This window comes from Jeotgalibacillus malaysiensis (assembly GCF_044789845.1).
In the GTDB taxonomy this organism is placed as follows: domain Bacteria; phylum Bacillota; class Bacilli; order Bacillales; family Jeotgalibacillaceae; genus Jeotgalibacillus; species Jeotgalibacillus malaysiensis_A.
Genome location: NZ_CP085252.1, coordinates 2,783,978 through 2,899,320 on the forward strand (window position 1 = coordinate 2,783,978; position 115,343 = coordinate 2,899,320).

The window sequence follows — 115,343 nt, forward strand, 5'->3', positions numbered from 1 at the left end:
GACCTGGAATTTAACTAAACACTTAAAACTAGCCTACCGTGGTTTCCCTATGGAAATCACGGTTTTTTATTTTAATTAAAGTGTCCAGCGCAGGTTGGGGTCTGACCCCGGCCTTCATACAGTCAATAAGACAGTGCAATTGTCTCAAAATGGATTTTATGAAGTAGATAACAACACCCCCTCTTCTTACCTCTCTAAAACCAATCAATTAACATTTTTAACCATAAAAAATGCCATTCGTTCCATCTTTCCCCAAATTTACAATCCTGTTATTGAAACTTTACAATTCTCTGGTAATCTTCTCACCGTAAGCTATTTTGAAAGGAGACGGGAAAACATGTTGAAAAAGACAGCTTTACTTGCACTTTCAGGCGGACTTGTTTTATCGGGGATTGCGATTGGCACTCAGGACGGGGAGACGACTGCGTCGGGTAAGCCGGATTGGGCCGGTCAGGGAAATGGAAAAGTACATAATGTGATTTATATGATTCCGGATGGTTACAATGCATCTTATGCGACGAATTATCGCTGGTTTAAAGGTGAGGAGTCTTCATTTGACCCTTATGTTAAAGGTTTAATGCAGACCTATTCTGCTGATACAGAAGTGACGGATTCTGCAGCTGCGGGTACTGCGATGGCGACTGGTGTGAAGACAAATAATGGGATGGTTGGTGTGACGCCTGAGGGTGAGCAGGTGGATTCGATTTTAGATGCGGCTGAGGAAGCTGGGAAGTCGACTGGACTTGTGGCAACTTCTACCATCACTCATGCAACGCCGGCAGTATTTGGATCAAGCGTTGAGTCACGTGGAAATGAAGCGGGCATCGCACCTCAGTATTTTGATAATGGAATTGACGTTTTGCTTGGTGGCGGACTTGATTACTTCCTGCCCGAATCTGAAGGTGGCAAGCAGCCTGAGCTTAATTTAGTGGAATCTGCTCAAAAAGATGGGTATGAATACGTCACGGATCTGGACGAACTTTCTTCAGCTAAAAGCGGGAAACTCCTCGGCCTGTTTGCTGACGATGCGATGGCACCTGAACTTGAGCGTGGCACAACTGACCAGCCAAGCCTTGCAGAAATGACAGGCGCAGCACTTGATGCACTCGAACAGGATAAAGACGGTTTCTTCCTGATGGTTGAAGGCTCTCAAATCGACTGGGCAGGTCACGCACACGACGCAGCGTGGGCAATGAATGACACAAAAGCATTTGACGAAGCCGTAGCTGCTGCAATCGAATATGCGAAAAAAGATAAGAATACACTCGTCGTAGTAGCTGGAGATCACGAAACTGGTGGCATGTCAGTCGGTTCAAACGGAGAGTATGACCTGAACATCGATGTGCTTCATGATGTAAAAGCAACCGGGGATACAATGGCTGCTGAACTGAATGAAGACCGCTCGAATGCTGGTGAAGTATTAAAAGAGTATGCAAATATTGATTTGATTGAAGAAGAACAGGCAGCGATTACAGAAGCAGATGATGCAGCAATTGCAATCAACGAAGTCATCAGTGACCGTGCACTTGTCGGCTGGACAACGTCTGCCCATACAGGTACTGACGTGCCGGTGTATGCATATGGTGCGCAGGCGCATAAGTTTTCAGGACTGCTTGATAACACGGACTTGCCGAAGCTGATGGGTGAGGTAATGAAGATAGAGTTTTAATGTACGAGTGAAGGGCGGGGTCAGACCCCGCCCTTCGCTTTGCGAAGGCGAGGGTCTGACCCTCGCCTTCAAAACACCTTAACCCCATAACTATCTAATATATACTTCGGCACAAAGAATTTCGCTGTTTTCAGCGGGTCTACAATTTGGCCGACCCGGACCTGGCCTGCTGCGCTCATGAGCATGGTGAATTCTGATAGTGTGAGGTCTGTTTTTGGCTGCAGGAGGTCGATCATGATTTCAACTGCTGTATCGGCTGCCTCATCGAGTGTTTCTTTTGATACGAGGGCTGTCAGTCCATCTTCATTTTCCAGCAGTGGATAGGAGATGGGCTGATTTTTTATGACTTCGACTGTTACTTTTACCTTTGCCGGCACTTCGATTCCTGAGACGCTGATCTCGCCGTCTCCCATTGCTGCATGCAGGTCGCCTAGTGATAATAGCGCCCCTTCATGAAAAACCGGGAAGTAAAGTGTGGCACCGGTTGTAACTTCTTTTGTGTCCATATTTCCACCGTGCGCACCAGGTGTACCACAGGATATCCCTTCGTTTTCGGGTGCAACGCCGATCACACCGATCATCGGATTAAGTGGTAAATGAAGTTTTTCATTAAAAATCGCTTTTTCACCTTCAATTGGTATGATTTTGACCTGAAAATCCTCCATACGGTGACCCATCACGCCGAGCCCCGGACCGGTGACCATTACGCCTTGCTCCCCTACCTTAATTTCATCAATATGAACCTTCAGCACATCACCTTTTTCAGCACCATTTACATAGACAGGCCCCGTTGCAGGATTAATCCGGTCCCAGTTGATCGCATCAAACGCCGTATCCTCAGATGTGATCTGATTTTCAAAGCAGTCATATGTATCAAAAGCCACCTGAGTACCGGATTCAACATGCAAAACAGGTTCATTTCCACAGTCCATCTTATATACAAAATGCTCTTTCGCCACATGATTTGTCATTTTGTCTCCACCCCTTTGAAAGATATAAATACAGTTTACAGAATAAACTGATATTTTTGAAGTGTGAAGGATGGGGTCAGACCCTGCACTTCGCAGAGCGAAGGCGAGGGTCTGACCCCATCCTTCGCCGAAACCCCATCCTTCGCCAGGACCAGCGCCCAGCTCGAAACCCCACCCTTCACTCCTCTCCCCCTAACAAGTAAACTGTCTTCGCTGCTTGAGCCCGGGTGGCGGTTTGTTTTGGACGGAATTCTCCCTGGTTTGTTCCTGTCATGAGTCGGAGCTGGTAGATGGCGTTGACTTCTTTTTTGAAGTGGATGTGCCGGTGGTCTTTGTAGGGGGCTGTGATGAAGGTTTGGTAGTAAGTGTTGTGGAGAATGTTGTAGGTTCTGAAGAGCATGACGGCCATTTGTTCGCGGGTGATGTTACGGTTTGGGGCAAAGCGTTTTGGGGTGATGCCTTTTATGATGCCGGCTTCGTAGGCTGCGCTGATTTCATTTTGGAGAGGACCGCTTACGTCATCGAAATAATTGGCGTTTACGGGGGTAAGTTGGAGTATTCTTACAAGCATGGCGGTAAATTGTGCCCGGGTAACTTGATCCTCGGGTGAGAATTTGCCATTTATTTTACCGTTAATGATCTGCTTTTCATTTAAACTTTCGATGTAAGTTTGCGCCCAGTGACCGTCTATATCAGGGAATGCCGGTAAGTTTTCGGAGAGTTCTACGCTGTTTCCTTTCGCTGGAGATGGTATCAAAGTAATCAAAAGCACACAAAAAATAATCCTTAACTTCAAAAAGGATACCTCCTTCAATTGAGTATTTTCTTCATTTAAAAGATCGTAAAACGTTAGGGGATTGGCTACCTGTTTAGAGGAAAAAGGGGATATTTTCATCATAGCACATCCCCACATTTTTACAATAAAAAACCGGGAGCGTAGGATACTGCTCCCGGTACAATTATCTTTTTTTAAGACGCTCCATCTTTTCTCTAAGCGCTTCACGTTTTGACTGGGTCAGCTCCTGTTCAGGTTTGCTGATGAAGTCACCATCTGGAGTTTCTTTCACTTTGATGAGCAATCCCTCTGAAATGGGGTGATTGAACTTTTCTTCCGGAATATACTCCTCGATGGATTCGTCCTCTCGCAAAAGCAGTCTTACAAGTCCCTGTTCGATGGATTCGACCGTATACATTCCGTTCTTCATGTCAATCCTCCTTAGTTCAGCTGGTGCACGATATTGCCTTCAGGATCGATCAGCTGTGCCGCGTCACCATTATTGTTCCAAATGTAAGATCTGGTCCATAGTAAACGACCTGCACCCGCTGAAGCATTATTTCCTGAAACAATTTGTACGCTCTGACCAGCTTTTAGAATAAATGTGTCAGGGAATGTAAAGGTCTGGTTCCCTTCCACGCTGACTAGGGTCCAGTTTTTCATACTGACGTCTGTTGTTCCTTCATTTTTAACCGTAACCACTTCTGTGTCAAGGTTCTTGCCGGTAATTTTAAGCTGGTCAGACAGCTGCCCATCGTCTCCCGGCTCAGGCGTGGGCTCCGGAGTCGGTTCCGGTGCATTAAACGATTCTCCCTTTTCAACAGTCAGCTGATCGCCGTCACTTGTGAAAATGATTGTGCCATCTTCAGTTGCGTAAATGTCAGTCGGGTAAAGCGCCAGTCTGTTCACGACTTCCTCATGCGGATGTCCATAAGGATTGTTGCCAAATGATAGCACTGCATATAGTGGATCGACTGCAGCAAGGAAGTCAACGGATGTGCCTGTGTTTGAGCCATGATGAGAAACCTTTAGTACTTCAGATTCCAGCTCTGTTCCGCTTGAGATTAACATTTCTTCCACTTCAATGCCTGCATCGCCCGTCAGCATGAAGTCCATTTCCCCGTGGCTCAGCCTTAAAACAATTGAGCCGTCATTCATATCCGACGCCTCCGCATCAACCGCGATTGTTCTGAGGTCCGTGCGCTCATCATCTGAAAGCTCGTCCCCTACAATTACGTCACTGTAAAAAACGCCTGTTTCTTCAATTGCGTCAAGGTAATTTTCAAAAGCCTGCGTTGTATGAACCTGGCCGCTGTCGAAAACCTCTTTTACATCATAATTGCGAATCACATCAGCCGCGCCGCCAATGTGGTCAGCGTCGGGGTGCATGATGATTAATGTATCAATATGAGTGACACCTTCCGCTTGCAGAGCTTCATCTGTCACAGAGCCATATCTGCCTGCATCTACAAGCGTAATTTCACCATTCGTATGCTCAATTAAAATCGCATCTCCCTGGCCAACGTTCAGGAATGTTACTTCCATTTCACCAAGATCACCAGTCTGCCCGGAACCATCAGTGTCACGGAACGATTCATTTAACAATCTCGCCATAAACAATGCAAAATGCTGACGTTGAAGCTTATTTTCAGGCTTAAAGCTGCCGTCCTGATAGCCCGTCGTCACACCGGCACCAGCGATTTTACTGATATGTTCATTTGCCCAGTGTCCAGCCGCCACATCACTGAAGCGGTATGTATCCTCAAGCGCAAGATCATAGCCCTCAGCTAAAATTTTTGCCATCTGTGCACGCGTCAGCGTACCAAACGGATCAAAATAACGTGAGCCATCCTGAGCCGTTTTCCCGCCGATGAAACCGAGTTCAACAGCTTTTGCTGCCTCTTTGTAGCCATAATCCCCAGGCTCAAGATCGGTAAAACCCGGATCCTGAATATTGTCAGCGTCAATATCCGTAATCCCCTTCTCACGCAAAATCATCTGAACAGCCTGCAAGCGGTTCAGCGACTTCCCAGGACGAAAAGTCCCATCATCATATCCCTTAATAATTCCTTCACCAGTCAAAAAATCAATCTCATCCTCATACATTTTGACATCCTGGAAAGCAGCATCCGCAGCAAACGGCGTACTCAAAAACAAACCAGCAGCCAGAAAAGACACAGCAAACTTCTTCATGTAATAACCTCCTAGTATAGTAGTATGTGGTTGTGAAGGCGGGGTCTAGCGAAGGCGGGGGTCAGACCCTCGCCTTCGGTGGAGCCCGTGACTGAAGGCCGGGGTCTGACCCCCGCCTTCGCTTATGTACAAAACCTCTCCAAAAGAAAAAGCTATTTGATCGCATATGCAAACAAATAACTGTTGTTTAAGTATATTACAATTTTCCTATATTTGAAAGTAGAAAGCGAAGGGCGGGGTCTGACCCCGGCCTTCGCTCTATCTTGAAACTAAATGAACTTTCTCATATTCTCTGACTTCTTTAAGCCATTCTTCCCTCACCGGCACACCCATTTGTTCACAGTAGTAATCCCATACCGCTCCAAATGGATAAGTTTTCATTTCTTCCATGAGGGCAAGCCGTTCTGTGAAATTTCCTTTTTCCTGAAGCTCTCTCAGATAATCATTTGGAGATAGGAGTGCATAGAGTAATGCTTTGATCATGTTTCTTGTACCGATTGTCCATGCTGCTACCCGGTTAATACTTGCATCGAAAAAGTCCAGACCGATTCGCACTTTTTCGATTGCATCGTTACGGACGATTTCAAGTGCGATTTCTTTTAATTCATCATCAAGTATAACGACATGGTCACTGTCCCAGCGAACCGGACGTGATACATGAAGAGCCATTTGATCAGAAAATAGCAGCATTGATGATATTTTATTGGAAACTGTTTCTGTTGGGTGATAGTGTCCTGTATCTAACAGACAAATCTTTCGGTTTTGCAGTGCATAGTTCAGATAAAATTCATGAGAGCCAACAACATAGGATTCTGACCCTATTCCGAATACTTTACTCTCTACTGCATCAAGATGATACTGGCTATCTATTTCTTCCTCAAAAATTTCATCAAGTGAATCTTTTAATCTTTTCCTTGGAGTCAATCTATCACTTGGGATATCTTTATATCCATCAGGAATCCATACATTCATAAGGCTTGGGGTCCCAAGCTCCCTTCCGAAATATTCACTGATTTTTCTGGATGATTGACACAGCTCAATCCAATACTTTCTAATCTCAGGATCTGGATGTGAGAGTGTCAGACCATCTTCAGCAAAAGGATGAGAAAATAGAGTTGGGTTAAAATCCAGTCCCAGCTGATTTAACCTTGCCCACTTGACCCAATTACTGAAGTGCTCCGGTTTCAAGTCCTTCCTGTCAATCGCTTCCCCATCAGTTTCTGCATAAATAGAATGGAGATTAACACGATGTTTTCCCGGAATGAGTGACAGTGCTTTTTCAAGGTCCTGTCTAAGTTCTTCAGGGGTGGTGGCTTTTCCGGGATAGTTACCTGTCACATCGATACCCCCGGAAAGTTCGCTCTTATTGACTTCAAAACCTGTCACGTCATCTCCCTGCCAGCAATGGATTGAAATCGGAATTTGTTTTAACACTTCAAGTGCTTCATCAGTGTTAATACCCCATTTACTATATAGTTCTCTTGCAGCTTCGTACTGTTTGGATACAGACATGCAATCAGTCCTTTAGTTTAGTTTTTAGAAATTGATATAAATTGATCAATATATAGTTCTTCGTTCATTTCTTTAGGATAGAAAGTCTTTGCTGGATAGGAGCGTTTTATCATATTACGGCCTTCATTAAGATCAGCAATTTTGCCGGAAGCAATTAATTGAACGACTAAATTGCCAAGCGCCGTTGCTTCAGAAGGTCCTGCATATACTGTCAGTCTGCTCAGGTCTGCAGTCATTTGATTAAGGAGGTCGTTATGAGATCCGCCACCGACAATATGCAAACGATTCAGCTTTTTATCCGTCATTCTTTCAAGGTTTCTTATTCCAATTGCATAGGAGGCTGCAAGGCTATTAAATACACACCTAGCAATTTCACCCGTGCTGACCGGGATCGCTTGACCGGTTTCTCTGCAGTATTCCTGCAATTCACTGATCATGTTGTCAGGATTTAAGAATCGATCGTCATTAATATTGACAAATTGCTGGTACGGTTCTACCGATTCTGCTGCAGCGACAAACTGATGAAAGTTATAATCTTCAGGCAGATGCCGTCTAACTTCCTGCATCACCCACATGCCCATAATATTTTTTAGAAATCGGTACGTGCCAAACACGCCCCATTCATTTGTGTAATTTTGCAGATAAGCTTCTTCTGTGATAATCGGCTGTTTTACTTCTACGCCAAGTAATGACCATGTACCACTGCTGATATAACACCAGTCATCCCCTTCTCCAGGCGTTCCGGCAATAGCAGATGCTGTATCGTGAGAACCAACATTATAAAATTTACAGTCAGGAAGATCATAATCAGGAAAGTATTCCTTTTTAAGCTCGCCGAGTTCAGTACCTGGCTGCACCAAATCAGCAAATTGCTCCTGGCGTGCGCCTGTTAAGTTTAAAAGATCCTCATCAACGCCACCATGATTCACATTTAACATTTGCATGGTGGAAGCATTGGTCACCTCGGTTACTGCTCTTCCAGTCAGCCTGTAACCAAGATAATCCGGGACAAGCATAACAGAAGCAGTCTGATCCAGTAGTGTTTTACTTTCTTCAAAAAGTTGTAGTAAAGTGTTGATTTTCATAAATTGAATACCTGTTTTTTGATAAATCGTTTTCAATGAGTACTGTGCTGATATTTTATCCAAAGTATTCGCTGTACGCTTATCTCTGTATGAGGCCACTTCTCTGAGCCTCTGTCCATTCTGATCTAGAAGTGCATAATCTACTGCCCACGTATCAATACCGGCAGTGATTTTCTGAAATCCTTGTAATTTAATTGTTTCAAGTCCTTTTAAGATCTCTGTCAGCAGATGATCAACATCCCAGCATTCGAGACCTTCTTTTTGCGAAAAGCCGTTTGCAAAGCGGTGTACTTCTTCCATTTCAAGTAAGCCTTCTTTTATGTGACTCAGAATAAGCCTCCCACTTGAAGCACCAATATCAATTGCGACATGAGTCATTTTGTCACCTCCACAAATCAGCGAGTGAATCCTGCAGGTACTCCACCATCCACAGTGAGCATACAGCCCGTTGTTTTTTCAGATTTTGATGAGGCAAAGTAAGTGATCGCATCTGCGATATCTGATGGATAAATATTTACGAGTAAAGTAGTTCTTTTACGATAATGCTCTTCAAGTTCATCCGGTTCAATTCCGTATGCAGCTGCTCTTTCAGTTCTCCAATTAGATCCCCAAATCGCTGAACCCTGAAGCACGGCATCCGGCAATACTGAATTAACACGAATACCATATTCCCCTCCCTCGGCAGCAATACATCGTGCCAAGTGAGTTTCAAGGGCTTTTACAGAACTGTAGGCAGATGCATTTTTACCTGCATATACAGAGTTTTTAGAACCGACAAAAACCATATTCCCACCAATCCCCTGTTCCTTCATTTGTTTAAATGCTTCTCTGGCAACAAGAAAATATCCCGTTCCGAGGACATTCATATTCAAATTCCACTCTTTTAGTGTTGTCTTATCAAATGGACTAGAAGTAGCAAGACCGGCATTATTTACCACGGAGTCAACACCTCCAAAAGCCAGTGCAGCTTCTCGAAATGCAGCAGTTACCTGCTCTTCGTCTGTGACATCCATCTTAACTGCTAATGCACGCTTTTCGTTATGTGTGTGATTGATTTCACTGGCTACTTTTTCCGCCCCTTCAAGGTTAAGATCTGCCAAAACAACGTGTGCACCTTCAGCAGCAAATTGTTTTGCCGTTTGACTTCCAATACCTCCCGCTCCTCCAGTAATGAAAACAACTTTTCTTGAGAACTCAGCTTCCGGTGGAGATAATGATAGCTTATATAACTCAAGCGGCCAGTATTCAACATGATACGATTCTTCAGCTGTTAACGAAACAAAGTTCCCAAGCGCTTCAGATCCTTTCATAACAGCAATTGCACGATGATACAGTGCTTCACTGACTTTCGCCATTTTGATATTTTTACCCGTGTTAACCATACCGATGCCTGGAATCAAAATGACTCTCGGAGACGCTTCAACCATTACATCTCCATCTTTTTTGTATGTTTCAAAGTATGTTTGGTAATCTTTTTTATAATCTTCAATCGCATGTCTAAGCTTCTGAGACAGATCTGTAACCTGTTCATTTGATGGATCAAAATCTACAAACAGAGGTTTCATTTTCGTATGCACCAGATGATCCGGACAGGCAGCACCAATCTGTGATAATTCAGCTGCATGGTGACTGTTAACAAACTCCATTACATGTTCAGAATCATCATATGTTAACAGCATTCTTTTATCATCAGTGACGGCACCTCTGATAATTGGCATCACAGCAGAGAGAACGTTCTTTTTTTCTTCATCTTCTAATGTTTTTGTTTTCTGACCGCCAAAAGGAGAACTGCCTTCAGATCTTTTTTGGATATAGCTTTCAGCTTCATTAATCACTTCAATTGTTTTGTAATAAGATTCCTCGGACGTATCTCCCCATGTAACAAGACCGTGCTTTTCCATTAATACAAGCTCGACATTAGGATTTTGTTCTACTGCTTCTGCAATCATTTTTGAAAGCGTAAAGCCGGGACGTACGTAAGGAACCCATACAAAACGTTCTCCGAAAATATCCTCTGCTACTTCACGTCCGTTGTCTGCACAACATACACTGATGATTGCGTCCGGGTGAGTATGATCTACATGTTTATATGGTAAAAATGCATGCAATAAGGTTTCAATCGACATCCTTGGGTGTTTTGAATCGATCATACAGTGCGTTAGGTATTCCACCATTTCTTCGTCGGACATCTCATCCCGCTCCTTCAATGGCAAAATGTCTTTGAGGTTAAGACCAGTAAAGTTTTCTTTTTTCATAGTGGCAAGATCTGAGCCGCTCCCTTTAACCCACATCACTTCAAGATCACGCCCCATAAAGTCCTTTTCTGTCGTCTTCATTGAAGTATTACCGCCACCCCAATTACATACAGAGCGGTCTGAGCCGATCAGATTTGAGCGGTACACTAATTCCTCCAAACCTTTTTGTCCAGGTGCTTCCTGACTGTTCCATAAATTTCTCACCATATTGATCTCTCCTTTTATCATCCAATCTCTCATTTTACATTCCTTGATAAATCTTTCATGCTGGTCATAATAGATGCAAACTCCACTCCAAGCAGATCATGCAGCTTTTGATAGTGCTGATAGATTTGCTTGTAAATACTCACATTTGCAGGATTTGGCTCATATATATCAATATCTCCAGCTGCCATATGAGAGACTGCTTCATCTATTGAATCCCATCCCCCATGTTCTTTGCCTGCCGCCGCAGCCCCGTATATTGCAGCTCCTGAGGCTACAAGCTGATCTCCTTTTGGCACAATGATTTTCATATCCAGAATATCAGCGTAGATTTGCATCATCATTTGATTTTTCTGGGTGATTCCTCCACATGCAAAGATTCTTTGAACCGGCAGACCGTACTCTTTGTATGTTTCAGTTATTTTTTTCACACCAAAAGCTGTGGATTCGATGAGCGCTCTATATATTTCTTCAACTTTTGTCTGCAGCTGAAGCCCTGTAATGCATCCTGTGAGGTCCATATTTCCAATCATTGAGCGGTTACCATTCCACCAATCCAGCGCCACAAGCCCACTTTGACCAGGTTTAAGTAAAACAGCTTTTTCTTCAAGCAGCTGATGGATACTAATATTTCTATTTTCAGCATCCACCTTTATATATTCAGGACAAAGGTTTGTGATTAACCATTCAAAAGCATCACCAACAGCTGCCTGACCAGTTTCATAGTTAACGGTTCCCGGAATGATTCCTTCATCAACAACTCCACAAATGCCCGGCACTTGACGCATATCTGCTGCCACAAGCATATGACAGGTCGATGTACCAATTGTCATGACAAAGTCACCTTCCTGAACTGCCCCAACAGCAGAGACACCCGCATGAGCATCTATCATATTCACTGCTACCGGAATACCTTCTTTTAATCCCATTGCTGCAGCCATCTCAGCTGTCAGATAACCCGCTTTATCTCCTGGCTTTCTGATTTCACCTCTTAACTTATTATCAAAAATACCTCTCAGTCGGGAGTCTGCTTTCTCTAGAAATTCATCATCAGGATATCCCATGTCTTTACTCCAAAATGATTTATAGCCCGTTGTATTCGCACTTCTGATCAGGTTCCCGGTTAATTTCCTGACAATCCAGTCCCCGGCTTCCATAAAAACGTCTGTAGATTCGTATAAGTCAGGTGCTTCATTTAACACCTGATACACCTTTGGCAGCATCCATTCTGAAGAAATTGACTGACCGTAACGACTTATAAAGTCTGCATTTTCCCTGATCGCTACCTCAGTCAATTGAGCAGCTTCTTTAAAAGCACCATGATGCTTCCATAGTTTCACCCAGCTGTGCGGGTTAGATTTCCACATCGGGTTCTCACAGAGCGGTTCATTGTTCTGATCAACTGCGATCACTGTGCAGGAAGTAAAATCAATACCAATTGCGATCACATCTTCAACGGAAACCTGTCCCTTACTGATCGCATCCGGGACAGCCTGTTTTAATACTTCCAGATAATCTCCCGGGTACTGGAGTGCCCAGTTTTTCGGAAGTTTAGTTCCGTCCGGCATGACTTCATCGAGTACACCGTGTTTGTATGTAACTGTACTGGTGCTTATCACCCGACCATTTTGAATATCAACCAGTACTGCTCTGCCTGATGCAGTGCCAAAATCAATGCCCAGTGCATAACCGGCCATCATGAAACACCCTTTCTTTATCAATGTTATGTAATAAAACAGGCTGTCCTGGAGATAGATCTTTTTCTCCAGTCAGCCTGATGATACGTATTAATTAAAAATCAAAGTCTCCTGCATTTTCACTTGTGAAATCAGATGGAGGTCCCATGATAACCGTTTTCCCATCTTCCCATAGCTCGATTTCTCCAACGCCTTCAACGTTCTGTCCATTCTCAGGTTTTTTACCTTCTGCAAGATCTTTCGCAAGCGACACAGTCAGATAGCCCAGCTTATCCGGCTCCCAAAGAATTGCCATATCCAGTGATCCATCATCAAGAAATGGTGCTGAATCCGTTGGTAGTGCTGTTCCGACAACCGCTACTTCATCCTGAAGCCCTTTTTCCTGAATCGCCTGTGCTACACCAAGTGGAGCAGGTGTTGAGAATGCCATAATCCCTTTCAGATCAGGATACGATTTTAAAATATCCAGGGTTTTCTGATAAGCAACCTGTTGTTTTTCGTCAGTGGCAATTTTATCTGTTACGAGTGTAATACCTGGATAGTTCTCTTCAAGCTCACTCTTAGCTGCATCAATCCAAGCATTCAGGTTAGCTGCTGAAAGTCCTCCTGTGAAAATCGCAATCTCACCTTCTTCAGCACCCATTTCTTCTACTAAAGTCTGTGCAATATGACGTCCATACTGCTCGTCATCAATCTGGTGGACAGAAAGTTCTACAAGTGATTGATCTGCCGGCGTATCCCAGTCAATTACCTGAACGCCTTCATCACGCGCTTTTTGAAGAACGGGTGATAGTGATTCAGCATCATTTGGTGCGACTGCTAGTACATCAATGTCCTGACTGAGCAGATCCTCAATTACCTTTACCTGCTGAGCAGCATCTGCTTCTGTCGGCCCAGTGTAAATAACTTCAACGCCAAGATCTTCCCCTGCCTGAATCGCTCCTTTTTCTGAAGCATTAAAGTAAGGAATTCCAATCAACTTAGGTACAACTGCGATTTTAATACTGTCATCACTGCTTCCACCCGACGCTTCAGCTCCTTCTGTTTTTGTACCTGAGCCTTCTTCAGACACACACCCTGCGAATAAAGCACTTGCTAGTAATGCTGATGCAAAAAGTCCTGTTTTCTTTTTCATTTTATGACACTCCCTTTGTTAAAATTATTTAAATCCGGTTGTACCGAATTGAAATTATTGTGCTGCAACTAGATCCTTCTCTTTCTTTTCATCCCATTTAACCTTAAGGAAATTAATAACTAAGACAGTAATTAAAATGACACCCATCATGATTGTCACAGTTGATCTTGGGAATCCCATCAAATTCATGCCGCTTGATAACATTTGGAAGATGATCACTGCAAATACAGTTCCCATTACTTTCCCGTAACCACCCTGAATTTCTGTTCCGCCAAGCACAGCTGCTGCAACACTCTGTAGAAGATAAGACGAGCCCAGGTCAACTTTTGCTGTATTATAGCGTGATGTCATTATGATCGAAGCTACAACTGCTAACAGCGCTGAGTACAAATAAACATTTAATAAAACTTTACTTGTATTAATTCCTGAAAACAGTGATGCAATTGGATTGCTGCCTACCATGTAGACCGATCTTCCCCATTTTGATTTATTCAATAAAATGGCTGTGATAACCGCAAATATGATAAAGATAAGCGTTGATAAAGGAATGATGCCCATGTAATAACCGTTGCCGATTAATGAATAGCCTGAACTGAATCCCGAAATTGAACTGCCTTTTGTGATGCTAAGGATCACGCCTTCAAACAGAACCATCGTGCCCAATGTCACCAGAATTGGTGATACACCGATTTTTGAAATAATCGTTCCATTTAAAAGCCCGCATAACAGTCCTACTGCAAGACCCGCGAGAATGGCCGGAACAAGACCATAACCTGCTGTAAACATCAGTGCGATAATGACACCCGCCAACGCTGCAATATAAGTAATTGAAAGATCAATACCACCTGTCACAATGACAACCATCATAGCCAGAGCTAAAAGACCAAATTCAGGAATCTGAAACATCATATTTGTTAAGTTACTTGATGAGATGAATCCCGGGACAAAAAAGCTCATAGCAAGGAACAATAATACTGCGATCAATCCCAAAATCATCTCTTTCGTAAATGTGAACCCTTTCATTTTTTCACTCCTTTCAAGCCTCTACTTCGATTTTCGAAAGCTTGGCCTGTGAACGTCTATATTGAATCTGGTCATAGGAGACAGCGACCAAAATGATCAAACCTGTAAAAACTTTCTGCCAGAAAGTATCAATTCTTGCCAGAATTAATCCGTTTTGTACAATGCCCAGTAACAGCACACCAAGTACTGTTCCAAATATCGTTCCTCTACCACCCATGATGTTCGCACCGCCAAGTACGACTGCTGCGATAACCATCAGTTCGAGACCAAGCATACCGTTTGGATCGACCGCTCTTGTATAAGCAGTCTGTGCAATCGCTGCAATTCCTGCCAGGAAGCCCATATAGGCAAAAACGAAGATTTGTACTTTCCCATAGTTAATTCCAACTCTGACAGCTGATTCCTGATTCCCTCCAATTGCCAATACTTCCCGACCAATCAACGTGTATTTGAGGATATACCATGTAATGAAAGCCACTGCGATAAAGAGCATGGTAACCACTGATACACCTGCTATTTCGAAAGAAGAAAATGTCATAAATACCTGTGGAAAGCTTGTGCTGTTCATGTACTGACCGTTTGTAAAGTAAAGGACAAGCCCATTAATAATGCTAAGCATTCCCAATGTAACAACAATTGCAGGAATCTTAATTTTGGCTACCAGGACCCCATTCAGGCTTCCGAGCGCAATTCCGATGATTGGACCTACTAGAAAAAGGACCAATACAGATAAAATACTATCCGGTAATATCACCATTAAGTGCCCAAGCAGTACGCATACTGCACCTGTTATCGCTGCTACCGATACATCAATTCCGCCTGTTATAATGATCAGCGTCATTCCAACTGCCAAAATACCAAGTACCGCATTCCCTTTGACAATATCGAGAAGGTTATCTGATGAAAGAAATACCGGATTCATGATCGTGATCATCACACTGAGTAAAAGGATAATCACCACAATACTGATTTCTTTTGATTTTAAAACTCCACTCATGCATGGACCTCCTTTCTTTCCGGTTCAGTATTTTTTTCACCAAACAGCGCGTAATTAAGGATGTTCTCCTGAGTTGCTTCTTCAATATTCATTTCTCCCGCGACTCTGCCGTGACGCATAATCAAAATCCGGTCACTAACTGCCAATACTTCAGGAAGCTCTGAAGAAATGACGATGACACCCATTCCTTCTTGTGCCAAATTTCTCAGCAGTTTATGAATCTCTGATTTCGCCCCGATATCAATACCATTTGTAGGCTCATCAATGATTAAAAGTTCAGGGTCTGTTGCGAGCCACTTGCCGATGACAACCTTTTGCTGGTTGCCTCCTGACAGGTCACCTGCTGCTCTTTCCGGTAACGCCGGCCTCACATCAAGTGATTTCACATATTGATCAGCCAGTTTTCTTTCTGCTTTTCTATTAATTAATTTCATTTTCGATAACATATTTTTTAAGGATGAAAGAGATATATTGTTAATAATCGACTGGTTTAATACAAGTCCCTGCGTTTTTCTGCTTTCAGGAATGTAAGCAATACCATGATTTACTGCATGTTCCGGAGATTTCACAGTCAATTTTTTACCATTCAGTTCCATCTGACCTTCATCCGGCCTATGTACGCCGAAGATTGCCTGAGCAAGCTCAGTCCGTCCTGATCCAACCAGTCCAGTAATCCCTAATACTTCACCCTTTTTAAGTTCGAACGATATATCTTTAAAATTGCCCTGTTTGCTCAAACCCTCAACTTTAAAAATGGTTTTACCGGCAATGACTTTATCCTGGTTTTTTTCGTAAAGTACCTGTCTGCCGACCATCAAGTTAATCAGTTTATCCTCATTAAGGTCTTCCTTGTCATAAGTACCAATGAACTTGCCGTCTCTTAGTACTGTAAATCGATCTGACACCTTGAATAGTTCTTTTAATTTATGACTGACGAAAATAATCGATATCCCTCTGGATTTTAACTTTTCTATAACGGAGTACAGTTTTTCTACCTCTCCTGCTGATAGAGAGGAGGTCGGCTCATCCATCACAATCAGTCTGGCATCAAATGCAAGAGCTCGGGCAATCTCGATCATTTGTTGTTGAGCAATACTCAGCTTTTCAACAGCTATATGAAGATCCACCTCAAAATCAAGCTCTTTTAACGCCTCACTTGCTACCTGATCCATCTTCCGCCAATTGATTTTTGTCCATGGCTTTCGACCACTGTCCTGACCGAAGTAAATGTTTTCAGCTACTGTCAGGTTCGGAAACAAACTAAGATCCTGATAAATAATTGAAATGCCTTTTTGAGTAGCATCGATCGGCTTTACAATACTTGCTTCTTCTCCCTCAAAATAAAATTCAGCTCCGGGATCAGGCTTATAGATGCCGGCAAGGATTTTAATTAATGTTGATTTACCAGCCCCATTCTCGCCAATTAAAGCGTGGACTTCACCTTTTTCTACTGTCAGGCTGACATCATCTAATGCCTTTACACCAGGGAATGTCTTGCTGATATGGTTCATTCTTAGTCTTTCAGATGTCATCTAATCACCCTTTCCAATAAACGAATGTTGAAATTGTGCAACTTCTGCTTCTGTCGGAAGACCCGTTTGTGCACCTTTTTTTGTGACCTTTAATGCCGCAACAATCGATGCATACCTCGCAGCATCTATCAGCGTTTCCCCATCTGCGATTGCACATGCAAGTGCACCGGCAAAAGAGTCACCTGCTCCGACTGTATCTACCGCTTTCACACGGATAGGATGAATGAATGTTGTGTGACCGTCCTCATATACGACTGCCCCTCTGCTTCCAAGCTTGATAATACTGTTCTTGATTTGATGATACTGATGAAACCACTTAGCTGCTTCTACAGCTGATTTTTGATCAGTTACTTTAATTCCTGTAATTTCGTATGCTTCCTGTTCATTTGGTGTAATGAGGTCTGCGTATTGAAATACCTCATCAACTACCCCGTCTGACGGTGCAGGATCAAGCAGAACAAACATATTTTGTTTACGGGCCGATTTCATCGCTTCAATCACAGTCTCAGAAGCGATTTCCATCTGCACAAGACAAACCTTAGTGTTTGTTAGCGTTTTCATTTTTTCCTGTACTTCTTCCGGCTGCAGATCTTCGTTTGCACCCTTAATGACCAGCATTGTATTTTCAGCTTCAGAATCAAGTGTGACAATGACACAGCCTGTTGGATAAAGATTTGACTGTTTGACAGTTGTCACATCTACGCCAGTTTCTTTTAGAGAACCGAGCAGCTGTTCAGCAAACAGGTCTTTTCCGACAGCTCCAATCAGCTTCACGCTTTTTCCAAGCTTTGCACAGGCAGCTGCCTGGTTAGCACCTTTCCCACCTGATGAGAGAATGAGATCATTTCCAAAAGCAGTTTCTCCCTGCTTTGGATATCGGTCAGAAGTCGTTACAATATCCATATTGATACTTCCTACGACTACAATCTCTGTCATGCTGATCCCTCTTTCAAGCCATCAATGAAAACGGATAGCTGCTGCATTGCTTCTTCCCTGCTGATATTGCTTTTAAATAAACTACTTGTTCCACAGACGAGCATATCTGCCCCATTTTCTAAAACCCCTGGAATGGTGTCATAGCCAATGTTCCCATCTACCTGAATTTGAATTTGATAACCTTCCTTTTGGACCAGTTCTGCAATCTGTTTAATCTTTCTATACATCATTGGAATAAACTTTTGTCCTGCAAATCCCGGATTAACAGTCATAATTGTGATGTAATCTACTACGTCAAGCACATATTCAATCTGATCAATTGGTGTAGATGGATTAAGAGCGACACCTGCTTTTAAACCGCTCGATCTGATCAGTTGAAGTGTTTTTTGTAAGTGCGGATCAGCTTCAGCATGAATGGAGATCATGTCAGCCCCGGCGCTTTTAAATAATTCAATATACCTTCCAGGGTCTTGAACCATTAGATGAATATCGAACGGTTTATCAGTAAGTTTTCGTATTTGGTGAATCACATCTGGTCCAAGCGTAAAGTTCGGAACAAAATGCCCATCCATAATATCCAGGTGAAAATAGTCTACCCCTGCCTTATCCAGTGAGATGACCTCTTCTTTTAACCTGGACATATCTGCACACATAAGTGAAGGACCGATCGCTGTCATAGCTTTACCTCCTGTTGTCTTCTTTGTAGGTCTTATTGTAATGTAAGCGGTTTCTAAATTGGAGTAGACAACTTTCGTATGTAGGGGGATGGTTGTCGGAAAATAAAAAAAATAAAAAAACGGCTATAAATAAGCCGTTTTTCAGGAGCTTCTGTAGGCAGAAGGAAGTTTTCCAATATGCTGTTTAAACAGTCTGCTAAAATACTTTGTATCGGTGTAACCTGCCTCTTCTGCTACTTCATATATCTTTAGATCTGTTGTTTTTAATAATTCTTTTGCCAGCTGCATTCTCTCTTTTGTTATATAGTCTAGAACTGTAACACCTGTTTCACTTTTGAATAACTCACAAAAATAAGTAGGGTTCATATGAATATAAGCGGCAATCTGTTTAATTGTTATACTTTCTGCGAGATTTGACTGAATCCATTCTTTTGCGAGTATTATAGGATCCGTTTCCTGCTTAAAACGTTCTTTACGGTCTTTGGATAGCTGCGTAATCCACCTTTCCAACTCAGTCTTCAGTTCATCAAAAGAGAATACGTCATCAGACATACCAACCACTGCATCAATTCCTGAAATAGATGACACGCCTTCTTCAACCATAACTTCATTGATCAGACGAATAGACAAATATTGAACTGCTTCTTTTATCAATTGAGGTGATTTGGTTTTCTTCAACTCTTCAAGGTAGCGCTCAAGTGGTGACCTGACTTCTGTTATATCTATTTTAAAACCGCGAACGATCTCATCAGATAATTGATAAATACGATTTGATACACTTTGTCCCTCTTTCTCCATCATTTCCTTCCATACTTCAGGATAAATGATGTAATTCCCTTCATTGAACATTCTCAGCTGAAGAGCAGCTAGAAGCTCTTCTTTCTCAAAAGGGATGACAGATAAGTCACTGAAAGACAGACTGATAGCGGCTGATATTGTATATCCTTCAGTCTCACGAACTCTATGCTGCAGCTTTCTAAGAAAACTGATTACATGGTTTTTTTCCTCACTTTTTACAAGTAACCAGGTATAATAATCCTGATAGCGCCATATCCAATATGAATGCTCAGGCAGCTGTTCTTTAGCCCCATTTAAAATCCGCTCAAATAGTTTGTTCAAATGATCTTTAGGAAGCTTCAGATCCGGACTAATGCTGATCAGTTGATACACAGCCTCTTCAAACTCATCATTGATATTAGCACTCTCATCATATTCTTTAAGATAAAATAGATCTTTTAAAAGATTAAGACGCTTCTGATGAAGAGAATCCATTTGAAGACTTTTCCGATTTTTCTCTTCTGACCGAAGTATGATAATTTGCTCTTCAAGTTTTGTCAGCTGCTCTTTAAATGCAGCCCTGTCAATCGGCTTTAAAATATAATCAACTGCCCCTGATCGAATAGCATTTTGCACATAAGAAAATTCATCAAATCCTGATATAATTACCGGCATGAATTCTCTTTGATCTTCTTTCAATTTTGATACAAGTGTGAGTCCATTCATCACCGGCATTTGAACATCAGTAAAGAGCACATCAAATGATACCCCGTTATTTGTAATGTCATCATAAGCAGCCTGACCATCATCATATACTGATACAATTTCCCAGTTATCTGTATTCTTCAGAATCAGCCTTTCAATACCCCTTCTGATTCTTATTTCATCATCGACTACAATTGCTTTTATTGTCTTCATGAATCATCCAGCCCCTTCTCAGCTCATACAGATTACTCCACTTTCGGAAAACGGATTTCTATTTCTGTTCCTTTTCCTTTTGTACTATTAAAGATGAGAGAATACCCCTCCCCAAAAATCATAGCAAGTCGTGCATTTACATTCACAATGCCAAAACCTGAATCTCTTCCGGCAAGCGGATTGTCTTTTAGTTCTTCTTCAATTTTCAACTTCACCTCATCATCCATTCCCGGACCATTATCCCGTATGGTAAAAACTACTTCCCGCTTTTTCAACACTTCTTCTCTTACTTCTATATCAATTAATAGAGATTTACTTTTTTCGAGTCCATGTTTAATCGCGTTTTCCACGATTGGCTGCAAAATAAATTTCGGAACTAGATAGTCTTCAATGTGAGAGCTTTTTGTAATATTAAACGTTAGTCTGTCTATAAATCTGAAGTGCTGAAGTGTTAAGTAATCTTCAATATGCTGAAGTTCCTCCTGTAACTTGACCAGGGAACTTTTATTACTGAGTGAAAATCTCAGCATTCTTCCGAGCAGGGTAAGCATTGTAACAACTTCTTCTGTCTCTTCTTCTTCAACAGCCATGCTGATTGTTTCAAGGGTGTTATACATAAAATGAGGATTAATCTGTGACTGCAGTGCATAAAGCTCTGCGGTTTTTTGCTTCAGTTCTATATCGTATTTTTCGTTGATCAGTTCTCTCAGTTCAACCAGCATCTGTTGAAAGCTTGCAGATAATACAGCAAGCTCTTTTGTCTGATACTCTGGCACTTCTACATTTAGGTCTTTACGTTTTACACTGCCCATAATCTTCCCGAGCTCATTGATCGGTTTTGTAAATGAAATAGACGAAGCGATTGTAATCATAGTCGTGGCCACAGCAAATATAACAAAAATCAGGATCGTCACGTTTTTAATTCCCTCAGCTGATGCTGTTAAAGATCTCACAGGCAAATAATGGATCAGATCCATAGAGAATAACTCTGAACGGTCTATACTTACAAGATTTGAATCGCTTCCTTCAAAGGTTCTGAAGCTCCCATTTGTAATTGGGTAATCATTTATTTCAAGGTCTGTTTGACCGATCTGACTGTGATCAGAGTGATAGACAATCTGGCCTGACTCATTTACAATTTTTACGGTTGCGCCTTGCTCTTCCATTAACTGCCCAATGTACTTTTCAAAAAACAAACTATTGACTGCAATATAAATAACCCCTAAATCCCGTCTATTATCAAAATCCTTAATGCTTTTCATGATCAAGAAATATTGAGGGTCACCTTCAAAAGAGAGTGGTAATTGATCAGATAATAACAGCTGAGCATCTCCAATCTGGTTAGCCTGACTTCTATAAGGTAGGCTTCCATCCTGAAATCCAAAATTCTGAAAAGGGAGGTTGGTTTTTGAAAACACACGATTTTTTGAAACGATAAATGTTCCGAGTATATCCGGTTGGGACAGATAAGTCCGCTCGAGATAATTCTCAACTATATATTGATCCTGCCGCTGCTCTGACTGAAGTGTTGGACTGGATGAGCGAAGTACACTCATAACATCACCTGAATTGTAGATTAACTCAGGAAGATCAGTAAGCGTCTGTATTTCACTCTCAATATTATCGTTCACCTGACTAACAACCTGCGGAACATACTTTCCCACTTCAAGCTGAATAGACTGGCTATATTGATAATAAGCAAGTAATCCAAGGCCAGCCATAGGTAATATCGTTAAAATCGTATAAGTAATAATGAGCTTTTTAACGAGAGAGAGACTTCTGAAAGCCTCAATCAGCTTTTTAAAAATCATATTGATCCACGTTTTCCTTTGTAAAATCAATCGGCTGTCCCATAATAACAATCCGATCTTTAAATTCAATTCTGCCGATATCCGGAATGCTTTGACCATCAGATGGCATTTCGCCCCGGATTAATTGTTCAGCAAGTACAACTGTTAAGTAACCAAGCTTTTGAGGACTCCACAAAGTCATTGTATGTGCGATATCCTTTTTTAGGTATTCACGCATCAAATTTGGAGTCGACGTACCAACTACAGCAATTTCCCCTTCTTTACCATAATCAAGTAACGCTTCACTAATGGCCGGTGGATTAACGGTTGAGATGCCAATGATGCCTTCCACGTCGCGATAATCCTGTAAAATATCAACTGTTTTCTGATAGGCAGTCTGAAAATCTTCATTGGCATATTTAAATGTCCGCAGACTCATATTCGGGTAGAACTCCTCCTGATGAATCGTGAACCACTTGATCCACTCATTCAGGTTGGCAGCATCCTGAGAACCACTGATAATCGCATAGTCACCTTTTTCTTCCATCTGTTCAGCTAAAAGATCCATAATATGACGCCCCATCCACTCAGGGTCTACCATATTAACAAAAAAACTTCTATATTGCGGATCAGTATCTGAGTCCCATGTAATTACCTGAATCCCATTATTTATCGCCTCAAGCATCACCTGACCAAGACGGCCGGGGTCGTTTGCTGCAATCGCGATTGCATCGACATCCATCTCAATCATTTCTCTGAATATCTCAATCTGCTTTTCTGCACTTGCAACTGAGGGTCCTTCGTAAATCAAATTCACACCAAGTGCTTCAGCCGCTTCAATCGCACCTTTTTCCGCTGCATCAAAATATGGGATGCCTTCAAGCTTAGGAATCACTGCAATCGTATAATCATTATTCTGAGGCTGATTAACTGACTGCACTGTCGTTTCCTCCTGATAAATCACCTGATAAGAAGGACGGCTGCATGCAGTCACCAAACATAGGATCATTGCTACAAGTAAGATCACAAACCATTGACGCTGCATAACTTGCCTCCCTCTTAAAATGTTGTTATACAAACGGTTTGAGCCGTTTATGGGGTGTCAAAAAAATTTTTTTGACACGATGATTAACAGTAATTTAAAATGCTGTTTTGATTTTACAGACATGAGATACGCTTCGCGGCTACTACTGTTATGAAATGGTAGTAGTGGGGGTAAATATGCGATGCACAATGGATCTCCGCAATACTTATGATGACGTACCCTCCCATGTCTCCGGGCATCTGTGTGCCAACATTCCTTCGTTCGGTCTAATCATAAGGCGGAGGCCGGCTATGCTCCTTTAGGGACTCATAGTCGAATGGAATGAATGATGCCAGCTTCTCCGTGTCATCCTTTGTTAGGCTGAGTCAGAATGGTTCATTACTCTACAGAAACCTTCAAGACTGGGATATCCTTCATCATAATCGCCTCATCGAACACTCTTTGTTTTGTCGCAATCCCATGTAAAACTCTTAAGAGTTTCCCGCAAGGTACAACGATTGATTGCTTTTTACGCAATGGATTCTCAGGTCGTGTTGTGTAGTAGTCATGTAACGTTTTAAATGCTTGATTGTGCCTAATCATGGGCATCATGACGCGGAATAAAAGGGCACGAAGCTTGCTTCTTCCACGTTTTGAAATCCGTTTTTGACCTTTATGCTGACCGGAAGAATTCTCTTTCAGTGTTAACCCCGCAAGTTTTATTAGTTGGCGTGGGTCCTGGTAGTGAGAAAAGCTGCCGATCTCAGCCATTAATTCAGCGATCGTGGCATCACCTAAACCATCTACACTCGCAAGCCACTCATACTCAACTGAGGACTGTGCCAGCTCTGTCAGAGAGGCAGTGACAGCTTCTATTTCAATCTGAAGCTGCCGGAAACGGCGAACCAGCGTGGCAATTTCCATACGGGCCATCGCTAAGCCTTCCGTCATCCCAATTGAGTCATTAGCTACCTCTATCAAACGAGCTCCTTTTGGCTTTTGAGGAGAAGATAATCCGTCTACCTTTCGGTAAAGGGTTAGTAGTTCCTCGAGACCTTTGCCCTGAACATCTTGTGGCAAAGGGGTCTGTTCAAGCGCTGCGAGCGCCATCTTCCCGAACGACGGGAAAACCGTTCTGAATTCAGGGAAATAACGATCAAGCCAGCGAATCATCATGTTCTTGACTGACCCAAGTTCTTCAGTCAGACGTCCTTTTAGTGTGGCACCAGTGCGAAGCTCTGCCTCGGCATCCCTCAGAATCCGCGGATAACTGAAACGTCCATCTTTCAATAGCCTCGCAATCACCAATGCATCCTTGCGATCGTGTTTGGTTGGCAGATTGTCATCAAGCTCTTTAGAGCGCTTGACGTGCATCGGATTTGTCATCGCGAGGTTAATCCCTCTGTCAGCGAGAAAGTAAGCGAGATTCAGCCAATAATGACCTGTAGGTTCAATACCAGCCAGCACCTCCGTTTTATCAAACTCTCTCATCGCTTCTAGAACGTTGTGATAAAACCCTTCAAAGCCCTCACGTGACTGGGAGATGGCGAATGGCTTCTTCAACATTCGACCACGATCATCAACAAAGCAGGCATAGTGCGTGCGTTTTGCGATGTCCATTCCAATAACGAGTGTATTTTCGGTGACTTGATTAATTTTGTGATTTTGTATAAAATCCATGGTGGAGTCCTCCTTGGTAACAAATTAGGGGTCAATTCTTAGTGCATTGACACCCCATATCCTACCAAGAGGGCTCTTTTTTGTTCAAGACCCCGAAAACTCTCCTAACAGGAATGCTCCTTTTTAAAGTTACAGTTGACTCAGGTGCATCATGCTATTCCATTGAATGACTTCAGTCTTTTCATTAATTTCCAGGATCGAAATACCTGCATTATGCATCTTAATTGATCGGTATGAGGAGCGGGGGAGGCCCAGCCATTCAGTTGCCAGCAAACGGTTGAACGTATTATGTGCTACAACCAGTATGACATGATCTTCATGATGCTTTTTAAGATCTTCAAAAAAATGAAGACCTCTTTTCACAACATCAAACCCCTTCTCCCCGGATTCTCCTGCATGTACTGTGTCAGGGTCAACTAGCCACTCATCCCATCTTAACTTATCTGTATGTTCAATTTCAGATCGAGTAAGTCCTTCCCACCCTCCAAAATTAATCTCAGAAAGCCGCTCATCTGTGACTATGTTCTTCACATTTCCTGAAATAACCTCTGCCGTTTTAACTGCTCTTTGAAGCGGAGAAGCATATACTTTATCAAATGAAACAACTGATAATATCTCCCTGGCAGCTTCAGTCTGTTTCAATCCTGTATCGGATAGTTCAATATCAGTCAGTCCGCAATATTTGTTACCTTCAGCATTCCATACAGTTTCCCCATGCCTTAATAGATAGACAAGTGTCATAGCTTGTACCCTCTCTCACCCATAATTTCAACAAAATTCTGATAATATTCTTCAAATTTCCTACCTGTTGCTATGTCAGGCTCAATGATCGTTTCTTTTAGAAGCATATATTTACCAGCCTCCTGTAGCGAATTAAATCGTGTACGGGAAGCGGCGATAATAGCTACTCCAACTGCTCCGTCAGTATATTTCATTTTAATAACTGGTTTATTCAGTATATTGCTCCTGATCTTGAGCCAGGCAAAACTATTACTACCACCGCCGGCTGTATATACCTCATTGATCTGTTCCCCACTCAGATCAGCAATCAATTCAAATGACATTCTTTCTAAATAACCCACACCTTCAAGTCTCGACGTGTAAAGAGCTTCTCTAGATAGATCTGGATGATCAAACCCTGTTGCTTCAGCATGTTGAAAAGGAAATCTTTCTCCTTTGCCGTTAAGTGGATAAGAATAGGTTCCTGTCGGGAATAATGCTTCTGCTGACTGGTTCAAATCATTCATGTCTTCGATATACTGTCTAATCCAGATCGCACCCGTGTTACTGGCCCCTCCCGGCATCCAAAAACCATCAGGATGCTTGTGGCTGTACACCCGTCCTTCAGGATCAGCAGGCGGTTTGTTAGTAACACCTTTGATTACCATAGTAGTGCCAATCGTTGTATTCCACATCCCCGGAGAAATCGCACCAGCAGCAAATTGAGAAGCGCACCCATCCGTAAGCCCGGCTGTTACCTTTAACTGTTCAGGCAGACCGGTTTTTTCAGCAACACTTCTAGAAACTCGGCCAATGATATCCCCGGGAAACGTTACATCTGGTAATAATGAAAAGTCTATATCTAACTCACTGATATACACCGGCCATTGAACCGATTCCAGGTCATAACCGGTTTTTAATGCATTTGTATAATCGGTGACGCCCCATCTTCCTGTAAGACACCCAATTACATAATCAGCAGCATGAGCCCAATATTTTATCCGTCCTGCTTTATCAGGAAACTGATCATGAAACCATTTAATTTTTGGCAAACCATAAGAGGCGTTGAATTTAGTAGAATGTCCAGACCTTTTGGAAGCTTCATTACACATGACTGCTGCCGACTCAGCTCTTCGGTCATGATACATAATTGCAGGATGTAACGGAATTCCTGATCCATCTAAAGGAATCACTGTGCCAGATGTAGAGGAAACAGATAATGCCACAAGATTATTTAATTTTCCTTTAAACTTTAACTCATCAGTAAGCCGCTTCAAAAGGCTAAAAGTATTAAGTATCCAAAGGTCAGGATGCTGTTCCTTCTTAGGCCCCTCATCCAGATCCAGGGTAAAAGCATGTTTTTCAACAGCAATAACATTACCTGTTTCATCGACCGCTACACACCTGATACCTTGAGTGCCAATATCAACCCCTATAAAAAGAGCATGATTATTCATCTCATTAACTCCTATCAAGCAGCTTTTGACGATATTTTTCTGCCTCCAAATTTAAAATCGCCTGCTTTTCATCATAAGTTAGCACTCTTGGCTGACCAAAAGCAGAGCTGATCCAATAAACCCGCGCACCATCTTCAATAATTTCAGTACGATAATAAGCCTGCTTCATATTAGTCCCAACAGTAATTAGTCCGTGATTACGTAAACATAAAGCCTGATAAGACGGATCTTTTAACACACCAATGACCGCAAATGCCAATTCATCCGAACACGGAATCACATAATCAATCAATGGCACAGTATCACCTACAATCGCCACATAATCCGGAAACATCATTGGCACTTCTTCAAGACCGGAGGAAATCATCCCAATCGTAACAGGTGGGTGTGTATGAACAATTGCCTCAACATCCTCACGCTGACGATAAATTTCTAAATGCATCCTCACCTCAGAAGACGGCTGAAGCATCTCATGCAAATTTTCTCCTGATTCAATGTTTACAGGGACCCACGATTCATCTGACACATCATCAAGAGCAAATCCACTAGGCGAAATCCACATCACATCCCCATCCCGCATACTCGTATTCCCACCAGGACCAACCGCCAGCTTATTCTCTACCACCTTACGACTATACTCACTCAACGGAACCCTTATCTCGTCACGAATCTTCAAAATTCCTCACTCCATTCTATTATGTAAGCGCATACAATAATTTTAGGTGAAATTCAAGCAATCTAATAGGTGACGATGTTTGGGTGTAGGGGGAGGATTTTCGGGAGAGTGGGGGGTGAAGCCCGGGGTCAGACCCCCGCCTTCGGAAAAACGAAGGGCAGGGTCAGACCCCGCCCTTCGCTCTATCTCTATCACACCTTCCAAATAATCGTCTTAGGTATTCCCAATACTCTCGCCAGCTGGGTACTGGAAAATTTCCTGGTGTTTTTCAGTTGTTTAATGATTGGGTTTCGTTTAACGGGCGGGAGTTTTTTGATGTGGGTAAGGTCTGTGTTTGTGCAGATGGATTGGATGATTTCGACTGCTTGGGCATCTGTATATTTGGGGATTTTGGAAGGAGGTTTTTCGGGAAGGTCATAAGCAACTTCTGTATATTCGATGAACCGACGCGTGGACTGGCTTGGGTCGTCTGAGTAATATTTCAGCACGCCTGCAGTATCTGTAAGCCCCGGACAATGACTCGCTAATCCGTAAAAACACCTGCAGCTGCTCCATTGGTAATCAGAAGGATTTTCAACAAGTGAGCTTCTGACAGGATTTTGATGTGTGTAGCGTATGACAGTATGCAGGTACGAAATATTTTCAACCGGACTGCTGTAAAAGCGCCCTTCGTAAATTGTCCCGCTCCCCTCATATTTCTGATTCATATACATCGAATAAGTGCCGTTGATCCGCTGCATCACCTTCGAAATACTCAGTTCTATTGTTCTGATCACCAAATGAATATGATTATCCATCAGGCACCAGGAAAACACTTGAAAGCCTGATTCATCTTTAAGCTTCTTTAAACGGTTCAAAAAAAATCGCCTGTCCGCATCCTCATAAAAAATCAACTGCTTGTTAATACCTTTAATTGTAATGTGATAGATTCCTGATTTGCTTACTTCGCGGGGTTTTCTTGGCACGGGGTGTGCTCCTTTCGGGGGTGGGTTTTAGCGAAGGGTGGGGTGGTTTAGCGAAGGATGGGGTCAGACCCCCGCCTTCGCTCCGAAGGCAAGGGTCTGACCCCATCCATCCTTCGCTTACTTTGCAATTTTGTTGATTGAATCGATGACGGGTATGTTGAGGCTGCGGGCCATGATTCGTGCGCCTTTGTCGTGTGATACGAAGACGAGTGGTGTGCCGAGTTGGATTTCGTGCAGGACGCCTGCGACGATTCTTTCGTCTGGTGTGTTGTAGCTGTTGTGATTTTTAGGGCGACGCGTCCACTGCAGTCGGTTGCTTTTCTGGTAGTATTCGAGGACGTCGAATCCCATTTGTGCGTTTCTTCTGACGGCTGGTGATTCATTTTTCTTCAGGCCTTCAAGTTCTCCGAAAACTGTTGGGTGCAGGAAGATATGAGCCTTGGTTTCCTGTAACACATTTAGCAGAATCGGTTGAAAATGCATGATAAAGTTTGTATCGAGGGCAAGGTGATATCCCTGATTTATGTACGTCTGAATATTTTCCGTGTAGATCGAATTCGTTTCAAGTGTACGCTTTTCGTAAAAGCTGGTTCTGGCTTTCTTTTCAAACCTTTTAGCTGCCGTACTGCTCTGATTCGCCTGCACAAAAAATAAGACAATAAATCCGATAATGGCAATGCCACCAATACCTGTGTTGTCATTCATTGATGCATATACAATCAAATACGGTGCACCTGCCCCAAGTAAAATGAGATACATCCATGACCATACGTAGGTCCCCGCAAACGCCAGTCCGCTTCCCGGAAACAATAGTGATAATACATAAGCCAGTGCAGAAGATCTCTTGAATGTTTTTAACTTCCGATTCATAAATGTAAACCCAATGATCAGTACCATTGTAAACAATGCGATAGTTCCGCAAAGCAGCATAAACATCTCCAGCCGCTCCTTTTGCTCAAGCATTCTAATCAAAAACAATGTTGAAGCCTAACTCAATACACTCATCCCCCATCAATAACAATATGGACTAATTTTACAACAAATGAGTCTATAGTTGTAGATAGGAGAACGATATTTTTGATTCTTTTTATTCATGTGATAGCGAAGAGCGGGGTCAGACCCTGCACTTCGTTGTTGAAAGCTAGAGCGAAGGCAAGGGTCTGACCCCCCACACTTCACAATTACTTATAGTTAAAAAACCATTTATGATAAAGCTTCAACAAATGATACGCGTCATGATCTTCTTCAACTTCGAGCTGTGCGAGTGGCATTTTTTTAGGTTCATCTTCGTGAATACAATCCATAATGATGCCATACACGGGATCAACTTTAATCTTCTGATCGAACGCCGTACAAGTCAAATCATCAAACATATATATCTGAGGCCCAATCTGACTGCTGTGATAGCCTTCTATTGGAAACGAAAAACGTTCATCTAAATAATGATAAAACTTCAACAAATTCTGCTTATCAACATAAAACATATCACCAATTTTTTGATCCGGATATTTTACTCCTGTTTTTAACTCATTAAATCCTAATACTTTTCCTATCTCTTCTTCGTAATCTTCTAGAATGGACCAATCCTCATTTGAAAAATCATGATTTGTTGAGTCACTAATTGGTCTCTCACTGCCTTGTTCCATATCATTTTTATAATCTGGGTTCAGATTGAACAAAACATTAATACCTATATTGTTAAATGAAGAGTTCTGTCTTGTAGCCTTCGTTTCAAACTCACTACCAAGTACATTCATATTAAATCGTTCCCTAAGCTTCCTTGATTTTTGCATCGGAGTTGCCGCTTTAACACCAAAGTATTCAAAAAGCTCTTCAGTTGGCACGTAAGGATCACGCTTTGAACTCGATAACCGATTCACAAAACCAACCGCATGAACCACCGCTGCAGCCCAAATATTGAGCTGTCCTTTCATAAAAAGAACTTTCTCCTCTTTGCTCATTAACTCAATTAAATGACCAGTCAATTCCTCATACTCCTCATTCAAATGCCGGTCACAAAAATCCTTAGTCAACTTAAGCAACTCTGCTTTTCTCTCTTCCATGCGATCCATCTAATCCCCTCCTAAAAGCAAGATTGAGATAACGAAGTACAGGGTCTGACCCCGCCCTTCGCTGATTCATTCCTACTCTCAACCACAATAAATGACAGCAGGAGCGAAGGCAAGGGTCTGACCCCAGCCTTCACTCACCAGTAACTTTTCTTTACTCACAACGTCTAACTGTTAAGGGAGGAATTGGAATGACACACTCGAAGGTATTTATATTACTTTTTTTATTTTCTATTTTTTTATTATCAGCTTGCAGCAATAACAGTGTTCCATCTGACTGGGAGGCTAGTGAAAATGAAGTGATGAATGATTTTGAAGGGGTTACGATGATAGTGAAGGATGGAACCGTTTCTTCTGAAGGAGCTACATTGATACTTACCAATGAGGCTGATGTTGAAGGAGTCTACGGCAATTATTATACTCTTGAAAAGAAATCAAATGATCAATGGTATAAAGTTCCGGTTGCTAATAAAGATTCCGCCTTCGAAGACGTCGGATACTCGTTACCACCAGCTGGAACTGAAGAATGGGGAGCAATTTGGAAATGGCGTGAAGGAGAATTAGACAAAGGCACATACAGGATCATAAAAAGTATAACAGCTTCTTCTGAGAACGGCGAGAATAATAGATATTTATTGTTAGCTGAATTTGAAGTGGAATAGCCAAGGGCGGGGTCTGACCCTCGCATTCGCTAGTAGACTGAAGTACGGGGTCTGACCCCATACCCGTCAAGTTAAGAATTTCACTTTACATTCTTCTATATTTTTACTATCCTTCCTTTACATTTTTTAAAAGGAAGGATTTTTTTAATGGGTTCTACAGTAGAAGAATTTGATTTGTTAACTGAAGAAATTGAAAAATTACTATCAAAACAACAAGTAGATCAAATCGCAAAATCAACAAAATTTATTCAGCGGGAAAGAAAGATAGATGCTTTCACCTTTATCCAACTTTGTCTCGGTGAAAGCCAACCTTTTCTTCAACGGTCATTAGGCAGGCTTTGCGGACAACTGCTTGCCAACCAAGAGGTGGATATCTCTGAAGAAGGGTTAAATCAACGTTTTTCTCATAAAGCAGTAAGTTTTTTAAAAGAAGTTTTTTATCGCTGCTTACAGCTCAACATTCCTACATCCTTAGTGAACGAAGGACTGTTTCAAAGAATTAGAATCGTCGATTCTACCTCGTTTGCTTTACCAAGTGATTACGGAAATGATTATAAAGGGCACAACGCTTCAGGGGTCAAAGTGCAGTTAGAATATGATTTATTGTCTGGATCTTTTATGCATATGCCCGTCAAAGAAGGCAGAAGCAGCGACCGTCATTTTAATGAAAGACTAAATGAAACACTTCTCCCTGGAGATATCACCATTAGAGATTTAGGTTATTTTTCATCAGATTCTATCAACGAAATTGAAGGAAAAGGTGCTTACTATATCACACGGCTTGCGGCAGAAACGCATGCACACCGGAAAATAAATGGTGAGTATGAACAGGTAGATTTGATTGAGGAGAGTAAAGAATTAAAGAAGAAACAGTCATTAGAACTGCATGATGTGTATATCAGTCATAGAAAACAGTATGTGCCACGCCTGATTATTTACCGGTTATCTGATGAACAAGTAAAAACAAGAAAGCAGAAAAGGAAAAAAGCACAAAAAAAACAGGGTGGCGCTCTGACCAGCGACACACCCCTAAAAGACAACTTCAATGTTGTATTAACCAATATACCATATGAGGAAATCTCATCTCAAGAGGTCTATGATTTGTATGCCTTAAGATGGCAGGTTGAAATTCTATTTAGAGCCTGGAAATCAGTCTTTAACATCCATTGCGTTAAGAAAATGAAGAAAGAGCGCTTTGAATGTCATTTATTGCACGCTCATTGCGATTGTCATTTCTTCAAAACTGACATTTCAAGCAAGGTTATATCTCTTCAAACATCAAAGAAAAGAAGTCAGTGAATATAAAGCGATGAGTCTCCTAAGAGACTATCTTCCACAGTTTTTGAGACCTGATAAAGCAAACCATACCAAACTAATTATAAGCATACTCACGCGACATGGACTCAAAGACAGAAGAAAATCTGAAGAAACTGCCATGGATATCATGTGCAGGGTTTTTAACTTGTAAGTAGTCTGAACCCATATGGAAAAAAACAAGTCTCGATAGAGGCTTAGTTTCTCATGCCTAATTTTAGATTCCACATAAGATTTGTCAATAAACGCTAGGGTCCACCAACTCGTTTCTTCAACGGATACTTATCAACTATTATTAAGTTGACGGGTATGGGGTCTGACCCCAGCCTTCACTAAGCAATTAGCATTACAAATAAATAATATATTTAAATCATCTCATTTTATTCTGTAAAAATAAACCGATTATAGTATTATTATATTATCTAGTAAACATATTTTCCTATTTTATATCAGACTTTAATCTCAGGGGTGATGGATGGTGGATAGCTACTGTTCTATGTGTAAGGCGATACATAAGAATGATGAACTATGTCCATGTTACAAGGTTCAGTTGGAGAAAAACCCGCATTTACTGGGAGAAGCAGCTAATTTTACATCTATAGCTGCTCAGCACCATCTTATTTCTTCTCAAGCGCTGGATGGTGTAGCACGTAGTGTAAATAAGATCATTGGCAGTAATTTGGCTTATGAGGGAACCCATCAATATGTAAGAGATGTACAAGTTTTTAAACAGCTAAATGTAGATGCTTTTAATAAATCAGGTGTTTTTTCTAGTGCAGAGCAAGCTAAACAGTACATTAATCAAGCAACAAAAGGGCAGTTAGACAATTTAACGCGAAAATTAAATGGAACAGGTCAGGAAATAGATTGGCTTAGAATGAAACAAGAGCAAGTGAGTAGTTTATTTCAAAAATCAAACCTTTTGGGAGAAGGAATGACAAATGCGCCAGGCGTTGATGGCGTAACGATTAATAGATTTACCGGAGAGCAAATTAGCAGAACAACAATTAAAGCTGCACAAGGAACTGATGGGTTAGGAAGAAATGTTAATGATGTTTTAAAAGCTTTGAAAAAAGGCACGTTAAACCCCGGTGATCTAGTTACCGGGGTTAATGGAACTGAGAAGGCCCTGGATAAAGCATTAACTCAAAATATAGAGAAAGCTATAAACATGGGTGATATTGATTATGCAGAAAAACTAAGACAAGCAAAGAACCAACTCAAAGTTAGTGAGATTAATACTCATGAAGGAGTGAAGAGTTCTACAGGCAGATTAAAAGATAAGATGCTGAGTGGCGATGCTCATTCGACACTTACCTCCCAAGAAATTGCAAATAAAGCTTTCCAAGGAGCTGTGATTGGAGCTGCTGTAGGTTTTACAGTTTCCGGTATAAAAAATTATTTAAAGTTTAAAAACGGTGAAATATCCAGAGAAGAAGCTTTTAAAGAAGTAGGGGTTGATTCATTAAAGGGTGCAATGGTCGGATCAGCAGTAAGTACTGCTTCTCTTTTCATCCCTGGAGGAGCAATAGGTCTTGTGGCTGGCATGGCAATTGGTATCTATTTAAATAAGACAGTTTCTAACTTGCTGGATGAAATTTTCGGAAAAGGTGCTGCCCTCTCGATTTTACATAGCGCTGGTTATATCTATGGGATGAGTGTTAATCTGCATTCCTATATTTCCAGGATCCAAAAAGATCATATTAAGATCACGAATGATAGAAAAATCATTCAGGAAGAGATTAAGAAGATTGATAACAATTTCACAAAATTTGATGACATGATGAAAAGGAATGTGTAGAACATGAAAACTCAAGAATTAACGATTGATCATCATTACTATAATCATAACTGCGATTATAATGACTTAAAATTAGCATCTGAAAGACTTCTCAATGCTTCTGAAGAACAGTTCACTGAAATTAAAAATGAAAAATGGTTTACTAGAGTTTTTGATATGGTGACCTTTTCCAAGAAAAATAATATCAGAATGTCTGATCAAATTTCAAACGTGGCGCAAGCTCAACAAATTATGTTAGAAATATTTGTAAGACTTTCCGAAAGAGATAGTGAGCTATCAGGTCTGGTTGTAGAAAGTTTCAGTAAGATGGAGAGATTGTCTGAAAACGACTTGATATTAGCTGAAAAAATCAGAGAAATAGAAAAACGTTATTTACTCGGATTAAGTAAAATGACTGGATTAAAAGACTTTAGTGATCATGAACTAGAGATTTTAGGCGGTTTGTTGCAATATTCAATGAAACAGTTTGATGAAGTATCACTTGCCCAAAAAGATTATGCGAATATTGTTTTAAAATACGTTAATGTTATGCCGCTAGAATTAGATATAGATAAAGCTTTAAACCAAGTTCATAACAATGAAGTAAAAAAATTGATGTTAAATTCCTGTATGGAGTATGGATTTTTAAACCAATTTAATTTTGAATTTATGGAGAACTACTCTGAACTGCTGCATGCCTTCGATTTTGGGTCAAAAACAGTGGAAGAAACAAAAAATATTATTTTATTAACTTATAATTTGAGAGGTGAAGAAGGTTTTACAGCTCAATTTGAAAACCTTGACGTATTAATAGAAGAAGCGTTTTTTATTGATTTTGAGGAAATCGACGCGCCAATGGTAGAAGACGAAATAATGGTAAAGGACGACTTACAGATTACAAGTATACTGCATATTGCCTCAAATGAAGTTAAACAATTCCGAAACGCTCACGTTCATATAGAAGCGTTTATACAGTGTGAGGGTAACATAGAATTTGATCATTGTGTCATCTATTATAACGAAGGTGAATTGTCTGATGAAATTACACTTTCTGAGGGTGCAAACTTAACCTTAAAAAACAGTACTATTATATGCAAAAGTATAGATGAAACTCCATTTATACAAGCTCTAAGAAGTAATGAAATTCATATAGAAAATTGTACCTTTGAAAATTGCAGCTATTTCATCACTTTAAATGGAGACTCAAGTCTAACAATCGACAATAGTAAAATATTAGGACCAGGATCAAAGTTTTTGTGTAGTTACACTGGTTATGCCGGCAGTAAATTATCATTAAACAATACTTTTATAAAATTTAGTGAAGAGCAAACAAATATTATCTCTCATGACGCAGTTTTTGTAAGTGATAGCCTCCTGGAGATGTCAGATTGTTTTATTTATAGTGACCATAAAATCGATTTCAACGATGAAGTTATTTTTCAAACTCACGACTTGAATTTTCAAAACTGCAGCTTTGAGAATTTAAGTAAATGTATTAGCTCGTATGGCGGTGAAGTCATAATAACCGAGAGCAGTTTTAAAAATTGCAATGATCTCATAGATAATTCTATTAGTATGGGCTCTATATATATTCACCAATGTTTATTTCATAATTGTGAAAATATCGTTTCTGGAGAAGACGTAAAAATTTCTACAACACAGTTCATTGATTGTAAAAATAATATTTTAAAAGGTAACGGCTTTACTATAGAATTTTGCGAGTTCTATAATATTACGCATGTTGGTGAGAAAATGGATATTGGTATAGTGATACCTGGTTCATCTATCATTTTCAGCGGTGGTAAAGATGCCAAGAAAAATAAAATCTCTAAATGCTTATTCAATGGAGTATCCATGCAGGATGGATTTCTAATAGAAGGTAAATATTTTCATAACCCTAAAAATAATATTTTAATTTTAGTTGAAGATTGTAATTTCCAAAACTGTAAAACTGATTCAGAAAGTGGCAAGATTATCAAAGAGTATGACTTTTTCTTTGGTTTATTCAATAAAAGAATTGAAATTAAACCCGTATTCATCAGCAACTGCAAAGGGCTAGATAAAGTAAACGAAGAAAATGGTTTTACCGAAGAAGTAGTAATAAAATCCGAATTACCTAATGGCGTCAAAATCGGTTCACACCTTGCGAAAATAATGCTTGGAGGCATCAATGGATTATTTGTAAGTAAAGTTTTAGAACATGCTTTTAAAGATACTGATTATCACAAAGAATAGTATAAAGCCACATACTGAAGGCGGGGGTCGGACCCTCGCCTTCACTCTTATTCTTAAAGGAGCATTCCTGTTAGGAGAGTTTTCGGGGTCTTGAACAAAAAAGAGCCCTCTTGGTAGGATATGGGGTGTCAATGCACTAAGAATTGACCCCTAATTTGTTACCAAGGAGGACTCCACCATGGATTTTATACAAAATCACAAAATTAATCAAGTCACCGAAAATACACTCGTTATTGGAATGGACATCGCAAAACGCACGCACTATGCCTGCTTTGTTGATGATCGTGGTCGAATGTTGAAGAAGCCATTCGCCATCTCCCAGTCACGTGAGGGCTTTGAAGGGTTTTATCACAACGTTCTAGAAGCGATGAGAGAGTTTGATAAAACGGAGGTGCTGGCTGGTATTGAACCTACAGGTCATTATTGGCTGAATCTCGCTTACTTTCTCGCTGACAGAGGGATTAACCTCGCGATGACAAATCCGATGCACGTCAAGCGCTCTAAAGAGCTTGATGACAATCTGCCAACCAAACACGATCGCAAGGATGCATTGGTGATTGCGAGGCTATTGAAAGATGGACGTTTCAGTTATCCGCGGATTCTGAGGGATGCCGAGGCAGAGCTCCGCACTGGTGCCACACTGAAAGGACGACTGACTGAAGAGCTTGGATCGGTCAAAAACATGATGATTCGCTGGCTTGATCGTTATTTCCCTGAATTCAGAACGGTTTTCCCGGCGTTCGGGAAGATGGCGCTCGCAGCGCTTGAACAGACCCCTTTGCCACAAGATGTTCAGGGCAAAGGTCTCGAGGAACTACTAACCCTTTACCGAAAGGTAGACGGATTATCTTCTCCTCAAAAGCCAAAAGGAGCTCGTTTGATAGAGGTAGCTAATGACTCAATTGGGATGACGGAAGGCTTAGCGATGGCCCGTATGGAAATTGCCACGCTGGTTCGCCGTTTCCGGCAGCTTCAGATTGAAATAGAAGCTGTCACTGCCTCTCTGACAGAGCTGGCACAGTCCTCAGTTGAGTATGAGTGGCTTGCGAGTGTAGATGGTTTAGGTGATGCCACGATCGCTGAATTAATGGCTGAGATCGGCAGCTTTTCTCACTACCAGGACCCACGCCAACTAATAAAACTTGCGGGGTTAACACTGAAAGAGAATTCTTCCGGTCAGCATAAAGGTCAAAAACGGATTTCAAAACGTGGAAGAAGCAAGCTTCGTGCCCTTTTATTCCGCGTCATGATGCCCATGATTAGGCACAATCAAGCATTTAAAACGTTACATGACTACTACACAACACGACCTGAGAATCCATTGCGTAAAAAGCAATCAATCGTTGTACCTTGCGGGAAACTCTTAAGAGTTTTACATGGGATTGCGACAAAACAAAGAGTGTTCGATGAGGCGATTATGATGAAGGATATCCCAGTCTTGAAGGTTTCTGTAGAGTAATGAACCATTCTGACTCAGCCTAACAAAGGATGACACGGAGAAGCTGGCATCATTCATTCCATTCGACTATGAGTCCCTAAAGGAGCATAGCCGGCCTCCGCCTTATGATTAGACCGAACGAAGGAATGTTGGCACACAGATGCCCGGAGACATGGGAGGGTACGTCATCATAAGTATTGCGGAGATCCATTGTGCATCGCATATTTACCCCCACTACTACCATTTCATAACAGTAGTAGCCGCGAAGCGTATCTCATGTCTGTAAAATCAAAACAGCATTTTAAATTACTGTTAATCATCGTGTCAAAAAAATTTTTTTGACACCCCATAAACGGCTCAAACCGTTTGTATAACAACATTTTAAGAGGGAGGACTCCCTATGTCAAACAAATGCCCAAAGTGCGGCAGTAATTTATCCGAAGACGCTTATGAGGAGATAACTGAACTCGAAGATTGTTCTATCCAGGTCGATGCTTTCCCCGCTCTTGTCTGCACAAATCAATGTGGCTATTACAAACGCCTTATTGCTTTACCAGAGATTATTGCGCAGGAGTCGAATGATCGGTTTTTGCTGCTTTATCCTGGTGAGCGCGGAAGGATTCTGGAGTTAGGAAGTATGCTGCTTTGGCCGGAGATGAACGTTCATGCACTTGCGGGTAGAGGTTATTGGGAGGATTATAACGGCAACCTGGACTTGCAGGACATTATATCAAGGGTTAGGGTGATGAATGAGGATGATTTATAATTTTCGAATTGATCGTACAAAACGAGCATTTTTAAGAGAGCAGCTGTTAAACAAAAGCATCCTTTATCAGGGATGGGGTGCGGTCCCGCTGACTGATGAGAAGTTTTCAGTTAAAACGGTAACGCATTATAAGCTGAAGTCAAAGCATCTACCGAATAATTTAAAACGGATGCGTCAGTTTAAAAAGGGTGATGTGCTGATGGTGCCGCATTTTCCCGGGCGTGGGTATTTAACATTATTGATTGTAGCAGCTGATTATCCCGATTGTTATGTATGGAATGATAACTCTGAGAACAGCCTGAATCATGGCATACGCGTCAGTGAGGTGTATGGCCTCGATAAGAGCATCAGTATGTATCATTTTTCACTGGTGAAATGGTACGGTAAATTGCCAGGTATGCGCATGCCTGTTTACAAAGCTGGAGATTTAGCAGAGCCTGTTGAGCAATTACTTACTGTTTTAAGAAACAATCCGGAATATATATTTGAGAAATCCACCGTTACAGAGTATCTGGAAAGTCTGGCTGAACAACCATTAAATCGTATGCAGGAACAGCTTTATCATCTAAATGCGAGCAGAAGTGCGTTGTCTTTTGAAAAGATGTGTGAGCATCTGATCGAGCGCTATGGTTATGAATTGGTGAAGCGGAACTGTTTTGACAGGGATGGTGGCGATGCAGATGCGATTTTCTTTAATCATGGTGAACATGAAACGCCATTCGGACCCGCAAAATCATACTTATTTGTCCAGATAAAAAAGCACCGGGGCACAACACGTGAACATGCCTTCCATCAATTAATTAAAATCATGCAAACTAAATCTGACCTCACCCCAGCCACCGGTTGTGTGATTACACTCGCGGATTCATTTGCTGAAGAAGCTTTAAAGCTTGGATCTGATGAAGGCATTCGTTCGATTAACGGACCTGAGCTGTGCGGGATGATTAATGATAAGGTGTTAGGAAGGATTGGTGTTTAAAAGCGGTGGCGAAGGGCGGGGTCTGACCCTCGCCTTCGCCTCAGCGAAGTGCAGGGTCTGACCCCAACCTTCGCTCGCCACCCCCTACTCCACCCGCATCACCATCCGCTTTCTCGGAAAGTGCAGTTCCTGCAGCATCAGTGCCGAGGCGCGCTGGTGCTGTTTGTTGATGGTTTTGAGTGAGCAGTTAACGGTAATCCGTTCACCATTGATGAATTCGACAATCGCTTTCCCTTGTTCCGGGTGCTCGTAAGCCCTATGAAAGTGCTCAAGTGAGATCCAGATGTTATCGATGTGTGATGGTGAATGGGTCGGAAGCATGATGATTTCTTCATTCTGGTTGATTAGGATTGGAATTTTGCTGTAGAAGCTGAATTTGAATTTGACGGATTCCTGACGCCCTTTGTAGGTGCTGCCGCCCATTTTACAGGCGTAATCCATCAGTTGAAGTGAGGTCATTGATGAGTAGCAGCTTTTGCCGGTTTCGATGATGTGAGTCTGGTACTCGAGGTGTCTTGCGCATCTAATTGCCATTGTTTGCTGATTGATCATGTAATCCACGTGATTTTCTTTCATCCATTTCTCCCCTGTTCGGCCTCTGCCAAAACGTTTATTAACGCGTCATTGAAGTGTCCCTAAGAAGTGTCGTCTCCTGTATATTCGACATAGTTTGATGATCTCCTTCAAATATTTTAAATATTTTTACTTTTTAGTAAAATATAAGAAATTAATGATGCTAAATGTCTGTGTTTAGACTCTTTGAAGACAAATTATCACTTTCTAAACGAAAAAATAACACTTTATTTAGTTTTTCCACCTCAAATGGTCAAAACGCTCAATCGCAAGCCGGGAGCCTTTCTTATAAGCTTCATATAACCCAGGGAATAACCGGCAGACGCGTCTCCATAATGGAGAAACCAAATGACTTTTGAAGAACACTATGAACAGTTTGAACCGATGATTTTTCACATGATGAAAAAACTTCACATCACGCGGGACCATGACCTTTACCTTCAGGAAGGCCGGATTGCGTTATGGAAGGCTTCAGAGAAATTTCAGGAGGAAAATGGTGAGTTTCCACCGTTTGCCTACCAATATATACGCGGCGGCATGCTGGATCTGATGCGGAAGCAGAATAAGCTGCTTGAGCGGGAAACGGTTAAATCGGATGAGTACTGGCAAATGAATATGGATATTACAGAGGATAAGCTGCTTGAGATTGATATGCTGGCTCCTTATGCGGAGGGTCTGACTGTACATCAGAAAAAGTGGTTCTGGCATACGTTTGTGGATGATATGAAGATGACAGAGATTGCGGAAAAGCATCAAGTAAGTGTGAGTGCCGTGAAGAAATGGAAGAAGGGTGCTATAGAGCGTTTGAAAGAAATACGTAGTTGAGATGATAAGATGTGCACCTCTGCCCCCAGCATATACATGCACATATATACCTCTACATACTCCTCTGTCTTATACATGTTACCAAACCTTAACCCTTGTAACTTTAATATCCCCTCATATTTTTATGTAAAAAGGGTATTAGGTAGTTAAGGCAAAATTTATTGTCATAACCAAGGAGGTATTATCATGAATACTGCGACAAAATCGATTTTAGTTGGTGCAATTACATCTATTGGTACATTCACCGCCATTAAGGGGTATCAAAAAAGAATAAATAGTAAGGTTTCGGATGAACACTTTGAAACACTAGAAGATACTGATATGAGAAATAGTGTAAAGGTAGATCAGGAGGAGAGTGTGAACGCGGACTTTGATCAGGAAGAAAAGGATCTTACACAGCTGGATGCTGCATATAGAGCGGACTGGCAGGCTAATGGATTTCCACAGACGCATGAAGAGATAGAGCGACTGGAAAAGGAAGAGGAAGCTGCTCAGAAATAGTGATGTTAAAAGTGAAGGCCGGGATAAATACAGCCTTCACTTTTCTGCGAAATCAGGGTATGGTCCAGACTTCTCAATCTACGAAATAAACAAGCTCATGCTAAACACCACCGCAAATCCAACAAATCCAATGATGGTCTCCATCACGGTCCAGGTCTGCAACGTATCTTTTCTGTTATGCCGAAGAATCGATTAACAAGCCAGAATCCTGAGTCGTTTACATGAGAAAAAACTGTTGCACCTGAAGCAATTGAGATCACAAGCAGGCCTAGCATAGGTGCTGGTACGTCGACGGCTTCGAGTACCGGGGGCAGTAAGATTGCTTACAGCTGAGCGGTGTGTTGGGAAAGAAGTTGATGGTCTGCTTTGGTAATTGACATCGAGCAGTTACATTCACCCAATCCGATTGACTTTAACAGTTATGTCTTCATTCCTGAAGATGATAACGTTTTTTAAATTGTCATCTTCTATTTCAAAACAGTTTGTGACACAGGGACGCGAAAAAAGAGGTGCCCAAAAGTTTATACTTTTGGAACACCCTCCCTTTACAAAATTGCTTTTAATTTATACACTTCTCTTCCTTCGATCAGAGCTTGTATATTGTTTCTATATAATTGATAATGCTCGGATTCGATATGGAGTTGCAAAGCTTCCTGGTTCTTCCATTTTTCAATAAGAACGAATTCACTTTCATTTTCGAGAGACTCATGTAAGTTGTACTCTATGCAGCCCTTTTCCTCTCGGGAAGGTTTTGCTACTTTTACTAACTCTTCAAGTAGTGCCTTCTCTTTTCCTGGAATTGACTTTAATATCACTGTAATGGTTATAAGTTCCAAGTTTACACCCTCTTTTACTTTTTATAGTCCGATCGATACGTACTTTGTTTCAAGGAATGCCTCCAGACCTTCAATGCCACCTTCTCTTCCAAGACCGCTCTCCTTCATACCACCGAATGGAGCTTGAGCAACAGATGGAGCTCCTTCATTCCAACCAACAATCCCGTAGTCAAGCCCTTCAATTACTTTTACTCCACGGCTCAGACTTTCTGTAAATACATAAGCACTTAAACCAAATTTAGAGTTATTTGCAAGCTTAATTACTTCCTGATCATTTTCAAAGGTTTGTACGGGTGCGATTGGCCCAAACGTTTCTTCTGTCATGATCACCATATCATCTGTGACGCCCGTCAGAATGGTAGGTTCAAAGAAGTAAGCAGACTCATTTACATTCCAGCCGTTACCGCCTGTTAACACAGCTGCCCCTTTTTCTTTTGCCTCATTTACATGATGTTCTACTTTCTCATATCCACTTTGGTTAATAAGTGGACCAATTGTAACACCCGGTTCCAGACCATTTCCAACTTTCAGCTTCTCGACCTCCGCTTTAAATTTCTCTAAAAAGTCCTGCTCGATCGATTTGTGAACGTAAATACGGTTTCCACAAATACACGTTTGACCTGCATTTCTGAACTTGGAAACCATTACACCTGCAACTGCTTTATCCAGGTCCGCATCTTCTAGTATGATCATAGGTGCGTGTCCACCAAGCTCTAAAGATAAGTTCAACATATTCTCTGCACCTTGACGCATGAGCAGTTTCCCAACACCTGTAGAGCCTGTAAATGTTAATTTACGGATAATCGGGTTACTCGTCATCTCTTGACCGATTTCCTGAGGATTCCCGGTGACAATATTAATAACCCCCTTTGGAATTCCTGCTTCTTCCGCCAGTTCAGCCAGTCGTATGGCTGTTAATGGTGTCAGCTCTGCTGGTTTACCAACAAATGTACAGCCTGCCGCTAATGCCGGTGCTATTTTTCTGGTAATCATGGCTGCCGGGAAATTCCAGGGACTAATTCCTGCCACAACGCCTACCGGCTGCTTCCAAACTTGAATTCTTTTGTTCTGAACACTAGCCGGAACGGAACGGCCATAGATTCTTTTTCCTTCTTCTGCAAACCAGGAGATGAAAGAAGCAGAATACATGATTTCCCCTTCCGCTTCAGCAAGCGGCTTCCCCATTTCCTGTGTTAATACTTCTGCAATTTCTCTTTTATTAGTCAGTATCAGATCATGCCACTTCATTAAATAAGCTGCACGTTCGTATGCGGTTAAACCAGACCAGGGGCCGAACGCTGCTTGCGCTGCTTCAATCGCTTGTCTTGTTTCTTTTGCCCCGGCATTTGGAACTGTTCCAACCAGCTCACCAGTAGCAGGATTCGTTACTTCAATTTTTTCTAGCTCCTCTCCAATCAATTCACCATTAATATATAATAAACCTTTAATCATTTTGTATACTCCCCCTATTAGTGATTGTTCTATTATGAATTAGCCTGCATTACTAAACTCCTCAGAATCCGCTTTTTTCTTTTTGATTGAAGTTCTTTCTATTAAGATGTACAGGATGACTCCGATTGCTAATCCATAAGCTGCTCCATGCGTCGCTAAAACTACTGCTACAATTCCGGCAACTCCTCTTTCAGTCGCCGTTTTAACTTGGTCAATTCCGATTTGAATACAAATATATCCCGTAATAATTAATGTTAAAGATAGTGCTATTGGTAAGACTGGCTGAAATAAAGTTACAAGTGGCAGAATGAATAGCGCGATAAATCCTGCAACCCAGAACGTACCTGCTCCTCCATAAATAGAATCCATTGCTTTACGTCCATACGTATATCTTTCTGCAACCGTTGCTGTAACTCCTGTCCAAATCGGACCAGAAAGCCCAGGGTAAGGTGCAAAGAAAGAGTGAATTAAATTTCGAATCGCAGTAATTAGATGAACCCGGTCAATATCATTGTTTTAAATAAAGTGGGTTATATTGTTAATTAATATTTTGAAAAACTAAAAAATTGAATGATGTGGTTAATAGCGCCTGATACTCATGAGGTTAAACTCCCTAAAAATATTTATTTGAATAGGACTTATATCTACTTTTTAGGTATAATGAATCATGCTAAGTACATACTTTAGTAACATGTTAAGTGAGGCGATGGAATGAGGAAGGTAGTTTGTTTTTTGGTTGTGTTCATGTTGGCTGGTTGTGCTTCGGATGATGAGGTGAAGGTGTCTGAGGAGCTGGGTGTGGATCAGGAGATTGCTGGCAGTGAGCAGGGTGATGGCGACACTGTTCAGGATAGAGCTGATACTGATACAGTAAGCTCAAATGAGGAGGACCCTTTAGTGCTGGATCAGTTGTTGGAGGAGTCCGGACTGAGTGAGAATATGGCGTCATTATGCGGAGAGCTTGTGACTGAGTATACTTATGCTTATTTAGAAGGCAGCTCGGAACAGCCGTATCTGATTGCATTTTGTCATCCTGGTACGAATGCTTCTCTGGAAGGGCAGACGGGATATGTGCAAGCTGCTTATCAGGCTGATGGACAGTGGGTTGTGGATCTACTTGCGGAGCAGATGATGGGTCATGTGAATGAAGAGCTCGGAACGGTTCTGGATGAACAGGATAAAGAAGTACTTGTTTTCAAAAAGCTTGAGGCAGCCGCTTCGTATGGAAGGGCGAATTTTGCTTATGTGTTTTTTAATGATTCTACCGGGAAACCGGAATTAGGTGTGCAGGCCGGTCTTGAGACTGTTCATCCTGACCTGTTGATTGAAGAGAATCAGGTTGTGTTTGAAGATGATCAGATGCGGGAAGTTTTTTCGTTTACAAACGGAGCATTCTCTTCTGATGCCGGCTCAACGGATAACGGCTCCGAAGCTGATGTCGTAATTGAATACTTTAACGATGGCGATGGGATTAGGGTTGATGATGAATTTTTAAATGGGATTGATGTTGAGCCCGGAGACCTGATCGCTTTTCGCCGAAAGGAAGAAGCAAATACAATTAAGTTCCTGATCGAAACGGATATGAAGCCTGTTGAAGGCAGCACTGATACTTACGAAGTCGGGCTTTCTGATATAGGAAAAACTGTCTTTTTACATGAGATTTCGTATAGCATTTTGCCTCTCATTATAGGAAAAGATGAAGCCGCTCCAGACGTATTAAGCAGTGAGTTTTTTAACCAGCTGATCAATGGCACAATGCCAGGGTCGCCTGTTCAGTTATACCGCCGCAAAGATGAGATTGGTGACCTGGTCAACGGTCCGCTTGAGGAGAGCACTTATCAGGGCGCAATGTCGTTAATCTATAAAGACTATATGTATCAGGTTCCGATTATGGATGAGATGGGAGACTTTATCTATACCATTATCAAAACAGTAGATACCCTCTCCATCACTGGTGCCGACCTAAAAACAAGCTGGGGAGAACCTGATGAAATCATCATTGACGACCAGATGTCAAATACGCTTTATTGGATATACCAGGGGAAAAATGACTATCAGGTAACTGTTATATTCAGCGACCTTCAAGAATCCTCACCCATTACGGGGATTGAATTGAGTAATCCTACTTATCAGAATTGAATAGACGGGTCAGACCCTGGCCTTCAGCGAAGGCCAGGGTCTGACCCCATACTTCAATTACTCTTCGTCGTCATCTTCATTGTCATTATCGTCGTCCTGGTCGTCATCTTCCTGATCATCATCGTCTTCGTCTTCATCATCCTGTTCATCATCTTCCAGCTCAAATTTCAGTCTGCTGCCATCTGCAAATTTCACATGAACTTCAAGCTCTTCAGGTGTGAAAGCAAGTGAAGCGGTGATGGCTTCAGTTAATTCTTTTTCAGTAATATCTGAAGCGAGACCCCACCCAGCGATATAGTCACTGATAAGTGAAAGAGCTTCTTCGCCTTTAAATTCTTCTTCGTTCTCCGGTGTTTCAATCTCAACTTTTCCGCTTTCTTTACCCTTCTTCAGCTGATACTTCAGTTCGAATTCATGATCATCAGCTTCGGCTTCAACTTTTAATTGCTGGATGCCATTTTCAGCCGGCTCTGAGTCGGGCAGTTCTGTATACACAGATGCTTCCTGAACTGCACCTTCTTTTACATATACTTCGATAAAGTCACCTGTCCGAATCTGATCTGCTGCCATAAATCTTGTTTTATACTGAACTAACAGATCCTTGGAGATGGTAAATGTAAGCTCTTCTCCACCAGCTGTTGTCAGTGTAAGCGTCCCTTCATTTCCTTCAAAAGAAATACTTTCTACTTCGCCATCAACCGTAACTGATCCATTCTCTTCAAGCAGCTCTCCATATGTACGGTCCAGTACAGCTGCCATTTGAGAGCGTGTGATATTCTTTTCAGGCTGGAAGTTTCCTGATAATGTACCTGTGAAAATATTGTAATCTACCGCTACATTTACATAACCTAGTGATCCGGCAGGAATTCTATTTACGTCCTTAAAGTCTGGAATGTCATTCATTGAAGCAAGCGCTTCTTCTTCAAGGCTGAGTGCTCTGACTAATACAGAGGAAATCCATAGACGTGATGCAGGTTTGTAAGGATCCACTCGATTTTCATCAGTACCAAACAGACCACTTTCAAGTGCAACAGCAACGTACCCTTTCACAGAATCAGGCAGCTTGTCTGCATCGTTAAAATGCAACTCAATTTCATCCGGATTCATGGCTTTCGCTTCATCTTCAAGCTCGAGCAGTCTGACTGCAGTAATAATTGACTGAATACGTGAAACCGGCTGATTCGGTCTGAAATTACCATCTTCATAGCCTACGAAAATACCTTTAGACTTCATGCGTCCAATCGAATCCTTCACCCACTCAAGCTTCTTTGTATCCTCAAACTCAACACTTACACTCTTCCGATTATCATCCTGGGCAGCAACCGGTGCCTGAACAAGCCCACAAACCAAAGCAACTGATAAAATCCCACCTAAAAACTTCTTCATTCAAATCCTCCTCTAAACCCTATTATGCATAACTAACCTGTTATACAACATAAGCGTACATTTGAAAAGAAAATTTTATAAGGGTCTAAAGAATCATTTGATAGTAAAAAAGAATTAGATAATTCGTTTACCGAAGAAGCGTAAGAAGGCTGGGGTCTGACCCCAGCCTTCGCTCTATCAAACAAACACAATCCACAGTACAAACGTCACAACGATTGCTGTTATACCCTGGATCAGTGTCGCTGCTGTCTGGGCTTTGTAGGCCTGGGTGACGGTCATGCCACTGAATTCTTTGACGACCCAGAAGTAGCTGTCGTTGACGTGTGAGACGACCATGGCGCCGGCGCCCACTGACATGACGGTGAGAGCGAGTGGCAGTGCCCCTTCGATGCCCATTTGTCCAAGGAGTGGTGCAATGAGTGATGAGGTGATGACAAGCGCTGCTGTTGATGACCCTTGGGCGGTTTTGAGTGCGGCCGCTATTAGGAATGGGATAAAGACGAACATGGCTCCTGAGAATAAGTCATTGCTGGCGAAGCCTTCGATGAAAGCTGAGATCGGTGTTGCCCTGATAACGGAGCCGAATGCGCCTCCTGCTCCTGTGATTAACAGGATTGGAGCTGCTTCTTTAATACCGATGCCGACCCATTGTGTGAGTGTTTCTTCATCGTATTTCGGCAAAAGTGCAAAGGCGAAAAAGACGCCGACTAACAGTGCAACGACTGGCGCGCCCAGAAACAGGAAGATGTTAAAAACAGTGCCTTCCCAGCCTTCAAAAGTAATCACGGATGCAAAGCCGATGAGTAGAATCGGCACAAGAATTGGTGCAAATGATTTGAAAGTAGACGGCATGTCGCCAAATTCTTTGACGATTTTATCGTAATCAAAGCTGTGATCGTCTTCGCCTTCAATGTGGATTTTTGTTCCGACTTTAATTGCCCACAGGTAACCAGCGATGATGACCGGAATGGCTACGACCAATCCTACAAGGATAATCGTGCCGAGATAATTTTCAGCGCCGATATTGCCTGCTGCAGCGATTGGACCGGGCGTTGGCGGTACTAGCGTATGGGTGGCAAACAGTCCTGTTGAGAGCGCGATCGCCATGGAGGCCACGGTGACTTTTGCCCGTTTAGCCAATGCTTTTTTCAATGAAGCTAAAATGACGTACCCTGAATCACAGAATACCGGAATACTGACGATGCTTCCGATGACACTCATGGCAAGCTGCGGACGCTTTTCACCAACGAGGCGCAGCACGACTTCTGCCATTCTGAGGGCAGCGCCTGATTTTTCTAAAATGACGCCGATAATTGTTCCAAAAACAATGACGAGTCCGATCCCGCCCATTAATCCGCCAAAGCCGCCATTGACTGCTTCAATGACTGTTGCAAGCGGCAATCCGGCTACAATTCCAATGCCGAATGCTGCAATCAGCAGCGACAGAAATGGGTGAAGCTTCAGTTTTGCCGTAGCAAAAATAACAAACAATACCCCTAGTGTGATAACAATAATTAATCCAATACCTTCCATGAAAAATTCCTCCCCTTATTGTGGTGGTGCGTGGCATCGCAGTCGGGATCAGCCTCTGCCTTCTCTGATCTTCTACCTGGCGAAGACTTTGTATCGCTTCTCCCACTCACACCAATCTTATGACCTGTGAAACGGTGTTATACAGCAGTTCTTCTGCCCGGTGCATGCATTCTTCAAGTAGCATGGAACCAGGAATAATGGAAAAACAGGCTGTAAATCGTTCGTTGAGTTTTGTGAGATCTCCTGAAATGCTTCCTGAGATGAGAATGACAGGCACGCCGTGTGTGACGGCTATTTTCGCTACCTGCCCCGGTGCTTTCCCGTAAAGTGTCTGCTCATCGCTCTGACCTTCACCGGTAATGACAAGGTCTGCACCTTTGATGGCATCCCCGAGATGAGTGGCATCCGCAATCAGTTCAGCACCTGATACGAGGGTTGCACCAAGACTGAGCAGTGCAAAGCCGAGTCCACCGGCTGCACCGGCACCAGGTGTTTCCATTAACCTGCGGCCGGTAAATGCTTCAACCAGCTTCCCATAGTGAGCCATCGCTTTGTCATAACGAGCGATCTGTTCAGGCGTTGCACCTTTTTGGGGTCCGTAAACAGCGGTTGCACCATGTGGCCCGGTGAGCGGGTTATCCACATCGCAGGCCACACGGATCGACACATGTTCAAGACCGGGATCAATACTGCTAAAATCAATCGATGCTACCTGCAGCAGGGATGAGCCAACTGCCGGCAGTTCATTACCTGTTTCGTCAAAAGCTCTCACCCCAAGCGCCTGCAGCATCCCAAGGCCGCCGTCATTAGAAGAACTGCCGCCAAGGCCAATCAGAATAGACTTTACCCCATTTCCAATCGCATGTCTGATCGCCTCTCCAATACCAAACGACGTCGTTTGATCAGGATTCCGCATCGATTCAGGCACAAGCGGCAGCCCGGCGATCTCAGCTCCTTCAATGACCGCTGTTTCATCACGAAGCCGCAGATAGAAACTTTTCCTTGTTTCACCCAGCGGTCCGTGGCAGTCAAATGACACCTTTTCCCCATCCGTTGCAGCCAGCAGTGCATCAAGCGTCCCCTCACCGCCATCTGCCATCGGCTTCAGTACCACCTCAGCATTCGGCTGAGCCACTTTAACCGCACGGCTGATCGCGGCAGCTGCTTTTTCTGCAGACAAACTCCCTTTAAATGAATCGGGTGCAATAACAACTTTCATAGTCTCCTCCTTTGGGCCATTAAGGATGTAACCTCAAACTGACCTCCCGTATTTTTTACCTTCCTCCATTCAACAGGAAAATGAATCCGCTTTCAATTGGTTAATAAGACAAAATTTTCTGTAAATAAAATAGAAAAAGTTGTGCATATGCACAACTCAGTAATCGATATGATGAAGAATGATGGCAATTAAAATCGTATCCTTCAACTCGCCTGGTGTCAGACCGGTTTTCTCTTCAATCTGTGCGAGACGGTAGTTCAATGTATTCCTGTGGATATGCAGGGCATCTGCTGTTTCTTTTATTTTGAAATTGCGTGCGAGCAGCTCCCTGAGTGTGAATATGTATACCGGTTCAAGTGTTTCAAGCTTTTTTCGATATGATAATGCAATCGACCCGAAGGCCTCATCCGGGATCGCATCGATCAACCGCTCAACCACCCAGTCGCTACTGTCAGCAATAGAGATGTCTTTTCCAGAGAACCTGAGTGCCTGTTTCGCTTCAAAATAAGAGGCACGGAGCCCTGTAATTCCGTTATTACGCTCACCGATGCCGATTCGTGCATGTATGCCTGACTGCTGCAGGATTTTCTCTGCCAGAGCCGTTGATTCATGATCTGCATGGAGCGCGATAATGAATTCATATTCCCTGTAAGGCACCGCAAAGAGTGGCTTCATATCGGACTGGTCCAGCAGTGCTGTCAGCTGACCGCTTTTATCAGAAAGGGATTGATCAGACTGAAGCACAAGTACACGCCATTCCCCTTCCATCACGGTATTCAGCGTATAGCGTGCTTCTTCAGCGAGATACGCTTCATCAATCTCCCGTGGATGCAAAAGCTGGTGCAGCCAGTTTTCCCACTGCCGCTCCTGGTAAAATACCTGCCGCTGAATATAAATCTGTTCGAGCGCAATCTCAACCGACGCTTTCGTAACACCGGCAGCCTGCATGATCTCATCAGGCTCACCGGTCAGTCCGACCACACCCGCCATCTGACCACGATGCACGATCGGCAGATTTACTCCTTTTTTCGTCCCGGGAAATTCGTGCAGGTTCCCCTCATCAATGACCAGATCCTTCCCGCGTTCCATCACAGCAATTGCCCCCTCATGCACCTGCATATGACGCGCAGGATCAGAACTCGCCACGATTCTGCCGGAAGGATCCATCAGATTCATTGGAACACGTATATAAGGTGTCAGCCGCCCAATAATTTCACTTGCAAGGTTTTGTGTCAGTTTCATATGCGTGCTCCTTTGGTGTGGATGCTTTCATCATAGCATGAGTAGCACAAAAGCGCGGGCAGGTCCTCGGCAGAACCCTGTGTGAAGGCTAGGGTCTGACCCCGCACTTCGGTCAAAAAAAAGAAGGCCAGGGTCTGACCCCAGCCTTCGCTCTATTCTATTCCACTTCAAAAACTTCTGAAGATAATAGTTCTCTTTTTCTTGAGTTGTAGACGACAAATTCAATTTCGTCTCCTGAGTTGATCATGTCCTCAGGGATTTTGTAGCTGGTGATGCCATTCTCGAGTCTTTGCCAGCTGAATGATTCTGTTCGTTGTCCGTTAATAAGGACAGCGGAAAGTTTTGGCGCACCTTTTAGCACCCAGTTGTGTTCTTTTTCATTTTTTGTATAATCCACTAATTCGATTTCCTCGTATAGACCTAAATGATAGTCGCTGGAAGGATTCAACTCACCAGAAAGTGATTCCTGGTAACGGTTGCCGTGCAGCCAGTCGTATTGAATCATTTGTAGGTTTTCGACTGTTTCTGAGTGTTCTTCTTCCTGGTCCGGCCATTCTGAGTAAGGAATCCGGTTATAGTCTTCGTTCATAATTTCGCGATTTAGTCGTGTGACTGTATTTCCAGTTACACCAGCCAGGTCTGTGACCATGGCTGAGGCAAAATTCGGCGAAATATCCCTTTTCTCAGGATGGTTCTCTTTTGTAGACCAGATGAAGTAAGGTACTTTGTGTGTAGCGAGAAAGTCATCATAACTTCTCATCTGATGTTTTGCTAGCTTTGTGCCATTAGCGCCATATACCGCATTACCATCTGGAAATGAAGGTAAATGATCGCCCCAGAATACGAGAATTGTTTCTTCGTCTGACTGTTTGAGCGCCTCAACTAATCTACCAAGCTCTTGATCAACTGAATGCATTTTATCTACATAATAGTTTAAATATGGCTGTGTTTCTGCTGAGATTGCATCATCTTTAAGAAAATTATTTTCCGCTGATTCATAGTAAGGTACATGGGCTTCCACTGAAACGGCATGGATAAAATCGGGGCCTTCAGTATAATCCATTGTCTCGAGAATCGCATCTGTCATGTGACGATCTTCAGGAAAACCACCAGCTTCGACCGGTTGATCCAGATCCATAAATTCACCGGAAATAAATTGGTCGAATCCTAGATGTTTGTAGATTGAATTCCTCTGATAATACCATGAATAAAATGCATGAACCGCAGTTGTTTCATAGCCTGCATCCTTAAATAAATAGGGTACAGACGGAATTGGTTCGTTAATGAACTGTTGGTAAGCGACATGGTCCGATCTCATGAACTGAGTGCTGAACCCTGTTAACGCTTCAAACTCAACATTCGCTGTCCCTCCACCGAATTCTGAAGAATACATAAAACCGCTGATTGAGTCATTATATAATGCTCTGAAATTCGGTACCGGGTCTTCTTTGTACAATTCTTCACCTAAATAATAAGGATCGATAAAAGCTTCACTCATTAAATAAATGACATTCGGCTGTTCATCATTTTCACGGTCGACTTGCGGGTATTCACCATGTAAAGATTCTATGGTTGACTCACTGTAATTCTCTAATGGTTCTATTTCTGCTGTTTTTGCCAGAAAAATAAAGTTTGCGAGTAAACCATTATTTTTCACACCAACATCAAGTCTCCACATCGTTTTCTGCATCCCTGCTTCATCCATTGGTGAAATGGGTGCATCATACCATATTGTATATAGAAAGAAACCGGATGCCGCAACAACGAGGATCTTCACAATCCACCATTCTTTTAATTTCGGCATCGCATACAACAAAGCCGCAAAAGTGACGATCACTGCGATGGAGAACGAACCGATCAGAAGCCAATTAAATTCTACCGGAGATTCAAATCCACGCAATTCATCGATTAATTTAAAATCATCTACTGTTATCGGTGCAGCCCGGAACTCTAATGTAAAATGATTCGCAACCGCAAATACCATGATCAATACTGAAATGATCAGACTGCTTGTATAAAACCATTTCCGCGGAAGGATAAAAAACACGTTGTAAAGTGCCAGAATGAATAGATAGTTAACAATAAACGGCACTGTAAATTGATCCACCCAATCCTCAATACTCATCAGTAATACTCGTCTGACAATCCATTCACTGATCAGCAATGTAATCAGTGGAACAATAAACATCACAAAAAGCGTAAACAGACGCACGACAATTGGAGGTATTTTTCCCTTTATCTTCTTCAATATATATTCTCAACTCTCTTCAATTTTTGCTCCCAATAAAAACAGCCGAAAAAAACGTCCTGGCTGCTCTTCATTTGTAAATTTAATGTGAAGCTTATCAATTATTGTAACATTATTGACATATTGGGTAAACTTGAGATTGGCGAAGTGCGGGGTCAGACCCTAGCCTTCGGCGCAGCGAAGGCTAGGGTCTGACCCCGCACTTCTTTTTTACAAAAAACTCATCTCTTCTTCCTAATTTTACTATATAATTAAATTGTAAGAGATAAAATCTTACAATCTATTAAATTTAAAGGAGAGAGTCTATTGTTCAAAAAGGTTGGCAACAAATTAGTTGGAGTTGCAATCAGTGCAACAGTCGCTATGGGGTTCTTTTTAGTTCCAGCAGGTGAAACTGGTTATGCGCAAGGTGAGAACATTCAGGTGCAGCTTTTAGGGGTAAATGATTTACACGGGTTTTATACAAGTACATATACAGAGATGATTGATGGTGTAGAAACAGAAATTGGCCGTATGGATTATTTAGCAGCTCATATGAAGAATAGAGAAGCAGAAAATCCGAATACACTTCTTGTTCATTCAGGTGATATGATTGGTGGAAGTCCCCTTGTATCTGCAGCATTTCAGGATGAACCGATCGTTGAAGTGATGAATGCGATGGGCTTTGATTTTGGAACTGCAGGCAACCATGAATTTGATGAGGGGATTGCTGAATATCTTCGCATGGTTAATGGTGGCGCGCATCCTGAAGGAAAAGGCGATGAAGATTACGCAGGGATGGACTTCCCGAATGTCTTAGCAAATGCAATTGATTCATCAACAGGGGAATTAATACTGGAGCCTTATGCTGTGACTGAAATCGAGGGGCAAAAGGTTGGCTTTATCGGGGTGGCTACGACTGAAACTCCAAGTATTGTGGTAAGACAGGGTAATGAAAACCTTGAGGTGACTGATGAAGTAGAAGCAATCAATAAGTATACTGAAGAGCTGAAGGAACAGGGCGTTAAGTCTATTATTGTGCTGGCGCATAATCCTGTGGATCAGGAAGGTGAAGGCGGTGAAGGGTCAGCTGATGAAATCGCGCGTAATATTGATGATGAAGTTGATATTATTCTCGCAGGTCATAACCACCAGGAAGTGAATCGTACTGTAAATGATATTTTAATTGTACAAGCCTACGAGTATGGCAAGGCGTTCGTTGATGTTGACTTTGAAATCGACCCTGCAACTGGTGATATTGTGTCTAAAGAAGCAGAGGTTGTATTTAATGTACAGGAAGGCATTGAACCAGATCCTAAAATCACTGCGATCATTGACAAATATGAAGCTCAGGTAGAAGACGTTCGTGCACAGTATGCAGGTGATGCGCCGTTTACGATTACAGGTGGTTATGGATCACGCGGACCAATTGGTGATAATGGCCTTGGTAATTTAATTGCTGATGGCATGGCATGGGAAATGGATGCTGACTTCGCACTGATGAATGGCGGCGGAATCAGAGAAAGTCTGTATGAGGGTGAGATCACATACGGCGATTTATTTGATATTCAGCCTTTTGGCAATACGTTAACTAAATTTACGATTAAAGGCGAGGATCTAGTAACTGTTTTAAATACTCAGCTGAGCGATCAGTACGGTCCCGATTTTTCTATATCTGGATTCAACTATACGTGGGATGGGGACACAAATACGATTGATACGCTGTATGATGTTGATGGAAACCCGCTAAATCTTGATGAAGAGTATACAGTTGTCGTTAATAATTATATGTATGGACGGGAAGCACACCGCATGGAAGAGTTCACAATCGGCGAGCCTGAAATTGGTCCTGTTGACGTAGATGCTTCATTTGATTACATTCAATCATTCGACGGCCCGGTTGAAGCCTATGCAGAAGGCAGATACCAGGAAGTACGTTCTATTTTCGATGATGTCCCTACAAGCCACTGGGCAAATCCTTTTGTAGCAGACTTATATGCAAGCGACATTGTAAAAGGAACAACGCCTGCTACTTTTTCACCGGGCAATTCTCTAACACGTGTGCAATTTGCATCGATGCTCGTCCGCTCTCTTGAATTAGAAGCTGAAGGCACATCTCCATTTGAAGACACAACACGTCTGGCAGCTCAAACGCAGGAAGAAATCACTGCTGCTTATGAGAACGGTTTAATTAAAGGTACATCTGCTACTACATTTAAACCGAACCAGGCGATTACACGCGGACAAATGGTAACAATGCTTAAGCGTGCTTTTGAGCTTGAAACAGGCGAGCAGTTCGTAGTTTCAGAAAATGACACGTTCACTGACTTAGGTAACCTGGATGAAGAAGCACAATCTGCCGTTCAATGGGCTGCTGACTATGGTATTGTGATGGGGTATGATGATTTATTCAAGCCTTGGGCAAGCGCTACAAGAGCACAGAGTTCAAAAGTTCTTTCTATTCATAACTATTTAATTCGATAAACTTTATTTAATTGAAAAACCAGTTCTGCGGAACTGGTTTTTTTGTGTGTGAAGTGAGGGGTCAGACCCTTGCCTTCGCTGCACCGAAGGCAAGGGTCTGACCCCTCACTTCATCCTTCATAATCGTATTTTGAACAGTTAAGTTTTACAAAAACAGAAAAAATTTAAACTTATTGTTCTTAATAAAGAACTATAATGTATAATTAATACATCTTAATATCAGAAGGAATTACAAATTTGGAAAGAATAATTAACTAATCCTCTAGAGCTGCTCATAGTAATGCTTCTAAAATCAAGCACCCGTCAGAAATGAGAGAAAAATTTCATACCAAGTTCTATTAATTTTGGATCTATTAGAACTGATCACTTTCTAGTGGCATTAACTCATTGGTGAATCATCGCCCATAAATATCACATTATTTTAAAACGAAGGGAGTTTATTTAAATGAGAAAACATTATTTTGATAACGGTAAAGCAATCGCAAGTTTTTTAGGGATTCTGTATCATTCTGCGCTCGTATTCTCTGGTACGGTTTGGTTGATCTCTGTAGATAACAAGCATTCTATACCTTTTTTACAGTACTTTACTGAATCAATTAGTTTGTTCAGAATGCCTTTATTCTTATTTATTTCAGGTTATTTTGCTGCCTTGTCCGTTAGAAAATATAATTTAAAGAACTTCACTTTAAACAAATTGACTCGATTAGGTATTCCGCTTGTTGCTACCCTGCTTACTTTTAATATCATTGAGAGAATTTACATTTTAAAACACAATAATGAGAACTTCACTGTGATAGACATTTTAAATGCGCTGATCCCCTGGAATAGTCAGTTCCAATTGTCTCACCTTTGGTTCCTGTACTATGTAATGATCTTTTCATTTCTGATTTATTTTGTTTTAAATTTCAAAAGTTATTCCATCAATCGTTTTTTTATTCGAAAAGCAGAGAAATATATAGATACTTTGCTGATCGCTTGTAATGTAGGGATATTAGGTACATTTGGTGTGCTATTTATTGTAACCGGGTATTTTCATGAGCTTATAAACTTCCTTGCGATAGGCACTAATTTACCGTATTTCTTGCTAGGCGTTATCACATACCAGCATTGGGATTATTTCAAAAAACTATTTATAGAACTCTCCAGAAAAAGATTGATCATCATTTCTATGTTGTTAGTTTTTAGTTTTGTACTAGCAAAGATCCTAAGTGACATCATTCCAAATTCAAATACGATTTTATATAGCGTTCCCCGTTACTTCTCATTGATTCTTGTATTGGGGTTACTATATAAGTTTCTGAACAAATCCAATCGTTTCCTGAGATATATGTCAGAATCATCCTATTCCATATACCTGATACATCAACCAATTATCGTTGTGGTGAGCTATTACTATGTTACATATGCCAACTTCGGAAATCCATTTTTAGGATATTTAGTTGTATTACTATTGTCCACATTTATTGTATATACCACCGACTATCTATTAATAAGAAAAACAAAGCTCGGGTTACTATTATTCACAGGGAAAACCAATATGATTCTTGAAAAGAAAAAAGAGATTAATGATAAAGTAAGTGCTTGAAGAGTCTGGTGTTGATATTAATATGATAGAGCGAAGTGCGGGGTCTGACCCCGCACTTCGTATTTGGACACGAAGATTTTTAAATGTCGAGTAAATTGGTTTCCTGAAATAGCTTTTAGGGAAAAGTACCTCTATAACGGATTTTTTAGCTATGATACGAAAGCCTTAACCAATTTTCATTTCCGGGTTTGAGGATGCTGTATTTTAGTCTATATTATTCAGTTTAATGTTCTAGAAATGAGGAGGAAAAACGATGACGAAAGTTTCGTGGTCAAGATTAATGTTCTTTACAATGCTGATCTTTGTATTGGCTTTGGCAGCATGTAGCAATGATGATAATTCAGACGAAGCATCGACTGATGACTCGGATGCTAGAACAGAAGAAAGTGCTGACGAGGGCGAAAATGAAAGTGCTGATGATAGCTCAAATGAAAGTGCAGAAACCGAGCCAAAGGTTACAGAGTTTGACCCGGCATTTCCGGAACAAACAAGAGCACCTGAAGTAGAAACTGAAACAGAGCTTGATGTGGAAGTTGTTGCTGAGGGTCTTGGTGTGTCCTGGGGAATGGAAGAGTTTGATACGAACCGCTTACTCGTGACACAAAGAGATTCAGCTGAACTGCTGATTGTAAACCTTGAAGATGGCTCTGTATCAGATCCAATCGAAGGTACACCAGAAGTAAATAACGAATCTCAAGGTGGGTTGCTTGATGTCACCATTGCACCTGATTTTGATGAATCGAGATACGTATTTATGACGTTTTCTCAAGATATTGAAGGTGGTACGGTAACTGCTGTCGGTAAAGGTGTTTTATCAGAAGATGAAGCCTCGCTTGAAGATTTTGAAGTGATTTTTCAGGCAACACCTGCCTATGATGGTGACTTACACTATGGTGGACGTATTATCTTTGATGAGGATGGCAACCTGTTCTTAACTACTGGGGAGCGTTCAGATGATCCAATTCGCGAACGTGCACAAGACTTAGATGCATACTTGGGTAAAGTCATTCACATCACACAAGACGGGGAACCAGTAGAGTCGAATCCATTTACTGATGATGAAGATGCACTAGATGGTATTTACAGCTACGGTCACCGTAATATTCAGGGCGTGGACTTCAACCCTGAAACAGGAGACCTATGGATTGTTGAATTCGGCCCACAAGCTGGGGATGAACTAAATATTATTGAACCAGGTTCTAACTATGGATGGCCAATTGTTTCTTATGGTATCGAGTACTCTGGTGAATTAATCAATGATGGTATTGCAGAACACGAGGCTCAAGGGTTTGTTGAACCAGTATATTATTGGGATCCAACCAGCGCACCAAGTGGTATGTCATTCTATGACAACGATGCCATTCCTGAGTGGGAGAACAACTTGTTCATCGGTGGTCTACTCCCGAACTATATTGTACGTGTTGTCATTGAAAATGACATCATCGTTGGAGAAGAACGTCTATTAACTGACGAAGGAGAACGTTTCCGTGACATTCTTGTAACTGAGGATGGCGCGCTTATTGCAAGCACTGATGGCGGTACGGTTTATAAGATTACTGCAGCAGGTGAAGGTAACTAAGTTGAATGAGACGACGCTGAATCATTTATGATTCTCTAAAAGCACCAGCCTTATGTCGATGTCATTTTAAGGCGCTTAACAATTTCAGAGAAGCAGGCAATCCTGGATTTCCGGGGTTGCCTGCTTCTTTTTTACTGACAGAACTCCCTGTCCTAACCATGTTTATGGATATTTACACTTTTAAATAACTATCTAGCACTGCCCCGTAAAGTGCTTTATTTACTCACTGCTGCCTCATGATTTAGAGCAAACTAATGCAACGTATGCCCGATATTGTCTTGAGTACCGGTTAGGGGTGGTGGAGGATCGGCATGTGCCAGATGGTGGGGTGCCTGAATTTTAATGATTCCAATACAAAAACTCCATAACACTTGATTTCCATTCTCCATCCCTATTGAATATAATAAGAGTAAGATGATTACATTATTAAAAACGAGGTGATTTCTATGCGAACCATATCATTAAGTGAGATCGATCAAAATATTGAGAAAAACCGAAAAAAAGCAAATGCTGTAATCAGATCTACTTCAAATGGTCACAGAAAAAAATCACGTACAAGAACACCTGGAGAAGTAAAGGCTCTGAATGAAATTTCAATTGCACGCTGGCAAAGGGCGATTGAAGTAAAGAAAATTATTAAAACTGGTAAAAGGTCGATGTATTATGACTACCGTTGACGATCTGAAACAGGCACTCGTTGAATTGGCTGATAAACCAATGTTTGAACGGCAGCTTGAATTTGCTGCTCTGTTGACGGATTACTTTATGCATCAAGGGATCCAACCAATTGTTGTAGGCGGACTGGCAGTAGAGATCTATACACGGAACGATTACCATACTCATGATATTGACTTTGTCAGTGACGGATGGCATCTGTTTAACGACCTGTTGATGAATCAGCTGGGGTTTGAGCGGAGTGAGAGAGAGTGGTATCACACAGATGCTGAAATTGCGACCCGGGTTCCTTCTAACCATCTTGAAGGAGATCCAGACAAAGTATATGAAATCACACTGCCTAATCAAAAAAAGCTATATGTCATCAGCATTGAGGATATCATCATCCATCGCCTTGAAGGTATTGCGTTTACATTGGTTTATCCGAAAGATGACGAAGACTATGAATGGGCCTATCGAATGTTTCTGATTCATAAAGGTGACCTGGATCAGGATTACCTTACTTCAAAAGCAAAAGAAGTGAAGGTTTATACATTAATTGAAGACTGGTTTTGAAAAAGCGCAGCTCCTTAGTAAACTGGAGCTGCGCTTCTTTTTATTCTCTATTCTCAAGACTCCCTGTCCTTAAAACAATTATGAATATTTAGATATACAAATAACTATCCAATACATTGAAAGCAAAGTGCTTTCATCACTCACTTCTGACTTTCTCTTATGCAATTGACTTGAATTGTCAGAATCGTTTTTAGGACAGGGAGGTTTCCACTGGATGGTTTTAAAGAAGCGAAGCCCTCAAGTTTGATTGGACTTCGCTTCCCTTATGCACCCATACAACACTTCTTATACTTCTTCCCGCTCCCGCACGGACAAGGATCGTTTCTACCCGGTGATTTCTCTACTTTGACCGGTTGACCTTTAAAGATAATTGGCTCAGGCAGCGGTTGATTGGGTCTGATTGCTTCTTTTTTATATTCTTCCCTTTGCGGATGTGGTTGTTCTATCACTTCTGTTAAATAGTATAAAGATTCCTTCAGTGACAGCAGGCCCTCATCGTATCCCTCCTCAATCAATTGCTCGATGTGAGGGATTGCTTTGACTGAAAGCTGGGTGCACAGTGCGTCTGCGTAAAAGGTTTTTGATGTGATTCTGGTATCAGAGCCAAGCAGTCTGATCAATGCGTCTTCCGTTTCAGCTACATGAATTCTGGATAGAATCAGAGATGCTGAGTAAAAATAGTCATCTTTTGGCGCATGCTTTTCAATTTCACTTATTACTTTTGGGTCGTTCATTTTAATTAGTGCCCATTCAATTTCGTGAATGCTGAGATCGTCTTGTGGACATACCAGAATCAGATGGCACAATTTTTCAATAAAAGCGCTCAACCCAAACTCCCCTGCCATATAGACGGCGTACACATCTCTAAAGACCAGCATACCATCATCTGGTTCTGCTTTTTCAAGCTGTTCGAATACGGTTTCCGCTGTGACAACTTCCAGCTCAATTAACCGTTGCACATATTTTTTTCCACACGCAAAAAGTTCTGAATTCATCTGATCTTCTTCAAGGTCCTCAATGATTTTCTCAAATTCCACTTTTACCTCATCAGCATTCATACTCATTAATTGTTCAGCCTGATTTAAAATGGACTTCGGCACAAGCCCGTTCAGCTTATCCTTAACTTGATATAGCTGATAGGTTGGTAAGTTTATCAATGCAGCTGAATAATGAAATTTAAACTCTTTGTTCTTTTCTGATCGGCACCGTCTCACCAAATCTTCAACTTCCTCATCAGACATCGGCAACTCGCTGATTACAGGCAGCAGATAAAACGGATCCTTGCCCCTCATCTGATCAATCTCCTGCATCACAGCGGTATAGGTCCCCACCTCAGCAAGATCCTTCATGATAAGCGTCTCCAGCGCAAAACGCTTCACAGCATGATCCTCATGATGCAACGCTTTATAAAATTGCTCTTTCATTTTATCCATACGACCACTCCTCTTGCATGAATGTCCTTTTTATTAGAATGTAACACTTACATACTTAAAATGAAATGTTTGCCGAGGTGATTTGCGAAGGATGAGTGATTGATTCAAATGTCTGATCACCCTTCACCTTCCTCCTACAGCCAATCCAACCCTTCCATCTCCTTCATCCGCTCTACTTTCTTCACTTTGACCGGCAGCTCATCAAGGATTGGTTTGAGGTAGTGCCAGTCTTTTGTTGCGACTGTGAGCTGTTGTGGCAGCGCGCCTTTCTTTTTTAACGCATCCCAGAGTGCTGATTGGATCAGCAGCGGTTTGTATCCTTCAGCATAGGTCGCGATATGATTAAGCTGTTTTGTCTGATGGTCATAGACAAATACATTCATCGGATAAAACGGGCGCTTGCCGTGTGCTGTCTGGACGGCTTCACGACTGTATAGACAACCGAGTGACAGGTGTTGATCGCTTTTCGGATACTGCTTGAGCTTGTCCATTTCATCCGGCAGAATCATATTCAGCACTGGTGCATGTTTTGCATACATCCGCTCAATTTCAGCCACCTGCACGCCTCTGTCTTCATCTTCCACCCAATCTCCGGCTACTTTCAGATAAATCACCCCACTGTTAAATGGGTGGACGATGTTTAAACCATTTTTCACTTTTTCTGTTACGGTCAAAATCTCCTCGATCAGATCTGTCAGCACTGCGTATTCATCAACATCGAGAAACCATGGGTAGTATCCCGGGTGGAAGCTTAGAAAGGACGGCCATTTCTTTTTACCGCGAAAACCAATACCGCTTTCTTTAATCAGACGGTAATCCTCATCTTCAAGTTCTGTTCTGTCGTTAAACGTGGCAAGCATCCCGCGCTGGTTATATTGAAGATAGTCAGCATCCCCGCTGAGCATGGCTTTGATTGAGAACCACCCGTCCCGGCCTTCATAAAGGGCAATTCCCTTTTCAATGCCGGCACTGCCCATGACAGATGCAAAATACAAGCTGTGACCATAGTCAATTGCAAATATCTGATCGTCATCGAGATAGGTCCACGGTGCCGCCTGATCGAGCTTTTTCATTGCCTGCATCAGTTCTGTCAGACTTTCAGGATCATTTTCTGTTTCAAAAAGCGCATCCCCACTGTACGTATGGTTCAGCCTTTCGAAATAAGACTCAATTCCCTTTTCAAAGTATGTATTGATCTCATTCATCATGTCTGTGTTATTCAGCCGTTCTGTGTCATTGACCTGCCATCTTGAATCCTCTTCAGGCGGTGTACGCATTGCTTTTACACAATAAGGAGTCTGGATCCCCTCTTTTTCAGGGTATACCTTTTCGACGACAATTTCATGCTCCCAGTAATCACCGAAATCATACACATACAGTGCCCGGTCCTTAGGCTGAATCAGCCAGTCGCCGACGATTGCTTCCTGCTCAGATACCGACTCATCCATTGTCAAAAAGAAATCCTCTGTTTCTTCCATCTCAATTAATGTCCGTTCCGTCCTGCCTCCTGACCGCCTCACATCAAAATTGTGCAAATGTGACTCAGTCCAGCCGAACGCAACCTGCAGGATTTTGTGAAATTCGTAAAAAGTCATCCCATCATCAATTCTTAACCGCCGCCAGACAGGACGCTCTTCACCAAGCAGTGTGACTTTTACTTCCAGTATCATGTGCTCTCCTCCTTCGAAGTCATAACGAAGCGCAGGGTCTGACCCTGCACTTCGCTCTTTCGGTGTTAATTAGAAGTGTACATGAAAGAGGGGAGATTGACATTTATTTTAAATGAAGGATGGGGCTGATCGAATCTGCTTTTGATCGATAAGTGATGTAATTAATGAAGGTGTTGAAGAAAATCTGAGAGGCGTTCATATGCGGACGCTGGGTCAATTGTGGCAGGGGGAGGTTGGTTTTGCTTTCCGTGCGCGACCCAGTTTCGGTACCGGTAGACTTGTTTGACCATCCCAGCTATATGCGGTTCGGTTTCGGATTTGAAGGCATCGATGATTTCTTCAAATCTGTCTCTTTCTGCCCGCCTGATGAGGTATGCGCTTATTTTATGGGTCTCAATCTGTTTGTGAATAAGATCAGCTATATAATTATGCATATGCTGTTCGAATACTGATATGAGAGAGACAATTGTAAGGTCATTTAATTCGTTCATGGATTTGTCCAGGAGTTCAGATGCTTCAGGAATGCTCCTTGCTACAAATTCACTTTGCTGAGGAATATACTCAGGGTAATCCCTCAGCATTCTCTTCGTAATCATTTGACTATCAACCAAAATTGAGTACCAGCTCATGATGTTATCCAATTCCTTGGTCATGAAATGATCTCCATAACCATTTCCAGAAATGCACGCTTATCAAATTTTTTATAGGCACCGCCCTGGCCTTCTTTCCGGTAGATCCATCCACGATCTTTGTGATCTAAAACAATGTATCTCGAAAATTCGCCAAAAACATCTATCCTGCCAGTCGCACCCACTACTAGTCTCGCAATCGGTGTAACATTTACAGTGGTCTTTCCGACTCTCATTTTAAGTGAAGATACAGCGTACGCTCCCAACTCTTCTTCCGTTAATTTGACCTGAGTCTTTTCTATCTTGACTAGTCCCTTTTGACGCTCATCTTCCACCCAGCCGGATAGCTCTTCCATAAAATCCTCAACAGTTTGTATCCATTCAGATTTCACTTGTTCCCATTGGATTTCTTTTGCTTTGCTCATTTCATTTTTCTCTCTAAGAAACTCCGAAAACTCCGACATAACTTTTCACTCCTTTCAATTTATGTTCTGTTTTAGTATATAACAATATGCGGCAGAGTGAATCTGATTCTTCCAGAAAATTTCATATAAAATGTTCATCCGGTTTATCCATTATATAGCTAGATTTGTTTCCGTTCCCCACGCCAATCATGTATAATATTCTCAATCTTCAAAAAAGGAGTGATCCCCATCAACAATGAAATCTACAGTATCAGCTTAACCGGCCTCAAAGGTCATGTAGTCCGAATTGAAGCATCAGTCAGGACAGACAAGGCTCAATGCATTATTGTCGGCCTGCCGGATGCGTCTTTGAAGGAGTCGAAGGAGCGAATCTTAGGCGCGCTGCATGTTCTTGGCAAGGACGTTGAGATGAAGAAAATTACGGTTCATCTTTCTCCTGCCGATATGAAAAAGCAGGGTACGGCATTTGATATGGCGATGCTGATCGCTGTGCTGCAGGAGATGGAGAAAGTCCCGCTGAAAATCCCTGATCGCACCTGTTTCCTCGCTGCTTTAACCCTCTCAGGCGAATTCACCACATTCCACAACATGATCACCTCAATCCACCAGGCAGTTCTTCTCGGTTTTACCCGCATTTATATCCCACCAATTGATTTAACCTTTTTTAAAAATATCCAGAACGTAGAGTTTATAAGAATTCCTGATATTGAGTCGCTGCTTCAGCATTTAAAAGGGAAACGCTCATTGTTTGAGAGTGATTTAACACTATTAATGTCTGAATCCCCTAAAATTGAACCGGCTGAAGTCCCGCACGTATGCTTTTCTGCGATCAGAGGGCATGAGGAAGCGAAAAGTGCGATGATACTCGCGGCAGCTGGCGGTCATCACTTGCTGATGAGCGGTCCGCCTGGTTGCGGAAAGAGCCTGCTTTCAAATGCGCTTCATACCATTCTGCCTGACCTGACGCATGATGAAGTGCTTGAAGTGTACAGCATTTATCAGCTGGCAAGACAGCAGCGCGGGACCACTATCAGGCCTCCCTTCCGCAGTCCGCATCACTCTTCTTCTGAAGGGGCCATTGTTGGCGGTGGCCGTTATCCAAGACCCGGTGAGATGTCACTTGCTCATCGTGGTGTGCTGTTTCTGGATGAACTTGGTCACTTCCAAAAGCGGGTGATTGATACGCTCAGGCAGCCGCTTGAAATGGGGGTTGCGACTGTCAACAGGGTCGAGGGTTCTGATCAGTTCCCCGCTTCTATTAATTTGATCGCTGCGACAAATCCCTGTCCTTGCGGTTATTATGGATCCAATGAAAAATACTGTACGTGCAGTGATAAAGTCAGGCTTAGGTATATGCAGAAGATTACGGGTCCGATTATTGACAGGGTGGATTTTGTGCTGGAGATGAAAAGTCAGGGGATTTTATCTGAGACGACGGCTGAAACGTCTGTTGAGCTGAGAGAAAAGGTTACGGGTGCCAGACAAAGGCAGCGAGCGAGGTATAGTGCCAATTATACAAACGCCATTGTGCCTGTAAAGCTGTTTGAAGAAAAGACGTTTTTCACTGCTTATCAAATGAAGCGCGTTCAGGAAGTCAGTTTTACTGAAAAATTAAGCAGCCGCTCGACAATGAAAATTTTAAGACTTGCGCAGACAATTGCCGATTTACATCATGATGGAAAAGTGACAAATGAATGCATTGAAGAAGCGCTGAGCTGGAAAATCAGAGCGGCTCAGGTTCATCAGTCGCTGATGAGGTAACTTGATGACTGAAAAAAGGAATTTCAGGCAGAATGCTTATTATCATGTGATCATGCGCGGAAACAATCGCCGGTTTATTTTCAGAACGAAAGAAGACATGGTCGAGCTGGAGCGGGCGCTGATGCACGCCTATCTTAAATACCCATTTAAATTACTTGCTTATTGCTTTATGACGAATCATTACCACCTGCTGATCCGCGCTGAGAAAGATCCGCTCAGTAAGATTATGGCGATTGTGAATCGGCGTTATAGTGATTCGTACTCCAGTCGGTACGGTCATATCGGACGGATTTATCAAAAGCGGTATTTCGCGAAAGAAGTTGACGGTCCGCTCGGGCTATTAACAGTAAGCAGTTATATTCACCGGAATCCGATTGAGACGATGGTTCCGATGGTTGCTGAGCTAGCGGATTTTCCTTACAGTTCCTATCCGCTTTATGTTAATGACACCCTCCCCGCTCCACCTTATTTAGACAGGTCCATCATGAAAGAGCTACTCCCGCACGGCTTTGATAAAACGAATGCTGAATACGCGCGGTATTGTCTGGAGTATCGCGTGAATGTTGAGGAGGATCGGCATGTGCCGGATGATGGGGTGCCGGAGATGTAGCTAGCTTAAAAAATGAACAATCGTTGTCAGCATCATCTTTTCTGATTATAATAATATTAATAATTATAATTATATATTCGATTGAAAGGTGATGAAGAACATTGAGTGGACATTCGACCTCTAATCATGAAAAACGCCATACTAGAAAGCTTAGTCAGATCGGCAACAGTTTATCCGCTGTGATACCGAAAGAGATAGTAGATGAAATGCAGGTAAGTAAAGGTGATGAAATGGAAATCTATTATGATGATGAAAGAGGAGAGATTGTTATGAAAAAAGCAAACCGTTCCGTTCCTAACGGCATTCGTCCTGATGTACTTAAATCCATGAATCGGGCAATTACAAAGTATGATCAGGCACTGCGAAATTTAAGAGACCGGTAATGAATGCAGAGGAGTGACGCATATTGTCTGTAAACTATTTATCCGCTGAAGAGATTTTATTTATTCATTTTACAATGATGGACTTTTATGATGACAGTGACCAGGCAGGTGTAAAAAATCAGGATCGCTTTGAGGGAATGGTACAAAGACCAAAGACAGAACTCTTTGGTAAAGAGACTTTTCCTGGCGTGATTGAAAAAGGCTGTTGTTATTATCACTCCATTGCCAGAGGCGGTCATATATTTCAAAACGGCAATAAAAGAACGGCACTTACTGTATTTGAAACATTTTTAAATATAAATGGACTGGAACTGACCTGGAGCAACCAGGAGGCTGAGGACTTTACTGTGTATGTCGCAAATGATGAGAAATTCAAGGATAATGACTGTATCCATTATCTGAAACAAGAAGTCGAACCATTTATTCGGCCCTTGGATGAGTCGCTATAGTCTAATTGGTTCCATGTACAATAAAAGGATATGTATAGCTTTAAAAACGAAGCTCCTGAATAATCCAGAGCTTCGTTTTTTCTATAAACAACAACGGTATATCAGCACTTTTCCCAGCAAAAAATCTTTTCAGCTTCAGTGGATCTCTTCATGGCAAGCGTGGATCAGATTGATGTCATCACCGGATCAAAGTGATGACAGTGCTAGATCAGTCAAGTAGCTGGGAACGAAGTACAATATCATATGTAATTTAATTTGACCAAATCATGACGTCACATATTGTCCCAAGCTTGACGGTGATCCTGTCATGATTTTTATACATCTCTGAAACCGCAAATACTCCTTTAATGGTACTTCTATTCACAATGTCATAGTGGAAGGTATTTTTTATTCCTCTCCATGGTGGTGATTCGGTGACAGCAAATTTGTTGAGAGCCGGACAGAAAAAACAGCAACCATAAAAATTACTCTCTCCTCACTCAAAACTCCCTACTCTCTCCTCACTCAAAATTGACTTGAATTGTCAGAATCGTTTTTAGGACAGGGAGAGTTCACTTTTATTCCTCTCCATGGTGGTGATTCGGTGACAGCAAATTTGTTGGGAGCCGGACAGAAAAAACAGCAATCACAAAATTACTCTGTCCTCAAAACTCCCTGTCCTGAACACATTTATGAATATTTACACTCACAAATAACTATCCAACATAACCACACTAAGGTGCTTTCACCACTCACTTCTGACTTTCACTTATGCAATTGACTTGAATTGTCGGAATAGTGTTTAGGACAGGGAGATTTTTTTTAAGACTCCTTTAATGGTATTTATGACTACAGCCAAGGGATAGATCCAGTTTTGCCATCTTTTTGACCCACCAATGACATCCATTTGATCCACCGTTGCCATACGAGATCCACATAAAGATAAAAAAATAGAGTACAAGCAGATTTAATAGAAAACAGCCATGGAAACACAATGGCTGTTTTGTTTATATTAATCTATTTTAGCTTCATTCCCTGCAACCTGTCTTTAAGTATAACTACAGCCTCAAACACAAGGAAATCGATATCAATATCTTCTTTGAAAAACTCCCTGTCCTGAACACATTTATGAATATTTACACTTACAAATAATTATCCAATATTGAAAGTTTAAAGTGTTTTCATCACTCACTTTTGACTTTCACTTATGCAATTGACTTGAATTGTCATAATCGTGTTTAGGACAGGGAGCTGTTTTAAGAGTATAAAAAGTGGTATTAAGCAGAATTATAAAGCGTTAGAGAAACTAAGTAAGAACTAGTTGATTCTAACAACAAGTGTTAAGGACAGAGAGGTTTTTCCTAGACTTCATTTCCTTTATCCGCCCCTATTGAATATAATAAGAATAAGATGGTGACATGATTAAAAAAGGTGATTTTATGCGAACGATATCATTAAGTGGAAAATATTGAGAAAAACCCAAAAAAGCAAATGCTCTGATCAGATCTATTTCAAATGACCGCAGAAAAAATCACGTACGAGAACACTCGGAGAAGTAAAAGCGCTGAATGAAATTTCTATTGCTCGCTGGAAAAATGCTGTTGAAGAAAAGAAGATTATCAAAATGGTAAGAGGGCGATGTAATATGACTATCGTTAATGATCTGAAGCAGGCGCTGGTTGATCTGCTTCAAAGCCAAAGTTTTAAAGACAGTTTGAATTCGCATCGCTGCTGACTGAATACTTTATGCATCAGGTGATCCAACCAATTGTTATCGGGGCACTGGCAGTAGAGATCTTTTCAATACAAGGAGGTTTTAATATTGGCGCAAAACGAAATGAATGTGCACCTGCCGAATGAAATGATCAGTATTCTGAAAAAAAGTGGAAACGGTAAAAATCTTGATGATAAAGTACGTCTATCATTGGCTATCGCCATGTTTGTTGAAAAGACGGTCACATTAGAACGGGCAGCTGAACTTGCAGGCAATTCCTTAGCTAATTTTATAGATATTTTACGGGCAAAAGGCATTCCATGGATGGAATATACAAATGAGCATTTAGCTGATGACGATCTGGCTATGCAAAAATACTTGGATAGCACTAAAAAGAGTGAGTAGAATTATCACAAATACAAGCCCGGTTATCGCGTTGTCTATGATTAAAAAACTTTACTTGCTTTGGGAGTTGTTTGAAGATGTCTATGTGCCGATGGCTGTAATCAAAGAACTAACGGAGAGCCCAAATGAACTTGACCATGGGAGGCAGGAAATACTAAATGGGATTCAGACAGGAAAAATCATTCCATATTCCGTTCAAGATGAAATGATGGTTCAAAGTATGTACGGCAAATTACACAAAGGAGAACTAGAGACGATTATTGGTGGAATAGAGTTGAAAATAGAATTTGTTCTAATTGATGAAGTCGCTGCAAGAAATATGGCAAAGAATTTTTTCCTCACTCCTATTGGAACACTCGGCATCCTGCGTTTAGCTAAGGCACAAAAGAAAATAGAAATAAATGGTTAAACCATATATCGACCTTCTAATCGATAGGAATTATCGTATCGGAAAATCACTGTACGAGCAAGTGTTAAGATTGGAAAAAGAATGGGAATCGGATTGACCTATTATACAACAGGATGGTCCTCTTTAACTTTGCGGCCTCTTTTTAAATGTTTTGGCCGCTCGATGCAGCGTAAGCTTAACATAAATACAACCGCCCTTGATTAGTCTTTACTGATCAGGGGCGGTTGCATGTTAATTGAGCAAAATTGTAAAATCTAATCGAGCAAAAATTGTCAACTTTATTCTAGCGTTATAATTGGATCTCTTCATGGCAAACGTAGATCAGATTGATGTATCGCCGGATCAGAGTGATGGCAGCGTAAGATGAATCAAAAAGCTGAATACGTAGTACAATATCATATGCTAGTTAATTTGACCAAATCATGACGGCACATATTGTCCTAAAATTGACGGTAATCCTGTCATGACTTTTATACATTTCTGAAAGCAAAAGACTCCTTTAATGGTTCTAATATTCACAGTGTCATAGTGGAAGGTATTTTTTATTAGCCTACATGATCGTGATTCAGTGACAGCAAATTTGGTGAAAGCTGGACAAAAAACAAGCAACCATGAAAATTACTCTCTCCTCAAAACTCCCTGTCCTGAAAACATTTATGAATATTTACACTTACAAATAACTATACAATCAATTCCTCGCAAAGTGCTTTCATCACTCACTTTTGACTTTCACTTATGCAATTGACTTGAATTGTCAGAATTGTGTTTAGGACAGGGAGGATTCACTAAGATACTCCGCGTGGTTCATCCTCCCACCCTCTAACCGCTCAACATATCCATTTCCTTCTCTATCTATGTATAACCAATCAACCACTTTTATTGTAAAATCACAATATACATAAGAGAGTCACCACTTATTTCCGCTTCTTATCTTTACGCTTTGAAATGAAATAAAATTGAACTCTTTTTTTACTAATCAGCGCTTAGAATTATTTAGCACGTTTCAACAGAAAATTCAGTTTATTAATAGGGGTATGAACTTTCAGCTGCTTGCCTTCTGCAAACTCATTTGTTAATGTTTTCCTTGTATAGACGCTGGCCTTGGCCTTCAGCACATGCTCAGTAAATACCCACATGTTATCAGGATCATTGGGTACATGTGTTGGGATTACAGTGAGACAAGTCACTGGATCTAACATAAATAAAATAGCCATTATGTTGTTTGCATGGCTGTTTTCAATTAAATATTATTGTACTCTATTCATTTTGTTTCCCCATTTTGTTTCCCCATTTTGGTTTCCCTGTCCTGAACACATTTATGAATATTTACACTTACAAATAACTATTCAATCTAATAAACACAAAGTGCTTTCATCACTCACTTCTGACTTTCACTTATTCAATTGACTTAAATTGTCAGAATTATTTTTAAGACAGGGAAGTTTTTTTAATAGTGTTTAGGACAGGGAAGGCTTATTAACACTAAGACTTGCCTTTCGAATTAAAACATACCTAATAATTTCAGTAAGGATTGCAGTAATTACCGCACCATAAATACCTATAAACGGAATTAATGTGATGTTTATTAATATACTTACAATGGCTGCAATTGTACTACTTGTAGCAATTGATTTTGTCTTTTTAACATAAAATAACTTGGCAACTGGTATAAAGTAAAAACCCCTAATAATTTGTCCAATTAATAAGAAAGGAATGAATATTAGAGCTCCTTGAAACTCATTTGATGTAAATAAATAAATTGCTATCATTGCAACTGGAATAGATATAGATCCAAAAATTATAATTATCCGAGAGAAAATCTTTAATAACTTATCTCCCTCTATGTCCTTGTTCTCCTTACGCAATCTAGTATATCTAGGCACTAATGCGTTGTTAACACTAGTATAAAATAGTGAGAGTACAAGAGAAACTTGAACTGCTAAAGCATAAAGACCGATCTCATCAAGACTAACAAATTTCTCTAAAATAACACGATCGGATGAGCTAATAATCCAGCCACTTGCTACATGAGGTAATAATGGAATACTAAATATTAAGCTTTGCTTTACAAATGAAATATTTAAAGACCAAGTTAAAGATTTACGTTGCATCAAGAACGTAATTATTACAATAACAAAAGTAACAATCAAATGAGCTATTAACGCACTTTCCGCTCCTAAACCTTTTACAATAATTAAATAGGCTGACAACGACATTATACTAACTGCTTTTATCAAATTAATAATAACAAATAAGCCAGCTTTTTCTTGTGCTCTAAACAAGGCCATAGGTAATGTAGATAGAGCCGATACCCAAGCTATTCCTATTAAATAATAATAGTAAGGATCTACAGGAATGTTCTGAAATAATAAGCTACCAATAGATTCTTTGAATAAAATTAATATGACTGAAAGCACCAAAGAAAAAATAAGAGTAAATATATATATTGATCCTAAATATTCTTTTTGTTTTTGGGGATTATCTAAAAAATCATAATAAAATCTGGTTACAGCTCCATGTAGTGAGAGTAATAAAAATAGTTGTAGCATTCCCACTAAGGTTTGAACTGTAGTCATAACTCCATACTCTGATGGAGATAAATAGTTCGTATATATTGGCAGCATAATTAAACCTACCAATGGAGTAAGCATAGCACCAACGGTATACAAAATTGAGTTTTTAAAGAATTTATTAGAAAGTATATTTTTTACTTGTCTCATTTATTTACATCCTAAAAAGAAACTAATTACTCTTCGCATAACAGCATCTCTGCAATTTTGAAGTCTAGGGATTCATCAATATCTATAGACTTTCTTTTAGACATGATAAAAGCATAACTATTAGCTTTAAATATATTTTTTTCATTAACTATTAAATCGTATTCAGCGATATAAATCGCACCGTTCAATCGATAGTAAACAGGTAAAGCTTGTCTTTGATTACCTAACAAATCATCATTTAAAAAACTTCTGAGTGATAAATCTTCTGGCAATGTGTTTGACCATAAAGGGGAATGTTCAGTTTCACAAACTGAAACTACAGAGTCTGCATTCCGTTCCTCCATCAACTGATAAGCATTAATAATATCATTATAATCACGCAAAGGTGAAGTTGGTTGAAGTAAGCATAATGTATTAAAATACTGGTCATTTTTTTTATAGTAAGATAACACGTCACGAACAACGTCCCATGAAGATGCCTGGTCTGAAGAAAGTTCCTCATTTCTTAAATAAGGAACTTTTGCTCCATACTGTTTTGCAATTTCAGCGTATTCAGATGAATCAGTTGTGACCATTACTTCATCAAAGACATTACTCTTTAATGCAGCTTCAATCGTATAAGCTATTAGAGGCTTTTCATTCAAAAGCTTAATATTTTTATGTTTTAAACCCTTTGATCCACTTCTGGCTGGAATTATTGCAATATGCCTCAACTTTTACATCTCCAAGTCAAAAAAAGTTTTTTTCAGGTTAATCTCATCGTTAATCAAAAATTTAAGGAGTACCTTAGCAATTTTTTCAGACGTATCACCATTGCCATAGGGATTTACAGCGTTCATTGCTTTTTCTTTAAATGAGTCACTAGCTGCTAATGCTATTGCCTTATTTATAGACTCATTCTCTGCTTTACAATTAATCACACTATTTGCCTGCAGACGACCTTTTTGACGGTCTCCGATATTAATAGTAGGCACACCAAAACTTGGCGCTTCGATTAAACCACTTGATGAATTTCCTATTACCATTGAGCAATTTTGCAGTGCACTTAAATATCTTCTTAATCCCAATGAAGTAAAAGCAACTGCATGGGAATTATTAGAGCAGTAAGAATCTATCAACTTGTTAATAACCCTTCCATTCGCATCAGCATTAGCCTTTGTAAAGATGAATTTCATATCAGGATAATTTTTAATAGCAGATAATAAAGATTTCATTTGAATTTCAGACTGATTATCTTCTAAAGTTACTGGGTGAAATGTTACTAATGCATATGGAGCATCTAAATTAAAACCAATCGAACTTTCTAATTCTTTTTTTGTTAGCAAAGATTCACTTAGAATGTTTTCTACACCAAGGGCACCTACACAATGAATTCTATCTGGGTGTTCTCCTAATTGGATCACTCGATTACGATAGAGATCTGTGCTTGTAAAATGCAGATAGCTGACTTTCGTTATTGCATGTCGAATAGATTCATCTACCGCACCTTCTGTTGTTTCTCCCCCATAAAGATGAGCAATCGGGATTCGTTGATTCATAGCAGCAAGGCATACTGCTAGCGTTTCATAGCGATCGCCCAGAACAATCAACATATCCGGCTGGCTTCTTTGAAAATAATCTGCAAACCCAATCATGGATAATCCCATAGATTTAGAGATCGCAGCAGGTGTATCTGCACTAACCAACATATCTATTTTTTCATCGATTTGAAAACCATCTTGTTCAATTTCTTTATAAGTAAGACCGAATTCAGGAGAAAGATGAGCTCCTGTTACAACAATTTGTACTTCGAATTCAGTCATTTCTTTCAGCTTCTTTATCAAAGGTTTTAATAAACCGTACTCTGCTCTGGTAGCAGTCAGTATACTAATTTTTTTTACCATTCAATCAACTCGTCCTCTTCATAATTACGGTTTGCTTTTTCGCCGATAATATCAAACCATTTCATAGGGCTAACACCCGAACCAGGACGTTTTACAGTAAGGTTCTCTTCTGTAAATATCTCTCCTTTTCGTATCGAATGATTAGCTACTATGCTTTTCCTGGCAATTTTCATGTTCTTTTCTTCTGATGAAGCAGGTTTTTTTTCAGAGTTTCCAATCGCAACTTCTACATTTCTGATTGAAGATACCATTTCTTTCAGTTCACTAGGCTCTAGACTTGCTTTATGATCAGGGCCTTCCATAGAACGATCCAAAGTAAAGTGCTTTTCGATAACTGTTGCACCCATTGCTACAGCTGCAATCGGTATTTCAATACCTTTTGTATGATCAGAATAACCAACTGGAACTTGAAATTCTTTTTCGATTGTTTTCATCGCTGCAAGATTAACTTCTTCATATGGTGCAGGATACTCTGTGGTACAATGCAAAACTGTTATTGGACCAGCCCCGTTTTCTTTTAAAGCATGAAGAGCAGCCTGAATATCATCCATCGTACTCATGCCGGTAGATAAAATAACTGGCTTATTTAATTTAGCAATCTTAACAAGATAAGGTAGGTTTGTAATGTCTCCTGAAGGTATTTTCCAAGTGCTCATACCTAGTTCATCTAAAAAATCAATGCTATCAAAGTCAAAACCTGTAGATAAAAATTCAATCTCTTTTTCTTTACAATATTCGTTTAGCTCATGGAAATCCTGAAAAGATAACTCCAGTTTACTAAGCATTTCATATTGACTTTCTTTTTTCTTTGTATTTTTTTCCTGATATTCTGCTTGGGAAGCACTTTTTGTTGTGATATTTTTTGTAACAAATGTTTGAAATTTTATACAGTCGGCTCCCGCTTCTTTGGCTTTATCAACTAATTTCTTCGCCAATTCAAGACTTCCGTTATGATTGACACCTGCTTCTGCAATAATGTATGTACTCATTAAGTTTAACGCTCCTTACAAGGGTTTCCATAGGCGAGTGCGTTTGATTTGATAGAAGAAACTACTACACTACCCATCCCAATAGTTGTATTAGATCCAATTGTTAACTGCTCACGAACAACACTTGCGGCACCGACATGCGTTGTTTCTCCCACTTTGACACCCCCACATAGGGTCGCACCGGGGGCGATATGAGTAAAGTCTTCTAAGTGACAGTCATGTTCAACGACAGATGAAGTGTTCACAATACTTCCATTGCCAATAAATGAATTTGAATTTACTACAGCTTTTTTACCGATAAAAACGCCTTTCCCTATATTAGAAAAAGAGCTCACTGTTGATTGCGGATCAATGATACAGGGAAATCGAAATCCCATTCGTTCTAGTTTTTCACTTATTTGTTTACGAACTCTATTATTACCAATTGTAACGAATGCATCACTATAACCCGCTTCTAATAGACCAGGAATGTCTTCATCTGCCCCTGTAACTTTGAGTGATAAAATTTTATTACCAACAGACTCTTTCTTATCTATGATTGCAATTTCATCATAAATTCCTAAAGTCAAAAGAGAGTCTAATACTGAATGACAATGGCCTCCTCCACCTACTATGAGGATTTTATTAGTCATTCTTTTCAAGTCTTTCTCTCATTTTTTCCATTTCTTCAATTTGGCCCATATCCATCCAAGCATGCTCGCTAATTGGAAACACGCCAATTTTCTTCCCTTTAGATTGGTAATGTTCTATTATATCCGGAAAACCAATTGCCTTATTCTCTTCCATTTCTTCAATGACTGTATGGTCTACAACATACATCCCTGTATTGGTGAAGAAAGATAATTCAGGCTTCTCTTTCATAGCTTCAATTTCACCTGTTTCACTGATGTCTATAACACCATATGGAATCTTTACATTTTTTAAAGAACAGACCATCGTAATAAAGTTATTCTCTTTTTTATGATATTCATATATTTTTTCATAATCTTCTTCAATCAAAATATCACAATTTGTGAGAATAAAAGTTGAGTTAATCTTTCCTTTTAATAAACTAATTCCACCACCAGTTCCCAGGGGCTGGTCTTCATCAGCATAATGAACTTCATAGGATTTATTAATTTCATTAAAATAAGCTTTAATCATATTTTTTTTGTGATTAACAATTAAGTGAAACTGCTTGCTTCCAAATTCATTAAACCGATTAATTATGTGTTCAACAATTGGAATTTCTCCAATTGGAATTAAAGGCTTTGGCAGAATTTTAGTGTATGGATAAAGCCTCGTCCCGAAGCCGCCAGCCATAACGACAACTGGAATATCCAGCTCTTTTGGGACTTGCACTCTTTCTTCATTCCATAGAGAGACCGCCACTATTTCATGACCGTCGTTTACAATTGGAAGAGCCTCTATTGAATGTTGCTTCATAAAATTCCTAGCTGAATGCTTATCTTTTTCATGAAGAAATTTAGGGGAGTAGTTAGCAATATCCTTCACTTTAGCTTCAAGGCTTCCTTTTTTAAGTATCCACCTTCTAATATCACCATCAGTAATTGCTCCAACAAATCGCTCTTCACTTATGACGAAAAGAACCTTTTTCGCTACAGCATCAAGTTGAGCCATTGCTTCAAGCATTGTTTTATTTTCTTCAATTAGAAACGATTTTACATCCAACATTCTCACCCCTATAAAACTTTCGTTAATTTGTTGTATACTCTTCTAATTTCGCTAACACTTGATCCACGTCACTGTGTGAAAGATTTGAACTACATGGAATGTTAATAATTCTTTTTAAGTAATATGGCGCTTTTTCAATTTTATAAGACTGATTCATTTTATAAGGCTTTTGTTCATGGATTAAATCCCAGATAGGTCGTGCCTGAATACTTCCATCCCCTAAGAAGCGAATGAGGTCACGTCGATCATATTTAATTTCATCCTCGATTTCTAAAGCATAAAACCAATGATTAGAACGAATATTGGGATCAAAATTCAACAGTGAAAGTCCAGGCAGTGGTTCCAGTCCTTGCTTATAACGCTGGAAATTATCCGATTTAGTTTGAATAAATTCTTCAAGTTTCTCCAATTGGGCGAGACCTAGTGCAGCCTGCAAGTTAGTCATCCGGTAATTATAACCAATTTCATCATGAGTATAAAACAGTTCATCACTTTTAGCCTGAGTTGTAAGATGCTTTGATTGTCTAATGATCTCTTCATCATTAGATACCATCATTCCACCGCCACCAGTCGTCATGATCTTATTACCATTAAAAGAATAAACACCAACTGTTCCTATTGTTCCGGCATACTGACCTTTATAAAGCCCTTCAGTATAATATGAACCAAGCGCTTCAGTCGCATCTTCGATTACTACAAGGTTATATGTTTCGGCTAACTTCTGAATTTTTTCCATATCACACATATTCCCAAAAACATGTACCACTATTAAAGCTTTGATGTGTTTGCCGGTCTGATTGTTAATGAGTTTTCCATCAACAAAACGACATTCATTCTCACAAAACTGTTTAATCTTTTCGGGATCAATACAAAGGGAATCGTCGCAATCCATAAATATTGGTTCCGCTCCAATGTACTTGACTGGATTAACTGCAGCTATGAACGTTAGTGTGGGAACAATTACTTCATCCTGATTCGTCACACCACAAACCTGTAAAGCAATATGGAGGCCGGATGTACCATTTTGACAAGATACAGCACCTTTAACTTTTACGTATTCAGCAATCTTTTGTTCAAATTCATCGATATAAGCTCCACCTGTTGAAACCCACTCCGTCTGAACGGCGTGGGTCACATATTTCAACTCATTTCCTTTTAAATTTGGAACTGAGAGAGGAATAAATTTTTGAGTCACTGTAGGTTTCCTCCTAGATGTTATAAATATCTGCTTTATACTTTGAAAGATTGTCTTTAAAGAACTCAATAGTTTCTGCCAGACCTTCTTCAAATGTATATTGTGGTGACCAATTTGTTAAACTCTTAATTTTTTCATTAGATCCCAGCAGTCTATTAACTTCACTGTTTTCAGGTCTTAATCGTTGCTCATCACAAATGATTTTTGCAGCAGGATTAATCTGTCTGATTAACTCTTCCGCTAATTGACCGATTGAAATCTCGTCCTGTGTGGCAATGTTAATCTCTTCTCCAATTGTTTTTTCTGATTTGGCAATTTCAATAAACCCATTTGCTGTGTCTTTAACAAAGTTAAAATCTCTTGTTGGAGTTAGAGACCCCAATTCGATTTCAGTTTTGCCTGCTAATAATTGAGTAATGATCGTCGGGATAACTGCTCGTGCAGACTGGCGCGGACCATAAGTATTAAATGGACGGACGATTGTGATTGGCATATTAAAGCTTCTGTAGAATGATTCAGCTAATCGGTCAGCACCAATCTTAGTTGCCGAGTATGGTGATTGTCCCTGATAAGGATGGTTCTCATCTATTGGCACATACTGTGCTGTCCCATAAACTTCAGATGTAGAAGTGATTAACAACCTTGATGTATCCAGCTCACGCGCCGCCTGGAGAACATTAAGTGTACCTTTGATGTTTGTATCCACATATGTATCCGGAGAATGATAACTAAATGGGATAGCAATTAAAGCTGCAAGATGATAAATTTCTTCCATTCCTTTCATAGATTCTTTTACACCATTTGGATCTCGGATATCTCCGGTGAATACTTCGATTTCATTTAGAATTTCTTTTGGTAATGAGTCTAACCATCCCCATGAGTTAAAAGAGTTGTAATAAGCAAATGCTTTTACATTGTGTCCTTCTTTCACCAATTGTTCAGTTAAGTGGCTCCCTATGAAACCGTCTGCACCGGTTACTAAAATTTTTGTCATTAATTTTTCCTCCTATAAGTAATTTCTATTGGTAATTAATTTTATAACTTAATCAAATGATTTTAAAAAACTCACAGTTCGTCCATATTTAATGACTTAATTTTTTATCTATAATTACCTTAGAAACTAAGAAAAACAAGATAAAATCAAACATCCCGAACAGTATAATAGTGTCAGTAACACTTCTAATTAATATAGAGATAATGAGAATAAAAAATAATATATTTCTTTTAAATGCGATAATCAGACCTAATAAAATGTAAGCAAATATTACTATAGAAGAAAAACCAAATCGGATAATAGAATTTATATAACTGTTGTGAACATTACCAGAACCGCTAAAATATAGAATATTGTCTCTCCAGTCGCTCCCTAATAAAAAATTCCCGAAACTCACATTCTTAAAGTAATTATCCCATATTTCAAATCGAGGATCTTTAAGCAAAAGGTCTGGTTCAAATCGATACTCTGTGAAAAAATTTAAAATGAGACTATTATTATTTAAAAGATAAACACTAGACGATATTAACAAACAAAAAATAAATATCTTATTTAATATGCTTTTAGAATATCTAATATAAACTATTCCTAACAAAAGTATTATACTAGCAAAAACACCCGATCTACCTGTAGCCCAAATGGATATTAGAACCAGCATAAATGCGGGAATTATTGGAGGTTTTTCTATTGTATTTAATGAAATGTAATACAGTGCCGTAAAAAATAACATGACAACAGATATCATATTTCTGCTTGTACTATGAAAAACCTGATTCGGATCAATGCCAACTAGTATACTTACAATAAAATATATTGTTGGTAATAATAGTAAGATTAAAGCATTGTATTTGTTCAAATACCCGTTTAATAAGAAAATAGCTCCACCTACAGCAGGGAATATTTTTACAATATGAGCAATACCATTTAAAGTACTACTAAAAAATGCAATATTCAAGAAAAAAACTAGTATTAATAAGAACATAATTATATAAAGATGAATATGATATTTACTAATTTTCAAAGACATGACAATAAATAATCCAATTCCACTAGCATACATCAAAATATCTATTATAGGACTATTTAAAATTAGAGTGCCAAAAGTACTAGAAATATACAAATTAAACAGAAGAATAGGCATGTTTATGATAGATAAAGTATTTTTTTTCATTTATTTCCTCACGTATAACTTTAAAATTATTTAAAAAAGTATCCTTTATTAACGCTTTTATAGTTTGATTCTTTTCTTAGTTCAATTGTTATCTCTTCTTTATTTTTTACTAATTTAGCCAGTTTTTTATTATATACTTCTTCTAAATGTTCATGACCCGGCAAATCAACAATTACTGTCTTACAGCCTAATTCTATACCTTCATAAATAGCAGTTGAATTCACACCTATTTGATACTTAGATTTAGCAAGTAAGTTATGCAATGATTGAGAATCCCCCACTAATCTGCAATTTTCTAAAGTCTTCATCTTTTCTAAAAATGGATAAACAGTTAATTCATCTCCAAATTCACTAGGATGTAATTTATAAATAAATTGAAAACTAGGTAAGTTTTTTATAACTTCATACATTAACTCAGACAGCTTTTCGCCAATAGTACCTTGTGATAAGACTATTACTTGATTCTCATTTTTTTTAATAGTCCTACATTCATTAAACTGACCATATAAATATGTATTCCTTTGAACAATTAAATGATTTCCATCGATAGGAAAATTAACAACATCTTTCCAATAATCTCCCCATAAAATAACTTTGTCTGGAAATGAATTTATACGAACATTTCTAGGGAAATTATAGCCTAAATGGTATGGTGAAATGACTCCATGCTGTACCTCTATAACCTCACACATATTATCTTTTGCAGCTTGAATTAATGCTTCTTTTCCATAAGAGCAAACAATATATATTTTTTTAGGTTTTCTTCTTTCAAATAATTTATAATATAATTTGTAATTTGCCATGTATTTAATTAAGTGGGGCTTTAAAAATTTTTTCAAGTCAATTTCAACTTTTAATGAAACATTTAATTCAAACTCTATTAATGCTATTTTTTTCTCAATATCTGCAGGTAATACAAAATTCTTTTTATTACTTATTTTTTGAGAAATTAGAGAATTGAGATAAATATAATCTAAATATTTCCTATTTTTTTTATCTTTTGAAATGTATTTATCTTTAAAAGCAGAATCAATAATTTCGACATTTGAAGATTGTAATTTATTTAGAACATCATAAGTATAAATATCAATGAATTCTCCATTAAATAGTTTTTTTCTCGGAGATTCAAAAACTATATTCGATATTGAATAGTTTCCTATTAAGGGGTTCCTAAAAAAGGAATTATATATTTTATTTGGAATTGTATACATTTTCTTTCTTTTGCTTTGGATAAAATGTGGAGAATTATTTAAATCTTTTTGTTTTATTATTTCTAAAAATAATGGATGTCTAATTACTTTCCAAATTTCTATTCCATGGATTCGCAAATCAAATAATGACAAGCTACTTTCCATTTCAAATAAAGATTTACATATTTTTTTGATTTCCGTCATATTTCCTCCTCAATCATTCACTGTAGATCTCTATAGCTTTTTTAGCTAATTTATCACTATCATGATATTTTTCAACGTATTTTCTGCACTTAACACCAATTTCGTATCTTAAATCAGGATTTTTAATTAACAATTCTAAGTCTTTCTCAATGTTAAATATATTACTGTTGTATATAGGTAGATCATTAGGGAAAGATGCAACTAAGTCTTCTCGAAGATACGTTATCACTGGTTTTCCTAATGCCATAGCCTCTATTGAAAACATGCCATAAGTACCGATTAATAGTTGATCCACAATTATATCTGCTTTTTCATATATTTTTAAAGCCTCTTTATAACTAACATTTTCAATAAGTATTAATTTTATATTGTAATTATTTTCTAAATTTTTTATAGCTTCAATCAAAAATTCAGTTCCTTTTTTCCCTCTTTTACTTGGAGCATGCACAATAATAATTTCACTTTTTTTTATAGGATAACTTGCCTTGATATTATTTACATTTATTCTCAAGGGCAGTTCGTATTTTTTTACTCGAAGATCAAATAATTGTTCATCGAGTTCCATGTCGTGTACAATTATTCCATTCACATGTTTTGAAATTCTTTTTTGAAGTTTATATGATTTTTCTTCTTTCAAACAACCTATATCAATACCATGGGTGTTTTTTTTATTAAATATTGCTTCTCTTCTTATCTCCGAACCATGATATTCCATGAAAACTTTTTTCTTGAAAATTTTTAAGAATACTAGATCTATATTATTTGGAAGGATTGAATGTCCACTGTGGAAATGAAATACATCAAATTCTTTAATACTATTTATAAAGAGTTTAATAATCCTTAAAGCATATATCGGATATAAAATAATATTTTTTGTATCTATGTTTAAATTATAATCTTCTAAATCTTTTAGTAGCCTATTTTCTCTGTATATAATTATTTTTGATTTATTATTCATTTTTTTTAAAGACTCAGATAGGGCCTTTGTAGACTGTAGGCTAGTTCCACTAACTCCATTAAAAACTCTCATTATATATCTCCTTTACACTCTCTAAACTAAAAGATAACTATTCTTTTGCTCTTTCTCCTAAGAGTCAAATTACGGGGAATTTTGATTCACCTCTAGTACATAAATGCTCTGAAATGCTTTTTTATATTACATTATATAACAAAATGATATTATTGACTTCTGCCTATTTCCATTACATGTATTATAATCACTATTTATACTTTTAAGTTTTTAGCTGATTCATAAAAGGTTAACACAAGTTCAAGTGCTCTTTTTCCATCTTCACCAGTAACAGCAGGATCCTTATCTTCTTCGATCGCTTTAATGATATCTTCAATTATCCATTGATGGCCGGGTATCCCCCAAGGGTCTTTCTTTATTTTTTCCATTAGTAGTAAAATTTCATCTTCACTTTTACTTTCTAGTGCTAAATGCTCAAAATAAAGTGCGTTTGAACCACCTATTTTCACAGTACCTTTTTCTCCAAAGATAGTAATTGATTCTTCAAAGTTTTTAGGGTAAACAGTAGTGGATGCCTCGACTGTAGCAAGCGCTCCAGATTCGAACCTCACGATACCGACAGAAACATCCTCAGCTTGTATGTCTCTTAGCCTCGTTGCTTCCATACTTAATACTTGTTGCGGCTTCCCCATAAACCACAAAAGAAGATCAAGATTATGAATAGCCTGATTCATCAATACTCCACCATCATGTTCTTTTGTACCTCTCCAAAGAGCCTGATCATAGTAATCCTGGTTTCTATTCCAATTTACTATACAGCTTCCATGACTTATTTTTCCTAGCAAACCATTATCTAATATTGATTTCAATTCTCTAACAACAGGTCTATATCTGTTTGGATGAACCACTGTTAATTTAACTTCATTTTTTTTGCATGTATCAATAATTTTGTCTGTATCTTCAATTGTCATTGCAATTGGCTTCTCTATAACAATATGTTTTTTAGCGTTTGCAATTTGAATCGCAAGTGGGGCATGTAACCCACTCGGTGTACAGATGCAAACGATATCAATCTCTTCTATATTAAGCATTTCATTTAATTCAGTATATGTTCTAGCACCATACTCTTCTTTATAAAAAGTCATTGCCGATGGAACTTTATCACAGACTGCTACAAGATTTGCATCTTGAATGTTGTTAATTGCTGAAGCGTGTTTTTTGGCTATAAATCCACAACCTACTATTGCAAAATTCACTATCATTACCTCGCTTATATAATTATTAAACTTTTAAACTGATGAATTCCTTAATCACGTGACAAACTTCATTAATTTCTTCTTCTTTTAAATATGGGTGCATTGGTAAAGATAGCACAGTGTTGCAAAGTTGATTTGTTACGGTAAAATCATCTTCAGCAAATAATAAGTTAGAAAATGCTCCCTGTGAGTGCATTGGTTTAACATAGTAAACCATACTTGGAATATCATTTTCTTTAAGAGTTTGCTGGAGTGCGTCTCTTTCTTCTTTTGAGTCAAGCTTAATTGTATACTGAGCAAAGCTTGAGTAATAACCTTCTGGAATAAAAGGAGTTTCAACAATATCCTTTAAATTATTTGTATAGACTTCAAACGCCCAATTCACTGCATCTAACTCTTTTTCTTTAAAAGCTTTAAATTTCACTTTTAAAATTGCAGCCTGAATAGTATCGAGCCTGGAGTTTACTCCTATTCTTACATTATCATATTTGTCATGCCCTTTACCGTGAACCTTGTATGAACGAAGAAGCTCCGCTGTTTCATCATTATTGGTGAAAATAGCGCCTCCGTCTCCATAGCAGCCTAAAGGTTTCGCAGGAAAGAATGAAGTTGTAGCTGCATCACCAAAGCTACAAGCCATCTGACCGTTGATTTTACCACCAAACCCTTGAGCACCATCTTCAAGTACAAGTAAATCGTATTTTTTTGCTAGTTTTTCAATTTCAGTATAATTTGCTGGGAGACCAAATAAATCTACTGGGATAATCACTTTTGGACTTAATTTACCTTCATCCAAAACTCGCTTGATAGCAATTTCAAGTTTATTTATATCAATATTAAAAGTTTTTTCATTAACATCAACAAAAATAGGTGTAGCCTCGTTATACGAAACTACTTCTCCTGTTGAAAAGAATGTGAAATCCGGAACAAAAACTGCATCTCCCTCTTTGACATCCCAAGCCATTAACACAAGTGATAGTGCATCTGTTCCATTAGCACAGGTAATACAATGTTTTACCCCGACATATTCTGCTAACTGATTTTCAAGTTCAGTAACTGGTTTTCCGCCAATAAATTGTCCTTTATTTAATACATTTTGAATCGCTTCATCTATCTCATTTTTATATATAGTGTATTGAGTACTTAAATCTCTGAATTGCATAAGCTACCTCTTTTCTATAAGTTGTTCATTTGTTATTTCATATGTTCGTCCACATTCTTTACACTTTAAATCATCTTCTAATCGGTTCCCACATTCACAAACCCAGCCAATCTGTTTTGCCGGGACTCCAGCAACTAGGGCATAGTCAGGTACATCTTTTGTCACAACAGCTCCTGATGCAACCATTGCCCATTTGCCGATCGTGTTACCACAAACAACAGTTGCATTAGCACCGATAGATGCTCCATATTTAACTAGGGTAGGTTTGTAAGCTCCACTTCCTTTAGGATACTTGCTTCTTGGTGTTAAATCATTTGTAAAAACCATGGAAGGCCCACAGAAAACATAATCTTCAAGCTCTACACCTTCATAAACAGATACATTATTTTGCACTTTAACACCATTGCCAATAGTAACATTATTGCCAACGTTAACGTTTTGACCTAAAGAACATCCTGATCCAATCTTAACTCCATTATGTATATGACTGAAATGCCATACTTTTGTTCCCTCTCCGATTTCAACATTATTGTCTACATAACTACTTTCGTGAACAAAGTAATTCAATAGTCTTACCTCCTTCAGAAAAAAGACCCTCACCAGGGCCTTCTAGAGTAATTCAATATTATTTCTATTCTTAATATCCTTCATTGCGTTTTTCGTATCAAAGATTGCTTGAGCATTTTCTTGTACAAAATTATAATCAATATTTGTGTGTGCTGTAGTGACCATCACAAGATCATGAGCTTGAAGCAATTCAACTGTTAGTTCATCTTCACCAATTTTAATATTACCATGATCATTATACTCAGGGACAAATGGGTCGAAGTAAGATGTTTCTGCGCCTTCTTTTTCTAGCTCTTCAATAACTTTGAGAGCTGCACTTTCTCTGTAGTCATCAATATCTTGTTTATATGCAACCCCTAAAACAAGAACCTTCGAACCGTTTAATGCCTTCTTTTGCTTATTAAGTATTTTACTTGCTCTTTCTACGCAATATTCTGGCATCCGATCATTAATCATCATAGATGATTCAATCATTGAAGTATGGAAACCATATTCACGAGCTTTCCAAGATAGATAATAAGGATCTAAAGGAATACAATGTCCTCCAAGACCTGGACCTGGATAAAATGCTTGGAATCCATAAGGTTTACTCTTTGCAGCATCAATTACTTCCCAGAAATTAATACCCATTTTGTTACTTAAAATAGCAAGCTCATTTACAAGACCAATATTAATATTACGATAAATATTTTCTAGGATTTTTTCCATTTCTGCTACTGCTGGAGAAGAAACCTTATGAACAGGAGCTTCTAAAATACTCTCATACAATGCAGCTGCTACTTCAGTACAATTTTCAGTTATCCCACCAACCACTTTTGGAGTATTCTTAGTTTTGAATTTTAAATTACCTGGATCGACTCTTTCAGGAGAATAAGCTAAGAAAAAGTCTTCTCCGCATTTCAAACCAGACTTTTCTAGGATTGGTTTCAATAGCTCCTCAGTTGTACCAGGATAAGTCGTCGACTCTAAAACAATTAACATGTCTTTATGCATGTATGGAACAATACTCTCAGCAGAAGCTTTTACATAAGTAAGATCTGGTTGTTGGTATTTGTCTAAGGGTGTCGGTACACATATACTTACACAATCTGCGCTAGCTACTTGTGAAAAATCAGATGTTGCTGAGATTAAGCCTTTATCAACAAGATATTTCAAATCTTCATTCACTACGTCACCAATATAGTTTTCACCTTTATTAACCATATCTACCTTCGATTCCTGTACATCAAAACCAACTGTTTGGTAGCCGGCTTTTGCTTTTTCAACAGCTAAAGGTAATCCAACATACCCTAATCCTATTACACCCAGCTTTGCATCTTTATTCAATAACCTTTGTTTAATATTACTCTCAGTTAGTACTTTCCCCATTTTATATTCTCTCCTTAAGATTGGTTAATAATAAATTATCTTAAATAACGTCCTCTAATTTAATTGTTAGTACTTTAAAATCAAAATCTTTTGCAGCAACTACTGCATTTTCACAATAGTCATTATACTCATTTTTTGGTAATTTAGATATTTCAACTATCTTCTTGGCGATTTCTTTTTCACTTCCATTATTAAGTACCCAGCCGCATTGATAGCTCTTTATAATATCGTATCCGAACTCACAGTCTGAAATTACAGGCTTACCGCTGGCTAAGTATTCAAATAACTTATTTAAACTTGCCCCATAATTTTTCAAATTGTTTTGCTCAAATATGAGAATATTTAAATCTGATTTATTCAATATATGAGGGATGCTAGACTTCTTGACTCTTCCTTTGAAGACAACATTATTGATTTTATTGACTTTGCAATAATTAATCAGTTCTTCTTTTTGAGGTCCATCACCATAAATAATGAATTTAATTGACTCTTTATTATTATTCACAAGATGTTTCGCTACTTTTATAATTTTCATTACATTATTAGCTTTACCTATGGTTCCTGTGTATACTACCTTGAAGCAAGAATCATCATCAAGATCTTTATCAATAAACGTATTTTCTATTAGGTTTTTCTCGAAACTTGTTAAATCTACTCCATTGTTTACATAATAAACCTTTTTTAGGTCGACAGGACCTCCATTACTTTTATCCCATTTATTATTGATAATGTAATCTTTACCGCCTTCCATTGTGAAGATTAGTTTATCAGCATTTTTATAAATCCACTTTTCACCCATGTATAAGATTTTCGTAAGAATTCTATTCTTTTTTAATGAACCGTATTCTACTAGCGTTTCTGGCCAAAGATCTCTCACTTCACAAATACAAGGTATACCAAACTTTTTTGCAACTTTTATTCCTGCTACTAAAGTCAATGGGTGAACACTCGACGCCAAAATCACATCCGGTTTACCATTTTTTTTTGCAAACTCTTTCGCTACTTTAATAATGTTATTAAAGAAGATAAGCATATTTTTAACACGTTGCTTTCCATTGTTATAACTTGGAGTTTTAATAAATACAAATGGAACTTTATTAGCAAATTCCTTTGTGAACAACTTATTACCTGTATTAAAATTTTCGTCTGAATTATGAACAGTGGATGCACAAAAAATTGTGGTGTCATATCCTTTTTTCATCAAATTCTCTGCAAACCAATAATGCCTACCACCTTGGTCCTTATACATATTAGTAGCATAATGATTCCATATCCAAATATTTTTTTTCACAATTAAATTCTCCTAACCGGAATGCCAACGTACACTCCAGAGTGTGTTAAATTCTCAATAACAACACCTCCAGCACCCACTGTTACTTTAGAGGTAATACTTAAATTGTTCTTAATTTTACTCCCAAGACCTATCCAAGATTCATCACCAACACTCACTGTACCAGCCAAATGAACCCCCGGCGAAACATGAACATAATCCCCAATCGAATTATCATGATCAACAGTAGCCCCAGTATTAACAATACATCCTCTACCAATCCTCGTTGAACAATTCACAATTGCACCAGCCATCAAAACCGTTCCACTTTCAATTGTTACTTCACGACCAACAATGGCACTCGGGTGAACAAGTACAGGTATACTTGCACCTAAGTTTTCTAATTTCTCGTAAACTTTTTTTCTAATAATATTATCCCCAATACCTACAAAAAAATCATGATCATTTATAAGACTCTCAATATCCTCAGAAGAGCCTATTACTTCAAGACCTAGAGAAGAGGTAACCGCAGGATTATCATCAAGAAAAGCAACTGTATCCCAATTCCCCATTCCAAGCGCTATATCTGCAACTACTTTTCCGTGACCACTGGCTCCAATAATTAAAAGCTTATTTTTCATAGCTTACTGTTCTTTCTTCAGACCCTTTGAATGGCTCCATCGTTGCAGCAGTTTCAGAGTTGATTCCTTCTCTCACAAAAACCTTTTTTAATGTTAAAAAGATCAACTTCCAATCTCTAATAAAACTAATGTTTTCAACATACTTCACGTCTAAATCAAACTTCTCTTCCCAACTAATCGCATTCCTTCCACTTACTTGAGCAAGCCCAGAAAGCCCCGGTCTAACCTTATGCCTTCTTTTTTGATGATTGCTATATAGTTGTAGATACTGAACAAGCAAAGGCCTCGGTCCGATGACAGACATATCACCTCTAAGAATATTAAAAAGCTCAGGTAACTCATCAAGTGAAGTAGATCTTAGAAACTGTCCGAACTTTGTAAGTCGCACTTGGTCAGAAAGTAGCTCCCCACTCTCATCTCTCTCATCTGTCATAGTCCGAAACTTATACATCTTAAAGATTTCTTCATTCATACCGGGTCGCTCTTGAGTAAACAACACAGGACTACCCAGTTTCTTCTTTACAAGCACTGCTGTGATGACAATCACCGGACTCAATACAGTAATCGCTGTAAGAGATAAGCAAACATCCATCGGACGTTTAAAAAATCTTCTGTAAAAACCGCCATTCAACTGTTGCATTAGCTATTCCACAACCCTTTCACTGTATCAGTAACTCTTTTCAATTCTTCATCTGTCATCTTTGTATCACTTGGCAAACAAACGCCATCCTCAAACAATTTCTGCGATACGCCACTTCCAACAAAATCATACTTCTCAAAAAACGGCTGCATATGCATCGGTTTCCATACAGGACGGGACTCAATATTCTCTTTTTCTAGGGCTTCAAATATATTTATAGGTTTTAAACTACCAGTAAGCTTTAAAGCACTTAGCCAATAATTTGGTTCATCCCACTCATTTACCGGCATAAACTCGACCCCTTTAAGTTCTCCTAACTCACGTTTGTAGAACTCAAAAATGTATTTTTTCTTTTCTACTCTTTGCTCAAGAACTTTTAACTGCCCTCTGCCAATTCCAGCTACTACATTACTCATCCGGTAATTAAACCCAAGCTCACTGTGCTGATAATGTCTTGCCTGATCCCTGGACTGTGTAGCCCAGAACCTTGCTTTTGCAATTTTTTCTTCATTATTAGAAACAAGCATACCTCCACCGGAAGTAGTTATGATCTTATTTCCGTTGAATGAAAAGATTCCATAGTCACCAAACGTGCCGGTATGCTGTCCTTTGTAATAACCACCTAAAGATTCAGCAGCATCCTCAATGACTGCTACATTGCGCTTGTTACAGATCTCCATAACCCGACCCATATCAGCTGAAAGTCCATATAAATGAACAACGATTACGGCTTTAACTTCAGGGTACTTTTTGAAAGCTTCTTCAAGCGCATTTGGGCAGATGTTCCACGTTTCTTCATTACTATCTATAAATACCGGAACCGCATTCTGATACATGATCGGATTAGCAGTTGCTGAAAATGTTAAAGTTGGACAAAATACAATATCTCCTGCTCCTACACCTGCTGCTTTTAAAGCTAAGTGAATAGCTGCAGTACCAGAAGTTAATGCTGCAGCTGCTTTAGAGCCTACTTTTGCAGCGAGTTCATTTTCAAATTCATTTACGTTTGTTCCTAGTGGTGCAATCCAGTTCGAATCAAATGCTTCCTGTACATATTCCATCTCATATCCTTCGTCGCTCATATGAGGTGATGAAAGAAAAATTCTATTGTTTACTTTCGTTTTTCCCATTAGAAATAACCATTCCTTTACTCAAGAGAATTTGAATATTAAAAGATTAGCACTCATATAAAAATGTTTATAAGACTGCTAATCTGTTAAGCTTTTTAAATTTAAAAGAAAGGTTTCTAAATAGAAACCCTTCTTTACTTATTAAACTATCTAGGCATCCAACCCACCCTCACACCACCAGTCTGACAACATACGCGTCTAAGGAACTGAACCCCACCTGGTGACCGAGTGCCTCCCCTGATACTGGAATAGGAGACATGTCCAAACTTCGCATTCAACTACTCTTAATCTTCAACCGCTCCACATTCTTCCGATTCGCAACCCCAATCAAAATCTCTTTCAGCTGCGCCTCATTCGAATGCTCAATATCTCTGAGCAGCAACTCCATCTCAACATTTGAAACCGGAACTGCCTTCCCAATAAAAATCTTCTCAAATACCTGCTTATCCTGCACTTCATCTTCATTTAGCAATTCCTCATAAAGCTTCTCACCAGGGCGCATCCCTGCGTACTTGAGCGGAATCTCTTCTTCTGTATAACCGGATAACCGGATCAAGTTCTTCGCCAGATCCACAATCTTCACCGGCTCACCCATATCAAGCACAAATACTTCCCCACCACGTGCGAGTGTGCCTGCCTGAATGACAAGCCTTGATGCTTCAGGGATTGTCATAAAATAACGTGTCATTCTTGGATCCGTTACTGTCACAGGACCACCAGCAGCGATCTGTCTTTTAAACAACGGAATCACACTGCCACGTGAGCCTAATACATTTCCAAATCGAACCGCTGCAAAAACTGTATCGCTCTCTTCAGCGAGGTTCTGAATAATCATTTCAGCAAAGCGCTTCGTTGCTCCCATCACATTAGGAGGGTTGACTGCTTTATCGGTAGAGACAAGTACAAAATGTCCTACCCCTGCTTCATGTGCAGCTGTTGCAACATTTTTTGTACCGAAGATATTATTTTTAACCGCTTCAAATGGATTGGCTTCCATTAATGGTACGTGCTTATGTGCCGCTGCATGATAGACAACGTCAGGCTTGTGTTCCTGCATGACTGCAAGGATACGGTCCCCGTCCTGGACATCTGCAATCGTTGGCACAATGTCAATCTGATCAGCGAACTGACTGCGCAACTCCATGTCAATCTTATAGATAGAGTTTTCACCATGACCAAGTAAGATCAGTTTAGAAGGCGAGAACCTGCATACCTGACGGGAGATTTCTGAACCAATCGAACCGCCTGCACCGGTAACTAGGATCGTTTTTCCTGTTAAGTCTTCAGAGATCTTGTGCATATCCAGTTCAACCGGATCACGGCCGAGTAAGTCTTCTACCTGCACTTCGCGGATTGCATTTACTTCAATACGTCCTGATGCCAGGTCGCCAAAGAGTGGCAGGATTTTTGTTTCTGCTTTGGTTTTTGCACATTCTGCAAAAATCCGCTTAATGCCAGCTCTGTCCAGTGAAGGGATTGCAATAATGATGTGCTCAATTTGTTGTCCTTCTACCACATCTTCAATACGTTCAACCCCACCATATACAGGCACACCATGAATTTCTAAGTGATGCTTTGTTCTATCATCATCAATAAATCCAACAGGTTGAAGTTCAGAACTCTGATTTTGATTCAGTTCTCTCAAAATCAATGAACCGGCAGCACCCGCTCCAATAATCAGCGTCCGCTTACGGTTTTTAACAGGACGGAAATATGTATCGCGGTACATGCGCCAGCTGAATCTGACTCCGCCTAGTAATAGAACATGCAGCATCCAAGTGATTAAGAGTGTTCTTGTGTAGAGTGAGCTTGAAAAGATTAGCTGATAGACTGTAACAACAATGATTGACAAGGTAACAGCTTTTACAAGTCCAAGCAGTTCATTCAGACTTGAATACTGCCAGACTCTCTTATATAGACCGAAGACGTGAGCGAAGATGTGATGGGTAATTAATAGAAGAATCGAGCTTGTCACGAGTACATTCATATTCTGATCGCTGCCAATTCCGTATAGGTCACCGAATGGCAAAAAGAAATAATAACTGATAAAAATTGATAAAATGACAATTGATGAATCGATCAGCATAAGACCGGCTAAACGTTTCTGATAGGTCATGATGTACCGCCTTTCTATTATCCGACGTCGAAAGTTGCAGATGGTATAACCATAATATTATTTATATATGACATAAATAGTACTTTGTTCGACTTTTTTCTTATACAATGTTATCACAGGTCCTAAATAAAAAATAGAGTTTTTCCAGTTATTTATGTAAAAAATGGTTTAATATTTACGTTTCAGGGGTATTAAGCGTTTTCATTGCAATAACACGTAAAAAGTTGGATACACTTCATTGAATAAGCTGTGCAAATACTACTATGATTAAAATTTGGCGAAATCCAAATAAAAAAAGACGCTATAAAAGCGCCCTTATCTATTAAGCAGTTTTGCAAAAAAGCCTTTCTTTTGAATTGCTGATGGTGGAGCAGAGATAATCTGCTTTCCTTCCATAATATTCTGCGCATTCATCTGAAATTGCTCTGCCAGACCAAACTTCTGATCAAGCAGCTCATAAGCTTTCTGATTCGCAAAACCTCTAAAGTCTGTATTATGTGCATCGGAGGCAATCACGTGCACGAGATTTGATTCGATTAGTTCCATGGAGAAACGCTGGACTGACTTGTTGAATTCACCTGCAAGGCTTGCCGCTGTCAACTGGGCGATCGCTCCCTGATTGATCAGCTGGTAAAGCTTTTCAGGGTCCTCTACGATCGCACTGTTACGCTCAGGGTGTGCGATGATCGGACGGTAGCCTTCTACCAACATTTCATATAGCACACGCTCAGCGAATGCAGGCACCTGACTGGATGGGAATTCAACGAGTACGTACGGATTATCTGCTGAAGCGATTGGCAGGTCCAGCCCTGATTTCAGTTCAGCAACGATTTCACCGTACAGTCTGATTTCCTGACCCGGATGAACTTTGAGATCAACCTGATGATCCTGAAAGTATTCATTTAAATCAGCGACAGCTTCAATAACGTTCTGCGCCTCATTCTGAAATCTTCTTGTCTGATGGTGAGGGGTCGCAATAATATGCGTAATCCCATTTTGCACAGCCTGGTTCGCCATTTTAAGAGAATCATGATAATCCTGCGCGCCGTCATCTACACCCGGCAGGATATGACAATGGATATCAATCATTGAGTGTCTCCACGCTTAGTTTCCATAGTAATAGTAATACTCGTCTCCGCCTTCCATCTTCTTGTCATTCAGAACTGCGCCAAGAATGCGTGCTTTCGCTGAAGTCAGCAGTTCTTTCGCTTTCATCGCACGTTCCTTATCTGCTACACGTGATCTGACAACAAGGATGGAACCGTCACACTGGTTCGCTAAGATCTGTGCGTCTGTTACAGCAAGGACTGGCGGTGTGTCGAATACGATCATGTCGTAATGCTCTTTTGCATATTCTAAGAATGCATTCATCCCGTGTGAACCCAGCAGCTCTGATGGGTTCGGAGGAATTGGACCAGATGACATAACGTGTAAATTCTTCACATCAGTCTCATGGCGTACATCTTCAAGCTCCGCCTGACGTGTCAATACATTTGTTAATCCTTTAGCATTCATTACATTAAACGTGTAATGTACTGTCGGCTTCCTCATATCCGCATCAATTAATAGTGTCTTTTTTCCTTGCTGAGCAAATACAATTGCCAGATTTGCAGCCGTTGTAGACTTTCCTTCACCAGCACCGCTAGAAGTAACTAAAATCGTTTTAATTTGATGATCTACTGCCGAGAACTGAATATTTGTTCTGATCGTTCTGTATTGCTCTGAAGCGACAGCTTTCGGATTCAGCTTCGCAATCAGATTACGACTGTGATTGTTATTCTGCTTTTTCTTAGCTGCCATATCGCTCACTCCTTGCCTGTACCTGATGTGCATTTACACCTGACGTCTGTCTAACTGCCTTATCATCCATTGAACCAATTACGCCGAGTAACGGAAGATCAAGCAACTGTTCAATATCCTGCTCCGTTTTAACTGAGTTATCAAGGTATTCAAGGAGAAACGCAAGTCCAACTCCAACCATTAGACCAACTACTAACGCAATTGCCATATTTAAGAATGGCTGTGGGCTGACCGGCCCCTGATTTTCAGTAACAACTGCTTGTGATAACACATTAACGTTGTCTACATTCATTAGGTTAGCAATTTCTGCCTGAAATACTGCTGCTGTTTTGTTTGCAATATCAGCAGCTACATAAGGGCTTTCGTCTTCTACAGTGATATTTACAATCTGAGAGTTTTGCTCATTTTGAACCGTAATTTTCTGATTTAACTGACCAACTGTAAACTGTCCGTTCATCTGTTCAGCCACCTGATCTAATATAAATGGACTTTTAATGATGCCGTTATAAGTATTGATCAATTGAAGGTTGGCCTGTATATCGGATACCTGAACGTTTTGCTGCTCAGTCGCTTCCTGATTTACTAATAACTGCGTAGATGACTGATACATTGGGGTGATGACGAAAAATGACACTATGCTCGCAATTACTACCGCTAGCAAAGCAATCGAGATGATCATCATCATCCGCTTTTTAAGGGTAGTAAATAATTCTTTCAGACTAATCGTTTCTTCCATGTTTATGTTGCCTCCTCTTCGGGTACGAAAAATAACTTCTTGATTATAACATAAGATTCTCTCTAATTTGACTTCCTCTGACAATTTTTACACGAAAACTTTTGACATACCTCTATTTTTTATCCCATGCATTTTATATAATGATAGATATGTCTTACAAAAGTTTTGAAAAAGGAGTTTCGTCCTATATGCAGAAGATCTTATTTATTTTATCAATTGTATTAACAGGCGTCTTTATTTTTCTGGGCTACAACGCCTGGCAGGATAAACAGGCTGAGGTCCACAGAGTGTCACCAGTATTAATCGATTCAACGGCTGTTGCTGAAGAGGATTCAGCTGAGGCAGAGCTCGATCAGGCTTCAACTGAAGAAGGTGAAGCTGAGCCGGCATTAACGACTAATCTGCCACAGGAAGCGCAGGACCTCTTTGCTGAAGCGACTGCAGAAGAACCAGTTAATGTGACATTAGTTGCGACTGAATCAGCGACGATTACAGGAACGAACTGGCTGACAGCAGCTGAAAATGTTTTTTCAAATGAATATTCGAATGTGGTAGTTGAAACTATTACCTACAATAATACGTCTGATGAATTGATAGAAACCATTACATCTGAGAACTATGGTCAGGCAGATGTCATTTTACTTGAAGTACCCACGATCTATGACAATGGATTCTGGTCACTAGGTGATCAAACCTATTACATGAATCTGATGATTGGTTCATTTCAAGAAGCTGCACCTGAAGCTGTTCTAATTATGCAGCCTTCACAGCCACTTGCTGAAGCACCTATTTACGATGAGCAGAAGGATGCTGTCCAACAGGTAATTGCAGATGCTGGAATTGAATATCTTGATCACTGGTCATCATGGGGACAGGACCTGAGTACGTTATTAACAGAAGACAATGATCCAACTGAAGAAGGCGGCACAGTCTGGGCAAATTACATGACGGATTATCTCACTGGAAACTAACATTTAAAGCGAGGGACAGCTATGGAAAGACGCAAAAGAAAGAAGAAGAAAAACAGAAAAGTATTGAAGTGGAGCCTGGCGATTTTAGGCGTAGTGGTAATTGGCGTAATGGCTTATTTATTTTTAATATTCCAATCACTCACGAGTGCAACAGAACAGATGCACCAGCCAATTGAACGTGAAAAATCAGAAAAGCGTCAGGAAACGGTCCGCTTTGATGAGCAGGACCCATTTTCAGTGCTACTGCTTGGAGTAGATGAGCGTGGTGAAGACGCCGGCCGTTCGGATACGATGATTGTCATGACTGTGAACCCGAATACAGATTCGACTAAGCTGCTAAGTATTCCACGTGATACGTATACAGAAATCATTGGCCACGGCACAACTGATAAAATTAACCATGCTTATGCATTTGGCGGAGTAGAAATGGCGATGGATTCAGTAGAGAACCTGCTTGATATTCCGATTGATTACTATGTGCAGGTGAATATGGAAGGCTTTGAGGATATTGTGAATGCAGTTGATGGCGTGACGGTGAATAACACGTTTGCCTTTGAATCAGGCGGCTACAGTTATCCTGAAGGTCAGCTGACACTTGATGGTAAAGAAGCACTTGCTTACTCAAGAATGCGCTACGAAGACCCACGTGGCGACTTTGGCCGTCAGGAAAGACAGCGCCAGGTGATTCAGGCTGTTATGCGTGAAGGTGCGAGTGTGAATTCACTTATGAACTTCCGTGATATTTTTGGTGCACTCGGATCGAACGTGAAGACGAACTTATCGTTTGATCAGATGGTGGATATTCAGAGTAAGTATCGTACTGCAGCGAGCAATGTAGAGCAGACTTCATTGGATGGCGGATCTGGTGAATATATTAATGATATTTACTATTATATTGTCCCGGATAGTGAGCTGGTGAAGGTGCAGGAGGATTTGAAGAGTCAGTTGGAGTTGGGGAGTTAAATAGCGAAGTAGGGGGTCAGACCCTGGGCTTCGGTGGATGGTGCAGTGAAGGGTGGGGTCAGACCCCGGCCTTCGCTGGTCTATGCAAGTAGAGAAGGCGAGGGTCAGACCCTCGCCTTCACTTCACAAAAAGGGTAGGCGCAAAAAACGCGCCTACCCTTTTTGTATGTCTATTTAGTAGTTAAAGTGTATTAATTCATCTGTCTTTCTTTTGCACTCTTCTTCTATTCTGCGTACAATCCATCGTTTTGGGAGTGCGGCTGTGGTTCGGTATTGGTTTTGCTGGTAGTATGGAATCAGTTTTTTGAGCCATTCGTACATGAGAAGGTGTTCTCTGTATGCTTCTTCCAAGCCTTGTAGACCTTCGTCTATTGATAGATAGTGTTTGAAGAAGTGATCATAGTGTCTGGCGATCGCTTCTTCGATATGTGCAGCTGTCTCTCTTTTGATTTGCTTTATATCAATAGCTGGTTCATTCCCTCTGAGGGTTTCAGCAAGCAGACGTTGTAGCTCTCTTATTACTTCAACGTAGAAAACCGTTCTTTTCAAAATTTCATATTTATATTCGTCAGCTTCAGGATGCAAATATTTGAGTTGCTCTTTCTTTTCTTCAACCATTCGAATAAGGTTGAGTTCCCGCAGCGGTTGTAGTTCTCTATCCACGTCTTCGGCAATTTGTCTGCCGAGGGTTGTTTTTTCAGGTTCTAGTTTAAGGGCAGCTACTGGTTCAGCTGTGCGTTTTTTAAAAAAGGGCATGATTGGCTCTCTCCCTCTATATATTAGTGTATAGAAAAAAGCTGCCGAGGCAGCTTTTTAATTGTAGAATCGTTTGAAGCTTTCAAACTTGGACTGCCAATAGCTATTGTTCAGACTAGAAATTTCAACGCCATTATCTCCAGCATGAATAAACTGGTTGCCTCCAAGATAGATACCTACGTGTGAGATCCCTTTTTTATATGTATTCCCAAAAAATACAAGATCCCCAACCTGTGGATTACTTACTTCATATGATCTTGCGTGCTGGCCTTCAGCGTTTGTTCTAGCTGTGCTGAAGCCTGCTTTGTTATAGACGTAATAGATAAATCCACTGCAGTCAAAGCCCCCTGGTACTGAACCGCCCCATACATAAGGTGTGCCCAGGTGCGACTGCGCTTCCTGGATCAATACGCTGACACTGGCAACGACTGATGATCCGCCGCCTACGGTTTGCGCAGGTGCTGAAGGTGTTGTTGACTGAGCTGATCCACTTAATTGAAGCTTCTGTCCAACTCTGATCAAATCTGAAGAGAGATTATTAACGCGTTTTAGTTCAGATAACGACATTTTATTTACGACTGCGATTTTACTTAGTGTGTCCCCGGCTTTTACAGTATACGAACCATCCGTATTATGTATAGGCTGTGCTGGTTGTGCTACTGATGCCTGGCCGCTTACTGAAAGCTTTTGGCCCGGGAAAATAATATGTCCATTCAGGTTATTCAGTTCCATCAGCTTTGTAAGGCTAATGCCGTAGTTAGAAGCAATCCTTGAAAGCGAATCCCCCGGCTTTACTGTGTAGCTGCCTGAAGTGCTTTCTGATGGTGCCTGACTAACTGGTGTGCTAGGAGTAGCCTGTGCTGCTGATCCTTTAACTTTTAGAGACTGACCTGAAAAGATTAGATCTGATGATAGATTGTTAAGTGACTTCAGTTCACTCACTGATGTAGCAGTTTTCCTGGCGATTGCTGATAGCGTATCCCCCGGTTGCACAACATAGGCTGATGCAGAAACTGCTGTTCCGCCTGATACTGAAGGTGTGCTTGCAGCTGACAGTGATGCATCTCCAATGACCTTTAGTACCTGATTCGGTCTGATCAGTTCAGATGAAAGATTGTTCAGCTTTTTGATATGATCGACTGACACGTTATACTTATTCGCGATTTTCCAAAGAGAATCTCCGCTTGAAACTTTATGTGTACTGGCATCCGCTTCAGACTCAAATCCCCCAAACGTCGCCACTGCGGCAGTTGCCGCTGCAGTGTATAACCATTTCCTCAATCCTCACACTCTCCTTCTTCATCTAAGCTGCCCGTGAGCGTTCCTACTTTTCTGATAAATATATATTTAATCCTATTTTACTTTGTTTTGGGCAGGAAGTCATATTACAAAAGTGTTACAAAAAAATTTCTGTATCTTGAAATTATTGTTGCACTGTTATAAAAAGTCACTTTTTAATTAGTAATACAAGTATATTATTTGCTATGGTTTTTTACCCAAGCATATTAAATTGAAATTTTGTTGCATTACTTCTATTCTAAAGCTTATTCTAGACTGGTTTTGCAACTATATTAATAAAATTTAAAAAGCCAGTCTCTCTTATCAGAGAAAACTGGCTTGACCAATTGTAGTTAATGTCAGAATCGTGTCTGACAAAAGAGATCACTTCTAAAGAAAACTAGTGACAGCTCATCGCCATCACTCGTTTCTATCTTCTCTAAATACAATTGACTTGAGTTGTCTGAATTGTATTCAAGACAGGGAAGAATTTTTATTACTTAGATACCGTCACAGATGTAAATACTGTTTTAGTTTTAAGCCTGTTAAATGATCTGCTAAGTAATACATACTTTAGATAAGATTTAAAAAGAAAAAGCCAGCCTTCTCTTATCAGAGAAAACTGGCTTGATCGAATTGTAGTCAATAGTCAGAATTATGCCTGACACAAGGACAGACAACTATATTTATATTAGTTTGTAACTACACCAGCTTGTACTTCATTATCATTAGCATCAACTAGATTAGTGTTTTCGAACTCAACACTAATTGAATCAGTTAATCCAAAATCATCAGAAGTAGTAACTGTTAAAACTCCACCAGTAACTGAAGCTGTAGCAGGAGTAACTTCTGTACCTCCTACAAATACAGTTATACCTTCAATTGATCCATCTGCTGCGTCCTGAATAGCTTCAGAGAACTCAACATTAAAAGTAGTACTATTAACTACGTTAAGATCAGTAGCAGTAGGAGCTACATTTTCTAACAATTCAACAGTTGTTGTAATTTGACCATTTTCAAGAGTATTTCCTTTAGTATCAACTACATTTGTAATTTCTAAAGGATAAGTTCCGCTAGCTCTGACGGATCCTTCTGGTAAAATGAATCTTACTGTATCAGTTCCATTGATAAATTGAATCAATGTTCCAGCAGGTAATGCCTCGCCACCTAAAGTATAGTTAGAAGCATTAGTTGCTGATGAAGTAACATTGTCAGAGTAAGTTACTGTGAACTGAGTGCTATTAATACGTGCTGGAGCTGAAGCGAGAATTAGAGAATCAGTAACTTCATCTACAGCAGGTACAAATTCTCCTGTAGTAAAGTCAACATCTAGAGTCGCAGTAATAACATTGCCTGCATCATCAGATACTGAATCAGCAGATAATTCAAACTCGTAAGTTGAGTTTTCTTCTAAATCATATGCAATAGCAACTGTATTTAATTCACTTCCAGTAATTTCTCCGTCACCATCAACGTCAACACCTGATGTTTCGCTAACAGCTGTTGTGTTTCCAACAGTATAAACTACCCCATCTTTTGTTTCTAATGTTAATGTACCAGTTACTGTTACCGGCTCACTAAACGTCAAGTAGATTACATCTTCATCAGTAGTTACAGATGTATCATCAGCAACTAAAATCTCAGTTGAAACTCCAGCTAAAACAGGTGCTGTAGTATCAGCGATCAGTGTAGTATCGAATTCATAAAGTTCACCAGCATTTCCTGATAAATCTTCGTATTCGTCAACTGTTACTGTAACATTCACAAAATCATTTGTACCCAATGTGCTAGACGCATCTACAGTAAATTTAGTAGCATCTTCATCGTCTTGTTCAGCAGCAGTTAGGTAAACTGGAGTGCCGTTTATTGTAACAGTAGCATACTCTTCTACTGTAGAATCTCCATTTAAATCTTGCGCTGCTAACTCTTCTGAGAAGTTTATAGTGATTTCAGAACCAGAAACTGTTGCAGAAGAAACAGATGGTACTTCTTCATCAACTGCTAATTCAGCTACTGTAAAGTTAACTTCAATTGGATTAGCAAGGTTATCTGATGTATCAATTGCACCAACGATGTCAACTGTATATGCTTCCCCAGCAGTTAAACCTGTAAGTGTAATAGATTTACTATTAGCAGCTACAGTGTAATCTGTCCCTTCAACTAATACAGTTCCATCTAGGCTAATTGTTCCAGCATCACTTACAGGTTCACTGAAATTAATTACAGCAGTCGTTCCTACAGCTTCAACTGATTTTACAGTAGGGGCAATTGTATCAGAGTATGTTAGAAGAGCATTATATTCTGGAGTCTGAATAACATTGCCTTCTTCATCTAGTTCATCTGTATCTAAAGGAAGAACTGTTACTTTAGCATTAGTTACTTCAGTAGAATCTAATGTGTAAGTAGCAGTTGTTCTGTCTTCTGATAATTCAACACTTTCAAATGTTGTACCTTCTAGAGTGAATGCTGCTTGTAATTCAGCATCAGTAGTATCTTTTGCTAATGGAGTGCTGAAAGATACAACGACTTCTTTAGCGTTAACTGCCGTTACACTCTCTACCATTGGCTCAGGAGCAACTTCAAAAGTATAAACGCCATTTACCCCGTCAATTGTAAGTGTTACAAATTCTCCACCAAGATCTTCCTGAAGTTCATCTAGATCAGTGTGAGAGAACGTTACAACGTTTCCTTCAACGCCTGAGATTTCAAGTGCAAGAGCTTCAAGAACTTCAGCAGGAATGTCAGTTACAGGAGTTCCGTTTACTTCTACATCATACATAGAAAGAACGTCTTCAAGTGTAAGACCATCAGGAAGCTCTTTATCAAATTCAACAGTGAACGTGTCACCTTCTTCGTTGAAGTCAATTGAAACTACGCCAGGCTTTTGCATATCTTCATACACTGTAAGTGCACGGATTGCGAAAGTTGAGAACTGAGCACGAGTAACATACTCAAGTGGACGATACTCGTCTACTACTGTTACGCCGTTTTCAACAAGAATGTTGATGTACTCACGAGCCCACTCCTGAGCGTCTTCGATGTCAGATACAGTTGCATCTACATCTTCAAGATCTTCAAGACCAAATGCTTCTACAAGTACTTTCGCCATTGCCTGACGAGAGATTTTTGCAGATGGGTTAAAGTTGTTTTCCTGAGTACCCGTGAAGATACCAAGCTCACGAAGAACTAGTGAAGCTTCATAAAGCTCTTCATCATAATAAGTTGAAGGTACATCAGCGAATTCTTCTGTTTCAGAAGTATCAACAGTGATTCCTTCAGAAGCTAACCAGCGAGAAAGGATCAGTGCAACCTGACCACGCGTTACGCTGTTATATGGACGGAACTCATCGCCATATCCATTAACAAGACCTAGGTCAACTGCTTTCTGGATATTTGGTGCGTGTACATCCGCAGGATTAACATCCGTGAATGTTGTGTGATTGTCCTGAGCTTGAAGGCCTTCTGCGCCAGCGACTGGAGCGACTGCAGATGCAACAAGAGCAGTTGTTACTGTTCCCGCAAGAAACTTACGGTAAGACTTTGGTTGGTAAGCCATGTAAATATTTCCTCCTTGTAATTGCAATTTATAATCAGGTGTTCTTCAGTTAAGATATGTAAGTATGAATAAAGTCCTAACAAAGAACCCCATGAACCTACACCCATCAGTATAGTCATAGGCTTCAAGAATGTCAATCCTTTTACAATTTGACAATTCAATCATTGAAATGCCATATTCTAACTGAGATACTAATTCTTTCGCCTTCCTTCATTCTACAAGATGACACTCATATTTCAAATACTTTTTTAATATTTTTTGAGTAAAATAGTGATTTTTCGGCTTTCTTATCCTTTCAGTGTATAGTTCCACTATTTTCAAAAGAGGTTATACGTCATTTATTTCTAATTTGTAACAATGATCAGGATTTTTATCTTTAATTTCTATGATTTTGAATTTATATCACCCTAATGTCATTTTTTCAGACTTTTCAAAACTCATATGAAAAGTAAAAAAATAGAGACAAAGGACCTAAAAGTCACTTGTCTCTACTAAAATGTAAGGGTTTTATTTTCCTAACTTTTCTTCCATGAGTCTAACGGACCGCTCGAAAAACAATGCATAGTGGGATCTCATGACTGTATTCCACGGATTAAACGCTCTATCTTCATTAGCTACTGTAATGTCATTGTGTACAAGTGCAGCAATGTTTTCATAGATCACTTCATTCGCTCCAACATCCTTGATTTTCACTTCAGAGGCTGGTTGTTCATAATAATCATTAAATACACGGTTTAAAATGTTCGCCATCTGTGAGCGATTTAGGGCTGCACTTGCATTCATCTTGCCGCCCTGCCCCATATAACCATGGTATTCCATAATCGCAAGGTTCTCGTAACCAAATGTGTCCGGTGTCAGGTCCGATGCTTTTGCCTGATAGTCGGCCGGCTTTTCGAGATCAAATGCTCTTACGACAAGCGCTGCTGCCTGATGTCTTTTTAATTCAGTCAGTGGTCTGAAGGTGCCGTCTTCATAGCCATTGATGATTCCTCTGTGCTGAAGGTATGCGACTGCCTGTTCTGTTTCTCCATTTAGATCTGAGAAGATTGTCAGGTCGTTACCAAGCTGAAGGTTTGAGCTGGCAATATACCCTTCACCGAAATTACCTTTTACTTCATAAAAGACGTAATGATTGGCGTGACCTGCTGCTTCGTATGGTCCGCTGATGACTTCAAGCGGCGTATAGTGACCGATCGTTTCCACAAGATCACCATTAATCGGCTGTGTTCTGACGTTTGATCCGCCAAAGCCTTCGTGATCATTATAAGAGTAGGTTACGTCCCCTTCTCTGAACATTTGAGAGGAGCGAGTCTGCGTCGGCCACTCGTAATCGCGGTCGCCGAATTTCATAATGAGGCTGTCTTCATCATAGTTAATGTCGAGCTCAGGCGTTTCACCTATACCCGGCATGATGCTGTAATTTCTGATATAGTCATAGACGACTTCCTGGTAAGCGTCATCATGGTTATTCGGGTCATTAATTTCGCTCAGTCCGTTGTATGCCATCACGCTGAAGTACCATGATTCGATTTCTTCAGGTGTGCCACCATTTACTGTCGGCAGATTCAGCTCCGTTTTTCTCTTCAGCATTTTTGCTGCTTCTTCTATATGATAGTCAATATCATTTTTGATTCGGTCCATATCAATATTGTATTGTTCAATTTCACCTGGCTGGAATGTCAGCTGCATGAGTCCGATTCCACCATCATCCGAAATAATGACGTCCCCATTTTCATCAAAGTGTGCAAATTCTTTATTTTCTTTATAAGCGATCGCCTTCAGCACTTCCGGCGGGATGTTCATCTCAAGTGCTGTTTCTGTCAGCAGATGCTTAATCTCCTGAACGTCATTAGTTCCCGCATGTGCAAGTTGTGAAAAACCGAATATAGATGCGGCTGCCACCCCTGTGACTGCTGCATATCTGATTCCCTTCATACTGTAAAAGCCCCCTATTAGTCTGTGTAACAACTGAAGTTGTACTTTCAGTCTATCTATAACCTTAACATATTTTCCATGTGATTCCATTCCTTGATTTTCCTTCAATGGTGATGAAATACCGTGTCTCACATGCTATACTTTATGTTGGTATCATTTAATAGAAATGTAATGTTCCTCATTGCATTTGACATAAGGAGAGTACAGCATGATTTCGCTCGTAAAAAAAATCGTAGGCACTCAGGATGAGCGTCAATTAAAGCAATATGAAAAACAGGTTCAGGAAATTAACAAGCTGGAAGAAAAGATGGAGAAGCTGACTGATCAGGAGCTTTTCAGTAAGACAGCGACTTTTAAAAAACAACTAGGTGAAGGACTATCACTGAAGGACATACGTAATGAAGCATTTGCAGTAGTGCGAGAAGCATCAAAGCGCGTGCTTGGGATGCGTCATTTTGATGTGCAGATCATCGGTGGACTTGCACTTGCTGACGGCAACATTGCAGAAATGCCAACTGGCGAAGGAAAAACACTTGTCGCGTCTCTCCCAAGTTATTTAAAAGCGCTTGAAGGAAAAGGCGTTCACGTCATTACAGTTAATGAATACCTCGCAAGACGCGACCGGGAATTAATTGGGCAGGTCCACGAGTTTCTTGGACTCCAGGTAAGCCTGAACCTTCCAATGATGGAGCCCGCACAAAAACAGGTTGCTTATCGTGCAGATATTACATATGGAATCGGCAGCGAATTCGGTTTTGATTTCCTACGCGACAATATGTCTTACGAAAAAAACCAGCGTGTTCAGCGTCCGCTTCATTATGCCATCATTGATGAAGCAGACAGTGTGCTGATTGATGAAGCAAAGACTCCACTTATTATTGCAGGTAAAACAGGAATCAGTTCTGAGCTCAGCTATCTTTGTGCCCGAATTGTCCGTTCATTTAAAGATGGAGAAGAATTTCACTTCGACCTGGAAACGAAATCCGTTAACTTAACAGATGACGGCATTTCAAAAATTGAACGCGGCTTTCAGGTGGATAACTTATATGACCTTGAGCATCAGACGCTTTACCATTACGTGATCCAGGCGCTTCGTGCATCAGTCATGTTCAAGCGCGACGTGGATTATATCGTCAAAGAAGGCAAAGTACTGCTGATTGATATGTTCACCGGGCGTCCAATGGAAGGCCGAACGCTCAGTAACGGTCTTCACCAGGCGATTGAAGCAAAAGAAGGTCTTGAAGTAACAGAAGAAAACAAAACTCAGGCCTCAATTACCATCCAGAACTATTTCAGAATGTATCAGATGCTGTCCGGGATGACTGGAACTGCGAAGACTGAGAAAAAAGAGTTAAGTGACATTTATGGAATGGGCGTCGTGCAGGTACCGACGAACCAGCCAATTGCTAGAGTAGACTTGCAGGACCGTATTTATGAAACGGTGGAGCAGAAATATTCTGCAGTGACTGACAAAACTAAAGAGTTACATGAAAAAGGCCAGCCCGTGCTGATCGGTACAACTTCTATTTTACAGTCAGAAGAGGTTTCAGCTTACTTGAAAGAAGCAGGTCTGCCTCATGAAGTATTAAATGCGAAAAGTGTGGAGCAGGAAGTACAGCTAATCTCACTTGCCGGTCAGAAAAATTCAATTACAGTTGCTACGAATATGGCCGGTCGCGGTACGGATATCGTACTTGGCGAAGGCGTACGTGAGCTTGGCGGATTATATGTGATCGGGACTGAGCGTCACGAGTCACGCCGTATTGATAATCAGCTGAAGGGTCGTTCCGGCCGCCAAGGGGATCCTGGTACTTCTGAATTTTTCATCTCACTTGAAGATGAAATGTTCCGCAGATTTGCCCAGGAAGAGCTGGAGAAATTGAAGAAGAAAGTTAAGCCGAAGAAAAATGGACTGATTGAAGATAAAGCCGCTCGGGAATTTGTTGATCGCACACAAAGAATTTGTGAAGGCTCTAACTTCTCGATCCGTGAGTATAACCTGAAGCTTGATGATGTATTAGGTGTTCAGCGTGATACGATTTACGACTTAAGAAATAAACTTCTTGATCGTGAGGCAGTGCACCCTATCTTGTTGAATATTCTATCATCTCATATTGATGAAGAAATTAAGGTGAGATGCCCTGAGGATGAAGATAGTGAGCGTTGGGAGCTTGACAAACTCCGTGCAAATCTTGAAGCGATTATTCCGAATGAAGACTTTTCATTTATCAGTCATGAAACACCATTTAAACAGATCAAAAAACAAATCCGCTCCGCAGTAGAACGCTACCTGCCGGAGGTTGAATCAAGACTCGAGTCAACTCAATTTGCTGAATCATTACGCAAATTCCTTCTTGGCAGTACGGATAGCTACTGGTTAAAGCATATTGACGCAATGGAACGACTTAAAGAAGGCGTTGGCTTAAGAAGTTACAGCCAGGAAGATCCAATGCGTCAGTATCAGCGTGAAGGACTCGAGTTGTTCAGCAATATGTATTATGAACTTGAACAGGGCGTCAGCCGCCAAATTGCAACACTGATTGTGAAGCTTGAACAAAAAGAAAAACTGACAGGAGGCAAATAGTATGGTGAACTGGTTCAAACGTAAAAAGAAAGATCCAATGAAACAAAGCGGACGCAATTCAGCAACTGAAGCCTCTGCATTGGCAGGTAGTGATATAGAATCTTCAGACCGCGAAGTAGAAACACAGCTTATCTTCCACCCTTCTACTCCGGCTAATGATGAAGAAAGATATTATTTTCAGTTTCTAAATAATGAATTACCTCCTCTTAAAGCCAATCAGCTTTCACTAGCTGGGATTGAACTGAAGGAAGACAATCAGCATTTACATGTACAGGTTTTTGTAAGGAACAGTCTTCCAAAAGGGGTTAAGATTGAGCAAGCTGATCTTGTGCTTCAGGGTCCTGACGGTGAGCAGCTGGCTAGCCAGTCATTTGATTTTTCGAGACTCGGTGAGTTGCAGCCGGAATCAAGTATGCCATGGGTATTTACTTTCAGACCTGAAAGCGTAACAGCTGCTGAAATCCCTGCAACTGACTGGATGCTATCTTTTCAGCTGAAGCACCCTCATAAGCTGGAGCTTGACCCTTCATGGGAACAGTCTATTGCAGAAACAGATCGAGAGCAGCTGGAGCAGCTTGTAAAGAGTCTGCAGGCTCCAAAAGCAGGCGAGGTCAACTTTATGGGTATCTCAGCAAACTATGCAAAAGATGGTTCGCTTCATACAGCAGTTCTGCTTAGAAATGGCAGTGACAGAAAGCTGGAGCTAAGACAACTGCCACTTGCAGTAGAAGATGCAGTAGGAGATATGGTCGCTTCAGGCGGATTTAAGTTTGATGCGCTTGAGGTGAACCCTAATACGAGTAAGCCGTGGACGTTTGTGTTCCCGGCAGAGATGGTAGAGAAGAAGGATGCGGATTTTAGTCGGTGGAGAGCTTATCCGTTGAAGCAGAAATAAGTGGTTTGGGACGACGCCTTGGACGGGGCGTCGTTTTTTTGTTGAGGTGGTGGAGTGAAGGGTGGGGTCAGACCCTACCCTTCGCTCTTACATACTTCGCCAGATGGCAAAGATCCCTTAGTTTCTCCAAGGTCATTAAGAGAGTGTGGCGTCGAATCCCCCTAATTGGTGATGGAATACTCGAAAAGGTGATAGATTTACCGGCATTGGTGATAGATATATTGCGGCTTTTATACTTAATGAGCGAATACATACAATTGGTGTCGTAATCTTTTTGAAAGGTGATAGATTTAAGGCGATTGGTGAGGGGATTACCGATGTGTGGCCTGGGGATGGTGCAGCGAAGGGCGGGGTCTGACCCTCTACTTCGCTCTCTCCCCGCCTCTTCGCCATCCCCTTCCCCTTCTCTCCCTCCGCCACACCACAAAAACCCCGCAAAAAAACGCCTCGTCCCTGACGAGGCGTTCCCGGCCACCAACCAGGCCGTTTCGTTTATATGTGAGAGGAAATCTGATTTACATGTTCAGTTTACCACTCTCTGGAATGTGGTACAACAGGATTTGTCAAAATTTCTTTTCGAGTGTGGAGCTGAGTATGGCAAAACCGAGCATGAGGACGAAGATCAGATCCAGTAAGCCGGTATGGATGGCGATGGTCATTAAGGTGAGTACAAATCCGTATGCAATCGTCTGATAAGATCTGTTCCCCATTTGCTGCATCTGATTATAGAGCACCGTAATAAATAGACCAATCAATCCAAATCCTACAACAATCCCTGCATAGCCGAAGTCTGCGAAGAACTGACCGAACAGTGTCGGCGTTGTGGTCCGTCCGGGACGTGTAATGTAGATCCCTTCTTCAATTGTCAGTGAATTCGCAATTTCTGATACCTTCATACGAGGTGATGTCTGCTCACCTGGCAGCACAGGGCTGAAGATGCCTTCATGAATTTCCCCAAGCAGGTATCCTTGTTCATCTGTATACTCGATAATTTTACTCAGTACAACGTGACCTGTGACACTTTCGTTGTTCAGCGCGCGGATAACAGCCGGCGTTTCTTCCATGTTTGCACGCAGCATCTGATTGCGTTCTTCTATCTGTTCCACATTTAGCTCATCCGACACCTCCGGCAGGTCGCGGCTGTTGAATGGGTTGGATGGGTCTTCTGTTGCGAAGCGATAGAAGCCGAACATGGAGAATACTAGGCCGACTGCAACGAGTGCACCGATAAACCAGGTGAACTTGATCTTTTTAACCATATAATGAAAAATGATGATCGCTGTAAATAGCATGATCACTAAAGGTGTTCTGTAACCCATGACTACGAACAGACCAGCTAGTAATGCAAATAACAGTATAAACAAGCCAACCTTTTTTTCTTTCACAAGGAAGAACCAGCTGATTAAAAACAGTCCTGAGAACCAGAGTAATGCGCTCAAAAAGTTGAGCTTCGGATCAAGCGCTCTTCTCGCTGCTTCATCACTGATACCGATCTGCCCTGAGCCGATCATCAAAATATAGGCAATCAGGCCGAGCCATGCAAGGGCAAATAACACCCAGATGCTTTTGCCCTGCAGTTTGTCAGAAACTTTTACAGTGAATCTCCAGTTCTTGCTGCGCACAACCCAGACCATGAGCCAGTATACGGCAAGTCCGAGCAGCACTGCCGGCAGGATTGAATAAGTTAAGCCAAAGTAGTCGAAGCGGCCAAAGTCAAACAGGCTGGTGCCGAAATAAGCTAATACGACAAACGGAAAGAATAAGTATGGTGAAAAGACATCAATCCGGTTTAATTCCTGTAATGCGTGTCTGAATTTCATCCTCTATTCCCTCCCCTTGCGATTAATTCTTTAAATGGCTGACTTTTCAGCAGGAACAGTCCGGCTGCATAGACAATGATACCTGTCACACCGATGATTGCCAGATATAAAATGATTGGCAGTGACGGGATCTGAGTTTGCTGAAGTCCGTAAAGTACTGCGGTCATCACGCTTCCTGCGATCAGTACCTTCAGCATGTTCCAGCCGATCTTTTTCAGGTTAAAGCCTCCAGTGATTTTATAAAGTGTAGTGAATGTCATGATGCTGTAGAGCATGCCGACGACTGATGATGCGAGTGCCAGTCCGACTGCGCCGAAGATACTTGAGAACCACCAGTTGAAAATGACATTTAACACAATGGAGATCATGCCGATTCTGAGCATGTAATGCCCTTTTGACATCGTGTAAAAGCCTTTTGCGATGACGGCCTGGATACTGTAAAACAATACGGATCCGACATAGAAAATGGCGTATGTAGCAGTATCTGCAGTCGCTGCTGCGTCAAACTGTCCTCTTTCGAAGAAAATTTTCACGAGCGGTTCCATCACGAGGATCATTCCGGCAATCGTCGGGAGCAGGAACATGAACATAAAGATCAGTCCTTTTTCAATTCCCACTTTAAACTCATCCATCTTTTGATCAGCGTAGGCTGAGGCAATCAATGGGAAGACGAGCGTTGCGATTGTGACTCCGAAAATAGCCTGCGGGATATTTACCAGTCTGAAAGCGTAGTTCAGGTTGGATACGACCCCTGTCTCCATTTGCGCTGAAAAGATTGAATCAACGGTCAGGTTAATCTGTCCAATGGCAATAGTTAGGCCGACTGGGAGGAAGATCAGGTAAAATGCCTTCACTTCTTTTCGGTCAATCTTCTGCTTCCACGCCATAAAGCGCTTCGGCTTCAGATAAACGAGCTTGATTAAAAATGAGATGATCGTTCCAATCAGATAACCGATTGGCACCGCATAAATTCCAAGCTGACGGTAGAATAAGAATGAAAATCCGATCATTACAAGAACAACGACTGTTTGTGAAAAGGTTGAGAATGAGAACTTTTTCTGTGAGTCAAAGAATCCTTCGTAGACGGCGTTCATACCGACAAAAATGATTGCGACAAAATATATAATGGCTGTCCAAGTGGCGATTTCAAAGCCGTTTTCATAGCGGCCGAACTCAGGGTACAGCAGTCTCATCAGAAATGGTGAGACGATGATCCCGATGATTGAAATGCCGACTGCGATCCAGAACGTTCCTTTTACCACGTTGGTCAGGTGTGAAAAGCCTTTACCTTCCCGATCGAACCGGTAATAGCTCGGCAGAAACGCATCCTTCATACCTGTGAGCATAAAAAGAACGATGGCATTTGGAATGGTCATCGCAGCAAAATAAATATCTGACTGCCCTGAAGCACCAAACAGCCCCGCGATCGTCATGTCGCGGAGCATGCTTGAGAACTTTAACAGCAGTGTTGAAAATAGAAATAAAATACTGGCTACTTTAAATTTAGACATCATTTGCTCCTTACTTCTTCAGCACCTCTAATAGAAATACCGGAAGAATCAGCTGTCTTTTAATGCGCTTTGGCTCTTTTAACAAGCGGTAAAACCACTCAAGTCCCAGACGCTGAAAGCCTTCCGGGGCGCGCTTGATTCTGCCTGAGAGCACATCAAATGACCCGCCGACTCCCTGGAAAATGTGCGGATGCAGCTCGTGCATGTTGTCCACAATAAAATATTCCTGCGCAGGGCTGCCCATTGCGACAAACAGTATATCAGGCTTTGCATCGTTGATCGTCTGTCTGATCACGTCAGGGTCTTTTTCATAACCGTTAAGCGTACCTGCTACCTGAATGCCGGGATACATTTTCTCAAGACCGGCTTTTGCTTCGTCTGCAATACCCGGCTTTGCGCCAAATAGAAAGATTTTTTTCTTTCTAACTTGAGCCTCCTGACAGATTCTGAGCATCATATCAATTCCCGTCACGCGGCGCTTAATCTTCCCCTTTTTAAACTTGGAGGCAAGAATCACACCGATGCCATCCGGAATCTGAAAGTCAGCGCGGTTCAGCAGATTTCTTAGCGCTTCGTCCTGCTGGGCTTTCATGATTTTTTCCGGGTTAATGGCTACGATAAACGAGTTTTGGTGTTCTTCTAATCTTTTATAGAGTGCGCCTATCAGCTCGTCATAATTGAGCGGACTGACATCGACTCCGAGATAATTTTCCTTCATTTCATCTCACCTATCTCACTCTTATTCAGAGTGCTTTGAGTCACCTAACAGTCCGAATGCAAAGCCTGCTTCTTCCCACTTCACACGGTCAATGCAGTTTTTAGTATCAAGTACAGCTGCTGTACGCATATCGGATTTGAAAGCTGCAGGATCGAGTTCTTTAAATTCATTGTGATCTGTCAGGATTAGAACCAGATCAGCATGGCTGACTGCTTCTGTAAAGTCCTGCGTCTGACGCGGCACTTTGTTTTCTTTTACATGCGGGTCATACGCTGTATAATCAACGCCTGCTTCCTCAAGCTGACGTAATACTTCAAGTGAAGGGCTCTCACGTACATCATCCACATTTCCTTTGAAGGCAAGACCAAATACTGCCACGCGACCGTTTGAGATCTGCTCTTTCTGGAAATATTTCTGCACACGTTCAACTGTATGCTTAGGCATACCATCATTTGTATCACGTGCAAGGTGGATCATTTTTGCAAGATCCGGTGCCAGCTCAACAAGGAACCATGGATCAACAGCGATACAGTGACCGCCTACACCAGGACCCGGTTTATGAATGTTTACACGCGGGTGGAAGTTGGCAAAATCAATTGCTTCCCAGATATTGACGTCAATTTTCTCAGCGATTTTTGCAAGCTCATTGGCAAATGCAATATTGATATCGCGGTACGTATTTTCAATGACTTTTACAAGCTCAGCTGTCGTTGCATCTGTTAAATGGATTTTTCCTTTTACAAATGTCTCATACAGCTCTTTTGTTTTCTCTGAAGATTCCTGACTGATGCCGCCTACGATGCGGTCATTTTGCACAAGCTCTTCGAAAATTTTACCCGGGATCACGCGCTCAGGTGAATGAGATACAAGAAGCTCTGTTCCGAACTCAAGACCTGTTTCCTTCAAAGCCGGCAGCATCACATCTTCAACCGTACGCGGCGGCACCGTTGATTCAAGGATCACAAGGTTGCCTTTTTTCACAAAAGGAACGATTGATTCTGTCGCTTTTCTTACGTAATCAAGGTTTGCAGTCTTATCTTCATTGATTGGAGACGGGACGGCAATGATAAATACATCGGCTTCCTCAGGCGTCGTTGATACAGTTAACGCACCTGCATCCACTGCCTTTTCAAGGTATTCCTGAAGACCGTTTTCTTCAATATGAAGCTGTTTATTCTGAATCATGCTGACTGCCTTTTCATTTACGTCAACACCATGAACTTTAATGCCATTATTTGCAAACATTACTGCAGTCGGAAGGCCAATATAGCCAAGACCTACAACACAAATTTTTTCAAACATACGATACGTACTTCCTTTCATCGGCTTATCTGTCATAAACCTGCCTATTATTATATCGAAAAAACGCTCAAGTTGACATAGTCATACGAAAAGAATTTCCGCTTCGACCAATGGAATGGTAGTGAACCCCGCCATCAAGCATGTCGCCCGGGTCAAAGCAATTTCGTCCGTCAAAGATGAGCGGACGCTTCATGTGGCTTGTGAAAAATGCAGGCGCCTGCTCTTTGATCTGCGCCCAGTCTGTAATGATAAATGCAGCTTCCGCCCCGTTCAATGCTTCTTCAAGTGAATCAGTATATGTCAGGTCAGGGAAAACGGCTTTCATTTTATCCGTTGCAATTGGATCATACGCGATAATCTCAGCACCCTTGTGCTTAAGCTCTTCAATAATCCGGATCGCAGGTGATTCTCTCGTGTCATCTGTATTCGGCTTAAATGCAAGTCCGAGCACAGCAGCTTTTGTCCCTTTTTGGATCGCGCTGTATTCATTCGCTTTATCCATCAGCTTATTGTGCTGCAGCTCATTTACTTCAAGCACAGCATTCAGCATGCGGAACTCATAGCCCGCTTCAGCTGACATTGACGTCAGTGCCTTCGTGTCCTTTGGGAAGCATGAACCGCCAAAGCCGATTCCCGCTTTCAGGAACTGGGTGCCGATCCGCTTATCAAGACCCATTCCTTTTGCGACAGCCTCCACGTTTGCACCGGTGAATTCACATATGTTTGCGATTTCATTGATAAAGCTGATCTTTGTTGCGAGGAATGCATTCGACGCGTATTTAATCAGCT

Annotated in this window: 96 protein-coding genes and 1 pseudogene (2 of these 97 running past the window's edge); 27 read left to right on the forward strand and 70 right to left on the reverse strand. The window is 40.4% G+C overall.

The genetic code is table 11. From position 1 onward, the window contains the following. Together LG330_RS14665 and LG330_RS14670 are read left to right on the forward strand one after the other, a co-directional pair. Positions 1-18, forward strand: the 3' end of a protein-coding gene (locus LG330_RS14665; protein WP_404405070.1) for a hypothetical protein. It extends 1,602 nt beyond the left edge of the window; the window shows 18 of its 1,620 coding nt (coding positions 1,603-1,620); its start codon lies off the left edge, out of view; it ends in the stop codon at positions 16-18. 319 nt (positions 19-337) lie between these two features. Further along, positions 338-1,669 (forward strand): alkaline phosphatase, encoded by a 1,332-nt coding sequence (locus LG330_RS14670; protein ID WP_404405072.1) that lies wholly within the window; start codon positions 338-340, stop codon positions 1,667-1,669. Between the two features lie 68 nt (positions 1,670-1,737). Here LG330_RS14670 and LG330_RS14675 read toward each other — a convergent pair whose 3' ends face one another. The 24 genes from LG330_RS14675 to LG330_RS14790 form a co-directional block, all read right to left on the reverse strand. Continuing rightward, positions 1,738-2,640 carry an acetamidase/formamidase family protein gene (locus tag LG330_RS14675; RefSeq protein WP_404405074.1) on the reverse strand — a complete coding sequence of 301 codons (903 nt, stop codon included), beginning with the start codon at positions 2,638-2,640 and terminating at the stop codon, positions 1,738-1,740. 178 nt (positions 2,641-2,818) lie between these two features. Then, positions 2,819-3,538: an S-layer homology domain-containing protein gene (locus LG330_RS14680; protein WP_404405076.1), complete on the reverse strand. Its 720-nt coding sequence runs from the start codon at positions 3,536-3,538 to the stop codon at positions 2,819-2,821. 61 nt (positions 3,539-3,599) lie between these two features. Continuing rightward, positions 3,600-3,845, reverse strand: coding sequence for a hypothetical protein (locus LG330_RS14685; RefSeq protein WP_404405078.1), 246 nt, complete (start codon positions 3,843-3,845; stop codon positions 3,600-3,602). 11 nt (positions 3,846-3,856) lie between these two features. Next, positions 3,857-5,608 carry an S-layer homology domain-containing protein gene (locus LG330_RS14690; RefSeq protein WP_404405080.1) on the reverse strand — a complete coding sequence of 584 codons (1,752 nt, stop codon included), beginning with the start codon at positions 5,606-5,608 and terminating at the stop codon, positions 3,857-3,859. Between the two features lie 258 nt (positions 5,609-5,866). Further along, positions 5,867-7,120: an L-rhamnose isomerase gene (rhaA, locus tag LG330_RS14695; protein ID WP_404405082.1), complete on the reverse strand. Its 1,254-nt coding sequence runs from the start codon at positions 7,118-7,120 to the stop codon at positions 5,867-5,869. 17 nt (positions 7,121-7,137) lie between these two features. After that, positions 7,138-8,583, reverse strand: a complete 1,446-nt coding sequence (gene rhaB / locus LG330_RS14700; RefSeq protein ID WP_404405084.1) for a rhamnulokinase — start codon at positions 8,581-8,583, stop codon at positions 7,138-7,140. A 17-nt stretch (positions 8,584-8,600) separates the two neighbouring features. Further along, complete coding sequence (locus LG330_RS14705; protein ID WP_404405086.1) at positions 8,601-10,667, reverse strand: bifunctional aldolase/short-chain dehydrogenase; 2,067 nt, start codon at positions 10,665-10,667, stop codon at positions 8,601-8,603. A 29-nt stretch (positions 10,668-10,696) separates the two neighbouring features. Beyond that, the gene (locus tag LG330_RS14710; protein WP_404405088.1) at positions 10,697-12,361 is read right to left on the reverse strand and encodes a ribulokinase; all 1,665 of its coding nucleotides are present in this window, start codon (positions 12,359-12,361) and stop codon (positions 10,697-10,699) included. 94 nt (positions 12,362-12,455) lie between these two features. Continuing rightward, positions 12,456-13,496: an autoinducer 2 ABC transporter substrate-binding protein gene (locus LG330_RS14715; protein WP_404405090.1), complete on the reverse strand. Its 1,041-nt coding sequence runs from the start codon at positions 13,494-13,496 to the stop codon at positions 12,456-12,458. Between the two features lie 54 nt (positions 13,497-13,550). Then, the gene (locus LG330_RS14720; protein WP_404405092.1) at positions 13,551-14,519 is read right to left on the reverse strand and encodes an ABC transporter permease; all 969 of its coding nucleotides are present in this window, start codon (positions 14,517-14,519) and stop codon (positions 13,551-13,553) included. Between the two features lie 13 nt (positions 14,520-14,532). Further along, positions 14,533-15,516: an ABC transporter permease gene (locus LG330_RS14725; protein WP_404405094.1), complete on the reverse strand. Its 984-nt coding sequence runs from the start codon at positions 15,514-15,516 to the stop codon at positions 14,533-14,535. Continuing rightward, positions 15,513-17,048 carry a sugar ABC transporter ATP-binding protein gene (locus tag LG330_RS14730; RefSeq protein WP_404405096.1) on the reverse strand — a complete coding sequence of 512 codons (1,536 nt, stop codon included), beginning with the start codon at positions 17,046-17,048 and terminating at the stop codon, positions 15,513-15,515. The genes LG330_RS14725 and LG330_RS14730 overlap by 4 nt, the downstream gene beginning before the upstream one ends. Beyond that, positions 17,049-17,984: a ribokinase gene (gene rbsK / locus LG330_RS14735; RefSeq protein ID WP_404405098.1), complete on the reverse strand. Its 936-nt coding sequence runs from the start codon at positions 17,982-17,984 to the stop codon at positions 17,049-17,051. Next, positions 17,981-18,661: a ribulose-phosphate 3-epimerase gene (gene rpe, locus LG330_RS14740; protein WP_404405100.1), complete on the reverse strand. Its 681-nt coding sequence runs from the start codon at positions 18,659-18,661 to the stop codon at positions 17,981-17,983. The genes rbsK and rpe overlap by 4 nt, the downstream gene beginning before the upstream one ends. A gap of 141 nt (positions 18,662-18,802) precedes the next feature. Then, on the reverse strand, positions 18,803-20,356 hold the full coding sequence (locus LG330_RS14745) for a helix-turn-helix domain-containing protein (protein ID WP_404405102.1): 1,554 nt from the start codon (positions 20,354-20,356) through the stop codon (positions 18,803-18,805). Positions 20,357-20,388: 32 nt separating this feature from the next. Then, entirely contained in the window at positions 20,389-22,167 is a 1,779-nt protein-coding gene (locus LG330_RS14750; RefSeq protein ID WP_404405104.1) for a sensor histidine kinase, read from the reverse strand. Next, positions 22,157-23,191, reverse strand: coding sequence for an autoinducer 2 ABC transporter substrate-binding protein (locus tag LG330_RS14755; RefSeq protein WP_404405106.1), 1,035 nt, complete (start codon positions 23,189-23,191; stop codon positions 22,157-22,159). Before LG330_RS14755 ends, LG330_RS14750 begins: the two co-directional genes overlap by 11 nt. A 378-nt stretch (positions 23,192-23,569) precedes the next feature. Next, positions 23,570-24,850: an IS110 family transposase gene (locus tag LG330_RS14760; protein ID WP_404405108.1), complete on the reverse strand. Its 1,281-nt coding sequence runs from the start codon at positions 24,848-24,850 to the stop codon at positions 23,570-23,572. A 129-nt stretch (positions 24,851-24,979) separates the two neighbouring features. Continuing rightward, positions 24,980-25,591: a histidine phosphatase family protein gene (locus tag LG330_RS14765; protein ID WP_404405110.1), complete on the reverse strand. Its 612-nt coding sequence runs from the start codon at positions 25,589-25,591 to the stop codon at positions 24,980-24,982. Then, entirely contained in the window at positions 25,588-27,027 is a 1,440-nt protein-coding gene (locus LG330_RS14770; RefSeq protein WP_404405112.1) for an FGGY-family carbohydrate kinase, read from the reverse strand. The genes LG330_RS14765 and LG330_RS14770 overlap by 4 nt, the downstream gene beginning before the upstream one ends. Positions 27,028-27,031: 4 nt before the next feature. Further along, entirely contained in the window at positions 27,032-27,673 is a 642-nt protein-coding gene (locus LG330_RS14775; RefSeq protein ID WP_404405114.1) for a class II aldolase/adducin family protein, read from the reverse strand. A 221-nt stretch (positions 27,674-27,894) separates the two neighbouring features. Beyond that, the gene (locus tag LG330_RS14780; protein ID WP_404405116.1) at positions 27,895-28,668 is read right to left on the reverse strand and encodes an REP-associated tyrosine transposase; all 774 of its coding nucleotides are present in this window, start codon (positions 28,666-28,668) and stop codon (positions 27,895-27,897) included. A 117-nt stretch (positions 28,669-28,785) separates the two neighbouring features. Beyond that, positions 28,786-29,604, reverse strand: coding sequence for a PIN domain-containing protein (locus LG330_RS14785; protein ID WP_404405118.1), 819 nt, complete (start codon positions 29,602-29,604; stop codon positions 28,786-28,788). Positions 29,605-29,849: 245 nt separating this feature from the next. Continuing rightward, entirely contained in the window at positions 29,850-30,740 is an 891-nt protein-coding gene (locus LG330_RS14790) for a DUF6398 domain-containing protein (protein WP_404405120.1), read from the reverse strand. A 188-nt stretch (positions 30,741-30,928) separates the two neighbouring features. On the opposite strand from LG330_RS14790, the gene LG330_RS14795 reads away from it, so the two are divergent. From LG330_RS14795 to LG330_RS14825, 7 genes are all read left to right on the forward strand, one after another. Continuing rightward, the gene (locus LG330_RS14795) at positions 30,929-31,399 is read left to right on the forward strand and encodes an immunoglobulin-like domain-containing protein (protein WP_404405122.1); all 471 of its coding nucleotides are present in this window, start codon (positions 30,929-30,931) and stop codon (positions 31,397-31,399) included. Positions 31,400-31,546: 147 nt separating this feature from the next. Next, on the forward strand, positions 31,547-32,698 hold the full coding sequence (locus LG330_RS14800; protein ID WP_404405124.1) for an IS4 family transposase: 1,152 nt from the start codon (positions 31,547-31,549) through the stop codon (positions 32,696-32,698). A gap of 490 nt (positions 32,699-33,188) precedes the next feature. Then, positions 33,189-34,514 (forward strand): hypothetical protein, encoded by a 1,326-nt coding sequence (locus tag LG330_RS14805; protein ID WP_404405126.1) that lies wholly within the window; start codon positions 33,189-33,191, stop codon positions 34,512-34,514. Between the two features lie 3 nt (positions 34,515-34,517). Next, positions 34,518-36,728, forward strand: coding sequence for a hypothetical protein (locus LG330_RS14810; protein WP_404405128.1), 2,211 nt, complete (start codon positions 34,518-34,520; stop codon positions 36,726-36,728). A 178-nt stretch (positions 36,729-36,906) separates the two neighbouring features. Then, positions 36,907-38,187 carry an IS110 family transposase gene (locus LG330_RS14815; RefSeq protein WP_404405130.1) on the forward strand — a complete coding sequence of 427 codons (1,281 nt, stop codon included), beginning with the start codon at positions 36,907-36,909 and terminating at the stop codon, positions 38,185-38,187. Between the two features lie 379 nt (positions 38,188-38,566). Next, positions 38,567-38,932, forward strand: a complete 366-nt coding sequence (locus tag LG330_RS14820) for a hypothetical protein (protein ID WP_404405132.1) — start codon at positions 38,567-38,569, stop codon at positions 38,930-38,932. Beyond that, positions 38,922-39,911 (forward strand): restriction endonuclease, encoded by a 990-nt coding sequence (locus LG330_RS14825; protein WP_404405134.1) that lies wholly within the window; start codon positions 38,922-38,924, stop codon positions 39,909-39,911. The genes LG330_RS14820 and LG330_RS14825 overlap by 11 nt, the downstream gene beginning before the upstream one ends. A gap of 84 nt (positions 39,912-39,995) precedes the next feature. Here the strand turns inward: LG330_RS14825 and LG330_RS14830 are convergent, their stop codons facing one another. Continuing rightward, the gene (locus LG330_RS14830; protein WP_404405137.1) at positions 39,996-40,487 is read right to left on the reverse strand and encodes a competence protein ComK; all 492 of its coding nucleotides are present in this window, start codon (positions 40,485-40,487) and stop codon (positions 39,996-39,998) included. 345 nt (positions 40,488-40,832) lie between these two features. Here LG330_RS14830 and LG330_RS14835 point away from each other — a divergent pair, with 345 nt between their 5' ends. Beyond that, entirely contained in the window at positions 40,833-41,309 is a 477-nt protein-coding gene (locus LG330_RS14835) for a sigma-70 family RNA polymerase sigma factor (RefSeq protein WP_404405139.1), read from the forward strand. Positions 41,310-41,495: 186 nt separating this feature from the next. Then, positions 41,496-41,810, forward strand: coding sequence for a hypothetical protein (locus LG330_RS14840; protein WP_404405141.1), 315 nt, complete (start codon positions 41,496-41,498; stop codon positions 41,808-41,810). A 78-nt stretch (positions 41,811-41,888) separates the two neighbouring features. Here LG330_RS14840 and LG330_RS14845 read toward each other — a convergent pair. The 4 genes and pseudogenes from LG330_RS14845 to LG330_RS14860 form a co-directional block, all read right to left on the reverse strand. Further along, positions 41,889-42,127, reverse strand: a pseudogene (locus tag LG330_RS14845) (gluconate transporter); the annotation flags it as partial. Positions 42,128-42,355: 228 nt separating this feature from the next. Then, positions 42,356-42,646, reverse strand: coding sequence for a putative quinol monooxygenase (locus LG330_RS14850; RefSeq protein WP_404405143.1), 291 nt, complete (start codon positions 42,644-42,646; stop codon positions 42,356-42,358). A gap of 21 nt (positions 42,647-42,667) precedes the next feature. Next, the gene (locus LG330_RS14855; RefSeq protein WP_404405145.1) at positions 42,668-44,098 is read right to left on the reverse strand and encodes an NAD-dependent succinate-semialdehyde dehydrogenase; all 1,431 of its coding nucleotides are present in this window, start codon (positions 44,096-44,098) and stop codon (positions 42,668-42,670) included. A 39-nt stretch (positions 44,099-44,137) separates the two neighbouring features. Beyond that, positions 44,138-44,467: a hypothetical protein gene (locus LG330_RS14860; protein WP_404405147.1), complete on the reverse strand. Its 330-nt coding sequence runs from the start codon at positions 44,465-44,467 to the stop codon at positions 44,138-44,140. A 411-nt stretch (positions 44,468-44,878) separates the two neighbouring features. On the opposite strand from LG330_RS14860, the gene LG330_RS14865 reads away from it, so the two are divergent. Beyond that, complete coding sequence (locus tag LG330_RS14865) at positions 44,879-46,237, forward strand: hypothetical protein (protein ID WP_404405149.1); 1,359 nt, start codon at positions 44,879-44,881, stop codon at positions 46,235-46,237. A 57-nt stretch (positions 46,238-46,294) separates the two neighbouring features. Here LG330_RS14865 and LG330_RS14870 read toward each other — a convergent pair whose 3' ends face one another. The 5 genes from LG330_RS14870 to LG330_RS14890 form a co-directional block, all read right to left on the reverse strand. After that, positions 46,295-47,623 carry an S-layer homology domain-containing protein gene (locus LG330_RS14870; protein ID WP_404405151.1) on the reverse strand — a complete coding sequence of 443 codons (1,329 nt, stop codon included), beginning with the start codon at positions 47,621-47,623 and terminating at the stop codon, positions 46,295-46,297. 177 nt (positions 47,624-47,800) lie between these two features. Then, the gene (locus LG330_RS14875; protein WP_404405153.1) at positions 47,801-49,156 is read right to left on the reverse strand and encodes a GntP family permease; all 1,356 of its coding nucleotides are present in this window, start codon (positions 49,154-49,156) and stop codon (positions 47,801-47,803) included. 106 nt (positions 49,157-49,262) lie between these two features. Further along, positions 49,263-50,375, reverse strand: a complete 1,113-nt coding sequence (locus LG330_RS14880) for a glycerate kinase (RefSeq protein ID WP_404405155.1) — start codon at positions 50,373-50,375, stop codon at positions 49,263-49,265. Between the two features lie 156 nt (positions 50,376-50,531). Further along, entirely contained in the window at positions 50,532-51,617 is a 1,086-nt protein-coding gene (locus LG330_RS14885) for a CdaR family transcriptional regulator (RefSeq protein ID WP_404405157.1), read from the reverse strand. 157 nt (positions 51,618-51,774) lie between these two features. Continuing rightward, the gene (locus LG330_RS14890; RefSeq protein WP_404405159.1) at positions 51,775-53,865 is read right to left on the reverse strand and encodes an LTA synthase family protein; all 2,091 of its coding nucleotides are present in this window, start codon (positions 53,863-53,865) and stop codon (positions 51,775-51,777) included. Positions 53,866-54,171: 306 nt separating this feature from the next. On the opposite strand from LG330_RS14890, the gene LG330_RS14895 reads away from it, so the two are divergent. The 5 genes from LG330_RS14895 (at position 54,172) to LG330_RS14915 (ending at position 60,722) form a co-directional block, all read left to right on the forward strand. Continuing rightward, entirely contained in the window at positions 54,172-56,328 is a 2,157-nt protein-coding gene (locus LG330_RS14895) for a 5'-nucleotidase C-terminal domain-containing protein (protein WP_404405161.1), read from the forward strand. A 445-nt stretch (positions 56,329-56,773) separates the two neighbouring features. Further along, positions 56,774-57,913, forward strand: coding sequence for an acyltransferase family protein (locus LG330_RS14900; protein WP_404405164.1), 1,140 nt, complete (start codon positions 56,774-56,776; stop codon positions 57,911-57,913). A 253-nt stretch (positions 57,914-58,166) separates the two neighbouring features. Beyond that, positions 58,167-59,492, forward strand: a complete 1,326-nt coding sequence (locus LG330_RS14905) for a PQQ-dependent sugar dehydrogenase (protein WP_404405166.1) — start codon at positions 58,167-58,169, stop codon at positions 59,490-59,492. Positions 59,493-59,938: 446 nt separating this feature from the next. After that, positions 59,939-60,169, forward strand: coding sequence for a hypothetical protein (locus tag LG330_RS14910; protein WP_404405168.1), 231 nt, complete (start codon positions 59,939-59,941; stop codon positions 60,167-60,169). Continuing rightward, positions 60,156-60,722, forward strand: a complete 567-nt coding sequence (locus LG330_RS14915) for a hypothetical protein (RefSeq protein ID WP_404405170.1) — start codon at positions 60,156-60,158, stop codon at positions 60,720-60,722. Before LG330_RS14910 ends, LG330_RS14915 begins: the two co-directional genes overlap by 14 nt. Positions 60,723-60,985: 263 nt before the next feature. On the opposite strand, the gene LG330_RS14920 is transcribed toward LG330_RS14915, so the two are convergent. The 4 genes from LG330_RS14920 to LG330_RS14935 form a co-directional block, all read right to left on the reverse strand. Then, positions 60,986-62,155 (reverse strand): SEC-C metal-binding domain-containing protein, encoded by a 1,170-nt coding sequence (locus LG330_RS14920; protein ID WP_404405172.1) that lies wholly within the window; start codon positions 62,153-62,155, stop codon positions 60,986-60,988. A gap of 134 nt (positions 62,156-62,289) precedes the next feature. Continuing rightward, positions 62,290-63,825: a plasmid pRiA4b ORF-3 family protein gene (locus LG330_RS14925; RefSeq protein WP_404405174.1), complete on the reverse strand. Its 1,536-nt coding sequence runs from the start codon at positions 63,823-63,825 to the stop codon at positions 62,290-62,292. 161 nt (positions 63,826-63,986) lie between these two features. After that, positions 63,987-64,478: a hypothetical protein gene (locus LG330_RS14930; RefSeq protein WP_404405176.1), complete on the reverse strand. Its 492-nt coding sequence runs from the start codon at positions 64,476-64,478 to the stop codon at positions 63,987-63,989. Next, positions 64,475-64,918, reverse strand: a complete 444-nt coding sequence (locus LG330_RS14935; protein ID WP_404405178.1) for a hypothetical protein — start codon at positions 64,916-64,918, stop codon at positions 64,475-64,477. Before LG330_RS14935 ends, LG330_RS14930 begins: the two co-directional genes overlap by 4 nt. A gap of 180 nt (positions 64,919-65,098) precedes the next feature. Between LG330_RS14935 and LG330_RS14940 the strand changes: the two genes are divergently transcribed. The 6 genes from LG330_RS14940 (at position 65,099) to LG330_RS14965 (ending at position 70,589) form a co-directional block, all read left to right on the forward strand. Then, positions 65,099-66,640: a YifB family Mg chelatase-like AAA ATPase gene (locus LG330_RS14940; RefSeq protein ID WP_404405180.1), complete on the forward strand. Its 1,542-nt coding sequence runs from the start codon at positions 65,099-65,101 to the stop codon at positions 66,638-66,640. Between the two features lie 4 nt (positions 66,641-66,644). Further along, on the forward strand, positions 66,645-67,250 hold the full coding sequence (locus LG330_RS14945) for a transposase (protein WP_404405182.1): 606 nt from the start codon (positions 66,645-66,647) through the stop codon (positions 67,248-67,250). A 101-nt stretch (positions 67,251-67,351) separates the two neighbouring features. Next, positions 67,352-67,633: an AbrB/MazE/SpoVT family DNA-binding domain-containing protein gene (locus LG330_RS14950; RefSeq protein ID WP_404405184.1), complete on the forward strand. Its 282-nt coding sequence runs from the start codon at positions 67,352-67,354 to the stop codon at positions 67,631-67,633. 23 nt (positions 67,634-67,656) lie between these two features. Further along, positions 67,657-68,082: a type II toxin-antitoxin system death-on-curing family toxin gene (locus LG330_RS14955; protein ID WP_404405186.1), complete on the forward strand. Its 426-nt coding sequence runs from the start codon at positions 67,657-67,659 to the stop codon at positions 68,080-68,082. Positions 68,083-69,883: 1,801 nt separating this feature from the next. Next, the gene (locus LG330_RS14960; protein ID WP_404405188.1) at positions 69,884-70,180 is read left to right on the forward strand and encodes a UPF0175 family protein; all 297 of its coding nucleotides are present in this window, start codon (positions 69,884-69,886) and stop codon (positions 70,178-70,180) included. Continuing rightward, positions 70,128-70,589: a DUF3368 domain-containing protein gene (locus LG330_RS14965; RefSeq protein WP_404405190.1), complete on the forward strand. Its 462-nt coding sequence runs from the start codon at positions 70,128-70,130 to the stop codon at positions 70,587-70,589. Before LG330_RS14960 ends, LG330_RS14965 begins: the two co-directional genes overlap by 53 nt. A gap of 1,457 nt (positions 70,590-72,046) precedes the next feature. On the opposite strand, the gene LG330_RS14970 is transcribed toward LG330_RS14965, so the two are convergent. The 23 genes from LG330_RS14970 to LG330_RS15080 form a co-directional block, all read right to left on the reverse strand. Further along, positions 72,047-73,309: a lipopolysaccharide biosynthesis protein gene (locus tag LG330_RS14970; protein ID WP_404405192.1), complete on the reverse strand. Its 1,263-nt coding sequence runs from the start codon at positions 73,307-73,309 to the stop codon at positions 72,047-72,049. Between the two features lie 26 nt (positions 73,310-73,335). After that, entirely contained in the window at positions 73,336-74,022 is a 687-nt protein-coding gene (locus LG330_RS14975; RefSeq protein WP_404405194.1) for a cytidylyltransferase domain-containing protein, read from the reverse strand. Between the two features lie 3 nt (positions 74,023-74,025). After that, positions 74,026-75,192, reverse strand: a complete 1,167-nt coding sequence (gene neuC, locus LG330_RS14980) for a UDP-N-acetylglucosamine 2-epimerase (protein ID WP_404405196.1) — start codon at positions 75,190-75,192, stop codon at positions 74,026-74,028. Beyond that, positions 75,186-76,181: an N-acetylneuraminate synthase gene (gene neuB / locus LG330_RS14985; RefSeq protein ID WP_404405199.1), complete on the reverse strand. Its 996-nt coding sequence runs from the start codon at positions 76,179-76,181 to the stop codon at positions 75,186-75,188. The genes neuC and neuB overlap by 7 nt, the downstream gene beginning before the upstream one ends. Positions 76,182-76,186: 5 nt before the next feature. Beyond that, a complete protein-coding gene (locus LG330_RS14990; RefSeq protein ID WP_404409631.1) occupies positions 76,187-76,813 on the reverse strand; it encodes an acetyltransferase in 627 nt (208 codons plus the stop codon). Then, the gene (locus tag LG330_RS14995) at positions 76,806-77,855 is read right to left on the reverse strand and encodes a nucleotidyltransferase family protein (RefSeq protein ID WP_404405201.1); all 1,050 of its coding nucleotides are present in this window, start codon (positions 77,853-77,855) and stop codon (positions 76,806-76,808) included. The genes LG330_RS14990 and LG330_RS14995 overlap by 8 nt, the downstream gene beginning before the upstream one ends. Positions 77,856-77,877: 22 nt before the next feature. Further along, positions 77,878-79,050, reverse strand: coding sequence for a LegC family aminotransferase (locus tag LG330_RS15000; protein ID WP_404405203.1), 1,173 nt, complete (start codon positions 79,048-79,050; stop codon positions 77,878-77,880). A gap of 13 nt (positions 79,051-79,063) precedes the next feature. Further along, positions 79,064-80,044, reverse strand: coding sequence for an NAD-dependent 4,6-dehydratase LegB (locus tag LG330_RS15005; RefSeq protein ID WP_404405205.1), 981 nt, complete (start codon positions 80,042-80,044; stop codon positions 79,064-79,066). Positions 80,045-80,132: 88 nt separating this feature from the next. Next, positions 80,133-81,215, reverse strand: a complete 1,083-nt coding sequence (locus LG330_RS15010; protein ID WP_404405207.1) for a hypothetical protein — start codon at positions 81,213-81,215, stop codon at positions 80,133-80,135. Positions 81,216-81,241: 26 nt separating this feature from the next. Further along, positions 81,242-82,609 carry a hypothetical protein gene (locus tag LG330_RS15015; RefSeq protein WP_404405209.1) on the reverse strand — a complete coding sequence of 456 codons (1,368 nt, stop codon included), beginning with the start codon at positions 82,607-82,609 and terminating at the stop codon, positions 81,242-81,244. 13 nt (positions 82,610-82,622) lie between these two features. Continuing rightward, positions 82,623-83,639: a glycosyltransferase family 1 protein gene (locus tag LG330_RS15020; RefSeq protein WP_404405211.1), complete on the reverse strand. Its 1,017-nt coding sequence runs from the start codon at positions 83,637-83,639 to the stop codon at positions 82,623-82,625. Between the two features lie 194 nt (positions 83,640-83,833). Continuing rightward, a complete protein-coding gene (locus LG330_RS15025; RefSeq protein ID WP_404409633.1) occupies positions 83,834-84,838 on the reverse strand; it encodes a Gfo/Idh/MocA family protein in 1,005 nt (334 codons plus the stop codon). Positions 84,839-84,860: 22 nt separating this feature from the next. Then, positions 84,861-85,997: a DegT/DnrJ/EryC1/StrS family aminotransferase gene (locus tag LG330_RS15030; protein WP_404405213.1), complete on the reverse strand. Its 1,137-nt coding sequence runs from the start codon at positions 85,995-85,997 to the stop codon at positions 84,861-84,863. A gap of 3 nt (positions 85,998-86,000) precedes the next feature. Then, a complete protein-coding gene (locus LG330_RS15035; RefSeq protein ID WP_404405215.1) occupies positions 86,001-86,564 on the reverse strand; it encodes an acyltransferase in 564 nt (187 codons plus the stop codon). A 42-nt stretch (positions 86,565-86,606) separates the two neighbouring features. Continuing rightward, positions 86,607-87,932 (reverse strand): nucleotide sugar dehydrogenase, encoded by a 1,326-nt coding sequence (locus tag LG330_RS15040; protein ID WP_404405217.1) that lies wholly within the window; start codon positions 87,930-87,932, stop codon positions 86,607-86,609. Between the two features lie 40 nt (positions 87,933-87,972). Next, positions 87,973-89,223: a glycosyltransferase family 4 protein gene (locus LG330_RS15045; RefSeq protein ID WP_404405219.1), complete on the reverse strand. Its 1,251-nt coding sequence runs from the start codon at positions 89,221-89,223 to the stop codon at positions 87,973-87,975. A gap of 2 nt (positions 89,224-89,225) precedes the next feature. Beyond that, the gene (locus tag LG330_RS15050) at positions 89,226-89,843 is read right to left on the reverse strand and encodes an acetyltransferase (RefSeq protein ID WP_404405221.1); all 618 of its coding nucleotides are present in this window, start codon (positions 89,841-89,843) and stop codon (positions 89,226-89,228) included. Continuing rightward, positions 89,833-90,483, reverse strand: coding sequence for a sugar transferase (locus LG330_RS15055; RefSeq protein ID WP_404405223.1), 651 nt, complete (start codon positions 90,481-90,483; stop codon positions 89,833-89,835). The genes LG330_RS15050 and LG330_RS15055 overlap by 11 nt, the downstream gene beginning before the upstream one ends. Then, a complete protein-coding gene (locus LG330_RS15060; protein ID WP_404405225.1) occupies positions 90,483-91,613 on the reverse strand; it encodes a DegT/DnrJ/EryC1/StrS family aminotransferase in 1,131 nt (376 codons plus the stop codon). The genes LG330_RS15055 and LG330_RS15060 overlap by 1 nt, the downstream gene beginning before the upstream one ends. A gap of 274 nt (positions 91,614-91,887) precedes the next feature. Next, positions 91,888-93,729, reverse strand: coding sequence for a polysaccharide biosynthesis protein (locus LG330_RS15065; protein WP_404405227.1), 1,842 nt, complete (start codon positions 93,727-93,729; stop codon positions 91,888-91,890). Positions 93,730-94,044: 315 nt separating this feature from the next. Next, a complete protein-coding gene (locus tag LG330_RS15070) occupies positions 94,045-94,818 on the reverse strand; it encodes a tyrosine-protein phosphatase (protein WP_404405229.1) in 774 nt (257 codons plus the stop codon). A gap of 15 nt (positions 94,819-94,833) precedes the next feature. Then, positions 94,834-95,529 (reverse strand): CpsD/CapB family tyrosine-protein kinase, encoded by a 696-nt coding sequence (locus LG330_RS15075; protein WP_404405231.1) that lies wholly within the window; start codon positions 95,527-95,529, stop codon positions 94,834-94,836. After that, positions 95,519-96,265 carry a YveK family protein gene (locus LG330_RS15080; protein WP_404405233.1) on the reverse strand — a complete coding sequence of 249 codons (747 nt, stop codon included), beginning with the start codon at positions 96,263-96,265 and terminating at the stop codon, positions 95,519-95,521. The genes LG330_RS15075 and LG330_RS15080 overlap by 11 nt, the downstream gene beginning before the upstream one ends. A gap of 188 nt (positions 96,266-96,453) precedes the next feature. Here LG330_RS15080 and LG330_RS15085 point away from each other — a divergent pair, with 188 nt between their 5' ends. Together LG330_RS15085 and LG330_RS15090 are read left to right on the forward strand one after the other, a co-directional pair. Beyond that, the gene (locus LG330_RS15085; protein ID WP_404405235.1) at positions 96,454-97,236 is read left to right on the forward strand and encodes a hypothetical protein; all 783 of its coding nucleotides are present in this window, start codon (positions 96,454-96,456) and stop codon (positions 97,234-97,236) included. A 21-nt stretch (positions 97,237-97,257) separates the two neighbouring features. Then, positions 97,258-98,199: a LytR family transcriptional regulator gene (locus tag LG330_RS15090; RefSeq protein ID WP_404405237.1), complete on the forward strand. Its 942-nt coding sequence runs from the start codon at positions 97,258-97,260 to the stop codon at positions 98,197-98,199. A 174-nt stretch (positions 98,200-98,373) separates the two neighbouring features. Here LG330_RS15090 and LG330_RS15095 read toward each other — a convergent pair whose 3' ends face one another. The 4 genes from LG330_RS15095 to LG330_RS15110 all read right to left on the reverse strand — a co-directional run bounded on the left by LG330_RS15095 (position 98,374) and on the right by LG330_RS15110 (position 105,724). After that, a complete protein-coding gene (locus LG330_RS15095) occupies positions 98,374-98,955 on the reverse strand; it encodes a hypothetical protein (protein ID WP_404405239.1) in 582 nt (193 codons plus the stop codon). A gap of 57 nt (positions 98,956-99,012) precedes the next feature. Further along, the gene (locus tag LG330_RS15100) at positions 99,013-100,236 is read right to left on the reverse strand and encodes a LysM peptidoglycan-binding domain-containing protein (protein WP_404405241.1); all 1,224 of its coding nucleotides are present in this window, start codon (positions 100,234-100,236) and stop codon (positions 99,013-99,015) included. A gap of 688 nt (positions 100,237-100,924) precedes the next feature. Next, on the reverse strand, positions 100,925-103,789 hold the full coding sequence (locus tag LG330_RS15105; RefSeq protein WP_404405243.1) for an S-layer homology domain-containing protein: 2,865 nt from the start codon (positions 103,787-103,789) through the stop codon (positions 100,925-100,927). Positions 103,790-104,296: 507 nt separating this feature from the next. Then, positions 104,297-105,724 carry an S-layer homology domain-containing protein gene (locus LG330_RS15110; protein WP_404405245.1) on the reverse strand — a complete coding sequence of 476 codons (1,428 nt, stop codon included), beginning with the start codon at positions 105,722-105,724 and terminating at the stop codon, positions 104,297-104,299. A gap of 208 nt (positions 105,725-105,932) precedes the next feature. On the opposite strand from LG330_RS15110, the gene secA2 reads away from it, so the two are divergent. Together secA2 and LG330_RS15120 are read left to right on the forward strand one after the other, a co-directional pair. Next, the gene (gene secA2 / locus LG330_RS15115; protein ID WP_404405247.1) at positions 105,933-108,308 is read left to right on the forward strand and encodes an accessory Sec system translocase SecA2; all 2,376 of its coding nucleotides are present in this window, start codon (positions 105,933-105,935) and stop codon (positions 108,306-108,308) included. A gap of 1 nt (position 108,309) precedes the next feature. Next, positions 108,310-109,203, forward strand: a complete 894-nt coding sequence (locus LG330_RS15120; RefSeq protein WP_404405249.1) for an accessory Sec system S-layer assembly protein — start codon at positions 108,310-108,312, stop codon at positions 109,201-109,203. 563 nt (positions 109,204-109,766) lie between these two features. Here the strand turns inward: LG330_RS15120 and LG330_RS15125 are convergent. The 5 genes from LG330_RS15125 to LG330_RS15145 form a co-directional block, all read right to left on the reverse strand. After that, positions 109,767-111,023 carry an oligosaccharide repeat unit polymerase gene (locus LG330_RS15125; RefSeq protein ID WP_404405251.1) on the reverse strand — a complete coding sequence of 419 codons (1,257 nt, stop codon included), beginning with the start codon at positions 111,021-111,023 and terminating at the stop codon, positions 109,767-109,769. Next, positions 111,020-112,534: a murein biosynthesis integral membrane protein MurJ gene (gene murJ, locus LG330_RS15130; protein WP_404405253.1), complete on the reverse strand. Its 1,515-nt coding sequence runs from the start codon at positions 112,532-112,534 to the stop codon at positions 111,020-111,022. Before murJ ends, LG330_RS15125 begins: the two co-directional genes overlap by 4 nt. Positions 112,535-112,544: 10 nt before the next feature. Beyond that, on the reverse strand, positions 112,545-113,252 hold the full coding sequence (locus tag LG330_RS15135; RefSeq protein WP_404405255.1) for a WecB/TagA/CpsF family glycosyltransferase: 708 nt from the start codon (positions 113,250-113,252) through the stop codon (positions 112,545-112,547). A 21-nt stretch (positions 113,253-113,273) separates the two neighbouring features. Beyond that, positions 113,274-114,554: a nucleotide sugar dehydrogenase gene (locus tag LG330_RS15140; protein WP_404405257.1), complete on the reverse strand. Its 1,281-nt coding sequence runs from the start codon at positions 114,552-114,554 to the stop codon at positions 113,274-113,276. A gap of 67 nt (positions 114,555-114,621) precedes the next feature. After that, a protein-coding gene (locus tag LG330_RS15145) for a UDP-glucose dehydrogenase family protein (protein ID WP_404405259.1) crosses the window boundary here: on the reverse strand, positions 114,622-115,343 show its 3' portion. It continues 598 nt past the right edge of the window; the window shows 722 of its 1,320 coding nt (coding positions 599-1,320); its start codon lies beyond the right edge, outside the window — the gene reads right to left on this strand; its stop codon occupies positions 114,622-114,624.

Bases quoted from the DNA above. Each gene is read 5' to 3' on its own strand.
- LG330_RS14840 (WP_404405141.1), top strand. From the start codon at position 41,496: ATGAATACTGCGACAAAATCGATTTTAGTTGGTGCAATTACATCTATT.
- LG330_RS15015 (WP_404405209.1), bottom strand. From the start codon at position 82,609: ATGACGGAAATCAAAAAAATATGTAAATCTTTATTTGAAATGGAAAGT.
- LG330_RS14675 (WP_404405074.1), bottom strand. From the start codon at position 2,640: ATGACAAATCATGTGGCGAAAGAGCATTTTGTATATAAGATGGACTGT.
- LG330_RS14945 (WP_404405182.1), top strand. From the start codon at position 66,645: ATGACTGAAAAAAGGAATTTCAGGCAGAATGCTTATTATCATGTGATC.
- LG330_RS15105 (WP_404405243.1), bottom strand. From the start codon at position 103,789: ATGGCTTACCAACCAAAGTCTTACCGTAAGTTTCTTGCGGGAACAGTA.
- LG330_RS14860 (WP_404405147.1), bottom strand. From the start codon at position 44,467: ATGGATTCTATTTATGGAGGAGCAGGTACGTTCTGGGTTGCAGGATTT.
- LG330_RS15125 (WP_404405251.1), bottom strand. From the start codon at position 111,023: ATGAAATTCAGACACGCATTACAGGAATTAAACCGGATTGATGTCTTT.
- LG330_RS14925 (WP_404405174.1), bottom strand. From the start codon at position 63,825: ATGATACTGGAAGTAAAAGTCACACTGCTTGGTGAAGAGCGTCCTGTC.
- LG330_RS14785 (WP_404405118.1), bottom strand. From the start codon at position 29,604: ATGTTTATGCTGCTTTGCGGAACTATCGCATTGTTTACAATGGTACTG.
- neuC (WP_404405196.1), bottom strand. From the start codon at position 75,192: ATGGTAAAAAAAATTAGTATACTGACTGCTACCAGAGCAGAGTACGGT.
- LG330_RS14745 (WP_404405102.1), bottom strand. From the start codon at position 20,356: ATGAAGACAATAAAAGCAATTGTAGTCGATGATGAAATAAGAATCAGA.
- murJ (WP_404405253.1), bottom strand. From the start codon at position 112,534: ATGTCTAAATTTAAAGTAGCCAGTATTTTATTTCTATTTTCAACACTG.
- LG330_RS15110 (WP_404405245.1), bottom strand. From the start codon at position 105,724: ATGAAGGGAATCAGATATGCAGCAGTCACAGGGGTGGCAGCCGCATCT.
- LG330_RS14915 (WP_404405170.1), top strand. From the start codon at position 60,156: ATGACTACCGTTGACGATCTGAAACAGGCACTCGTTGAATTGGCTGAT.
- LG330_RS14970 (WP_404405192.1), bottom strand. From the start codon at position 73,309: ATGAGACAAGTAAAAAATATACTTTCTAATAAATTCTTTAAAAACTCA.
- LG330_RS15120 (WP_404405249.1), top strand. From the start codon at position 108,310: ATGGTGAACTGGTTCAAACGTAAAAAGAAAGATCCAATGAAACAAAGC.
- rhaB (WP_404405084.1), bottom strand. From the start codon at position 8,583: ATGACTCATGTCGCAATTGATATTGGTGCTTCAAGTGGGAGGCTTATT.
- LG330_RS15050 (WP_404405221.1), bottom strand. From the start codon at position 89,843: ATGAAAAATAAGCTTTTAATTATTGGAGCCAGTGGTCACGGAAAAGTA.
- LG330_RS15135 (WP_404405255.1), bottom strand. From the start codon at position 113,252: ATGAAGGAAAATTATCTCGGAGTCGATGTCAGTCCGCTCAATTATGAC.
- LG330_RS14795 (WP_404405122.1), top strand. From the start codon at position 30,929: ATGACACACTCGAAGGTATTTATATTACTTTTTTTATTTTCTATTTTT.
- LG330_RS14805 (WP_404405126.1), top strand. From the start codon at position 33,189: ATGGTGGATAGCTACTGTTCTATGTGTAAGGCGATACATAAGAATGAT.
- rbsK (WP_404405098.1), bottom strand. From the start codon at position 17,984: ATGACAGAGATTGTAGTCGTAGGAAGTATCAATATGGATATTGTAACG.
- LG330_RS15030 (WP_404405213.1), bottom strand. From the start codon at position 85,997: ATGCAATTCAGAGATTTAAGTACTCAATACACTATATATAAAAATGAG.
- LG330_RS14685 (WP_404405078.1), bottom strand. From the start codon at position 3,845: ATGAAGAACGGAATGTATACGGTCGAATCCATCGAACAGGGACTTGTA.
- LG330_RS14800 (WP_404405124.1), top strand. From the start codon at position 31,547: ATGGGTTCTACAGTAGAAGAATTTGATTTGTTAACTGAAGAAATTGAA.
- LG330_RS15140 (WP_404405257.1), bottom strand. From the start codon at position 114,554: ATGTTTGAAAAAATTTGTGTTGTAGGTCTTGGCTATATTGGCCTTCCG.
- LG330_RS14765 (WP_404405110.1), bottom strand. From the start codon at position 25,591: ATGACACTTGTCTATCTATTAAGGCATGGGGAAACTGTATGGAATGCT.
- LG330_RS14885 (WP_404405157.1), bottom strand. From the start codon at position 51,617: ATGAAACTGACACAAAACCTTGCAAGTGAAATTATTGGGCGGCTGACA.
- LG330_RS14770 (WP_404405112.1), bottom strand. From the start codon at position 27,027: ATGAATAATCATGCTCTTTTTATAGGGGTTGATATTGGCACTCAAGGT.
- LG330_RS14910 (WP_404405168.1), top strand. From the start codon at position 59,939: ATGCGAACCATATCATTAAGTGAGATCGATCAAAATATTGAGAAAAAC.
- LG330_RS14820 (WP_404405132.1), top strand. From the start codon at position 38,567: ATGTCAAACAAATGCCCAAAGTGCGGCAGTAATTTATCCGAAGACGCT.
- LG330_RS14670 (WP_404405072.1), top strand. From the start codon at position 338: ATGTTGAAAAAGACAGCTTTACTTGCACTTTCAGGCGGACTTGTTTTA.
- LG330_RS14825 (WP_404405134.1), top strand. From the start codon at position 38,922: ATGATTTATAATTTTCGAATTGATCGTACAAAACGAGCATTTTTAAGA.
- LG330_RS15065 (WP_404405227.1), bottom strand. From the start codon at position 93,729: ATGACCTATCAGAAACGTTTAGCCGGTCTTATGCTGATCGATTCATCA.
- LG330_RS14880 (WP_404405155.1), bottom strand. From the start codon at position 50,375: ATGAAAGTTGTTATTGCACCCGATTCATTTAAAGGGAGTTTGTCTGCA.
- LG330_RS14690 (WP_404405080.1), bottom strand. From the start codon at position 5,608: ATGAAGAAGTTTGCTGTGTCTTTTCTGGCTGCTGGTTTGTTTTTGAGT.
- LG330_RS15020 (WP_404405211.1), bottom strand. From the start codon at position 83,639: ATGAGAGTTTTTAATGGAGTTAGTGGAACTAGCCTACAGTCTACAAAG.
- LG330_RS14870 (WP_404405151.1), bottom strand. From the start codon at position 47,623: ATGAAGAAGTTTTTAGGTGGGATTTTATCAGTTGCTTTGGTTTGTGGG.
- LG330_RS14835 (WP_404405139.1), top strand. From the start codon at position 40,833: ATGACTTTTGAAGAACACTATGAACAGTTTGAACCGATGATTTTTCAC.
- LG330_RS14790 (WP_404405120.1), bottom strand. From the start codon at position 30,740: ATGGATCGCATGGAAGAGAGAAAAGCAGAGTTGCTTAAGTTGACTAAG.
- LG330_RS15060 (WP_404405225.1), bottom strand. From the start codon at position 91,613: ATGGGAAAAACGAAAGTAAACAATAGAATTTTTCTTTCATCACCTCAT.
- LG330_RS15040 (WP_404405217.1), bottom strand. From the start codon at position 87,932: ATGGGGAAAGTACTAACTGAGAGTAATATTAAACAAAGGTTATTGAAT.
- LG330_RS14705 (WP_404405086.1), bottom strand. From the start codon at position 10,667: ATGGTGAGAAATTTATGGAACAGTCAGGAAGCACCTGGACAAAAAGGT.
- LG330_RS14755 (WP_404405106.1), bottom strand. From the start codon at position 23,191: ATGCAGCGTCAATGGTTTGTGATCTTACTTGTAGCAATGATCCTATGT.
- LG330_RS14680 (WP_404405076.1), bottom strand. From the start codon at position 3,538: ATGATGAAAATATCCCCTTTTTCCTCTAAACAGGTAGCCAATCCCCTA.
- LG330_RS14920 (WP_404405172.1), bottom strand. From the start codon at position 62,155: ATGGATAAAATGAAAGAGCAATTTTATAAAGCGTTGCATCATGAGGAT.
- secA2 (WP_404405247.1), top strand. From the start codon at position 105,933: ATGATTTCGCTCGTAAAAAAAATCGTAGGCACTCAGGATGAGCGTCAA.
- LG330_RS14855 (WP_404405145.1), bottom strand. From the start codon at position 44,098: ATGATTAAAGGTTTATTATATATTAATGGTGAATTGATTGGAGAGGAG.
- LG330_RS14990 (WP_404409631.1), bottom strand. From the start codon at position 76,813: ATGACTAATAAAATCCTCATAGTAGGTGGAGGAGGCCATTGTCATTCA.
- LG330_RS15075 (WP_404405231.1), bottom strand. From the start codon at position 95,529: ATGGCAGCTAAGAAAAAGCAGAATAACAATCACAGTCGTAATCTGATT.
- LG330_RS15010 (WP_404405207.1), bottom strand. From the start codon at position 81,215: ATGAAAAAAAATACTTTATCTATCATAAACATGCCTATTCTTCTGTTT.
- LG330_RS14750 (WP_404405104.1), bottom strand. From the start codon at position 22,167: ATGATTTTTAAAAAGCTGATTGAGGCTTTCAGAAGTCTCTCTCTCGTT.
- LG330_RS15005 (WP_404405205.1), bottom strand. From the start codon at position 80,044: ATGACAAAAATTTTAGTAACCGGTGCAGACGGTTTCATAGGGAGCCAC.
- LG330_RS14830 (WP_404405137.1), bottom strand. From the start codon at position 40,487: ATGAAAGAAAATCACGTGGATTACATGATCAATCAGCAAACAATGGCA.
- LG330_RS14730 (WP_404405096.1), bottom strand. From the start codon at position 17,048: ATGACATCTGAAAGACTAAGAATGAACCATATCAGCAAGACATTCCCT.
- LG330_RS14760 (WP_404405108.1), bottom strand. From the start codon at position 24,850: ATGGATTTTATACAAAATCACAAAATTAATCAAGTCACCGAAAATACA.
- LG330_RS14725 (WP_404405094.1), bottom strand. From the start codon at position 15,516: ATGAGTGGAGTTTTAAAATCAAAAGAAATCAGTATTGTGGTGATTATC.
- LG330_RS14965 (WP_404405190.1), top strand. From the start codon at position 70,128: ATGACGATCTGGCTATGCAAAAATACTTGGATAGCACTAAAAAGAGTG.
- LG330_RS14935 (WP_404405178.1), bottom strand. From the start codon at position 64,918: ATGTCGGAGTTTTCGGAGTTTCTTAGAGAGAAAAATGAAATGAGCAAA.
- LG330_RS14720 (WP_404405092.1), bottom strand. From the start codon at position 14,519: ATGAAAGGGTTCACATTTACGAAAGAGATGATTTTGGGATTGATCGCA.
- LG330_RS14905 (WP_404405166.1), top strand. From the start codon at position 58,167: ATGACGAAAGTTTCGTGGTCAAGATTAATGTTCTTTACAATGCTGATC.
- LG330_RS15080 (WP_404405233.1), bottom strand. From the start codon at position 96,265: ATGGAAGAAACGATTAGTCTGAAAGAATTATTTACTACCCTTAAAAAG.
- LG330_RS14815 (WP_404405130.1), top strand. From the start codon at position 36,907: ATGGATTTTATACAAAATCACAAAATTAATCAAGTCACCGAAAATACA.
- LG330_RS15055 (WP_404405223.1), bottom strand. From the start codon at position 90,483: ATGCAACAGTTGAATGGCGGTTTTTACAGAAGATTTTTTAAACGTCCG.
- LG330_RS14710 (WP_404405088.1), bottom strand. From the start codon at position 12,361: ATGGCCGGTTATGCACTGGGCATTGATTTTGGCACTGCATCAGGCAGA.
- neuB (WP_404405199.1), bottom strand. From the start codon at position 76,181: ATGAGTACATACATTATTGCAGAAGCAGGTGTCAATCATAACGGAAGT.
- LG330_RS14715 (WP_404405090.1), bottom strand. From the start codon at position 13,496: ATGAAAAAGAAAACAGGACTTTTTGCATCAGCATTACTAGCAAGTGCT.
- LG330_RS14810 (WP_404405128.1), top strand. From the start codon at position 34,518: ATGAAAACTCAAGAATTAACGATTGATCATCATTACTATAATCATAAC.
- LG330_RS15090 (WP_404405237.1), top strand. From the start codon at position 97,258: ATGGAAAGACGCAAAAGAAAGAAGAAGAAAAACAGAAAAGTATTGAAG.
- rpe (WP_404405100.1), bottom strand. From the start codon at position 18,661: ATGACAGCGATCGGTCCTTCACTTATGTGTGCAGATATGTCCAGGTTA.
- LG330_RS15095 (WP_404405239.1), bottom strand. From the start codon at position 98,955: ATGCCCTTTTTTAAAAAACGCACAGCTGAACCAGTAGCTGCCCTTAAA.
- LG330_RS15070 (WP_404405229.1), bottom strand. From the start codon at position 94,818: ATGATTGATATCCATTGTCATATCCTGCCGGGTGTAGATGACGGCGCG.
- rhaA (WP_404405082.1), bottom strand. From the start codon at position 7,120: ATGTCTGTATCCAAACAGTACGAAGCTGCAAGAGAACTATATAGTAAA.
- LG330_RS14930 (WP_404405176.1), bottom strand. From the start codon at position 64,478: ATGACCAAGGAATTGGATAACATCATGAGCTGGTACTCAATTTTGGTT.
- LG330_RS14995 (WP_404405201.1), bottom strand. From the start codon at position 77,855: ATGTTGGATGTAAAATCGTTTCTAATTGAAGAAAATAAAACAATGCTT.
- LG330_RS15085 (WP_404405235.1), top strand. From the start codon at position 96,454: ATGCAGAAGATCTTATTTATTTTATCAATTGTATTAACAGGCGTCTTT.
- LG330_RS14875 (WP_404405153.1), bottom strand. From the start codon at position 49,156: ATGGAAGGTATTGGATTAATTATTGTTATCACACTAGGGGTATTGTTT.
- LG330_RS14900 (WP_404405164.1), top strand. From the start codon at position 56,774: ATGAGAAAACATTATTTTGATAACGGTAAAGCAATCGCAAGTTTTTTA.